Annotated in this window: 86 protein-coding genes (1 of these 86 only partly in view); 50 read left to right on the top strand and 36 right to left on the bottom strand. The window is 73.8% G+C overall.

Annotation, left to right across the window (positions count from 1 at the left end):
• A partial coding sequence (locus tag ACZ6S8_RS17190; RefSeq protein WP_469456506.1) for a dehydrogenase family protein occupies positions 1–618 on the top strand: 618 nt, incomplete at its 5' end.
• A gap of 97 nt (positions 619–715) precedes the next feature.
• On the opposite strand, the gene ACZ6S8_RS17185 is transcribed toward ACZ6S8_RS17190, so the two are convergent.
• The 5 genes from ACZ6S8_RS17185 to ACZ6S8_RS17165 all read right to left on the bottom strand — a co-directional run bounded on the left by ACZ6S8_RS17185 (position 716) and on the right by ACZ6S8_RS17165 (position 6,388).
• Positions 716–1,744 (bottom strand): hypothetical protein, encoded by a 1,029-nt coding sequence (locus ACZ6S8_RS17185; RefSeq protein ID WP_469456504.1) that lies wholly within the window; start codon positions 1,742–1,744, stop codon positions 716–718.
• Positions 1,745–2,071: 327 nt separating this feature from the next.
• The gene (locus ACZ6S8_RS17180) at positions 2,072–2,638 is read right to left on the bottom strand and encodes a DJ-1/PfpI family protein (RefSeq protein WP_469456503.1); all 567 of its coding nucleotides are present in this window, start codon (positions 2,636–2,638) and stop codon (positions 2,072–2,074) included.
• A 371-nt stretch (positions 2,639–3,009) separates the two neighbouring features.
• Positions 3,010–4,173, bottom strand: a complete 1,164-nt coding sequence (locus ACZ6S8_RS17175) for an RNA polymerase sigma factor (protein ID WP_469456527.1) — start codon at positions 4,171–4,173, stop codon at positions 3,010–3,012.
• Between the two features lie 8 nt (positions 4,174–4,181).
• Positions 4,182–4,589, bottom strand: coding sequence for a YciI family protein (locus ACZ6S8_RS17170; protein ID WP_383921885.1), 408 nt, complete (start codon positions 4,587–4,589; stop codon positions 4,182–4,184).
• Positions 4,590–4,753: 164 nt separating this feature from the next.
• Positions 4,754–6,388, bottom strand: a complete 1,635-nt coding sequence (locus ACZ6S8_RS17165) for an alpha/beta hydrolase (RefSeq protein WP_469456501.1) — start codon at positions 6,386–6,388, stop codon at positions 4,754–4,756.
• A 237-nt stretch (positions 6,389–6,625) separates the two neighbouring features.
• Between ACZ6S8_RS17165 and ACZ6S8_RS17160 the strand changes: the two genes are divergently transcribed.
• Positions 6,626–7,261 (top strand): DUF2975 domain-containing protein, encoded by a 636-nt coding sequence (locus ACZ6S8_RS17160; RefSeq protein WP_469456500.1) that lies wholly within the window; start codon positions 6,626–6,628, stop codon positions 7,259–7,261.
• Positions 7,261–7,566: a helix-turn-helix domain-containing protein gene (locus ACZ6S8_RS17155; RefSeq protein WP_469456498.1), complete on the top strand. Its 306-nt coding sequence runs from the start codon at positions 7,261–7,263 to the stop codon at positions 7,564–7,566. The genes ACZ6S8_RS17160 and ACZ6S8_RS17155 overlap by 1 nt, the downstream gene beginning before the upstream one ends.
• Positions 7,567–7,686: 120 nt before the next feature.
• Here the strand turns inward: ACZ6S8_RS17155 and ACZ6S8_RS17150 are convergent, their stop codons facing one another.
• A complete protein-coding gene (locus ACZ6S8_RS17150) occupies positions 7,687–7,998 on the bottom strand; it encodes a hypothetical protein (RefSeq protein ID WP_469456496.1) in 312 nt (103 codons plus the stop codon).
• Positions 7,999–8,346: 348 nt separating this feature from the next.
• Here ACZ6S8_RS17150 and ACZ6S8_RS17145 point away from each other — a divergent pair, with 348 nt between their 5' ends.
• From ACZ6S8_RS17145 to ACZ6S8_RS17135, 3 genes are all read left to right on the top strand, one after another.
• Entirely contained in the window at positions 8,347–9,078 is a 732-nt protein-coding gene (locus ACZ6S8_RS17145; RefSeq protein WP_469456495.1) for a hypothetical protein, read from the top strand.
• Between the two features lie 151 nt (positions 9,079–9,229).
• Positions 9,230–9,670 (top strand): DUF4190 domain-containing protein, encoded by a 441-nt coding sequence (locus ACZ6S8_RS17140; RefSeq protein ID WP_469456493.1) that lies wholly within the window; start codon positions 9,230–9,232, stop codon positions 9,668–9,670.
• Between the two features lie 181 nt (positions 9,671–9,851).
• Positions 9,852–10,763 (top strand): hypothetical protein, encoded by a 912-nt coding sequence (locus tag ACZ6S8_RS17135; protein WP_469456491.1) that lies wholly within the window; start codon positions 9,852–9,854, stop codon positions 10,761–10,763.
• A 15-nt stretch (positions 10,764–10,778) separates the two neighbouring features.
• On the opposite strand, the gene ACZ6S8_RS17130 is transcribed toward ACZ6S8_RS17135, so the two are convergent.
• Genes ACZ6S8_RS17130 through ACZ6S8_RS17120 form a run of 3 tightly spaced genes read right to left on the bottom strand, consistent with a single transcriptional unit; the run spans position 10,779 to position 13,971 of the window.
• Positions 10,779–11,423: a response regulator transcription factor gene (locus ACZ6S8_RS17130; RefSeq protein WP_469456525.1), complete on the bottom strand. Its 645-nt coding sequence runs from the start codon at positions 11,421–11,423 to the stop codon at positions 10,779–10,781.
• A gap of 53 nt (positions 11,424–11,476) precedes the next feature.
• The gene (locus ACZ6S8_RS17125) at positions 11,477–12,769 is read right to left on the bottom strand and encodes a sensor histidine kinase (protein WP_469456489.1); all 1,293 of its coding nucleotides are present in this window, start codon (positions 12,767–12,769) and stop codon (positions 11,477–11,479) included.
• Positions 12,770–12,816: 47 nt separating this feature from the next.
• Positions 12,817–13,971 carry a winged helix DNA-binding domain-containing protein gene (locus tag ACZ6S8_RS17120; protein WP_469456488.1) on the bottom strand — a complete coding sequence of 385 codons (1,155 nt, stop codon included), beginning with the start codon at positions 13,969–13,971 and terminating at the stop codon, positions 12,817–12,819.
• Positions 13,972–14,175: 204 nt separating this feature from the next.
• Here ACZ6S8_RS17120 and ACZ6S8_RS17115 point away from each other — a divergent pair, with 204 nt between their 5' ends.
• The gene (locus tag ACZ6S8_RS17115; protein WP_469456487.1) at positions 14,176–14,769 is read left to right on the top strand and encodes a TIGR03086 family metal-binding protein; all 594 of its coding nucleotides are present in this window, start codon (positions 14,176–14,178) and stop codon (positions 14,767–14,769) included.
• A gap of 312 nt (positions 14,770–15,081) precedes the next feature.
• Positions 15,082–16,362, top strand: a complete 1,281-nt coding sequence (locus ACZ6S8_RS17110) for a ricin-type beta-trefoil lectin domain protein (protein ID WP_469456485.1) — start codon at positions 15,082–15,084, stop codon at positions 16,360–16,362.
• 51 nt (positions 16,363–16,413) lie between these two features.
• On the opposite strand, the gene ACZ6S8_RS17105 is transcribed toward ACZ6S8_RS17110, so the two are convergent.
• The 3 genes from ACZ6S8_RS17105 to ACZ6S8_RS17095 all read right to left on the bottom strand — a co-directional run bounded on the left by ACZ6S8_RS17105 (position 16,414) and on the right by ACZ6S8_RS17095 (position 19,178).
• Positions 16,414–17,592 carry an oxygenase MpaB family protein gene (locus tag ACZ6S8_RS17105; protein ID WP_469456484.1) on the bottom strand — a complete coding sequence of 393 codons (1,179 nt, stop codon included), beginning with the start codon at positions 17,590–17,592 and terminating at the stop codon, positions 16,414–16,416.
• Between the two features lie 103 nt (positions 17,593–17,695).
• Positions 17,696–18,793 carry a polyprenyl synthetase family protein gene (locus ACZ6S8_RS17100; RefSeq protein WP_469456483.1) on the bottom strand — a complete coding sequence of 366 codons (1,098 nt, stop codon included), beginning with the start codon at positions 18,791–18,793 and terminating at the stop codon, positions 17,696–17,698.
• Positions 18,786–19,178: a hypothetical protein gene (locus tag ACZ6S8_RS17095; RefSeq protein ID WP_469456482.1), complete on the bottom strand. Its 393-nt coding sequence runs from the start codon at positions 19,176–19,178 to the stop codon at positions 18,786–18,788. The genes ACZ6S8_RS17100 and ACZ6S8_RS17095 overlap by 8 nt, the downstream gene beginning before the upstream one ends.
• Before the next feature lie 327 nt (positions 19,179–19,505).
• Here ACZ6S8_RS17095 and ACZ6S8_RS17090 point away from each other — a divergent pair, with 327 nt between their 5' ends.
• A complete protein-coding gene (locus ACZ6S8_RS17090) occupies positions 19,506–20,069 on the top strand; it encodes a papain-like cysteine protease family protein (RefSeq protein ID WP_469456480.1) in 564 nt (187 codons plus the stop codon).
• A 10-nt stretch (positions 20,070–20,079) separates the two neighbouring features.
• Positions 20,080–20,991 (top strand): hypothetical protein, encoded by a 912-nt coding sequence (locus tag ACZ6S8_RS17085; RefSeq protein ID WP_469456478.1) that lies wholly within the window; start codon positions 20,080–20,082, stop codon positions 20,989–20,991.
• An 83-nt stretch (positions 20,992–21,074) separates the two neighbouring features.
• On the opposite strand, the gene ACZ6S8_RS17080 is transcribed toward ACZ6S8_RS17085, so the two are convergent.
• Positions 21,075–21,533 (bottom strand): LIC_13387 family protein, encoded by a 459-nt coding sequence (locus tag ACZ6S8_RS17080; protein WP_469456477.1) that lies wholly within the window; start codon positions 21,531–21,533, stop codon positions 21,075–21,077.
• Positions 21,534–21,816: 283 nt separating this feature from the next.
• Between ACZ6S8_RS17080 and ACZ6S8_RS17075 the strand changes: the two genes are divergently transcribed.
• The 5 genes from ACZ6S8_RS17075 to ACZ6S8_RS17055 all read left to right on the top strand — a co-directional run bounded on the left by ACZ6S8_RS17075 (position 21,817) and on the right by ACZ6S8_RS17055 (position 42,913).
• Positions 21,817–29,886, top strand: coding sequence for an amino acid adenylation domain-containing protein (locus tag ACZ6S8_RS17075; protein WP_469456475.1), 8,070 nt, complete (start codon positions 21,817–21,819; stop codon positions 29,884–29,886).
• Entirely contained in the window at positions 29,883–40,415 is a 10,533-nt protein-coding gene (locus ACZ6S8_RS17070) for a non-ribosomal peptide synthetase (protein ID WP_469456473.1), read from the top strand. Before ACZ6S8_RS17075 ends, ACZ6S8_RS17070 begins: the two co-directional genes overlap by 4 nt.
• A gap of 77 nt (positions 40,416–40,492) precedes the next feature.
• Positions 40,493–40,693, top strand: coding sequence for an MbtH family protein (locus tag ACZ6S8_RS17065; protein ID WP_469456471.1), 201 nt, complete (start codon positions 40,493–40,495; stop codon positions 40,691–40,693).
• Between the two features lie 82 nt (positions 40,694–40,775).
• Entirely contained in the window at positions 40,776–42,104 is a 1,329-nt protein-coding gene (locus tag ACZ6S8_RS17060; protein ID WP_469456470.1) for an MFS transporter, read from the top strand.
• A gap of 404 nt (positions 42,105–42,508) precedes the next feature.
• A complete protein-coding gene (locus tag ACZ6S8_RS17055; protein WP_469456468.1) occupies positions 42,509–42,913 on the top strand; it encodes an aggregation-promoting factor C-terminal-like domain-containing protein in 405 nt (134 codons plus the stop codon).
• A gap of 159 nt (positions 42,914–43,072) precedes the next feature.
• Here ACZ6S8_RS17055 and ACZ6S8_RS17050 read toward each other — a convergent pair whose 3' ends face one another.
• Both ACZ6S8_RS17050 and ACZ6S8_RS17045 read right to left on the bottom strand, forming a co-directional pair.
• Positions 43,073–43,360 (bottom strand): hypothetical protein, encoded by a 288-nt coding sequence (locus ACZ6S8_RS17050; protein WP_469456466.1) that lies wholly within the window; start codon positions 43,358–43,360, stop codon positions 43,073–43,075.
• 54 nt (positions 43,361–43,414) lie between these two features.
• A complete protein-coding gene (locus ACZ6S8_RS17045) occupies positions 43,415–44,059 on the bottom strand; it encodes a TetR/AcrR family transcriptional regulator (protein ID WP_469456464.1) in 645 nt (214 codons plus the stop codon).
• 144 nt (positions 44,060–44,203) lie between these two features.
• Between ACZ6S8_RS17045 and ACZ6S8_RS17040 the strand changes: the two genes are divergently transcribed.
• A complete protein-coding gene (locus ACZ6S8_RS17040) occupies positions 44,204–44,836 on the top strand; it encodes an SRPBCC family protein (protein ID WP_469456462.1) in 633 nt (210 codons plus the stop codon).
• A gap of 141 nt (positions 44,837–44,977) precedes the next feature.
• Here the strand turns inward: ACZ6S8_RS17040 and ACZ6S8_RS17035 are convergent, their stop codons facing one another.
• Positions 44,978–45,370, bottom strand: a complete 393-nt coding sequence (locus ACZ6S8_RS17035) for a YciI family protein (RefSeq protein WP_469456460.1) — start codon at positions 45,368–45,370, stop codon at positions 44,978–44,980.
• A 226-nt stretch (positions 45,371–45,596) separates the two neighbouring features.
• On the opposite strand from ACZ6S8_RS17035, the gene ACZ6S8_RS17030 reads away from it, so the two are divergent.
• Entirely contained in the window at positions 45,597–46,358 is a 762-nt protein-coding gene (locus ACZ6S8_RS17030) for an isocitrate lyase/PEP mutase family protein (protein ID WP_469456459.1), read from the top strand.
• Positions 46,359–46,521: 163 nt separating this feature from the next.
• On the opposite strand, the gene ACZ6S8_RS17025 is transcribed toward ACZ6S8_RS17030, so the two are convergent.
• Positions 46,522–47,016, bottom strand: coding sequence for a hypothetical protein (locus tag ACZ6S8_RS17025; RefSeq protein WP_469456457.1), 495 nt, complete (start codon positions 47,014–47,016; stop codon positions 46,522–46,524).
• A 331-nt stretch (positions 47,017–47,347) separates the two neighbouring features.
• Between ACZ6S8_RS17025 and ACZ6S8_RS17020 the strand changes: the two genes are divergently transcribed.
• Together ACZ6S8_RS17020 and ACZ6S8_RS17015 are read left to right on the top strand one after the other, a co-directional pair.
• Positions 47,348–48,448 (top strand): oxygenase MpaB family protein, encoded by a 1,101-nt coding sequence (locus ACZ6S8_RS17020; protein WP_469456455.1) that lies wholly within the window; start codon positions 47,348–47,350, stop codon positions 48,446–48,448.
• Between the two features lie 61 nt (positions 48,449–48,509).
• Positions 48,510–49,142 (top strand): TetR/AcrR family transcriptional regulator, encoded by a 633-nt coding sequence (locus ACZ6S8_RS17015; RefSeq protein WP_469456453.1) that lies wholly within the window; start codon positions 48,510–48,512, stop codon positions 49,140–49,142.
• A gap of 156 nt (positions 49,143–49,298) precedes the next feature.
• Here ACZ6S8_RS17015 and ACZ6S8_RS17010 read toward each other — a convergent pair whose 3' ends face one another.
• Positions 49,299–49,742 carry an anthrone oxygenase family protein gene (locus ACZ6S8_RS17010; RefSeq protein WP_469456451.1) on the bottom strand — a complete coding sequence of 148 codons (444 nt, stop codon included), beginning with the start codon at positions 49,740–49,742 and terminating at the stop codon, positions 49,299–49,301.
• Between the two features lie 92 nt (positions 49,743–49,834).
• Here ACZ6S8_RS17010 and ACZ6S8_RS17005 point away from each other — a divergent pair, with 92 nt between their 5' ends.
• Together ACZ6S8_RS17005 and ACZ6S8_RS17000 are read left to right on the top strand one after the other, a co-directional pair.
• Complete coding sequence (locus tag ACZ6S8_RS17005) at positions 49,835–50,413, top strand: TetR/AcrR family transcriptional regulator (protein WP_469456449.1); 579 nt, start codon at positions 49,835–49,837, stop codon at positions 50,411–50,413.
• Positions 50,414–50,690: 277 nt separating this feature from the next.
• The gene (locus tag ACZ6S8_RS17000) at positions 50,691–52,319 is read left to right on the top strand and encodes an MFS transporter (protein ID WP_469456447.1); all 1,629 of its coding nucleotides are present in this window, start codon (positions 50,691–50,693) and stop codon (positions 52,317–52,319) included.
• An 88-nt stretch (positions 52,320–52,407) separates the two neighbouring features.
• On the opposite strand, the gene ACZ6S8_RS16995 is transcribed toward ACZ6S8_RS17000, so the two are convergent.
• Complete coding sequence (locus ACZ6S8_RS16995; protein WP_469456445.1) at positions 52,408–53,814, bottom strand: hypothetical protein; 1,407 nt, start codon at positions 53,812–53,814, stop codon at positions 52,408–52,410.
• Between the two features lie 231 nt (positions 53,815–54,045).
• Between ACZ6S8_RS16995 and ACZ6S8_RS16990 the strand changes: the two genes are divergently transcribed.
• Complete coding sequence (locus ACZ6S8_RS16990; protein ID WP_469456443.1) at positions 54,046–54,696, top strand: hypothetical protein; 651 nt, start codon at positions 54,046–54,048, stop codon at positions 54,694–54,696.
• A 106-nt stretch (positions 54,697–54,802) separates the two neighbouring features.
• On the opposite strand, the gene ACZ6S8_RS16985 is transcribed toward ACZ6S8_RS16990, so the two are convergent.
• Together ACZ6S8_RS16985 and ACZ6S8_RS16980 are read right to left on the bottom strand one after the other, a co-directional pair.
• Entirely contained in the window at positions 54,803–55,252 is a 450-nt protein-coding gene (locus ACZ6S8_RS16985; protein ID WP_469456441.1) for a hypothetical protein, read from the bottom strand.
• 353 nt (positions 55,253–55,605) lie between these two features.
• Complete coding sequence (locus ACZ6S8_RS16980) at positions 55,606–55,962, bottom strand: STAS domain-containing protein (RefSeq protein WP_469456439.1); 357 nt, start codon at positions 55,960–55,962, stop codon at positions 55,606–55,608.
• 935 nt (positions 55,963–56,897) lie between these two features.
• Here ACZ6S8_RS16980 and ACZ6S8_RS16975 point away from each other — a divergent pair.
• The 3 genes from ACZ6S8_RS16975 to ACZ6S8_RS16965 all read left to right on the top strand — a co-directional run bounded on the left by ACZ6S8_RS16975 (position 56,898) and on the right by ACZ6S8_RS16965 (position 58,096).
• Positions 56,898–57,236, top strand: coding sequence for a MerR family transcriptional regulator (locus ACZ6S8_RS16975; RefSeq protein WP_469456437.1), 339 nt, complete (start codon positions 56,898–56,900; stop codon positions 57,234–57,236).
• A 14-nt stretch (positions 57,237–57,250) separates the two neighbouring features.
• A complete protein-coding gene (locus tag ACZ6S8_RS16970) occupies positions 57,251–57,724 on the top strand; it encodes an STAS domain-containing protein (protein ID WP_469456435.1) in 474 nt (157 codons plus the stop codon).
• 165 nt (positions 57,725–57,889) lie between these two features.
• Entirely contained in the window at positions 57,890–58,096 is a 207-nt protein-coding gene (locus ACZ6S8_RS16965; protein ID WP_469456433.1) for a hypothetical protein, read from the top strand.
• Between the two features lie 234 nt (positions 58,097–58,330).
• Here ACZ6S8_RS16965 and ACZ6S8_RS16960 read toward each other — a convergent pair whose 3' ends face one another.
• Complete coding sequence (locus tag ACZ6S8_RS16960) at positions 58,331–58,981, bottom strand: S26 family signal peptidase (protein WP_469456522.1); 651 nt, start codon at positions 58,979–58,981, stop codon at positions 58,331–58,333.
• Between the two features lie 225 nt (positions 58,982–59,206).
• Here ACZ6S8_RS16960 and ACZ6S8_RS16955 point away from each other — a divergent pair, with 225 nt between their 5' ends.
• From ACZ6S8_RS16955 to ACZ6S8_RS16940, 4 genes are all read left to right on the top strand, one after another.
• Positions 59,207–59,485: a hypothetical protein gene (locus tag ACZ6S8_RS16955; protein ID WP_469456431.1), complete on the top strand. Its 279-nt coding sequence runs from the start codon at positions 59,207–59,209 to the stop codon at positions 59,483–59,485.
• A gap of 26 nt (positions 59,486–59,511) precedes the next feature.
• Complete coding sequence (locus tag ACZ6S8_RS16950; protein ID WP_469456430.1) at positions 59,512–60,009, top strand: hypothetical protein; 498 nt, start codon at positions 59,512–59,514, stop codon at positions 60,007–60,009.
• 334 nt (positions 60,010–60,343) lie between these two features.
• Positions 60,344–60,916 carry a snapalysin family zinc-dependent metalloprotease gene (locus ACZ6S8_RS16945; RefSeq protein ID WP_469456428.1) on the top strand — a complete coding sequence of 191 codons (573 nt, stop codon included), beginning with the start codon at positions 60,344–60,346 and terminating at the stop codon, positions 60,914–60,916.
• Between the two features lie 315 nt (positions 60,917–61,231).
• Positions 61,232–63,994, top strand: a complete 2,763-nt coding sequence (locus tag ACZ6S8_RS16940) for a PKD domain-containing protein (protein ID WP_469456426.1) — start codon at positions 61,232–61,234, stop codon at positions 63,992–63,994.
• Between the two features lie 254 nt (positions 63,995–64,248).
• Here the strand turns inward: ACZ6S8_RS16940 and ACZ6S8_RS16935 are convergent, their stop codons facing one another.
• Positions 64,249–66,480: a tetratricopeptide repeat protein gene (locus ACZ6S8_RS16935; protein ID WP_469456423.1), complete on the bottom strand. Its 2,232-nt coding sequence runs from the start codon at positions 66,478–66,480 to the stop codon at positions 64,249–64,251.
• Between the two features lie 198 nt (positions 66,481–66,678).
• On the opposite strand from ACZ6S8_RS16935, the gene ACZ6S8_RS16930 reads away from it, so the two are divergent.
• Both ACZ6S8_RS16930 and ACZ6S8_RS16925 read left to right on the top strand, forming a co-directional pair.
• On the top strand, positions 66,679–66,873 hold the full coding sequence (locus ACZ6S8_RS16930; protein WP_469456422.1) for a hypothetical protein: 195 nt from the start codon (positions 66,679–66,681) through the stop codon (positions 66,871–66,873).
• A 278-nt stretch (positions 66,874–67,151) separates the two neighbouring features.
• Entirely contained in the window at positions 67,152–67,793 is a 642-nt protein-coding gene (locus ACZ6S8_RS16925; RefSeq protein WP_469456420.1) for a YrhB domain-containing protein, read from the top strand.
• Here the strand turns inward: ACZ6S8_RS16925 and ACZ6S8_RS16920 are convergent.
• On the bottom strand, positions 67,744–68,235 hold the full coding sequence (locus ACZ6S8_RS16920) for an SRPBCC family protein (protein ID WP_469456418.1): 492 nt from the start codon (positions 68,233–68,235) through the stop codon (positions 67,744–67,746). The two genes, ACZ6S8_RS16925 and ACZ6S8_RS16920, sit on opposite strands and share 50 nt — an antisense overlap.
• 332 nt (positions 68,236–68,567) lie before the next feature.
• On the opposite strand from ACZ6S8_RS16920, the gene ACZ6S8_RS16915 reads away from it, so the two are divergent.
• Positions 68,568–69,332, top strand: coding sequence for a PIG-L deacetylase family protein (locus tag ACZ6S8_RS16915; protein WP_469456416.1), 765 nt, complete (start codon positions 68,568–68,570; stop codon positions 69,330–69,332).
• 42 nt (positions 69,333–69,374) lie between these two features.
• A complete protein-coding gene (locus ACZ6S8_RS16910; RefSeq protein ID WP_469456414.1) occupies positions 69,375–70,220 on the top strand; it encodes an enoyl-CoA hydratase/isomerase family protein in 846 nt (281 codons plus the stop codon).
• Positions 70,221–70,245: 25 nt separating this feature from the next.
• On the opposite strand, the gene ACZ6S8_RS16905 is transcribed toward ACZ6S8_RS16910, so the two are convergent.
• The 3 genes from ACZ6S8_RS16905 to ACZ6S8_RS16895 form a co-directional block, all read right to left on the bottom strand.
• A complete protein-coding gene (locus ACZ6S8_RS16905) occupies positions 70,246–70,893 on the bottom strand; it encodes a TetR/AcrR family transcriptional regulator (protein ID WP_469456412.1) in 648 nt (215 codons plus the stop codon).
• A gap of 83 nt (positions 70,894–70,976) precedes the next feature.
• Positions 70,977–71,936: an SDR family oxidoreductase gene (locus ACZ6S8_RS16900; RefSeq protein WP_469456410.1), complete on the bottom strand. Its 960-nt coding sequence runs from the start codon at positions 71,934–71,936 to the stop codon at positions 70,977–70,979.
• Between the two features lie 50 nt (positions 71,937–71,986).
• Positions 71,987–73,168, bottom strand: a complete 1,182-nt coding sequence (locus tag ACZ6S8_RS16895; RefSeq protein WP_469456408.1) for a hypothetical protein — start codon at positions 73,166–73,168, stop codon at positions 71,987–71,989.
• A gap of 254 nt (positions 73,169–73,422) precedes the next feature.
• On the opposite strand from ACZ6S8_RS16895, the gene ACZ6S8_RS16890 reads away from it, so the two are divergent.
• Genes ACZ6S8_RS16890 through ACZ6S8_RS16880 form a run of 3 tightly spaced genes read left to right on the top strand, consistent with a single transcriptional unit; the run spans position 73,423 to position 76,714 of the window.
• On the top strand, positions 73,423–74,406 hold the full coding sequence (locus ACZ6S8_RS16890; RefSeq protein WP_469456406.1) for an NADPH:quinone oxidoreductase family protein: 984 nt from the start codon (positions 73,423–73,425) through the stop codon (positions 74,404–74,406).
• Positions 74,403–75,593, top strand: a complete 1,191-nt coding sequence (locus tag ACZ6S8_RS16885; protein ID WP_469456404.1) for an acyl-CoA dehydrogenase family protein — start codon at positions 74,403–74,405, stop codon at positions 75,591–75,593. Before ACZ6S8_RS16890 ends, ACZ6S8_RS16885 begins: the two co-directional genes overlap by 4 nt.
• The gene (locus ACZ6S8_RS16880; RefSeq protein WP_469456402.1) at positions 75,590–76,714 is read left to right on the top strand and encodes an acyl-CoA dehydrogenase family protein; all 1,125 of its coding nucleotides are present in this window, start codon (positions 75,590–75,592) and stop codon (positions 76,712–76,714) included. The genes ACZ6S8_RS16885 and ACZ6S8_RS16880 overlap by 4 nt, the downstream gene beginning before the upstream one ends.
• Before the next feature lie 64 nt (positions 76,715–76,778).
• Here ACZ6S8_RS16880 and ACZ6S8_RS16875 read toward each other — a convergent pair whose 3' ends face one another.
• Entirely contained in the window at positions 76,779–77,786 is a 1,008-nt protein-coding gene (locus ACZ6S8_RS16875) for a helix-turn-helix domain-containing protein (protein WP_469456400.1), read from the bottom strand.
• Positions 77,787–77,857: 71 nt separating this feature from the next.
• Between ACZ6S8_RS16875 and ACZ6S8_RS16870 the strand changes: the two genes are divergently transcribed.
• Positions 77,858–78,946 carry a saccharopine dehydrogenase family protein gene (locus ACZ6S8_RS16870; RefSeq protein WP_469456398.1) on the top strand — a complete coding sequence of 363 codons (1,089 nt, stop codon included), beginning with the start codon at positions 77,858–77,860 and terminating at the stop codon, positions 78,944–78,946.
• On the opposite strand, the gene ACZ6S8_RS16865 is transcribed toward ACZ6S8_RS16870, so the two are convergent.
• Positions 78,874–79,980 carry an AI-2E family transporter gene (locus tag ACZ6S8_RS16865; RefSeq protein WP_469456395.1) on the bottom strand — a complete coding sequence of 369 codons (1,107 nt, stop codon included), beginning with the start codon at positions 79,978–79,980 and terminating at the stop codon, positions 78,874–78,876. The two genes, ACZ6S8_RS16870 and ACZ6S8_RS16865, sit on opposite strands and share 73 nt — an antisense overlap.
• Positions 79,981–80,279: 299 nt before the next feature.
• On the opposite strand from ACZ6S8_RS16865, the gene ACZ6S8_RS16860 reads away from it, so the two are divergent.
• The 4 genes from ACZ6S8_RS16860 to ACZ6S8_RS16845 all read left to right on the top strand — a co-directional run bounded on the left by ACZ6S8_RS16860 (position 80,280) and on the right by ACZ6S8_RS16845 (position 84,446).
• Positions 80,280–80,546, top strand: a complete 267-nt coding sequence (locus ACZ6S8_RS16860) for a hypothetical protein (RefSeq protein ID WP_469456393.1) — start codon at positions 80,280–80,282, stop codon at positions 80,544–80,546.
• Positions 80,543–81,718, top strand: coding sequence for a cytochrome P450 family protein (locus tag ACZ6S8_RS16855; RefSeq protein ID WP_469456391.1), 1,176 nt, complete (start codon positions 80,543–80,545; stop codon positions 81,716–81,718). The genes ACZ6S8_RS16860 and ACZ6S8_RS16855 overlap by 4 nt, the downstream gene beginning before the upstream one ends.
• A 150-nt stretch (positions 81,719–81,868) precedes the next feature.
• Complete coding sequence (locus ACZ6S8_RS16850; RefSeq protein ID WP_469456389.1) at positions 81,869–83,701, top strand: serine/threonine-protein kinase; 1,833 nt, start codon at positions 81,869–81,871, stop codon at positions 83,699–83,701.
• Positions 83,702–83,852: 151 nt separating this feature from the next.
• Complete coding sequence (locus ACZ6S8_RS16845; RefSeq protein WP_469456387.1) at positions 83,853–84,446, top strand: hypothetical protein; 594 nt, start codon at positions 83,853–83,855, stop codon at positions 84,444–84,446.
• A gap of 23 nt (positions 84,447–84,469) precedes the next feature.
• Here ACZ6S8_RS16845 and ACZ6S8_RS16840 read toward each other — a convergent pair whose 3' ends face one another.
• Complete coding sequence (locus ACZ6S8_RS16840) at positions 84,470–84,745, bottom strand: isoamylase early set domain-containing protein (RefSeq protein ID WP_469456521.1); 276 nt, start codon at positions 84,743–84,745, stop codon at positions 84,470–84,472.
• A 210-nt stretch (positions 84,746–84,955) separates the two neighbouring features.
• Here ACZ6S8_RS16840 and ACZ6S8_RS16835 point away from each other — a divergent pair, with 210 nt between their 5' ends.
• Positions 84,956–85,150 carry a hypothetical protein gene (locus ACZ6S8_RS16835; RefSeq protein WP_469456385.1) on the top strand — a complete coding sequence of 65 codons (195 nt, stop codon included), beginning with the start codon at positions 84,956–84,958 and terminating at the stop codon, positions 85,148–85,150.
• A gap of 183 nt (positions 85,151–85,333) precedes the next feature.
• Here the strand turns inward: ACZ6S8_RS16835 and ACZ6S8_RS16830 are convergent, their stop codons facing one another.
• Entirely contained in the window at positions 85,334–85,936 is a 603-nt protein-coding gene (locus tag ACZ6S8_RS16830) for a DinB family protein (protein ID WP_469456383.1), read from the bottom strand.
• 209 nt (positions 85,937–86,145) lie between these two features.
• Here ACZ6S8_RS16830 and ACZ6S8_RS16825 point away from each other — a divergent pair, with 209 nt between their 5' ends.
• Genes ACZ6S8_RS16825 through ACZ6S8_RS16810 form a run of 4 tightly spaced genes read left to right on the top strand, consistent with a single transcriptional unit; the run spans position 86,146 to position 88,618 of the window.
• Positions 86,146–86,757, top strand: a complete 612-nt coding sequence (locus tag ACZ6S8_RS16825) for a trimeric intracellular cation channel family protein (protein WP_469456381.1) — start codon at positions 86,146–86,148, stop codon at positions 86,755–86,757.
• 16 nt (positions 86,758–86,773) lie between these two features.
• Positions 86,774–87,310, top strand: a complete 537-nt coding sequence (locus tag ACZ6S8_RS16820; RefSeq protein ID WP_469456379.1) for a GNAT family N-acetyltransferase — start codon at positions 86,774–86,776, stop codon at positions 87,308–87,310.
• A gap of 59 nt (positions 87,311–87,369) precedes the next feature.
• Entirely contained in the window at positions 87,370–87,738 is a 369-nt protein-coding gene (locus ACZ6S8_RS16815; RefSeq protein ID WP_469456377.1) for a tyrosinase family oxidase copper chaperone, read from the top strand.
• Between the two features lie 16 nt (positions 87,739–87,754).
• The gene (locus ACZ6S8_RS16810; RefSeq protein WP_469456375.1) at positions 87,755–88,618 is read left to right on the top strand and encodes a tyrosinase family protein; all 864 of its coding nucleotides are present in this window, start codon (positions 87,755–87,757) and stop codon (positions 88,616–88,618) included.
• Positions 88,619–88,728: 110 nt separating this feature from the next.
• Here the strand turns inward: ACZ6S8_RS16810 and ACZ6S8_RS16805 are convergent, their stop codons facing one another.
• Positions 88,729–89,007, bottom strand: coding sequence for a chaplin (locus ACZ6S8_RS16805; RefSeq protein WP_351278881.1), 279 nt, complete (start codon positions 89,005–89,007; stop codon positions 88,729–88,731).
• A gap of 97 nt (positions 89,008–89,104) precedes the next feature.
• Positions 89,105–89,455 carry a hypothetical protein gene (locus tag ACZ6S8_RS16800; RefSeq protein ID WP_469456373.1) on the bottom strand — a complete coding sequence of 117 codons (351 nt, stop codon included), beginning with the start codon at positions 89,453–89,455 and terminating at the stop codon, positions 89,105–89,107.
• Positions 89,456–89,580: 125 nt separating this feature from the next.
• On the opposite strand from ACZ6S8_RS16800, the gene ACZ6S8_RS16795 reads away from it, so the two are divergent.
• Positions 89,581–91,086 carry a carboxylesterase/lipase family protein gene (locus tag ACZ6S8_RS16795; protein WP_469456371.1) on the top strand — a complete coding sequence of 502 codons (1,506 nt, stop codon included), beginning with the start codon at positions 89,581–89,583 and terminating at the stop codon, positions 91,084–91,086.
• 39 nt (positions 91,087–91,125) lie between these two features.
• Here the strand turns inward: ACZ6S8_RS16795 and ACZ6S8_RS16790 are convergent, their stop codons facing one another.
• The gene (locus tag ACZ6S8_RS16790) at positions 91,126–92,472 is read right to left on the bottom strand and encodes an alpha/beta hydrolase (protein ID WP_469456369.1); all 1,347 of its coding nucleotides are present in this window, start codon (positions 92,470–92,472) and stop codon (positions 91,126–91,128) included.
• A gap of 308 nt (positions 92,473–92,780) precedes the next feature.
• Here ACZ6S8_RS16790 and ACZ6S8_RS16785 point away from each other — a divergent pair, with 308 nt between their 5' ends.
• The gene (locus ACZ6S8_RS16785) at positions 92,781–93,809 is read left to right on the top strand and encodes a TolB family protein (protein ID WP_469456367.1); all 1,029 of its coding nucleotides are present in this window, start codon (positions 92,781–92,783) and stop codon (positions 93,807–93,809) included.
• Between the two features lie 102 nt (positions 93,810–93,911).
• Here the strand turns inward: ACZ6S8_RS16785 and ACZ6S8_RS16780 are convergent, their stop codons facing one another.
• Complete coding sequence (locus ACZ6S8_RS16780; RefSeq protein ID WP_469456365.1) at positions 93,912–94,598, bottom strand: GNAT family N-acetyltransferase; 687 nt, start codon at positions 94,596–94,598, stop codon at positions 93,912–93,914.
• A 140-nt stretch (positions 94,599–94,738) separates the two neighbouring features.
• On the opposite strand from ACZ6S8_RS16780, the gene ACZ6S8_RS16775 reads away from it, so the two are divergent.
• Positions 94,739–95,539, top strand: a complete 801-nt coding sequence (locus ACZ6S8_RS16775) for an alpha/beta fold hydrolase (RefSeq protein WP_469456363.1) — start codon at positions 94,739–94,741, stop codon at positions 95,537–95,539.
• A gap of 72 nt (positions 95,540–95,611) precedes the next feature.
• Here ACZ6S8_RS16775 and ACZ6S8_RS16770 read toward each other — a convergent pair whose 3' ends face one another.
• Complete coding sequence (locus tag ACZ6S8_RS16770; protein WP_469456361.1) at positions 95,612–96,382, bottom strand: GntR family transcriptional regulator; 771 nt, start codon at positions 96,380–96,382, stop codon at positions 95,612–95,614.
• A gap of 178 nt (positions 96,383–96,560) precedes the next feature.
• Between ACZ6S8_RS16770 and ACZ6S8_RS16765 the strand changes: the two genes are divergently transcribed.
• Positions 96,561–96,828, top strand: partial view of a PTS transporter subunit EIIC gene (locus ACZ6S8_RS16765; protein ID WP_469456359.1) — the 5' portion only. It continues 1,046 nt past the right edge of the window; 268 of the gene's 1,314 nt are visible here — the first part of the coding sequence; the start codon lies at positions 96,561–96,563; its stop codon lies off the right edge, out of view.

The raw sequence follows: 96,828 nt of genomic DNA, 5'->3' as shown, positions 1-96,828 counted from the left end.
GTGGCGCTGTACACGATCGAGAAGCTCCAGCAGCTCGGGGCGAACCCGCTCACGGCCTCCGATTCGCAGGGGTACGTGATCGACGACAAGGGCATCGACCTGGCCCTGCTGCGGCAGATCAAGGAAGTCGAGCGCGGCCGTGTCAGCGAGTACGCGACGCGCCGCGGAGGTTCCGCGCGCTACATCCCGGGCGGCCGGGTCTGGGAGGTTCCCGCGGACGTGGCCTTCCCCTCGGCCACCCAGAACGAGCTGACGGAGGCCGACGCGCTCGCCCTGGTGCGCGGCGGCGTCCAGGCGGTGTCGGAGGGGGCGAACATGCCCACCACCCCGGCGGCCGTCCGGTTCTTCCGGAAGTCGGGCGTCGCCTTCGGCCCCGGCAAGGCCGCGAACGCCGGCGGGGTCGCCGTCAGCGCCCTGGAGATGGCACAGAACGCCGGCCGGGTGTCCTGGACCGCGCAGCGCGTCGAGGAGGAACTCGCCGACATCATGCGGTCGATCCACGCGGTCGCCCACGAGACGGCCGCCCGCTACGGCGCCCCCGGCGACTACGTGACCGGCGCCAACATCGCCGGCTTCGAACGGGTGGCGGACGCGCTGCTGGCCCAGGGCGTCATCTGAGGCTCCGCCGGGGCGAGCGGGGCGAGCCGGGCCGGGTGGGCGGGCCCGGCTTGCCCGCTGGCGCGCCCGCGCCGGCGGAACGGCGGCCGGGCCGCGGTCAGATCAACGTGTCCTTGTACGCGATGTTCACCCGACGGTCTCCGGAGTCGCCCGACGCGAAACCGAACGTCAGCCGGGGCAGGAAGGATCCCGGCCGGGACGCGTCGGGAACGAGCATGATGTTCATCCCCTCGGGCTCCCGGAAGACGAGGCTCTTCAGGGCGCGGGTCAGACCGCGCTCCGAAACCCCCGTGTTCAGGTCGATCTTGGTGATGTGGGTCGTGCCCACGTCCGCCGCGTTCGCGGGTCCGCCGCCGGTGTAGGCCTCGCCCTCGTACATGTACATGTACGAGCCGTAGAGGCAGAAGCCCTGCGCGTCGTAGACGGGGCGGGGCAGATCCGCGAAGTGGTGCAGCGGCGCGCCCAGCGGGGCGGCGGCCGCCGTGGCCAGGTCCCAGACCGCGCACTGGAGCTGTCCGTTGCGGTTGAACCGCACCAGCAGCCGGCGGTGCTGCATGTCCACGACCGGGCGCGGCGCGCTCAGCGTGGTCCCCGCGCCCGGGAGCTTGAGCGGGTCGGGCGTCCGGTCCTTGAAGTTCATGGCCGTGCGGTCCGCCGGGTCGTCCCAGTGGAAGCTGCGCGGCGGCTGGTCGGCCGCGGGACCCATGTACCTGATCCGGCAGATCTTGGTGCCGAAGCCCGTCTCCTCGGAGTTCGGCACCGAGTCGTACTCGATCCAGATGTACGGAGCCGAGCCCGCGGCCGTCGTCTCGATGCCGATCTGTGCGCCGTGCCCGAACCCGCGCAGGTACATCCTGCCCAGCTTGGTCGAACCGTCCGCGCTCAGCTTGGTGATCGCGATGTCACCCTCGCGCTTGCGCGTCGCGTAGGACACCCCGTCGTCCGGGTTGTACATGACCTGGGCGACGTACCAGTGCTTGTTCAGGTGGTCGTACCCGGCGCTCTGCATCACGGTGGGACACCAGGCCTGCTCGTGCATGAACAGGGCGGTCGACCCGTCACCGAAGTCGAACGACGGTGACCCGGGCAGGGCGAGGGCCGCGGCCGGCACGGCGCCGGAAGGCACCGGCGCCGCCTGGGCCGTCGCGGCGCCCGCGCCCCCCAGAACCAGACCGGCGGCCGCGCCACCGCCAAGGCGTATGAGCCCCCGACGGCTCACCGATCCCGTACCGAACGTGCTCATCATGTCCCCCTCGTGAAAACGATGTTGAGGGAACACCCTATGCCGCCACGGGGCCACTCCAGTCGGGCCGCCGGCTTCGAGAACGGTCCCGTGAGCCGGCAGACCCTGCTGCCCGGCACCTGGTGACCGCACCGGCCCCCGGCCGGTGACACACGGGCCCCGCACCTCCGTCCGAGGTGCGGGGCCTTCACCGTTCCCGTCGGGCGCCGGTCAGGTCACCGGGGCCTTGGCGCGCAGGACGGTCAGGAACTCCCGCATCCAGGCCGGGTGGTCCGGCCAGGCCCTGGCGGATACCAGGGTGCCGTCGACCACGGCTTCGGAGTCCTCGAACGTCGCGCCGGCGGCCTTCACGTCCGGTTCCAGGGCCGGGTACGCGGTCACCCGGCGGCCGGAGAGCCCGCCCGCCGCGGCCGTGATCAGGGGGCCGTGGCAGATCTGGGCGATCGGCTTGTCCGCCTCGGCGAAGGCGGCCAGGATCCGCCGCACCTCGGGGTCGTTGCGCAGGTACTCGGGCGCCCTGCCGCCGGGGACGACCACGGCCTCGTAGTCCTCGGTGACCACGTCGGCGAAGGCCAGGTCGGCCGGCCAGGTGTAGCCCGGCTTCTCGGTGTACGTGTCGAAGCCGTCCTCGAAGTCGTGGACGACGAAGCGCAGCTTCTTGACGGACGGGGCCGCGATGTGGACCTCGTACCCCTCCTCGCGCAGGCGCTGGTACGGATACAGGACCTCCAGCGACTCGGCCGCGTCACCGGTCACGATGAGGATCTTCACTGCCATGGGCTGCTCCAGAAGGACGGTCTGCGGACGCTCGGCCCCGCCCGGGGCCACCGGTACCCTCCCCGCGCGGCGCGGACCGCACACACCGGGTTCCCCGGGGTTCTCCGTTCGGTTTCGGGGCCGGGAACAAAGGGGTTTCGTTGACCGTTCATGCAGGTGTGGGTGCGGAAAGGGGCGATGTCCCCGGGCCTGACCATTGCCTGCAGGGAAGATCGTTCGGCTGAAGCCCTGCAGAGCCCTCCGCCGCGAGGCGACCGCCCTTTCCCGTACCCGCCTTCGAACGCCCCGGCCGGCTGTCCCCCCTGCCGGCCGGGGCCGCCCCGGCCGGCCCTTCCCCCCCGGTCGGTCGGGGCCCTTACGCATGACCGCCGTCAGCGGTGCAGGCGGGCGTTGAGCCGGGCGGCCTGGCGCGTCAGGTGGTCGCGCTCGGCGAGGTTGGGGGCCTCCAGAGCCGCCTGCGCGTACAGCAGCGCCGCCGTCTCCAGAGCGCCGTCCCGCTCGTGGAGGTACGCCGCCACCGCCGCGCGGCGGGGGACCGGGCCCGCCGCGCCCGGGGGGTCCTCCAGGGCCGCGAGCGCCGCCAGCCCGGCGCGCGGCCCGTCGGCCTCGCCGACGGCCACCGCACGGTTGAGCCGGACGACCGGGCTTCCCGTCAGGCGTACGAGCTCGTCGTACCACCCGACGATCTGCACCCAGTCGGTCTCCTCGGCGCTCCGCGCGTCGGCGTGGAGCGCCGCGACGGCGGCCTGGGCCTGGAACTCGCCCAGCCGGTCGCGGGCGAGGGCCGCCTGCAGGATCGTGACGCCCTCGGCGATCGTCCCGGTGTCCCACCGGCCGCGGTCCTGCTCGGCCAGCGGCACCAGGCTGCCGTCGGCGGCGGTCCGGGCGGCGCGCCGTGCGTGGTGGAGCAGCATGAGGGCCAGCAGACCCGCCACCTCGGGGTGGTCGACCGACGCCGCGAGCTGCCGGGTGAGCCGGATGGCCTCGGCGGCGAGGTCGACGTCTCCGGAGTAGCCCTCGTTGAAGACCAGGTAGAGGACGCGCAGCACGGTGGCGACGTCGCCCGGCCGGTCGAAGCGCACGCCGGACACGGTCCGCTTGGCCCGGCTGATGCGCTGCGCCATGGTCGCCTCGGGCACCAGGTACGCCCGGGCGATCTGGCGCGTGGTCAGCCCGCCCACGGCGCGCAGGGTGAGCGCGACCGCGGAGGACGGGGTCAGCGACGGGTGAGCGCACAGGAAGTACAGCCGGAGCGTGTCGTCGACCGCCGGGGCGGGTCCGGGCGCCGGCTCCTCGTCGACGAGCTCCTCCCGCCGGCGGCGGGAGGCGTCCGCCCGGGTCGCGTCGAGGAACCGGCGCCAGGCCGCGGTGACGAGCCAGCCCTTCGGGTCCCGCGGAGGATCGGCCGGCCAGGCGCGGACGGCCGCGACCAGTGCGTCCTGCACGGCGTCCTCGGCCGCCGCGAAGTCGGCTCCGCGGCGGACGAGGATCCCGATCACGCTCGGGGTGAGGCGCCGGAGCAGGACCTCGTCCACCTCGGAGGTCACTCGGTGACCGTGGGGGGCGCGGTCAGGAACGGGCGCAGCTCCAGCCACTCGTGGATCGGCTTCCCGCCCGCCCCGGGCGCGGCCGACAGTTCACCGGCCAGCTCGACGGCGCGCTCGTAGCTGTCGACGTCGATCACCATCCAGCCGGCGATCAGGTCCTTCGTCTCGGCGAACGGGCCGTCGGTGACGGGCGGGCGGCCCTCGCCGTCGTACCGGACGAAGGTTCCGCCGGGGGCGAGCGCCTGACCGTCGACGAACTCTCCCGTGCCCTCGAGCCGGGCCGCGAAGTCGTTCATGTACTGGACGTGGTCCGAGATCTCCTGCGGTGTCCACTGGTCCATGGGCACGTCGTTGACCGCAGCCGGGGCGCCGCGGTAGTGCTTGAGCAGCAGGTACTTCGCCATGGTGTCTCTCCTCGGTGCTGGTGCGACCCATTGTGGCCGCCTTCACCACGGGGACGGAGCCGGCCACGGGTTCTCGACATCCCCGCCGGAAGTTTTTCACCCACGTGTCGCCGGTGCCTCCCGGGCGGGCCGTCCCACCCTCGTGACCTGGTACGGGAGCGGGCTCAGCGCAGGGCGGGGATCACGTCGCGCGTCTCGTCGACCCCGGCCCCGAGGCCCGCCGCGCTGCTGCGGCCGAGCGCGCCCGGGGGCGTCTCGTCCGCGCACACGGTGCCGTGCGCGGGCAGCGCCAGGGTGGCGAGGTACTCCGTGGCCAGGGCGCTGACGCACGCGCTCCGGTTGTACGCCGTGTGCCCCTCGGCGGCGAAGGTCAGCAGCCGCCCGCTGTCGAGCGTCCCGGCCAGCGCCACGGCGTCCCGGTACGGGGTGTCCGGGTCCCCGGTCGTACCGAGGACCAGGATCGGGGCGGATCCGGCCGCCCGGTAGGAGCCCTCGAAGCGGCTCGGGCGCTCGGCCGGCCACTGGGCGCAGGTGGGCGCGTGGTTGTGGTCGTACGTGGGCGGCCCGAGGCCGATGGGAGGCCCCAGCAGGGGAGCGGCGGCGGCCTGGGCGGCGACGAGCGTGCCCAGCAGCAGGGGGCTGGTGGGGTAGACGCGGTCGGCGCACTCGACGGCCGTGTTGACGTTGAGGAAGTCGAAGGACGCGGGGGAGGGCGGGGAGAGCAGGAACGACCCCTGGCGCGCCTGGGCCGCCCGCAGGGCCTCTCCGAGGTAGGGCCAGACCTCCTTGCCCGAGTTGATGTTGAACATCAGCCGGTAGGCGAGGGCGTAGCCGGTGGCCGGGCGTCCGCTCGGCGTGATGACGGGGTCGGCGTCCAGCGCCCGCTTGAGCTCCTCGAACGCCTGCCGCGGACGGCCCTCGCCGAATCCGCAGGCGGCGGCGTTCTGCGCGCACCAGTCCAGGAACCGGCCGACCGCCGCGTCCAGGGCGGCGAACTGCCCGGCGTCGTAGGCGTACGGCACGTCGGCGTAGCGGCGCGGATCGTAGCCCCCGTCCAGGACCATGGCCCGGACGCGCCGGGGGAACTGCGCGGCGTACACGGTGCCGACGTAGCTGCCGAAGGAACGGCCGTAGAAGGAGACCTGCTCCTCGCCGAGGGCGCGGCGCAGGAGGTCGATGTCCTTCGCGTTCGACCCGGTGCCGATGAACGGCACGAGGTCCGCGGACCGCTCCCGGCAGGCGGCGGCGAAGTCACGGCCCTGCCGGATCGCGGTGTGCAGGGCTCCCGGAGCGGGTACGCCGCGTGCGGCGTCGACGGCCGCTGCGTACTCCGCGTCGTTCCAGCACTCCACCTGTCCGCTGCGGCCCACGCCGCGCATGTCGTACCCGACGACGTCGAAGGCGTCGCGCAGGGAGGCGGGGAGCGCGTCGTAGCTGTTGCGGGCGAAGTCGACGCCCGAGTTGCCCGGTCCGCCGGGGTGCAGCAGCAGGACGCCGGTGCGGTGGTCCCGGTCGGCGGCGAGGCGCCGGGTGACGGCGAGCGCGATCGTGGGCCCGGTGGGCCGGCGGTAGTCCAGCGGCACCCGGGCGGTCGCGCACTCGAAGCCGTCGCCCGGGCCGTCACCGTCCGTGCCGTCGCACGGCCCCCAGGCCAGGACGGGAACGGGCGGACCGCCGGGCGCCGCGACCGTGGCGGAGCCGGGCGGCGCGGCCCCGAGGAGCGCGGTGACCGCGATCAGCGCGAGGGATATCCCCCAGGCCGCTCGCTTGCGGGGGTGATCGGCCCAACGCATGTGCATGTGGCGCTCCTCCGTCATGGGTCGTGCGGAACGGGCGCCAACGTAGCCGCCGGCCTCCGCCCGTGTCGGCCCCCCAGGAGTTGATTCCGGCCTCCCCCCAGGGTTGGAGACCCCGAAAGCCCCCGCACCGGCGCCCGGACCGCGCCCCGGCCCCGGCGGCCGTCCGCCCTTCCCCGTCGGGCCATCCGGATGTATCGTTTTTCGATAACATCGATAAACGATAAGGCGGGGGAGTCCATGTCCGAGGTCGAGGACCGCAAGCTCTTGGAGCCCCTCTCCACCGTGGTGTCCGGCGGACTCCGCCTGCTGATCGGCCTGCTCCTCGCGGGTTTCCTGCTGAATGCCGTCAACGGCTCGGTCCCCTTCTGGGACGCCGCCGACGCATGTGTCACCGCCGACTGGACCTCGAGCAGCTCCGCCGGCGCCGACGCCGCGTTCGGCGCCCGGGACGGAGCACACGTCAGCGTGGTTCCGCAGTACTGCGCGGACCGGCCCGGCGCCTGGCAGCGGACCCTGGGGATCCTGTCCGAGGTGCCCGCCTTCGTCCTGCTCGTCGGCGGGCTCGTGCTGCTCAACCGGCTTCTCCGGTCGGCGGCCCGCGACGGTGTGTACACCCGGCAGACCGCGCAACGGCTGCGGTTCCTGGGCTGGTTCCTCCTTGCGGGCAGCCTCGTCGCGGCAACCGCGCGGGCCGTCTCCGAGGCGGCCCTGCTGGCGACACTCGCCGACGACGCCCCGTTCTCGCCCGGGACGGTGCTCGGTGCGGCGGCCTTTCCGTACCTGACGATCCTCACCGCGCTGGGGCTGCTCGCGTTCGCCCGTGTCACGCGGGCCGGCGCCGTGATGCGCGAGGACCTCGAAGGGGTCGTCTGATGTCCGCCGGGGGCAACCACGACGAGGACGCGCACGGCGCCCAGGAAATCCACGTGCACCTCGACCGGCTCCTCGCCGAGCGCGGCATGACGCTGGCCGAACTCGCCACCCGCGTCGGCGTGACCAACGTCAACCTGTCCATCCTCAAGAACGGCCGGGCCAAGGCCGTCCGCTTCACGACCCTGACCAGCATCTGCAGAGTGCTGGAGTGTCAGCCGGGAGACCTGCTCAGCTACCGCCCGGAGCCCGGCCCCGACACCCGGGGCGGAGGGGAAGGCCCCCCTCCCGCTCCCCCGAAGGGGTGAAATCCTCCGTGCCCGGTGCCGGGACCCGCGAGGCCGAGACCCCGAGGGGGACGGCCGCGGCGTCGGGAGGGTTGTCCGGGGCGGGGGATCCGGCTGGGAATCGTCCGTCGTCGTCCTTCGTCACCTGCCGAACGTGAAGAAGCGGGCCGGGACGAATACCTCGTGGCCGGTCGGGAACCGGACACGTACCCCGGACTCCGTCCACGTGGTGGACTCGATGCCCCCCGACCCGAGGGAGGCGTCGATGTCCAGGTGGTGTCCGTAGGACAGGCCGGAATACCGGCCGATTACCATCCTGTAGGAGTTCCGCCCGGACAGGGTGTGTTCGTGGACCAGCCCCAGGAAGTGCGGCGACCGGTCGTCGTAGGCCACCGATGAGGGAGCACTGCTGCGGTACGTCACCTCGGTCCGCGGCCACCACAGCACCGCCATGAGCGCGGCGGTCAGCAGGACGCCGGCCAGGCCGCCCAGCAGTACCCTGCCGATGCCGGCCGTCCGGCGGGGCCGTGTGCCCTCGTCGGGCGGGTCAGGGGTGTACGTACCGATGGCGCCCCTCCAGGGTCTGCGTCGCTCCGCGCCGGTCGACCGGCAACGGTTCGGGGGGAAGGACGCGGAACCGGGCCGAGGGGTTGCCGGCAGGGGCGTGGCCGGCAGTGAGCGGACGGAGTCGTGGTGAAGGGCCGCGCCGGTGGGATCACCAGCGGGCCGTCGGGCGTTGGACCGTCGAAGGGAGCGATCACGTTGCACACACCGCACTACCCGAGCGATGAGGAGGGACCGATGGGCACGGCCGACCTGGAACGGCAGTGGCCGGACGAGGCCAGTGTCGACAACGCCAGAACGACGCTGCTGCAGCTCCTCGCACGGGCGGGCGTGCCTTCCGACGACGCACGGGCACTGATCGGGCTCGTCGAGGCGGGCACGCTGGCCCTCGCGTACGAGGAACTGAGCGCCGGCGGCGGGAGCGCGCCGGGCGACAAGGGCGAGGCCTACGAATCGGGCTGGCTCGACGGCGCCGCCGGTGTCCTGGACGAGCTCGGCACCGTCGCGGAACGGACCCTGGCACGGGTCGTGGGGGAGGACGGGCAGCCGGACCCGGCCGGGGAGCGGCCGCGGCCCCGGCGCATGGAGGTGGAGCGGGCGCAGGTCGCGGTCAGCCCGCTGTACCTGTCGTTCGCGACGGTCTCGGAGCTCGACCCCGAGGTGACCGGGGAGGTGCTCACGGCCGTCCTCGCCACGATGAGCCCCCGGCAGCGGGCCGGGTACCCCGGGCGGCTGACAGCGTTCGCCGCCGCCCACGGGGCGCGGTTGGAGCGGCTGTTCGCGGCGTACGGGCCGGGCAGCGCCATCACGGTCCACGGCCGCTACTCGCTCGTCCACTCCGCCACGAGCATCGCGGTCCTGGAGCGGCTCGTCGCCGCGCCGCAGGCGCTGCGCGCGGAGTGGGACGCCGCGGAGCTGCCGCCGGCGTGGCTGGACGGGCTGACGACCGCCTGGAACGCCCCGGCCTGACCACCCCCGGCGCCGGAGCGGTCGAAGGATCCCGCCCCGGCGCGCGCGGTCGGCCCGACGGGGCGGGTTTGACGGGGGCGGGTGGTGGCAGACGGGGTGAACGCCGCTGAACCGCAGTGGAGTTGTTCATCCCCTCCGAAGGGACCCCATCGTGTCCGACGCGTACCGCACTCCCGACGGCACCGGCTCCGGCACCGGGTCCAGCACCGGCTCCGGCACCCACCCCGCCCCCGCCGCCGGGCCCGCCACCGGCCGCAACGGCTTGGCCGTGGCCGCGCTGGTCACCGGCATCGCGTCCCTGCTGCTCCTGTGGCTCTGGTTCGTGGGCATTCCGCTCGCGCTCGTCGCCATCGGCCTCGGCATAGCCGCCCTCCGCAGGGCCCGGGGCGGCGCCGGCGGCCGTGGAATGGCGATCAGCGGCCTGGTCCTGGGTGCCGTGACCGTGGTCATCGCCGGACTCCTGGTGGCCGTCGGGGTGTCCATCCTCAACTCCGACGAGGGCAAGGACCTGCGGTCCTGCCTCGACAACGCCCAGACGCAGCAGGAGCAGCAGGACTGCACGAACCGCTTCGACGAGGACGTCAAGAACTGACGCGAGCAGCGCCACGCGGGTCGACGTCGGCCCGTTCCCGCCGCTCCCGTTCCCGCCGCCCGGACCGCCCGCCTCCCCCCCGTCAGGTGGAACAGGACGGCGGGGGGTGTGGCAGGCCATACCCCGGCCGGGCGGCGGACCGCAGTGACCGGGAGGTCGGTGGTCCGGAAGAGTCGCCGGCATGACCACCACGTCACGCACCGTCCCACCCAACCGCCCCGCCCAGCCCGTCGGTTCCTTCAGCCGGGCCTGCGCCGGGCTCGTCGCGCTCGCCGTTCTCCTCGTCGCCGCCTTCCTCTTCGCCCCCCGCCCGCTGGCGGGGCGCTGGTCGGGCGGCGGGGGAGTCAGAGATCAGCGCGACCTCGTCGAGCGCCTCTCCGTGGCGTTCGCCGGCTCGTGGAGCTCCGGAGGTCGGAAGCTCTCCCCGGACATGGAACGGCTGGTTCACTTCTGGCTTCACTACCACGTGGTGAAGGCCGTGGCCGCCGCGCTGCTGCTGATCGTGCTGTATGCGCTCGCCGTTCTCCTCTGGAAGACCTTCCTACGGGCCGACGGACGCGGGGCGGGCGCCCGCGCCGCTCTCGCCTCGGCCGGTACGGCGGCCTCGGCGCTCGCCCTCTTCGCCCTCGCGACGGTCATGGCCAACGTCCAGGGTGCGCTGGCCCCCTTCGCCTCGCTGCTCTCGCTGCTGCCGGTCCACGCGCCTTCCGCGGAACTCGCCGCCGTGCTCGATCAGGTCGGGCAACGCCTGGCCGACCACCCGGAGAACGGTGACGCAACCCCACCCGTTCTCGGGGTGATGATCGGCGACTTCGCCCGGTACCACGCGGTGATGGCCGCAGCCGCCGTGACCGTGGCCCTCCTCCTCGTCGGCACGGGTACGCGGGCGTGGAAGCGGAGCGCAGTGCCCGCGGCGTCGGCGGTGTCCGCGGTGTCCGCGGCGCCCGATCGGCGGGCGCGGCGCGTGTTCAGGTCGTTCGGTCTGCTCTCGGCCCTGCCGGCGGCGGCCTTCCTCGTGGTGGCCGCGGCGAACACGGGCACCGCGGCCGACCCGGCCCCGGCCCTCCTGGCCTTCTTCGACGGCGGATGGTGAAGGGCCGGGCCGCCGTCAGGCGTCGAGGTAGGCGAGGACGGCGAGCACCCGGCGGTGCTGCGCACCGTCGGGTGGCAGGCCGAGCTTCGCGAAGACGTTGCCGATGTGCTTCTCCACGGCGCTGTGCGAGAGCACCAGCCGCCCGGCGATCGCCGTGTTGGAATGCCCTTCGGCCATCAGCGCCAGCAGCTGCCGTTCGCGTGCCGTCAGCGCGCGCAGCGGGTCCTTCCGGCGCTGTCCGGCCAGCAACTGGGAGACGACCTGGGGGTCGAGGACCGTCGCGCCGCGGGCGACGCGGTCGAGGGAGTCCAGGAACTCCTCCACCTTCGCGACCCGGTCCTTGAGGAGGTAGCCGACCGCGCCGGAACCGTCCGCCAGCAGGTCGGCGGCGTAGGAGGCCTCCACGTACTGGCTGAGCACCAGCACCGGGGTGCCGGGCAACCGCTCGCGGGCGCAGATCGCGGCCCGCAGTCCCTCGTCCGTATGCGTCGGTGGCATCCGCACGTCGACGAGCGCCACGTCCGGCCGGTGCACGAGCACCGCCTCGACCAGGGAGGGCCCGTCACCGACCGCGGCCACCACCTCGTGGCCGTCCTCGGAGAGCAGGCGGACCAGGCCCTCGCGCAGCAGTACGGCGTCCTCGGCCACGACGATCCGCAGCGGCAGCCGGCCGCCGGGCCGCGCCGGAACTCCCTGCGCGGATGGGTCGGGTGTCAGCTGCACGGCAGCTCCGCCGTGACCGTCGTCGGGCCGCCGCGGGGACTCTCGACCCACAGCACGCCGCCCACCGCGCGCATCCGGTCGGCCAGTCCCCGCAGTCCGTGTCCCTCGGCCGGAGCCGCGCCGCCCACCCCGTCGTCCGTCACCCAGATCCGCAGGACGCCCCCGGTGTGGCGCATGCCGACCGTGCAGCGGCGGGCACGGCTGTGCTTGGCCACGTTGGTCAGCGCCTCGGCGGCCATGAAGTAGGCGGCCGTCTCGACGCCGGCGTCCGGCCGACCCCGCACGGGACCGACATCGAGGTCGGCGGGCACGACGCAGCGCGCGGCCAGGGCGGACAGCGCCTCCCGCAGCCCCCGGTCGACGAGCACCGGCGGTGCGATGCCCCGCGACAGGGCCCGCAGCTCTTCCAGCGCCTCCTGGGTCTGGACGACCGCGTCGGCGAGTGCGGCCCGGACCAGTTCCGGCCTGCTGTCGAAGTGGTGCTGGGCGCGGCCGAGTTCCATCGCGAGTCGGACCAGATGCTGTTGGGGCCCGTCGTGGATGTCGCGTTCGAGCCGGCGCAGTGCGGCGGCCTCGGCCGTCACCACGGCGACGGCCTGCGCACGGGCGGTGTCGCCCTCCCTCTCGGGTCCACGGCAGAGCAACGCCCGCCCGAGACCGGCCTGTACGGCGACGCACCCGCGGGTCACCAGCGGCAGGGTCGACAGCAGCAGCGCGCCGAGCGCGAGCGCGAAGGCGAGCCGCTCCGCCGGTGACGTCAGCCCCAGGCTCACGGCGACGTGGGACCGGTCGGAGCCCGCGTACAGGGTCAGCGGCCGCAGCGATCCGGGTGCGACCTGACCGCGCAGGGGGTACGTGGCGGTCGCGACGCCGACGAACCACCACAGCACCGTCACCGTCCAGGTGAACAGGGCGACGGGAAGCAGCAGGACGGCATGGACCAGGTCGGGCCACACCACCGGCCCGGCCGGCCCCGGGCGGCGGCTCGTTACCGGTGTCCCGCCGGTCCGGGTACGCACGGTGCCGATCCGCCACCACTCCAGATCGCCGGGCCACCGTGCCAGAGCCAGGGCCCGTGCCGCGGCGGGGGCCCCGCCCGGCACCAGCGAGGCGAGGGCGCCGAAGCTCAGCGCGCCGGCCACGAGCAGCAGACCGGCGGCGGCGCTCACCGGCGCGGTGAGGAGGTAGAGCGAATCCACGAGCGTACGACGCCCGAGGCGGACGGCGGCGCCGGCCCGTGGCCGCCACCGACCCGCGACCAGGGAAGGCAACGACTCGACCATCCCCCCAGCCTAATGTCGCTCCGGGCCGACCCCGATCCGAACGTCCCTCAGGCGTGCGCGCCCACGTCGAGGGTGCCGATGGTCAGGGTGGGGCGGGCCCGGAGGATCTCGCCCATCCGGTCGGCCTGTTCGGCCAGTTGCCGCTGCCGGCGCGCGGTCAGGGGGCGGAGCGGTTCGACGGTGATCGCGACCGCGCTTCCCGTCCTCTTCTGCTGCCAGACGCCCGCCACCACGCCGTCGACCAGGAGGACGGGAAAGTTGCCCGCCTGGCCGCTCCGGGAGAGGGCGCGCTGCCGTGCCGCGCCGGGGAACAGCAGCTCCCGTGGCTGGGAGCCGACCGTGAAGGCGTCGAAGTGCGGCAGCAGCAGTACGCCCCGGGCGGGGTCGCCCGGCCGGCTGCCGCTGCCGCTGCCGCCGACGTCGCCGGTGGTGGTCCAGGCACGGCTGCCTTCGACCGTGACCTCGGTGAGGTCGCCCGCTTCGAACAGGCGGCGCGCCCATCCGGGGGTGGCGGCCAGCCAGCGGGCGAGGTGCGCGGGCGTCGCCGGCCCGTAGGCGTACAGGTACCGGTCCAGCAGCCAGGCGAGCGCCTCGGCGGGCGGGGCGGGGGCGAAGCCGGGCAGCCAGCGGCGGGGGTTGGTGTAGGTGGTCTTGCGGCCCCGGTTCGGGCCGAAGCACAGCACGCCCCGGTGGGCGGCGACGGCGACCGTCTGGCGCCACCGCGGCCACACCGTCCCGAACGCGGGGAGCACCGGGTCGACCGCCCAGGCTCCGACCCGGTCGGCCAAGGCCCCGGACAGCTCGTCGACCGTCAGTTCCGCCCCGGCGAGGACCGCGCCGATCGCGAGGACGAGCTCCTCGGTCCGCTCCGGGCTCAACCGGGCCCCGGCATCCGGCTGCACGGGAGCGGGCACTGCTCCCAGGGCCCCGCACCACAGGGCCAGTTCGGCCGCCGGGAGCAGGTGGACCGTGCCGCGCGGCCCGAAGGTCCGGATCAGGCTGTGGTCCCCCCACAGCGCCTCCTGCACGTCGGCGCGCGTCACGCCGTGCAGCCGAAGGGCGATCGACACCTCGGCGGCCGACGGAACCTGGGCGTGCGCGCCGCACATCGCCGCGGCCGCCTCGGCCGGACTGCCCAGCGGGACCACCAGACCGTGCCGTCGCAACCGGCGCCCGCAGACGTCCGCCCATGTCAGATCCACCTCCGAAGCCAAGCATGCTTTCGGCCGGCCGTGGCGGGCGGGCGTGCCGGGAGCTCCGGAGCGCGGCCTCGCCCCGCCCCCCACGGCCTGGTCCGGCAGGAGGTTCACCCGGTTGAATCTCCTGCCCGTGTGGCGATGAGAACGGGCTCCGCCGCCGGTCTACCCTTCGGAACCCCTCACACCGACCTTCCGGAGGCGTGGCAGATGACCGGTACGACGACTCTCGACCTCGGACCCCAAGCGCGGATCGTGGCACGCCTCGCGGCGGCCGTCCCGGACGCGCACCTCGACCACCGCACGCCCTGTCCGGAGTACGCGGTGAGAGACCTGCTGGGGCACCTCACGGGCCTCGCCGTCGCCTTCCGCGACGCCGCCCGCAAGGACCTGGGCGCCACGACCGACACGGCTCCCGACTCGGCCGCGCCCGTCCTGCCCGCCGACTGGCGCGAGGACCTGCCCCGGGTCCTCGGCGAACTGGCCGAGGCCTGGCAGGACCCGGCCGCCCGGACCGGCATGACCCGTGCGGGCGGCGTGGACCTGCCGGGCGACATCGCGCTCGCGGTCGCCGTGGACGAACTCGTGGTGCACGGCTGGGACCTGGCCCGGGCCACCGGCCAGGAGTACGCCCCCGATCCGGCCGCGCTCAGCGCCGCGTACGGCTTCCTGCTGGCGGCCGCGGAGGACGAGACCCGCGGCGGCGGCATCTTCGGCCCCGTCGTGCCCGTACGGGACGACGCCCCGCTGCTGGACCGGGCCGTCGGACTGAGCGGACGCGATCCGGGCTGGGCCGCGGCCTGACCCCCCGAGACCGGCGGGAGCGCGGTGTGAGACCGGCGTGAGTCCGGAGCCCGGTGTGAGACCCCAGCCCCCTCGTGACCGCCGCCGGCGGGCGGACGGGGGCGGGCCGGGCCGCAGTGCGCCGCCGGGTGCCGGTGTGCCGACCACGTGCATCGGGCGGTGCGGGCATCTTGACGCGGTCGCGGCGCGCGCCTTCAATCAAGTAGTGAATGAAGGGGCCCGGACGGCATGATTCCGCGTTCAATCCCCAGCGGAGACTTGTCATGGGCATGTTTATGCGCATCCCCCCACACCCGAAGCGATGTGATCACCGTGCACCCCACCTGGCACCGGCGCGTGCTCTTATGCGCCCTCGCCCTCGCCTGCTGGGGCGGCCTGGCCGCCCCGGCCACCGGCGCCGCCGAGCCCGCCCCGGCCCCCGCACCGCGGGCCGCCGCGGCAGCGGCCGCGGCGGCCGTGACCTTCTCCGACGATTTCGACGGGCCGGCCGGAGCCGCCGCCGACCCCGGCAAATGGCAGATCGAGACCGGTGACAACGTCAACAACCACGAGCGGCAGTTCTACACGGCGGGCAACCGCAACGCCGCCCTCGACGGACAGGGCCACCTGGTCATCACCGCCCGCCGCGAGAACCCGGCCGACTACACCTGCTGGTACGGCCGCTGCGAGTACACCTCCGCCCGCCTGAACACCGCCGGTCGCTTCACGCAGACGTACGGACGCGTGGAGGCGAGGCTCAAGGTGCCGCGGGGTCAGGGCATGTGGCCCGCCTTCTGGATGCTCGGCAACGACATCGGCCAGGTCGGCTGGCCGAACTCCGGCGAGATCGACGTGATGGAGAACGTCGGCTTCGAACCGTCGACCGTACACGGCACCCTCCACGGGCCCGGCTACTCCGGCGCCGGCGGCATCGGGGCGGCGTACTCCCTCCCCGGCGGGCAGGCCTTCGCCGACGCCTTCCACACCTTCGCCGTCGACTGGGCCCCCGACTCGATCACCTGGTCCGTCGACGGCGTCGTCTACCAGCGGCGGACCCCCGCCGACCTGGGCGGACGCAGCTGGGCCTTCAACAAGCCGTTCTTCCTGATCCTCAACCTCGCGGTCGGCGGCTACTGGCCGGGCGACCCCGACGGCAGTACGGCCTTCCCCCAGCAGCTGGTGGTCGACCACGTCCGCGTCACCTCGTACGACGGCGGCTCCGGCGGCCGGACCGGCCAGATCAGCGGGCTCGCCGGCAAGTGCGTCGACGTGGCCGCGGCGAACCCGGCCAACGGCACACCGGTCCAGCTGTACGACTGCAACGGGACCGCCGCCCAGCGCTGGACCCTGGGCGCCGACGGCACCGTACGCGCGCTCGGCAAGTGCCTCGACGTGGCGAGCGGCGGCACCGCCGACGGGACCCCGGTCCAGCTCTACGACTGCAACGGGACCGGCGCCCAGCGCTGGGTGGTGTCCGGGGCCCGCGACATCGTGAACCCGCAGGCGAACAAGTGCCTCGACGTCAGTGGCGGCAACCCCGCCAACGCGACACGTCTACAGCTGTGGACCTGCACCGGCGCCCCCCAGCAGAAGTGGACGGCTCCGGCGGGCTGACCCGGCCGCTCCGGCCGCCCGCGCCGCGGGCCCCGACCGGCCCCCGCCGCGTCACGCGGGGGTCGGCGACGGCGGTACCCAGCGGTGGGTGCGCGGGGCCTGCGACCGTACCCCGTACTCGCCCTTGAGCTCCTCCGGGATGGCGTACTGCATGACGCGCCCACGGGTGAGCGAGGCCAGTTCGAAGGTGGTCAGCAGGCTGCCCGCCTTGTCCAGCGCCCATTCGCCGAGCGGGCTGCTGTCCTCGACGGTCTCCAGCAGGCCGAGGACGATGGGGACGGCCTTCGCCGCCGTGTCCCAGGGGCTGCGGGGGATCTGGAGCCAGTCCGCGATCGTGGGCCCGATGAGGTAGCGGATGGTGGCGGGGACGATCGGGTCGAAGAGGGTGCCGGGCACCACGTCCTCGTACATCCGCATCAGCTGGTTGTTGAGCCGGACACCGTCCTCGGAGGGCCCGAGGTGGCGGCTGAGGTAGAGGTCGGCGAACGCGCGGGCCTCCTTGAGGTTGCCCGGGGCGGCCGTCATGTCGCAGCCCAGGATGGAGCCCACCACCCGCCACGCGTAGAAGTAGGCTTCCGCCCCCTCCTCGCTCATGTGGATGCCGAGGCGGTGCATGGCGTCCAGGACGAGGATCGAGAAGCACATCTGCCCGCCGATCATGTCCTCCTGGCAGAGCGGCACCCCGTCCGCCTCGATGTCCCACCGTCCGGAGCGTGTGAGGTGGTGGCGTACCGCCGCGTGCAGCAGCCGGACCTTCTGGGCCGCCGGGATGAACTTGCTGCCCTCCTCGAAGGCGTTGGTCTGCATCAGGTACGTGACGAACTGGCCGGTGTTCGCCATCCTGCGCGAGGGGTAGTCCATCGAGTGCGTCGAGGCGAGCAGCCGCGCCACGCGCGGCACGGCGTAGGTCGCGGGCATCGCCGCGAAGGACAGGCCCGTGTTGATGTGCGCGGCGTTGTCCATGAAGAACAGCCGGGCGCGCTCCATCACGTCCCAGTCCACCCACTTCGGCGGCATGGCGGTCGCCTCCAGGAACGACACCGCAGACGGCGGGAGCCCTTCGGGGAGCTTGTGGCCGGCGGTGCTGAAGAAGCGCATCAGGGTGTTGAAGTCCCGCACTTCGCCGCGTTCGAACATGGCGGCCACGGTCTCGTCGGCCAAGGGGTCGCCCTGCAGGCTGAGTTCGTCGAGCGCCGCGTCGGTGTAGCGGGGCCGGGTCTCGGTGGTCACGTCGTGCTCCTCGTGTGGCTCGTTCGGATCGTGTGGCGCGGCTTCCTGCCGCTCCGGTGCGTCGGGCGCGTCCGGCGCGTCCGGCGGTGGTCCACGGGGCTGTTCAGAGGGTCCGCGCGGACGCCGACGTGGCGAGCCCGCCGAGCGCCGTCCGTACGTCCATGGGCAGGGGCACCGAGTCCAGCGCGTCCCGGGCCGCCCTCACCCGGTCGGCGATCATGTCCTCGATGCGCTGCCGGGCGCCGCACCCGTCCATCAGCCGCCGCACCAGCGCCGCGTCGGACTCGTCCAGGGCGGGGCGGTCGAGGGTCTTGTCCAGCAGCGCCCGGTCGGGCGGGTCCAGCAGGGCGAGCGTCGTGGCGAGCAGCGCGGTGGGCTTGCGGTCCCGGAGGTCGTCCAGGTTCGACTTGCCCGTCTCGGCGGGGTCGCCGAAGGTGCCGATCAGGTCGTCGCGGAGCTGGAACGCCTCGCCCAGGGGCAGCCCGTACGCGGTGAAGGCGGCCATGACCTGCCGGGGGGCGCCGCCGAGGGTGGCGCCCATGTGCAGCGGACGCTCCACCGTGTACTTGGCGGTCTTGTACCGGGCGACCTCCAGCGACTCGGCGACCTCGGGCGCGCCGTCGGCGCCCGTCCGCAGGACCTCCAGGAACTCGCCCGCGACGGTCTCGCGCAGCAGGGTCGACCACAACGGGACCGTCCGCGCCACGTACGCGCCGGGCAGCCCGCAGGTGGCGAAGACCTGGGCGGCGTACCCCATCAGCAGGTCGCCCAGCATCATCGCCAGCGCGGCGGCCCGGTCCTGCCGTACGGCCCCCGGGGCCGGCGCCGCGACCTGGCCGTGGCCGCTTCCGCCACCCCAACGACCCGCTCCCGCTTGGGAGAAGGCGGCGTGGGCGGTCGGGACGCCGTGCCGCAGACGGCTGTCGTCGATGATGTCGTCGTGGGTGCAGGCCGCCGCGTGCACGAGTTCCATGGCCGCGGCCGCCCGGATCACCCCGTCGCAGTCCGGCTGGCCGGCGGCCCGCCAGCCCCAGTACAGGAACGCGGCCCGCATTCGCTTCCCGCGCGTCAGTGAGCTGCGCAACTGGGCGCAGAGCGGGGCGAGTTCGCTGGAGAGGCGTAACAGCTCGGCTTCTTCCTCGTCGACCAGCCGGTGCAGGTGCGTGTCGATGCGCTGCCGGAACGCGAGGTCGTCATGCATGCGCGGGCCCGGCTCCCGGCGCCGTCGCGGTGTCGGCGGGCCGCGCTCGGCGCGCGGCGGCCCGGCGGGCCATCAGCTCCAGGTAGTTGTCGTCGTCCGCCGCGACGACGCGCCGCGAGGCGAGCTCCCCGCGCGCCCTCAGCTCCTTCACCCCGTCGGCGACGAGCTCGCGCAGGTCCGAACGCCGGGCCACGTCCTCGCCCCGGCCGGTCGCCTGCCGTACCTGGTCCAGCGCGAGGTCGACGGCGCCGAGCGCGAGCAGCCCGACCTCCTCCAGCGCGGCGAACGGATTCCAGGGCGGCGCTGCCTGCCGCGTCTGCTCCCCGTGCCCCGGCCCGTATCCCCGCTGCTCCTGCCGTGCCTGATCCCGCGCTTGTCCGGTCATGTTCCGTGCTCCTCCGTCGTCGGATCGTCAAGGAGCCCCAGTCAACCGGCCGCGCCGGCGGCCACCGCCGGTGTGGGCCGTCCGTCCCACGCCAGGGGGACGCGAATGCTCCCAACGAGTGAGTTGTCCGATGAGCTGCCGAACTCCCTGCGCCCGCTTCCGCGAGCGGCGCGGAACCGTCGGGCCGGGGTCGGGCGATAACCCGATGAATAGTCGGTAAGGGGTAATTTCCTGCAAGGCCCCTATGTGCCGTGGACATGATGCGCTGTCATATTCCTGCCAGATTGACCCGTTCATCTCGTTCTACCCATCGGGGAAGGCAGGAAAATGGGCAGGTTCAGGTACGGAACCACGGCGGCGGCCATCGCGCTCGCCGCCTTGGGATCGCTCACGGCCGCGGGAGGCACGGCTCACGCGGAAGCGGGCCAGGACAGCATCGCCATGCTGAAACAGGAGAAGTCCCAGTGGTGCTGGGTCGCCTCCGGGCTGACCATCGCGAAGTTCCAGGGCTTCGGGTCCACGCAGACGGACTTCTGCAGCCGGGCCCAGCCCTACTACGGCTGCAACAACCAGCCCGCCACGCTCGACGACATGGCCAGGGGCTGGAGCAGCCTGGGCATGACCCACACCGGTTCGGGCCTGAACAGCGCGGCCACCTTCAACCAGGTGTACACCGACGTCAAGGCGGCCCGGCCGATCGGCGCCCGCATCGGGTGGGCCTCCGGTGGCGGTCACATGAACGTGGTCTACGGGTTCGACACGTCGAACACCACGATCGCCGTGGCCGACCCGTGGCCGGACACCACCACGTACACGTGGTGGAACTACAACGACTACGTGAGCAACAGCTCGTCCAAGTGGACCCATTCCCGCATCGGTATCTCCCGCTAAGGACGGCGACATGCGCGACACCAGCGGCACCGAAATGTCCGGCAAGCAGGCGGCCCCCCGCCGCGCCCACCTCTCCCGCCTCTCCCGGCTCTCCCGTCTGACCACCGTCGTCGCACTGAGCGCCTCCGCTCTGCTGTCCGTCGCCGGTCCGGCCCACACGGCTCCGGCCAAGGATCCTCTCCCGGCCGACATCCCGGACTACCGGGCGGCCCTCGACGCGGTGCGGTCCACCGACGTGCGCGACACCGTCTGCCGCTTCCTGCGTACTCCGGTGCCCGCGGGCGACGCCGCGGGCGGCCCGGTCCAGACGATCCCCGAGACGGCCGAGCCGTGCCAGGGACTCCCGGTCTTCACGATCAAGGACCCGGTGGCACTGAACGAGATCACCCCTGCGTTCGTCGCCGGCACCGCCCAGCCCCTGCCCACGAAGGCGGTCAGGCTGACGCAGCTGGTCTCCTCGCTGAGCGCCACCGTCAACGGTCGCAACGCCACCGTCATGCTGGCCCCCACCGAGGGCGGCGGCTGGCATCTGGCGGCCGTGCGGGACGGCGACGACGACGCCGTGTACGCGAGCAAGGCCACCGCGGGCACGCTGGTCTTCACCGAGCCGCAGAACCGCGGCTGGTACCAGCTCAAACTCTTCACCGTCGAACCGCTCAACGACCAGGCCCGGCAAGGGCTGGGCGGCCGGGCGTCGGTATCGCTCGGTGACTACCAGAAGCTGGTCAAGGCCCGCTACGCCGACAAGCTGCCCGGGTCGGAGTACGACACCCGGGGCTATTCCAGCGGCTACGGCCCCGCGGGTACGGAGGGCGAGGCCCCGTCCTCCGCGCTGCTCCTCGCCGGCGGTTCCAGCGCGACGCTCGCCCTCGCGTGCGGAGTCGCCGTGCTCCGCCGTCGCAGGCGCACGAGCGCCCGCTGAGCCCACCCCCGTACGCCCCTCGCTCCGCCCCGGCAGCCGGCCGGGGCGGAGCGCGTCGTTCTCGGTGGTTGCCGGGGCCGGGGTCAGCGTGCTGCCCGGCGCAGGGACAGGGCGAAGGCGCAGCTGGTGACGGTGAGGACGGCGATCGGCGGCGGGGGGAGGAAGACGGTCGATATCGCCAGCCCGGCGAGTGAGGTGGCGAGGAGCGTCCAGCCGAAGGCGGTGCGCCGTTCGACCAGGGCGGGGGCCTGCCGGGCTGCGAACAGGGCGAGGAGCGCGGAGGAGATGACGAACAGGGCCATGGCGGCGCTCATGCCGTCGACGACGTCGAGGGTGCTGCGCTCCAGGCCGAGCAGCGTCATGCCCGTCGCCCGCAGGGCGGCCGAGGAGGCTGCCTGTTCCGGTGTCGGCTCGCCCCAGGCGGCAGCGGCGGCAAGGGCGAGGTGGCCCGTACCCAGCAGGACGAGGCCGCCGGCGCCCACCTTGAAGGGCCGCAAGGGCTCGGACCCGTGCCGGGCGACGGTGGGGGCGGTGGCGCTCATGGCGACTCCTTGATGTCGGGCAGACCGTCCTCTACATCCGTAGAGGGTGGCGTGTGAAGCGGACTCTACACCTGTAGAGACTGTGGGGGTGGGCGCTGGTGTGCGGCGGCGGGCTCGCCGGGATCACCGGCTGTCACGGGTTCGCGGTACCGGGTTTCGGAGGGCGCCGCCGATGGCCGTCAAGAGACGTATTGGTGGGACTTTCGAGCCGGCTCACCGGTCACGGAGAGTGGCGTCACGTCGTCGTTGATCGACCGATCCGACTGAGGAGACTGACCACCGCATGGCCACTCACGACCGCGGGCCGCTGCCCCTGACCCCGCCGCAGAACGGCGTCTGGTTCGCGCAGCAGCTCGACCCCTCGCGCCTCGACTACACCATCGCCGAGTACCTGGAGATCCGCGGGGCGGTGGACCCGGGGCTCCTCGCGGAGGCGGTGCGACTGACGGTGGCCGGGACCGAGTCGCTCTGCGTCCGCTTCGCCGAGGAGGACGGCACGGTACGGCAGATACCCGCCGGCCCGCCGCCGCTGCGGATGGAGACGGCCGACGTCACCGGCTGCGCCGATCCGGAGGCCGAGTCCGAGCGGCTGATGCGCGCCGAGCTCGCCCGGCCGACGGACCTCGGGGCCGGGGACGTGTGCCGGTTCCTGCTCGTGCGGACCGGGTCGCGGACGTACCGCTGGATGCAGGGCTACCACCACGTCGTCGCGGACGGGGTCACCGGCTCGATGCTGGCGCGGCGGACCGCGGAGGTCTACACGGCTCTGGCCGCGGGAAGCGCCGTACCCGCGCAGGAGGCCGCGCCGTGGGAGCGGATCGTGGCGGACGAGGAGGAGTACGCGCGGTCCGGATCGTTCGCGGCCGACCGGGCGTTCTGGCGGGCGAGGATGGACGGGGCCCCCGAGCCCGTCTCGTTCACCGGCAGCGCACCCGCGACCGCCACCGGTGCGACGGTACGGGTGCGCGGCGACCTCGACCCCGCCGACGCCCGGATCCTGCGCGAGGCCGCACGCCGGCACGGTACGCGCTGGTCGGCGCTGGTGATGGCCGCCTCCGCCGCCTACCTGCACCGGGTGGGCGGAGCCGAGGACGTGGTCCTGGGCCTCCCGGTCACCGGACGCACCACTCCTGACGCCCGCCGGACACCCGGCATGTTCTCCAAGGTCCTGCCGCTGCGCCTCGCCGTGACGGCGGCGATGCCCGTCGGCGAACTCGTACGGAACACCTCGGCGGGCATCAAGGACGCGCTGCGCCACCAGCGTTACCGGATCGAGGAGTTGCGGGGCGCGGGCTCACCGGGCGCGGCCGCCGCGAACGGCGCCGGGCCCCGGCTGTGGGACGCGGCGGTCAACCTGATGTCCTTCGACTACGAGCTCTCCTTCGCCGGCGCGCCCGCCTCGGCGCACAACCTGGCGGTCGGCCCGGTGGAGCACGTCTCCCTCAACGTCTACGACCGCGGCGGGGACAGCCCGCTCACCGTCCAGGCCGAGGGCGACGCCGCCGACTGCGCACCGGGGGAACTGGACGCCCTGCGGGTCCGCTTCACACGCTTCCTGGTCGCACTGGCCGGCGCCGACGGGGACACCCCGGTCGGCTCCCTGCCCTTCCTGACCGGCGCCGACGAAGCCCTCCTGACCGCCTTCGGCGACGGCGGCGCGGACCCGGCTCCCGCAGGCGGCCTGCTGCACGGCCTCTTCGAGGAGGCAGCGGCGCGCACCCCCGACGCGGTCGCCGTGGCGTGCGACGGGGCCGAGGTCACGTACGGGGAACTCGACGCCTGGGCGCAGGACATCGCGGACCGGCTGCGGCCGGCCGTGGAGCCCGGCGCCCCGGTCGGTGTGTGCGTCGAGCGCTCGCCCGCCATGGTCGCGGCGCTCCTCGGCGTCCTCAAGGCGGGCGGCTGCTACGTGCCGCTCGACCCCGGGCTGCCGCGGGAGCGGATCGCGTACGTCGTGCGCGACGCGGGACTGCGTACGGCCGTCACCCAGCCGGGTGCGCGGGAGCGCCTGCCCGCCGGCCTGCCGACCGCGGTGTACGCGGGGACCGGGCCCGCCGTCCGCGCCGCCGGGGTGCGCCGGGAAGGTGGGGTGCGCGTGCCGGTCACCTCCGCCGCGTACCTCCTGTACACCTCCGGCAGCACGGGCGAGCCGAAGGGCGTCGTCGTCCCGCACGCGGCGGCCGCCGACTTCGTGCGGGGCCACCTGACCCTGTGCGGACTGGGCGGCGCGCCGTCCGGTGACGGCAACAGCCGTGGTGACGACGGAGGGTCCGGATCCGGCGAGCGGTTCCTCGGGTTCGCGGCGCTCTCCTTCGACGTCTCGGTGCTGGACGTCTTCGGCGCGCTGCTGAGCGGATCGACGCTGGTCCTCGCCACCGATGCGGAGCGGGTCGACGTCGACCGGCTCCAGGCCCTCCTCGCGGACCGCGCCGTGACGGTGGCCGACCTGCCGCCGGCGCTGCTGCCCCTGCTCGACCCGGCCGCGCTGCCCGCCCTGAGGTTCCTGTCCACCGGCGGCGAGGCGCCGTCCGGGGACGCCGTCGACCGCTGGGCCACCGCGGGCCGCGAGGTCTGGAACGCCTACGGCCCGACCGAGGCCGCGGTGTCGGTCACCATGCACCGCGTCACGCCGCCGTCGTCCGGCCGGACGCCTCCGATCGGCCGGCCCATGGCCAACCACCGGGCCTACGTGGTGGACCGTGCGCTGCGGCTGCTGCCGCCCGGCGCCACCGGCGAGCTGTGCGTGGCGGGCGACGGTCTGGCCCGGGGGTACACCGGCCGGGCCGGCATGACGGCCGAGCGGTTCGTGCCCGACCCCTTCTCGGGCGTCGCGGGCGCGCGGATGTACCGGACGGGCGACCTCGTGCGCTGGTCCGCCCGGGGCGAACTGGAGTTCCTCGGACGGGTCGACCGGCAGGTCAAGATCAACGGCCATCGCATCGAGCTGGGCGAGATCGAGGCGGTCCTCGGCCGCCACCCCTCCGTGGGGCAGGCCGCGGTCGTCGTGCACGAGCCCGCGGGCGGGGCCCGGCGGCTGGTGGCCTTCGTGGCGCCCCCGACCGGCGGTCCGGCGCCGGAAAGCGCGCTGCTCGGCGCCGAGCTGGGCCGCGTCCTGCCGCGCTACATGGTCCCGCACACCTTCGTGGCCCTGGACCGGCTCCCGCTCACCGCGGGCGGCAAGGTGGACCGCGGCCGGCTGGTCGTACCGGAGCCCGCGGCCCGGGAGGAGCATCCCGTACGCCCGTACACCGCGGCGGAGGAGATGCTGGCGGCGCTCTTCTCCGAGGCGCTGGGCCTGCCCGCGTCGCCGGACGACAACTTCTTCGAGCTCGGCGGCGACAGCATCACCGCCCTCACCCTCACGAGCCGGGCCCGCGCCCGCGGCATCTCCTTCACCCTGCGCGACGTGTTCGCGCACAAGACGGCGGCCGCCCTCGCCGCGGCCGTGGGCGAACCGGAGGGCGGTGCGCTGCCGGACGCGGACGCGGACGCCGGCCCGGCCGTCGGCGCCTGCGGCGCGCTGCCGGCCACGCCGGTCATGCGATGGCTCCTGGACGGGCCCGGCCCCCTCGGGCGTTTCAGCCAGTCGATGGTGCTCACCCTGCCCGCGGACGCGGACGACACCGCGCTGGTCGAGGTCCTCGGGTCGCTCGTCGACCGCCACCCGGCGCTGCGCCTCGCGGTGACCGAAGGCCCCGGAGGCCCGCTCTGCACGATCGGCGAGCCGGGCTCGGTCGACGTGGGCGGGCTCTACCGGCGCGTCGAGTCGGCCGGGTCGGACCCGCGGGAGCGCGCCGCGGCCGTGGAACGGGAGGCACACGAGGCGGCGGGGCAACTGGACCCGGCGGCCGGGGTGATGCTGCGCGCAGTGCGCCTCGCCGACGGTGATGCGCCCGGCCGGCTGCTGCTCTGCATCCACCACCTGGCGGTGGACGGGGTCTCCTGGCGGATCCTGACGGCCGACCTCGCCGAAGCCTGGGAAGCCCGCACCGAGGGCCGGCCGCTCCCCGCCGCCGACGCGGCCGAGCTCACCGACGCAGGCGCCCCGGTGAACTCGGGCCGCGCGGACGCCTCGTTCCGCGCGTGGGCCCACCACCTGGAGGGCCTGGCGCGGATTCCGGAGCTTCTCGGCGAACTGCCCTTCTGGCAGCGGACCCTGGACCCGGACGGCTCCGGCCACCGGCCGTCCGCGCCCTGGGACCGGACGCCCGATCCGGCCCGCGACACCGCCGGGACCACGCGCGCGTTGACGCTCGACCTCCCCGCCGAGGTCGCCGGCCCGCTGCTGTCCCGGGTCCCCGGCGCCCTGCGCACGGGGCCGGCGGAGGTGCTCCTCGCCGGGCTGGCCCTGGCCGCCCACCGCGTCGGGCCGGCCGGTGCCCCCGCCGGATCGCTGCTGGTCGACCTGGAGGGGCACGGCCGCGCCGACCGCACCGGACGCCACGACCTGGCCCGCACCGTGGGCTGGTTCACCACGCAGTACCCCGTCCGCTTCGACCTGGCCGGCCTCGACCTGGACGCGGCGGCCGACGGGGGCGAGCCCCTGGCCGACCTGGTGGCACGGGTGCACGGCGCGCTGGCGGCCGTACCGGACCACGGCACCGGGTTCGGCCTGCTGAGCCGGCTCAACCCCGACACCGCCGCCGCACTGGCCGCCCTGCCGCGACCGCGGCTCCTGTTCAACTACCTCGGCCGGTTCGGCGGCGCGGACGGGCCCCCGTGGACCCCGGCCCCCGGCACGGACGGACTGCGCGCCGACGTGGACCCGTCCCTGCCGGCCGAGCACTGCCTGCAGATCGACGCGATGGCCGTGGACGGCCCCGACGGCCCCGCCTTCACCGCCGTCGTCACCTGGCCGCGGGACCTCCTCGACGGCGCCGAGGCCGCCGCGCTGGTCGAGGCGTGGGGCGAGGCGCTGCGCCTGCTGGCCCGCTGGACGGGTCCCGCGCGGTCGCGCCGGCTCACCCCGCGGGACCTGCCCCTGGTCGGGCTGGCCCAGCCCGCGGTGGACGGGCTGGCGGACCGCCACCCCGGGCTCGTGGACGTCCTGCCCCTCTCGCCGCTCCAGGAAGGACTGTTCTTCCACTCCGCCTTCGACACCGGCGGGAGGGACGCCTACACCGGGCAGATCGTGCTGACGCTGGAGGGCGGCGTGGACGCGGGCCGCCTGCGGGCCGCCTGCGCCCGCCTGATGGAGCGCCACACCGCGCTGCGCTCGGCCTTCACCGACCAGGGCCTGGACGGGCCGGTGCAGGTCGTCGTCGACAGGGCCCGGGCGCCCTGGGAGGAGGTGGACCTCGGCGGGCTCGGCGCCGAGGACCGGCAACGCGCCTGGGACCGGCTGCTCGCCTCCGACCGGGACCGCCGCTTCGACCTGGAGCGGCCGCCGCTGGTGCGCTTCACACTGGTCCGGTTCGGCGGTGGCCGGCACCGGCTGGTGATGACGAACCACCACATCCTGTGGGACGGCTGGTCCTCGGCGGTCCTGCTGCGCGAGCTGCTGACCGGATACGCCGACGCGGACGGTCCGCACCGTACGGACGACCCGGACGCCGGGGACCGTCCCACGGGGACAGCGCCCGCCGGCCCGGCCGCGGAGGCGGTTCCGTACCGCGATCACCTCACCTGGCTGGCCCGGCAGGACCGGGACGCCGCCGCCGCGGCCTGGAGCGCCGCCCTCGCCGGACTGGAGGAACCGACCCTGCTCGGCGGCGCCGATCCGCACCGCATCGACACCCTGCCCGAGCGGGTCGCGCTGGAGCTGACACCGGAGCTGACCGCGCGGATCACCGCACGGGCCCGCAGCGCCGGCATCACCCTCAACAGCGTCGTGCAGGGGGTCTGGGCGATCCTCCTCGGCCGGCTGACCGGCCGCGAGGACGTGGTGTTCGGCGGAACCGTCTCCGGGCGGACGGCGGACGTCGCCGGCATCGAGCACATGGTCGGGCTGCTCATCAACACCCTGCCCGTACGGTTCCGGATCCGCGAGGACGAACCGCTGTCGGCCGCGCTCGCCCGCTTCCAGGACGAGCAGGCGGAGCTGATGGACCACCAGCACGCCGGACTCGCCGGAATCCAGCGCGCCGCGGGACTGGGCACGCTCTTCGACACGACCGTCGTCGTCGAGAGCTATCCGCTCGACCTCGACTCCCTGCGGGACCTGGCTGGCGGGCCGCGGCTCACCGGCGTCGAGGGCGCCGACGCCACCCACTACACCGTCAACCTGATCGTGCTGCCGGGGGAGCGGCTGCGGCTCCACCTCGACCACCGCCCGGACGCCCTCGACGCGCGGACCGCGCAGAGCCTGGGGGAGGCCCTGGAACGGCTGCTCACGGCCTTCGCCGACGCGCCCGGCACCGCCGTCGGCACGCTGGACCTGCTCTCCGACGCGCAGCACGGCCTGATCCGGGGCTGGAACGCCACGGCCGTGCCGGTCCCCGACACGACCCTGGCCGAACTCTTCGGACAGCAGGTGGCCCGAACCCCCGGGGCACCGGCGACCGTGTTCCGCGGCGAGACCCTCTCGTACGCCGAACTGGACCGCCGCGCCGAGCGGTTGGCCCGGTCCCTGCGGGCGCGCGGAGCCGGTCCGGAGCGGATCGTGGCGGTGGCACTGCACCGCTCCACCGAGATGGTGGTGTCGCTGCTGGCCGTGCTCAAGGCGGGCGCCGCCTACCTGCCGGTGGACCCCTCGCTGCCGCCGGAGCGGATCGCCTACCTGCTGTCCGACGCCCAGCCCGTCATGCTGCTGGCCACCGACGACCTCGCCGGTGCGCTGCCGGTCCCGGCGGGGCTGCCCCGGCTGGATCCGGCGGCCGCCGCGGACCCGGACGGAGCGTCGGAGGTCGCCGCACCGGAGCCCCTGTGCTCCTCGCACCCGGCGTACGTGATCTACACCTCCGGCTCGACGGGGCGGCCCAAGGCCGTGGTCGTGGAACACGCGGCCATCGTCAACCGGCTGCTGTGGATGCAGGACCGGTACGGTCTCGGCCCGGACGACCGGGTGCTGCAGAAGACGCCGTTCGGCTTCGACGTCTCGGTCTGGGAGTTCTTCTGGCCGCTGCTGACCGGCGCCGTGCTGGTCGTCGCCGAGCCGGGCGGGCACAAGGACCCCGCCTACCTGGCGCAGGCCATCGAACGGGAGGCGATCACCACCGTCCATTTCGTTCCGTCCATGCTCGCGGCGTTCGCGGAGGACCCGGGCGCCGCCCGGTGCCGGTCGCTGCGCCGCGTGGTGTGCAGTGGCGAGGCACTGCCGGAGGAGCTGAAGAACCGGTTCCTCGACGTGCTCGACGTCCCCTTGCACAACCTGTACGGGCCCACCGAGGCGGCCGTGGACGTCACGCACTGGGACTGCCGCCGCGAGGACACGGGACCCGTGCCGATCGGGCGCCCGATCTGGAACACCTCGCTGTACGTGCTCGACCCGCGGGGACGGCCCGTACCGGTGGGCGTCGCCGGGGAGCTGTTCCTCGCGGGCGCCGGCCTGGCCCGCGGGTACCTGCGGCGCCCGGCGCTGACCGCCGAGCGGTTCCCGGCCGACCCGTTCGGCCCGCCGGGCTCGCGCATGTACCGGACCGGGGACCTGGCGCGGTTCCGTCCGGACGGTTCGGTGGAGTACCTCGGCCGCACCGACGACCAGGTCAAGATCCACGGGTTCCGGATCGAACTCGGGGAGATCGAGACGGCACTCGGACGTCTGCCGGGCGTCGGACGGGCCGCCGTCGTGGTCCGCGAGGACGTCCCGGGGGAGCGGCGCCTCGTCGGGTACGTCCTCCCGGAGGCGTCGTCCGCAGCACACGCGAAGCCGCAGGCGCAGGCACAGCCACAGACGGGGGTGGAGCCGGCAACGGGCGCGGTGCCCGATCCGGACGCCCTGCGCGCCGCGCTCGGGCGCACCCTCCCGGAGTACATGGTGCCGGTGCTGGTCGTCGTCGACGCCCTGCCCGTGACCCCGAACGGCAAGCTCGACCGGCGGGCGCTCCCGGCGCCCGCGGCCGCGCGGGCCACCGGACACGAGCCGCCCGCGGGGGAGACCGAAGAGCTGGTGGCCATGGTGTGGGCGTCCGTCCTGGACGTGCCGGCGATCGGCCGGCACGACGACTTCTTCGTCCTCGGAGGCCACTCGCTGAGCGCGACCCGGGTCGCGGCCCGGCTCCGCCAGTCCCTCGGCCTGGACCTGCCCCTCCACACGCTCTTCGAACAGCGGACCGTCGCCGCCCTCGCCACCGCCGTCGAGACGGCGCTGCTCGCCGAACTCGACCTGGAGAGCGCTGCGTTCGCCGATCCGCCCCCCACCACGGTGTCCGCCGACGCCGTCCCTTCACTCGCACGTCAGGGAGAGACCTCGTGACCACCCAGGAAAGCCTGCCGGCCGGAGTCGACAGCCGGCTGGCCGCCGCCCGCGAACTGCTGCGCCGCCGAGTGCGCGCCGCGCTGGACGACTCGGCCGCCTCCGGGGCCCGGACGGCCCCGGAGGCCCGCCCCGCCGACACGACCGCGCCGGACGCCGAACCCGTGGCCTCGTTCGCGCAGGAGCGGATGTGGCTGGTCGACCGGATGGCGGAGGGCGCCCCCGGCTACGCGATCCCGGAACTGGTGCGGCTGCGCGGCCCGGTCCGGCCGGAGCTGCTGCGCCGCGGCCTGACCGCCGTCGTGGCGCGGCACGCACCGCTGCGCACCGTCTTCGAGGAGCGCGACGGCGTCCCGCACCCCGTGGTCCTGCCCGCGCCGACGGCCGTACCGCTGCCGCTCCTCGACCTCGGCGACACACCGGTGGCCGAGCGGGAGGAGCGGGCCCGCGCCCTGGCCCGGGAGGAGGTCCGCGCACCGTTCGACCTGGCGACCGGCCCGCTGCTGCGCGCCCTGCTGATCAGGCTCGGCGCCGAGGACCACCTGCTGGTGCTCGTGGTCCACCACATCGCCACCGACGGATGGTCCATGGGCCTGCTGTGGCGGGAGCTGTCCGAGGGGTACGCGGCCCTGGTCCAGGGCCGTCCGCTGCCCGGCCCGGCGCTCCCGCTCGACTACCGGACGTACGCCCGCACCCAGCGCGACCGCTTCGAGAGCGGTGCCATGGACGGGCAGCTGCGCTGGTGGGAGCGGCACCTCGCCGGCCTGGAACCGCTCGAACTGCCCGCCGACCGGCCCCGCCCCACCCGTCGCAGCGGCGACGGCGCGAGCGTGGACTTCGCCCTCGGTGCGCCGCTCACCGCCCGCCTGCGCCGGATCGCCGAGGGCAGCGGCGCCACGCTCTTCATGACGCTCCTGGCAGGCTTCCAGGCCACGCTGGGCCGCTGGGCCGGCCGGGCCGACATCGCCGTCGGCACGCCCGTGGCCGGGCGCGACCGGGTGGAACTGGAGCCGCTCATCGGCTTCTTCGTCAACACGCTGGTGCTGCGCGCCGACCTGTCGGGCGAGGTGGGATTCCAGGAGCTGCTCGACCGGGTCCGCCGGGCGACGGTGGACGCGTACGACCACCAGGAGGTGCCCTTCGACCGGCTGGTGGAGCACCTGAGCCCCGAACGGGTCGGCGACCGCAACCCGCTGGTCCAGGTGATGTTCGCGTCGGCGCAGGACGAGACGGCCGGACTGCGTCTGCCGGGACTCAGCGCCGAGGCGGAGCGCGCCGACTTCGGCGGTTCCCTCTTCGACCTGAGCGTGTTCGTCACCGAGGGCGCCGACGACTGCTCCGGCACCCTGGTCTTCGACACCGACCTCTTCGACCGCGCCACCGCCGAACTGGTCCTCGCCCACTACCTGGAGCTGCTGGAGGCCGCCGCGGAGAACCCCGGCCGCCCGGCGGCCGAACTGCTGCCCGGCGCCGGGACCGCGGCCCGGCTGGCCGCCTCCGGGCACGGCGCGCCGCGCCCGGACCTCGCCCCGGCCACCCTCGTGGACCTGTTCGCTGAGCAGGTCCGCCGTGCCCCCGACGCCGACGCCGTGGTCTGCGGCGGCGAACGCCTCACCTTCGCCGAACTCGACCGCCGCTCCGGTCTCCTGGCGGCCCGGCTGACCGCCGCGGGGGTGGTGCGCGAGTCCCCGGTGGCGCTGCTCATGGAGCGGTCCGTCCACCTCCCGGTGGCCGTCCTGGCCGTCCTGAAGGCCGGCGGCGCCTACGTCCCCCTCGGCGAGGGCTTCCCCGTCGCCCGGCTGCACTGGATCCTGGAGCGGACCGGCGCCCGCCTGCTCCTCACCGACCCGGCGACGGCCGGGCACGAGGCGGTCCGCACCTCGCCCGTGCCGGTCCTCGACGCGACGGCCTCGGCCGACGGCGTCCCGGCCGACGGCTCCCCGGCCGACGGTCCCGAGGTACCGGCCGCGGCCTGCACACCGGACCAGCTGGCGTACGTGATGTTCACCTCCGGCTCCACGGGCGAGCCGAAGGGCATCGGCGTCACGCACGCCAACGTCGCTGCCTTGGCCCGCGACTCCTCCTTCGGCCCCGCGCACCGGCGGGTGCTGGCCCACTCCCCGCTGTCCTTCGACGCCTCGACGTACGAGCTGTGGGTGCCCCTGCTCTCCGGCGGCCAGGTGGTGCTGGCGCCCCCCGGCCGGGTCGACACCGCGGCGCTGACGCGGCTGGTGCGCGAGCACCGGATCACCTCGCTGTTCCTGACCGCCGCCCTGTTCAACCTGGTCGTGGAGGAGTGCGTGGAACTCCTGACGCTGGTACGGGAGGTGTGGACGGGCGGCGAGGCCGCGTCCGCGCACGCCTTCGGCCGCACCCTGGCCGCCGCCACCGACACCGTGCTGGTCAACGTGTACGGCCCCACGGAGACGACGGTCTTCGCCACCCGCCACCGGCTGGACCCCCGGGCCGGGGGCGCGGTGGACGGCAGGGTGCCGATCGGCACGGCCCTGGACGACACCCGCCTGTACGTCCTGGACGGTCGCGGACGCCCGGTCCCGGAGGGCGCGGTCGGCGAGCTGTGCGTCGGCGGTACCGGCGTGGCCCGCGGCTACCTCGGCCGGCCCGCCCTGACCGCGCAGCAGTTCACCCCGGACCCGTACGGAACGGCCGGCGCCCGCATGTACCGCACCGGCGACCTGGCCCGCAGGCGCCCCGACGGCACGGTCGACTACCTCGGCCGCGCCGACCAGCAGGTCAAGATCCGCGGCCACCGGATCGAACCGGGCGAGATCGAGGCCGAGCTGACCCGCTGCCCGGAGGTCGGGCAGGCCGCCGTGATCGTCCGCGAGGACACCCCCGGCGAGCAGCGCCTGGTCGCCTACGCGGTGCCCGCGGAAGGCCGCACGGCCGACCCCGGCACCCTGCACGCCGCCCTCGCCGCGCGACTGCCGGCGTACATGCTGCCCGCGGCGATCGTCCCGCTCGCCGCGCTTCCGGTCACCGCCAACGGAAAGCTGGACCGGCGCGCGCTGCCGGCCCCGCCCGAGGAGGGCGTGCTCCGGGCCGAGTTCGCGGCCCCGGCCACCGCCACGGAAGAACTGGCCGCCGCCGTCTGGGGCGAAGTCCTCGCCGTCGAACGGATCGGCCGCCACGACGACTTCTTCGCCCTCGGCGGGCACTCCCTGCGGGCCACCCGGGTCGTCTCGCGGCTCGGCGCCCGCATGGGCACCGGCGTACCCCTGCGGCTGCTGTTCGAGAACCCGGTGCTGGAACGGTTCGCCGCGGCCTTGGACACCCTGCGCGGACAGGACCCGCTCGGGGCGTCCGCCGGGGCCGTCACCCCGATCGGCACCCGGCCGGCCGGCGGGGCGGCGCCGCTGTCCTTCGCCCAGCAGCGCCTGTGGTTCCTGGACCAGCTCCAGCCCGGCCGGCCCGACTACAACATCCCGGTGGCCGCCCGGCTGCGCGGCCCCCTCGACACCGGGGCCCTGGCGGCCGCGCTGCGCGAGCTGGTGGCCCGCCACGAGGTGCTGCGCTCGCGGATCGCCGACGGCCCCGAGGGACCCGTACAGATCGTGGAACCCCCGGAGGTGTTCGCACCCGTGTGCACCGACCTCGGGGACCTGCCGCCCGAAGAGGCCCGCTCGCGGGCCCTGGGCCTGGCCCACGTGGACGCGGCGTCCCCGTTCGACCTGGGCGCGGCCCCGCTGCTGCGGGCCCGCGTCGTGCGGATCACCGACGACGAGCACCTCCTGGTCCTGGTGCTGCACCACGCCGTCGGCGACGGATGGTCGATGCCGGTGCTGTGGCGGGAGCTGTCCAGCGCGTACGCGGCGCTGCGCTCCGGCAGACGCCCCTCACTTCCGGAACTCCCCGTCCAATACGGGGACTTCGCTCACTGGCAGCAGCGCCGCCTGGCCGCGGGCGAGGCCGACGGCGCCATCGCCCACTGGCGGGAGCGCCTGTCCGGCCTCCCCGCCCTGGAACTGCCCACCGACCGGCCGCGGCCGCACGTCCGCTCCGGCGCCGGCGACACCCTGGTCTTCGAGGTCCCCGCGGACCTCGCCGGACGGCTCTCCGCGCTGGCCCGCGAGCGCGGGGCGACGCTCTTCATGGTCCTCCTCGCGGGCTTCCAGTCGCTGCTGGCCCGCTACACCGGACAGAGCGACATCGCGGTCGGCTCGCCCATCGCGGGCCGCGACCGCACCGAACTGGAGCCGCTCGTCGGCTTCTTCGTGAACACCCTCGTGCTGCGCACGGACCTGTCCGGCGACCCCGCCTTCGACGAGCTGCTGGAACGGGTCCGCCGGACGGCCCTCGCCGCGTACGAGCACCAGGAGGTTCCCTTCGACCGGCTCGTGGAGGAACTCCGCCCGGAGCGCGACCTCGGCCGCAACCCGCTCTTCGACGTCCTGTTCCAGCTCCACCCCGAACAGCTCGGGTCGCTGCCGCTGGACGGCGTGGAGGTCGAGACCCTCGACACCTCCAACGGCACGGCCAAGTTCGACCTCAGCCTGGCGATGACGGAACACCGCGGCGGCCTGACCGGCACCGTGCAGTACGCCACGGACCTCTTCGACCGTGACACGGTCGACCGGTTCGCCGCGCACTACCTGAGGCTGCTGGCGGGCGCCGCCGAGACCCCGGCGGCCCCGCTGTCCCGGCTCGACGTGCTGTCCCCGCAGGAACACGCCGCCCTGCTCGGCGAGGACCCCGCGCCCGCGGCCGGCCGGCCGGAGCACCCGGCGCGGACCCTGCACGCGCTGGTGGAGGAGCAGGCGCGCGACCGCCCCGACGCCCCCGCCCTGACCTTCCGGGGCCGCACCACCACGTACGCGGAGCTCGACGCGGCCGCCAACCGGCTGGCCCACCGGCTGCGCGAGCTGGGAACCGGGCCGGAGACCGCCGTCGCGGTGGCCGTCGGCCGCGACCCCCGCACCCTCGTTTGCGTCCTCGCCGTCCTGAAGGCCGGCGGCGTCCACGTACCGGTCGACGCAGCACACCCCGCCGAGCGCGTCCGTACGGTCCTCGCGGACAGCGGGGCCCGGCTGGTGCTGACCGCCGGGCTGCCCGGCGGCCTCCCCGCGGGCCTGGCCGGCTCCGTACCGGTGCTGGACCTGGACCTGGACCGGGAGCGTCGGCTCGTCGACGCACTGCCGCCGACACCGCCGGCGCCCCTCACGGACCCGGAGCACCTCGCCTACCTGCTGTACACCTCCGGGTCGACCGGCCGCCCCAAGGGCGTGGCCGTGACGCACGCCGCGATCACGGGCTACCTCGCCGCGCTCACCTCCACCTTCGGACTCGGCCCCGAGGACACCGTGCTCGCCCGCACCGCGCTCACCTTCGACCCCTCGGTACGGGACCTGTTCGCCCCGCTGACCACCGGCGGCCGGATCGTGCTGGCCTCGCAGGACGAGGCCGGGGACCCGGACGCGCTGGCCCGGCTGCTGCACGAGGAGCAGGTGACGGCGCTGCTGTCGATCGTCCCGTCGATGCTGGAGCCGCTGGTCGCCGCCACCACCGCCCCGGCGCCCGGGCTGCGGCTGGTGATGACGACCGGCGAGGCGCTCACCACCGGACTGGCGCGCGACGCGCACGCCCTCGGCCTGCCCGGACGGCTGCGGCTGGTCAACCAGTACGGACCTACGGAGTGCACCAACACGACCACCTACCACGTGGTGACGGACGCCGACATCGACCGCGGCCGCATCCCGATCGGCCGGCCGCTGCCCGGTGCCCGCGTCCTGATCCTCGGCGAGCACCTCGAACCGCTGCCCCGCGGCGCGGTGGGCGAGCTGTTCATCGCCGGCCGCGGTGTCGCCCGCGGCTACCTCGGGGACCCCGCCCGCACCGCCGAGGCCTACCCGCCGGACCCCTACGGGCCGCCCGGGGCCCGCATGTACCGCACCGGTGACCTTGCGCGGCTGCGGCCCGACGGGGTGCTGGAGTTCCACGGGCGCCGCGACAGCCAGGTCAAGGTCCGGGGCCACCGGATCGAACTGGGCGAGGTCGAGGCCACCCTGATGCGCCACCCCGACGTCGGCCGGGCCGTCGCCGCGGCCCACGGAGAAGGCGCCGACCGGGCCCTCGCCGCGTACGTGGTGTGGCGGGACGGGCCGGGCGATCCGGCCGCGGTGCTGGACTTCGTACGGGGGGCACTGCCGGCCGCGATGGTGCCCTCGGCGCTCGTCGTCCTGGACGCACTGCCCCTCACCCCCAACGGCAAGACCGACCGCCGGGCCCTGCCCGCACCCGCCCCCGGAACGGCCGGGCACCGCGACCACGTCGCACCGCGCACCCCGCTGGAGCGCACCGTCGCCGAGGTCTGGGAGGAGGTGCTGGGCGAGGGGCCGATCGGAGCCCGCGACCACTTCTTCGAGCGCGGCGGGCACTCGTTGCGCGCCACCCGGGTCGTCTCCCGGCTGCGGACCCTGCTGGACCGGGACATCCCCGTGCACCTGCTCTTCCGCCACCCCGTCCTGGAGGACTTGGCCAAGGCGCTGACCCCGCCGGGGGCGCCGGCCGGTTCGCGGATCCCCGCACTGCCCGCGGGGCCCGGGCCGCTGTCCTTCGGCCAGCAACGGCTGTGGCTGCTGGACCGGCTCCAGCCGGGCCGGCCCGACTACAACATGCCCGGCGCGGTCCGGCTGACGGGCGAGCTCGACACCGGGGCGGCCCTGGGCGCCCTGGAGGACGTCGTCGCGCGGCACGAGGTGCTGCGCTCGCGGATCGAGGAGGGCGCGGCGGGCCCCGAGGACGCCCGGGTCGTCCCCGGACCGGCCCGCGCGTTCGCCCCCGTGTTCACCGACCTGTCCGCGATGGGCCCGGCGGCGGAAGCGGCCGCCCGGGAGCTGGCGGCCGAGGACGCCGCCCTGCCCTTCGACCTGACGGCGGCCGGGCCGCTGCGGGCCCGCCTCGTGCGGACCGCGCCGCGCGCACACCTGCTGGTGATCGTGGCCCACCACATCGCCTTCGACGGCTGGTCCGTGGGGGTCTTCTGGCGGGAGTTCTTCGCCGCCTACCGCGTCCGCACCCTGGCCGACGCGCAACCGCTGCCCGAACTCGCCGTCTCCTACCGCGAGTTCGCGGCCTGGCAGCGTGAGCACCTCGACGGTGAGGCGCTCGCGGGAACGCTCGGGTACTGGAAGGACCGGCTCGCCGGTCTCGCCCCGCTGGACCTGCCCACGGACCTGCCCCGGCCGGCGGGCCCGTCCGGGCGCGGCGCGCAGTTCCCGTTCGTCCTGCCCGCCCCGCTGCTCCAGGGGCTCCGCGATCTGGGAAGGCGGCACGACGCCACGTTGTTCATGGTGCTGCTGGCCGGCTTCCAGGCGCTGCTGGCCCGCTGGTCGGGCAGCGACGACGTGGCGGTGGGCTCGCCCATCGCCGGCCGCGACCGGGCCGAACTGGAGCCGCTGATCGGCTTCTTCGTCAACAGCCTGGTGCTGCGCACCGACCTGTCCGGGAATCCCGGATTCGGTGAACTGCTGGGCCGGGCCCGGGAGACGGCGCTGGGCGCGTACGCCCATCAGGACGTGCCGTTCGAGCGGCTGGTGGAGGAGGTCGCGCCGGAGCGCGACCTGAGCCGCAATCCGCTGTTCCAGGTGATGCTGGTCCTGGACGAGGAGGCTTCCCCGCCGCCCCCGCTGCCCGGCCTGCACACCGAACCGCTCGCCCTGGCCAGTGGCGCCTCGAAGTTCGACCTGTCGCTGTACTTCGTCGAGGAGGACGGAGCCCTGCACGGCGAGGCCGTCTTCGCCACCGACCTGTTCGGCCGCGAGACCGTCGAGCGGATGACCCGGGGCCTGGTGGAACTGCTCACGGCCGCCGTCGCCGATCCGGGTGCGCCGGTGTCCTCGCTGCCGCTGATGGACGCGGCGGAGGAGCGCCGGCTCCTGCAGGACAGTGCCGGTGCAGGTGCCGCGGGCGGTGGGGGCGGGCCGGACGCCGATCTGCCGCTGCACGTGCTCGTCGGCGAGCGCGCCGCCCGTACGCCGCGGGCCGTCGCGGTGGACGACGGGGCACGGCAGCTGACGTACACGGGGCTGTGGGACGTCTCGGGACGCCTCGCGCGGCGGTTGGCCGCCCTGGGGGTGGGCCCGGACGGCGCGGTGGCCGTCTGCGCGGACCGCTCGGTGCTGCTGCCGGCCGCGCTGCTGGGCGTCCTGCGCTCCGGGGGACAGTACGTCCCGGTGGACCCGGACTACCCCGCCGACCGGATCGCGTACATGATCTCGGACAGCGGCGCCCGCGTCCTGGTGGTGTCCGGCGCCTCCGTCCCGCCCGACCTCCCCGACGGGGTCGCCGTCGTGGACCTCGACGGGCCGGGCTTCGCAACGGGACACCCGGATAGCGTGCACCCGGACCCCGAGAGCCCGGATCCCGTGCACCCGGACCCCGAGAACCTGGCCTACACCCTGTACACCTCCGGATCGACCGGGCGTCCGAAGGGGGTCGCCGTCCCGCACCGGGCGCTGGCCAACTTCACCCGGGACATGGTCCGCAGGCTGGACCTGACGGCTGCGGACACGGTTGCGGCCGTCACCACGGCCTCGTTCGACATCGCCGTGCTCGAACTGCTCGTCCCGCTGACGTGCGGGGCCTCGGTGCGGGTCGTCGACCGGGAGACCGCCCGCGACGGCGCCCTGCTCGCGAAGGAACTCGACGCCGCCGCGGTCACCGTCGTCCAGGCCACGCCTGCCACCTGGCACCAGCTGATGGAGAGCGGCTGGCAGGCCCCCCGCGTACGGGCCCTGTGCGGCGGCGAGGCGCTGCCCTCCGCCCTGGCCGAGCGGCTGCGCACGGCGCTCGGCACCGTATGGAACGTGTACGGGCCGACCGAGACCACCGTCTGGTCGACCGCCCACCGCCTCTCCGGGCCCCTCGGCGACGGACCGGTCCCCATCGGCTCGGAGCTCGCCAACACCCGTCTGTACGTGCTGGACGCGGGGCTGCGGCCGGTGCCGGTCGGTGTGTTCGGCGAACTGTTCATCGGCGGCGACGGGGTGGCCCGCGGCTATCACGGCCGGCCGGGACTGACCGCGGACCGGTTCGTGCCCGACCCGTACACGGCGGGCGGGCGCCTGTACCGCACCGGGGACCTGGTCCGGCGCCTCGCGGACGGGACCCTCGCGTACCGCGGCCGCGCGGACGGCCAGGTCAAGGTGCGCGGCCACCGCATGGAGCCGGGCGAGATCGAGGCGGCACTGGCCCGCCACCCCGATGTCCTCGCGGCGGCCGTCGCCGTCCACGGCACGGGCGTCGACGCGGTCCTGGCCGGCTACGTGACCTGGCGGGACGGGGAGGGCGACCTGCGGGCGGTCGGCGACATGCTGCGCCAGGAGCTCCCCGAGTACATGGTTCCCGCGGTGCTCACGGCCCTGGAACGGCTCCCGCTCACCCCCAACGGCAAGCTCGACCGCAAGGCGCTGCCCGCTCCCTCGGCGGACGCGGCGCGCGCCGACGGCACACGGCGGGTGGCGCCGCGCGACACCACGGAGCTGCGGATGACGCGGCTGTGGGAGCAGAACCTCGGCACGGCCCCGATCGGGGTGCGCGACGACTTCTTCTCCCTCGGCGGACACTCGCTCAAGGCCTTCGCACTGATGGCCGCCGTACGCCGGGAGTTCGGAGTGGAGCTGCCGCTGAACATGGTGTTCCGCCGGCGCACCGTGGAACTGCTCTGCGAGGCCCTGCCGGAGGCGGGGGCGGCGGCCGCCAGCCTGCTGGTCCCGCTCGCCGACGGCGACCCCGACCGGCCCGCGCTGGTCCTGGTCCACCCGCGGGGCGGCGACGTCGTCTGCTACCGCGACCTGGTGCGGGACCTCGACGCCGCCCCCGGCGGCGGCCGGCGGGTCCTCGGCCTGGAGTCGGTGGGCTACAACACCGCTGAGACCCCGCTGGAACGCGTGCCGGAGATGGCGGAGCGCTACCTGGACGCGCTCCGCGCCGAGCAGCCGCACGGCCCGTACCTGCTGGCCGGCTGGTCGTTCGGCGGGACGGTCGCGTACGAGATGGCCGCCCGGCTGGAAGCCGCGGGCGAGGAGGTCGCCTTCCTCGGACTGATCGACTCCGCCGCGCCGGGCGCCGCTCCCGGCCCGGCCGCCGCGTCCGGCGATCCCGATCTCCTGCGGTACGGCATCGCGGCCGGGCTGGAGGCGGGCTCCGCGCGCGAGCTGGACGAGGACGAGCTGCTCGACGCCCTGCTGCGGCGCGGCCGCGAGGACGGCACGCTGCCCCGCCGGTCCCCGACGGAGGCACTGCGCCGGCTGCTGCGGGTCGCCGAGGCGAACGGCGCCGCGTCCACCGCCTACCGGACCGGGGCCGTCCTGGGCGTCGACCTGCACCTCTTCACGGTCGCCGAGCGGCACCCCGAGCTCGCGACCCCGCTCGTGGACCCGGCCCCGTGGGGCCCGCGCACGGCGGGCGCCGTGGTGCGGGCCGTCGTGCCGGGCAACCACCACGACCTGGTGGAACCGCCGCACTGCACCGCCCTGGCGGAACTGCTCGCGGCGGCCCTGCCCGCCTGAGGTCCCACCTCCGGGCCCATGGTCCTCCCCCTTCGCTCCTTCCATTTGCCCCTTCCGAACCCATCGAGGAGAAACCCATGAACGACACGTCCCCGCAGCAGTACCTGGTCGTGGCCAACGACGAGGAGCAGTTCTCCGTCTGGGAGGCCGGCCGGCCCGTCCCGCTCGGCTGGCACGACCAGGGCGTACGCGGCGACAAGGAGGAGTGCCTGGCGCACATCGAGCGGGTGTGGACGGACATGCGTCCCCTCAGCCTCCGCGTGAGCATGGCCGGCTGACCCGACGATCCGCGCGCACCGGCCGCCCGGCGGCCCGCACCCGCGGGCCGCCGGGCGGCGTCACGGTGCCGGAAGGACCCCCATGAACACACCACTCACCGGTGAACCGCCCTCACCCCGTCGCTTCACCCCGCTGGCCGCCCTGGTGGCGGTCTCCGGGATCTCCTCCCTCGGCATGGCGATGACCCTCGTCGCCGTCCCCTGGTTCGTGCTCCAGAGCACCGGCAGTGGCCTCCGTACGGGCCTCGTGGCCGCGGCCGAGGTGCTGGGGCTGCTCTGCTCGGCCGTCCTCGCGGGCCCGCTCGTCGACCGGCTGCCCGTACGGGCCGCGAGCATCGGCGCCGACCTGCTGACGGCCGCCGCCATCAGCCTCATCCCGCTGCTGCACGCCTGGGGCGCCCTGCCCCTGCCGGCGCTGACCCTTCTGGTCTTCCTCGTCGGAGCCGCCCGCGGACCGGCCGACACGTCGAAGCAACTGCTGCTCACCGGTGCCATGCGGAGCAGCGGCGTCACCACGGAGCGCGCCACGGGCGCGGTCGAGGGGGCCCGCCGGATCGGCCTGATGGCCGGTGCGCCGCTGGCCGGGCTGCTCATCGCCACGACCGGCCCCGTGCGCACGCTCTGCGTCGACATGGCGGCGATGCTGCTGTGCGCGCTCACGGTGGCGGTCCTGGTGCCCGCCGCGCCGGCGACCCGCCGGGAAGGCTCCGCAACCCGAGCTTCGTACGGCGAGGAACTGCGCGACGGACTGCGGCAGTTGCGCAGCGACCGGCTGCTCGGCGCCATGGCGGGCGTGCTGCTGCTGACCAACGCCCTGGACGGTGCGCTGAACGGGGTGCTCTACCCGGCGTACGGAACCCAGGTGCTCCGCAGCAGCGCGCTCTTCGGGGCGATGGTGACCGCCATGGGCGCCGGAGCGCTACTGGGGGCCGCCCTGTACGGCTGGGCCGGCCACCGGATGCCGCGTCGCCCGCTGTTCGTGGGCGCCTTCGTCCTCGTCGGGGCGGTGCGGTGCGCGGCGCTGGCCGCCGAGCCCCGCGTTCCGGTGCTGCTGGGCGTACTGGCCCTGTCGGGTGTCGGGTCGGGGGTCGTGGGGCCGCTGATGATGTCCGTGGCCTACCAGCGGGTGCCCGAGGAGGTGCGGGGACGGGTCTTCGGCCTGCTCGTCGCCTGCGCCCTGGCGGCGACGCCGGTGGGGATGCTCGGCGCGGGCCTGGTCCTGGACGCCTGGGGGCTGGTGGCGGCGCTGGTGGGCGCGGGGGCTCTCTACCTGGCGGTGACGCTGTCACCGCTGGTCTTCCCGGTGTGGCGCGAGCTGGACGCCCGTGCGCCCTCGTCCCCCCGCAAGCTCCCCGCCACTCCCGGACCGCACCCCGCCCACCCGCCCGCCGCCGCACCGCGCGCGGCCTGACGGGCGCGCCCGGCGTGATCCGGCCTCCCGAGCGGCCACCCGAGGGGGTACGGGCGGTGACGGTGGGTGAGATTCCGGGGCCCCGGAGGTGACCCGCCCCATAGGACCCACGTCACGTACGAGCCGTGGTAGTAGCCCCCGGGCGGCCGGTGGCGCCCGGTCGCGGCCGCCCCCACCTGGGCGAACGCCTCTCGGGTGGGGGCAGGGCACACGGTCCCTCGCTGCGAGGGCCGCTAGTAGGTGACGCCTTTGCCAGGGGGTCGGGGCATCTGTAGAACTGGATGAGTCGCAAGGCGGCAGGGGTACTTCACCCGCCGCAGACGAACCCCTCTCCACCGCGTGAGTGGCTCACGCATGCCTCCGGCATGCCGCGACCGTCCCTGCCCCCGTCGGAAGGTCATTCCGTGTCCAACGCCGTCATCCGCCGCATCGCCGCCTCCAAGAAGACCATCGCGGGCTCCGTCCTCGCCCTGGGCGTCGCCGGCTCCATGCTCGCCGCCGTCCCCGCGCAGGCCGCCCCGATGAACGCCAAGGCGATCGCGCAGCAGATGATCAAGGACCCGGCGCAGTTCGCGGCGTTCAACAACATCGTGTCCCGCGAGAGCGGCTGGAACCACAAGGCCACGAACTCGTCCTCGGGCGCCTACGGCCTGGTCCAGGCCCTGCCGGCCTCGAAGATGTCCTCCGCGGGCTCGGACTGGAAGACCAACCCGGCCACCCAGATCAAGTGGGGCCTGGACTACATGAACTCCCGCTACGGCAGCCCCGTCGGCGCCTGGAACTTCTGGCAGTCCCACCACTGGTACTAAGCCGCCAGCAGGCAGTACCAGCGGACAGCAAACGCACCTGAACGCTCGGCAGGGAACTCCCCGCCGGGCGTCTTTTGCGTATCCGGCGCCGGGCGCAGGGCGGCAGGCGCGGTCGGCGGGCGTGGTCGGCGCCGGGTCGGGCCGGGAGCCCGGGCGGCTCTACGCCGCGGCGATGGGGGGCAGGCCATCGGCGGCCTTCCCGGCGCGCACCAGCTCGACCACCACGTCGTGGAGGTCGCGGCTGTCCCGCTCCGACGCACAGGGGAGGGGGCTGCCCGTGAGGGTGAACCAGTCGGACGACCCGCTGTACTGCACGGACACGCGCGCCTCGGCGCCCGTCCAGGTGGTGTGCACGGTGAGATCACCCGTGAGCGCACCGGCTTCCTCGGTGCGCACACCGCCCCGGCCTGCGAAGACATTGACCGTGGTCCACGACGCCCAGTCCATCCTCACAGGCTCACACGCCGGCACGCGCTCCGCGACCCGGTCCGTGGGGCGCGCTCACACGCTGTCCAGTTCGGCGGCGAAGAGCAGGGCGGGGTCGAGGTCCATGCCGGTGAAGTGGCCGGCGAGCTCCAGCGACAGGACGCCGTGCAGACGGGTCCAGAAGGCCAGGAAACGACGCAGGGCCTCGGGCGGGGCGGGATGGCCGGCGGCCCAGTCCCTGTGGTCCGCGAGGTGGGCGGCGAGGGGCGAGGTCGCACCGTGCGGGGTGCGCGCGGGCGCGGTACAGGCGTCGAGCAGGGTCGTCATGATCGCGGACGAGAGAGCCGTGGTGTCCGGGGGTGCGTGGTAGCCGGGGACGGGGGTGCCGTAGATCAGGAAGTACCGGTGCGGGTCGGCGAGGGCCCAGTCGCGCAGCGCGTGAGCCAGTCCGGTCAGGTCGGCGCCTCCGTCCGAGGCCGTCCGGAGGGTCGCGGCGAGACTTCCGTACGCCTCCCGGACGAGTTCGGTGACCAGGTCGTCGCGGCTGGCGAAGTAGCGGTAGAGCGCCGGCCCGCTCATGCCCATCTGCTTGGCGATCGCGTTGAGGGACAGCGCCGACGCGCCGGCCGTGGCGATCTGATCCCAGGCCCGCGCCGTGATCTCCGCCCTGACCTGGGCCCGGTAGCGCTCCCGCGGGGTCTCCGCGCCCGTTGCCGCCATGCCTGCCGCCTCCCCGTCCGTTGCGTTACACCCTCAAGGGTGAGCGAGAAGGTATCACGCGACTGTGGACCCGCTGTCGATGGCGTTATAGCCTCTAACTATAGCGTGATGCTCTATCGTCTGCTTTCGAGAGAGGGGAACTCCATGTCCGCCGTTCACGGCACCGGCGTCCGCGCCGCACTGTTCACCGTCCCGCTCGTCCTCGGCCTCCTCGGCGCCGCCATCGCACCCGCCGGGGCCGCCTCCCGCCCCGGCGCGTCCCTCACCTGCGGCGGGAAGGGCGTCGACCCGGACGCCCGCGTCCGCCACCGGACCGCAACCACCATCAACGCCCCGCTGCGCACGGTCTGGAAGCTGCAGACCGACGTCGAGCGCTGGCCGTCCTGGCAGACCCCCGTCGAGAGCGCGGAACGCCTCGACCACGGCCCCCTCCGCGCGGGTTCGGCGTTCCGGTGGACGATCCCGGTGCCCCCCAACCCCTCTACTCCCGCCACCCGCCTGGACATCACCTCGACGGTCCGGCAGCTCAGGCATCACGCGTGCATCCGCTGGACCGGCCCCGCGATCGGCGAAGGCCTGCGCATCGACGGCGTGCACGTATGGAACTTCACCGAGGTCGACGGCGGCGTCCGCGTGAGCACCGAGGAGACGCACACCGGCCCCCAGGTCGAAGCGGACGTGCCCACCGCCACCGCGCTCCTGCGCGAAGGACTCGAGGCCTGGCTGGGCGACCTGAAGACCGCTGCCGAAGCCCGAGCCCGGCAGTCGTCGTACTGACCTGCGCCCGCCCGCCCGGGGGAGTGGGCGCGACGTTCACCCCGGGACCGGCACCAGCGGCCTGAGCCGGGCGCCGGGCGAACGGGCCGTCGGCGCCCGCTGGGGCCGGTCGGATTGGTCGGACCGGTCGGACCGGTCGGTTCAGGCCTGGGTCGGGTCCGCGGGGATCGGGTGTACTTCGACGGGGTCGTTGCTGGGCTTTCCGCCCGCTCCGGGGCAGGCCGATGCCCGAGCGGCGATCTCCAGCGCCCGGTCCTCGCTCTTGACGTCGACCACCCAGTACCCGGCCAGGACGGGGCCCGGGTGGGCGGGTCCGTCGGTCACCTGCGGCCGCCCGTCGTCTCCGGCCCGCACCGTCTTGACCAGGGAGGGGCCGCCGAGTCCCTGCCCCTCCACCCATTCCCCGGCGGCGGTGAGGTCTTCGTTGAGGGCGTTCATGTGGGCGAACATGGCCTGCATGTCTTCCTCGGAGTACCCGGACATGACGGCGTCCCACTGATCGGCAGGCACGTTCATCTGGATCATGTACTTCATTTTCCTCACCCTCCCAGGGCGGCTGATGGGCGTTTCGGTCGTGCACAGGGGTAGACGGCCGGGCGCCGCAGAACTCATCGGCGTCGGCGACGTTCGTTTCAGGACACGACCTGGGTCTCGTTCTGCGCCGTCACCGGAGGTGCGATGACCCGGGGGCTGACGCGTTCGGGCAACGGGTAGCACGCCCTCACGTTGCTCGTGGCGATCTGGGGGTAGCTTCCCCGCTATGGACTTTCGCACCAGCGTTGAGCGCGCTCAACGCCTCAAGCAACTGCACGCCCAGTACCAGCCGCTCGTGCTGCCGACCGTCTGGGACGTCTGGTCCGCACGGACGGCAGCCGACGCCGGGTTCCCCGCACTGACGGTCGGCAGTCATCCGCTCGCCGAATCCCGGGGGGCCGAGGACCACGAGGGGCAGACCTTCGAGGAGGTGCTCGCCGCCGTTAGGCCGATCATCGCGGCGGTCGACGTCCCCGTGTCCGTGGACCTGGAGGCCGGGTACGGACAGAAGCCCGCGGATCTCATCGCCGGACTCACCGAGGTCGGCGGCGTCGGCCTCAACCTGGAGGACACCGTCCACTCGGACGGCGGACGCGTACGCAGCACACAGGAGCACGCGAACTACATCGCCGGCCTGCGGGCGGCCGCTGACGATGCGGGAATCCCGGTGTGGATCAACGGGCGCACCGACCTCTTCCTGCACGCGGAGGACGCCGCCGGCGTCCTCGACGAGGCGATCGAGCGACTGCGGGCCATGGAGCAGGCCGGGGCGGACAGCGTCTACCCGGTCGCCATCCAGGACAACGACGACCTGCTCGCCGCGGTGACCGGCGCCGTCGCCATTCCTGTGAACTCGACGGCCCATCCCGTCAAGCACGACCTCGAGCGGTTCCGCCGCCTCGGCGTCGGCCGGATCACCTACGGGCCGCTGCTGCAGATCGCCCTGACGGACGCGATGAAGGGCATGCTCGCGCCCTGGGCACCCTGACGCACGCCCCGCCGGCAGGCGGCGAACCGGACCGGACCGGGCCTCAGCCCGGTCATCCGACCGCCGACGGCCGCCGGATGCCGGCGGGGCGGGCCGGCCGCCGTCTCCGCTGCTCTTCCGCTTCGTTGACCGGCCCTAACGTCCCGCCTGGCGCTCACGGAGCTCACCCTCGGAGGGCATCGGCGTCGGCGGCGTGCTGCCCGCGGCCGTTGCGGGTGGCGGAGACGGTGGCGATGGTCCAGGCCGCCACCCACGCGGCGCCGACGAGCAAGGCCGCGAGGGCGGTGGGCATCTGGGGTGGGGTGGCACCCAGGCTCGGTGCCACCCCCGCCGCGCGTGCGCCGAAGCCGAGGACGCCCGCTCCCACCATGGCGATGCCCGCCCAGGACACGACGAGCGCCGGCCATCGGACGAGCGGGGCCCGCGGCAGACGCGCCAGGAGCAGCGCGACGACGGCCATGAGCAGGCCGAGGGCCGCGTTGGCCAATTGGGCGGTCCGGACGTCGGCGACGGCGGCGTAGGCCTCGGCCGGCGCGGGGAAGCCCGGCATGCCCAGCTCGCCCTTGCTCGCCAGGTCCACCTTGCTGACGGTGTACGCGAGGGCGCCGAGGCAGGCGGTGAGGGCTGCGGCCAGGTGCTTAGTGGGGGATCGGGGCATGGGTTCATCCTGCGGTGAGCGCCGGCCGGGCCACCTCCTCCGCTCGTACCGACTCCCTCCCCCGGACGGGGGAGGAGTCTGGCGGTCACCGTGCGTTGGGCGGGGGCGCCCGCGCGGGGCACGTCCGGGCCGAGCCCGAGGTGCGCGTGGCCGCCCCTCCACCCCCGACCTGCGCCTAGGACGTCGAGGCGGGGGTGCGCAAGGTGTCCGGCCGGGTCGTGTTGTGCCGTGTCGATCGCCGGAGGGGTTGTGCGTCCTCTTGTCTCTCCGATGCGGGTGCCCCACACTCGCCGAGTTGACAGTCGTCAACTAGCGAGGGGGTGGGTTTGTCATGACCGAAAACCGAGACCGGCAGGGCCGGATCCCGTATTGGGCGAGGCGGGCGACCGGCGTGGCGGACCGCCTGGCGGACGAACTGGTGGGGGAGTTACGGCACGGAGGAAAGCAGGCCCACCACGATCTGCACCGCGGTCTCACCCGCGGCTCGCGGGCCCTGGCCCGCCCCACACCGGTCCTGGCCGCCTTCCTTCACGACCTGGAGCATCCGCCCGCGCACCTCGACCCGTACGTCGTCACGTCCGGATCGAAGGCGTGGTTCACCCACCCGGGATGGGTGCACGCGATAGCGCTCTCGGCCGGCTCACTGGTCGAGGTCTACCGGACTCCCTCGATCGCAGCAGCCCTGACCGCCACCGGATCCCTCGTGGAAACGGCCGGCACCCGCCTGGACGCGACGGGCCTGTGGGTCAACTCCGCACTTCTGCCGGGCAGTCTGCGCCCCGGGCAAGCCGGCTACGTCGCCACGGCCCGGATACGTCTGGTGCATGCCCGCGCCCGTCTCGCCGCCCTGGACAACGGCTACGACCCGGCGACGCACGGTCTGCCCGTCAACCAGGCGGATCTGCTGCGTACATGGCTCGCCTTCACCCACACCTCGTTCCGCGCCGAGGCAGTGCTCGGCTACACCTGGACCGAGGCGGAGCTCGAAGGGCTGTACCGGTACTGGCAGCACATCGCTCACCTGCTGGGCATCGAACCCCACCTCGTCGAGCACGTGACCGGCCCGGCCGCGGCCTCCGACGTCCACCGGCAACTCGCGGCACCGCACCGTCCGCCGCCCGCCCCCGAGGCCGATGCCCTCACCCGGCACACCGTCGAGGCCGTCGCCGAAGCCCTGCGCGTCCAGACGGCACTTCCCGCCGCTCTGGGCCGCCCCCTCCTCCGCGCGTTGATCACCCGATTCCACGCCGACCCCCCTGCCCATGCCTGCGCACGACTGATCCCGCCCGCCTTGACCGCTCTCCACCCCGCCGTCGGCCTCGGCCACCGCTGGCAGACCCGGCCCGGACGCAGAGCCGCCGTCATCGCCGCGAACATCGATCTCACCCGCGCCTACATCCGCTCGCTGGACGGCCACGCATCCGCCCGGTGACCCCCCGCTCGGCGCCGGACGGCTCGACCACCCCGTGATGCCGCCGGATAGCCTGACCGTCATGACGCATGCCCGAGCCGACGCCGACCACAGGACACGGCGCCTGGTCCCCGAGGCGGAAGTCCTCCACGCCGCTCTCACCGCCTTCTCCCGCCACGGATTCGAGGGCGTTTCGCTGCGTTCCCTCAACGCCGAGTTGAACGTCAGCCACAACATGCTGACCAAGCGGTACGGCTCGAAACAGGCCCTGTGGAAAGCCGCCGTCGACGACGCCTGCGCACGCCTGACCGAGGCGCTCGACACCGAGGACCCGGCGGGCCCGCCGTTCGACCGGCTGCACGGGATGATCACCGCCTTCGTCGAGGCCGCGGCACACCAACCGGACCTGCTGCGCCTGGTCAGCTCCGAGACCACCCACGACTCCGACCGCGTCGCCCATCTGTGGAGCCGCCACATCGAACCCACCATCACGCGCTTCGCACCGTTGTACGCGCAGCTCGTCGAGGACGGCATCCTGAGGGACGTTCCCCTGCCCACGGTCTACTTCATGATCACCGCGGGCGGTACCGCCCCCTGGGCCAACCCCGCACTCAGCGCCCGACTCGGCCACCCCCCGGACTCCGCCGCGGCGATCCGCACGCACGCCCGGCACGTCGCCGACCTGATCCTGAACGGCCTGCGCATCCCCGACTGACAGGAAGTGGTGAGGGGTTGCGGGATCGGACGGAGCCTTCGAGGTGAGCGGAACCGGTATCCCGGCGGCCTCCGCCGCGCCGATCTACGGGCGCCTCTGAGCCAAGCCCCCGGGCCGCCCGGAACAACGGCGTCCGTCGGCGCGGGCCCGGCGGGCTCAGGTGAGGGCGACGACGAGCAGGGTGAAGGCGGCGATGATGACGGCGACCCGGGCGTAGTGGAAGCGGTCCCAGCGTCGCGTCTGCTCCTTCCAGTCCTCGGGCCGGTTCTCGGGGGTCCACGTCTTGCTCTGGTTGTTGATCGGGACGAGCAGCAGGAGCGACATGATCACGCTGAGGAGCAGCAGCGCGCCGGCGCTGACGACGAGACCGGCGCCATGGTGCCATTCGGCGACGGCCCAGACCGCGACGAGGGCGAGCGAGCCGATGTACCAGACCGGCATCACGGCGCCGAGCATGCGGCCCCCGTGGCTGCGGCCGAGCTGGCCGCTGTCTTCGGGGAGCGCGCCGAGGATCGGGTTGATGATGAAGGCGACGGAGAACTCCACCCCCACCATCAGTCCGACGAGCACGGTGGTGACGACCTCAAGTGCATCGAGCATGGTGACCCCTCCTGATATCTAGCGTTGCTAGCTGATGAGGCAACGCTAGCCCTGCTGCCGCTCGATTGTCTAGCGATGCTAGGATTCCATTCATGTCGGTACAGGAACGCAAGCAGCGCGAACGGGCGGAGCGCGAGCGCCTCATCGTGGCAACGGCCCGTGAACTCGCCGAGCAGCAGGGCTGGGACGCAGTCACCACCCGCCGGCTCGCCGAACGCATCGAGTACAGCCAGCCCGTCCTCTACAGCCACTTCCGCGGCAAACGCGAGATCATCGGCGCCGTCGCCCTCCAGGGCGCCACCGAGATGGCCGCGGCCGTGCGGGCAGCAGCCTCCGCTGCGGACGGCCCGCGGGACCGGGTCACCGCCCTCGCCCGCACCTACCTCGACTTCGCCGCCCGCAACCCGGCGGTCTACGACGCCTTGTTCCAGCTCGACGGCGGCCTGGCCTTCGCGGAGGAGGACACCCCGGAACCCCTCAAGGACGCCTTCGCCGCCCTGCTGGAGAGTCTCGGCGAGGTCGCCGGGGACGGTGTCCATCCGGGACTGTTCACCGAGGTGTTCTGGGCGTCCCTGCACGGACTGGCGACGTTGACCCGGGCGGGACGCCTGCCTCCCGAGGACATCGAGCCGCGGGTGGAACTGCTGGTGGACCGGCTCGCGATGGTCTGAACACCATGCAGCGGGGCAGCGGGGCAGCGGGGCAGCGGGGCAGCGGGGCAGCGGGGCGGCGGGGCAGCCGGTCCCCGTACCCCGGACAAGGGCACCCGCCCCGGAACCGGACACGGCGAGCGCGGTGCCCGGCTGTGCGGAACCGACCGCGAACGGGAGCCGGCGGCGCCGGGCGGACCACGCCGGCGACGGCGGACGTGTCATCCCAATGGGGCGATGTGCGGCACGGCGGTTCAGGCAAGACTCTCGTGAAGCCCCATTTCGCCCCGGAGGTCCCATGTCGAAGAGCGGCGCGCCTCGCATCGACGTCTCACCCGCGTCCCCGGCGCGGGCGCCGCTCGTCCTGGCGTCCCTGATCACCGTCGCCGCGGTGGCCAACCTGAACCTGTCGGTGGCCAACGTGGCGCTGCCCGCGATCGGGAAGGCCTTCGACTCCTCCCAGACCGCACTGAACATGGTCGCCGTCGGGTACTCCCTCGGCCTGGCCGCATCGGTGCTCTATCTGGGCGCGGTCGGCGACCGCCACGGGCGCAAGCTGCTGCTGCTCCTCGGCATCGCCCTGTCCATTCCCGCCTGCCTGCTCGCCGCGTACGCGCCGAACGACACCGTCCTCGTGCTGGCCCGGATCCTCGGCGGGCTCTCGGCCGGCATGGCCTATCCGACCACCCTCGCACTGATCACCGCCCTGTGGGCGGGGCCGGAACGGACGAAGCCGATCGCGCTGTGGTCGGCCCTGGGCGGCGGCATCTCGATGCTCGGGCCGGTGATCGCGGGCGCGCTGCTCCAGCACTTCTACTGGGGGTCGGTCTTCCTGGTCACCCTGCCCCTCGCCGTGGTCGCGCTGGTCATGGCCCTGTTGTTCGTCCCCGCGCACGCCAACGAGTCGACCGAACCGGTGGACAACCTCGGCGGCATCCTGTCCGTCCTCCTGATCGCGGGACTGGTGCTGGGGATCAACTTCGCCGTCGTCCCCCACCAGGGGCCGCTGGCCGTCGGCCTCCTCGTGGTCGCCCTCGCCGCCGGCGCCGCGTTCCTCTGGCGTCAGCGGCGCGCTCCCAACCCGCTGTACGACCTCCACATCGCCCGCCGGCGCACGTTCTGGGTCGCCGCGTGCGCAGGAATCATCGTGTTCGGCTCCATGATGGGGTCGGCGTTCATCAGCCAGCAGTACCTGCAGAACGTGCTCGAGTACGACGCCGTCGAAGCCGGCGCCGCCATCCTCCCGCTCGCCGTGATGATGGTGCTCGTGGCGCCACGGTCCGCGAAGCTCGTCGAGACGCACGGTGCCCGCACCACCCTGCTGGTCGGCTACGTGTTCCTCTTCCTGGCCTTCGCCTGGATGCTGCTGTTCTGGGGCGAGGGCAGCAGCTACTGGCAGATCGGCATCGCCTACGTGTTCATCGGCATCGGCTCAGGCTTCGCCGGCACGCCCGCATCCCATTCGCTGACCGGATCGGTGCCCGTACGGCGGGCCGGCATGGCCTCGGGCACCGCGGACCTCCAACGGGACCTCGGCGGCGCCATCATGCAGTCCGTCATGGGCGTGCTCCTCATCGCCGGTTACGCCTCGGCCTTCAACGCGTCGATCGCCGCTTCCCCCGAGAGCAAGAACGTGTCGGACCAGGTCCAGAGCGAGCTGACGAAGTCGTACGCCTCCGCCCGGCAGGTCGCCCAGCAGCACCCCGAGTACGCCGACCAGATCGTGGCGGCAGCACGCAGGTCGTTCCTCCACGGCGACGACTGGGCGTACACCGTCGGCCTGGCCGCGATCGCCCTCGGTGCACTGCTGATCTTCTTCAAGTACCCGCACCGGGACGCCGAACGGGAACTCCTGCGGCGCTACTCCACCGAGGACTCCGCCACCGCCGCCACCACCACGGACGGGTCGAGCGGACCGGCAGCCTGAGAGACCGGCCGGCACGCCGCGGCCCGTACCGTTCGCCGGGCAGCCGTCCGTGGACCGGTTCCTTCTCCGCGGTGGCGCCGGCCGGGGTTCAGTCGCCCCCGCAGCCCGATCCGCAGCTCGACCCGCAACCGGAGCCGCAGCCGCCCCCGTCGTACCGGTTGCCCGAGTCCCTCCCGCGCTCTCGGGGCGAGGAGCCGCGCGGTGGGTTCCTGCGACGTTCCTCCGCCTCGCGCTGCGCCTGCCGGTCGCGCTCGGCGCGCTCCTGGAACTCGCGGAGCCGTTCACGCTGGCGGGCAGGGCCGTCCGCCGGTTTCCACGGGCCCAGCCCGTGGCGGCGGTCCGGGCGGAGCGGGGCAGCGGTCACGGTCGCGTATATCCGCCCCATCTCCTGGCGGCGGTGGTACTCGGCACAGGCGTATTCGAGGACGACTTCGTCGCCCTCCGCGAGGGTGCCGTACAGAACCGCCTCGAAGGGCTCGTGCTCGGGATCGATGTCGTGGTGCCCGTTCCCCACTCCGTACGCCGAGCCACTGCCCAGAAGCCGCGTCCTGGCGCGGGTGTCGCTCTTGCGGGGGACGTACGCGATCAGGGGCGCTGCGGAGCGGGTGCGGGCGTCCGCGCACACCCAGTGGCGCCCGTCCACCCCGGCGCGCACGCCGACGACCAGGGCCGGCTGCGGCTCCCCGTGCAAGCGCCGGGCCGCCCGGTAGGCGAGCCGGCCCCGGCCGTGGAAGGTCGTACCGGCCACGAGGAGCACCAGCCCGATGCGCTGTTGTCCGACGGCGTCGTACGCGACGCCGGACGCGGTCGGTCCCCCCAACAGGCCCTCGGTGAGGATGACCGCGGCGACCAGGCAGAGCGCCAGGCCGAGGTAGACCTGCTGGTATCCGCGGTGTCCGTCCGATTCCGGGGTGCCGTGGGGGAGCGGGAAGCGGCGCTTGTTCGCAGCGGCGAGGGCCCGGGCGCGCTGCCGGCGTCGGGCCCGCAGCCGCAGACAGCCTCCTGCGAACGCGATGGTGCAGGCGGCGAGGACGGCCAGCCACCCGGCCCTCGCCGGATCGTCCACGCCATCGGACCCGGTCAGGGTCAGAACCGCTTCCCCGGCGACGTACACGGCCGCCGCGACGGCCGTGACCGGAACGTACCGGTACCAGAGCGGCAGGGCCGTCAGCAGGACGAGACCCGGATACCTGAGCCAGTCCGTTCCGTCCCCGGGCCCGCTGTGCCAGGCCGCGGACGGGACGGACCGGAGCCCGAACAGCAGGACGTACGCCGCCGCGACCAGGACGGCCAGGACCCAGCCGCCCACGAACGGGGACAGGACGGTCGGGACCGCCGCCTTCCGCCACCGTTCGGCGTCGGCCACGGCCCAGGTGGCGACGGCGCTTCCGGACACGGACCGGGAGGTGACACCGTTCCGGGTCACCGACCAGGTGCCGACCCCGTCTTCGGGCAGGGTCCCGGTCGGGAGATGCTTGATGTGATACTCCGTCACCGAAGCACCGCCACGCGCCCCTGTGTGCCCATCCTGCACGCCCCCACGCTCGCACCCCCATGCCTTCCCGACCAGTCTGCCCGCTACGGCCCTCCGCCCCACCCGGAGCGCGCTTTCCGGCCGGACATCCGGACCGGCAAGGCGGCCCGCGCGTGTTCCGATCGGCGGCGCACCCTCTATGCTGTGCGCCGGTCGACCCCGGGCCCGGGGTCCCAGGGGGCGGGGAGCAGCATGTCCGTGGAACGTCACATGGCGGGGATGCTCCAGCAGATCGCCCGTCAGCAGGACGTCGTCGAGATCGCCCCTCAGGGCACCACGTCGAAGGCGGCCGCCCTGGCGCACGTGGCGGAGCAGTACGGCTACACGTACGGCATGGCGTACCGGACCGGTTTCAAGAACTCGCTCGTCCAGGTGCGGATGTACCGCGACCCGCACCCCGGCGCGCGCGTCCGCGAGGCGGCCACCGTCACCGCCCATCCCCGGGCGGGCAACGGCGGGACGGTGCCGGGTCTGGAGCAGGGCTCGCTGAAGCCGCTGCCCGAAGCGGTCGGTGCCGTGGCCGTGCTGAAGGACCTCATCACCTTCGACGTCATGGCCCTGTACGTCGCCGACCGGAGCCAGAAGATCAAGGGCTACCTCGCCTGCGCGGCCCTGACCGGCCTCCTCCTCATCGACAGGTCGCCGATCGAAGCGGTCGCCTCCGGCGGGGCGGTCGCACTGCTCTTCACCGTGGCGTTCAAGGTGGGCGCGATCCGCCGCGAGAAGATCGCACGGCGGCTGACGGACGCCGGGTTCCTCGTGGTGCGCGACGAGCAGGGCGGCCACCGGTTCCTGCGCCCGGGTCAGCAGTTGCCCGGCCACAGCAACCCGTTCGCTGCCTGAGTCCCCGGCCTGCGCCGAAGACAGGAAGCGCTGAACGCCGCCGCCGCCGCCCGGCACCGGGCACGGGGGGAGGGTGTGGCGCCCGGAACAGCCGAGGGAGGGTGCATCAGCCGGGCGTGGGGGTCGGGGCCACGCCGAGGGCCCTGCCCAGCCGGGCCACAACAGCCGAGTAGTCGGTGTCGCCCTTCGTCAGAGCGGTCTTGGCCTTGGTGACCTGGGCGGCATCGTTGGCGGTGGAACCGGTGAGGCACTCGGTTGCGCCCTGCCGCAGGTTCGTGAGCGCCGAGGACCACAGCGCCTGGGTGGGCGGGTCGGGAATGGGCTCGAAGTCCTTGATGATGGTGAGGTCGTGGTCAAGGTCGCTGCAGGACGAATGGACGTTTCTGAAGTCGGCAGGGGTGCCGGGGTCGATGGCGAGGCTGCGCTTGAGCCTGCCGAGGTCGCGGTCGAGGACGCCCATTCCCTGCTTGTGACGACTGTCCTCGAACCACGCGACGAGCTTGACCTGGTCATCCGCGGAAAGGGTCGGTTCGTTGACGGCCGGAGGCGTACTCACGGGTGAACCCGGACTGCTGGAGGACGAGCTGCCGCTGCAAGCAGCAAGGGGAACCAAGGAAAGAACGACGGCCAGACGGAGTAACAGCGGACGCATGGAGACTCCCTTGAATGAAGATCTGAATACAGTACGAGGCCGAGGTGATCGACGTCGGTCAGTTCCACGATCAGGTCGTTCACCTGGCGGCCATCGTCCTTGAAGCAGCTCTCCCGGAGCGCTACAGCGATGATCTGCCGGAGGCCGGCCTCCGTTGCTGGTCCGTACGGGGCCAGGACGGCCCCGGGCTGGTAGGCCGAACAACTGCGCGGTGTCCTCCAACTCGTCGGCCGCCGGCTGCGGCCGGCGGGGTGGGGTCAGGCGGTTGCCGGGGGCGGGGGGTCGAGGGTGAAGAGGGTGAGGGCTCCGGTGCGTTGGAGGAGTCTGAGGAGTTGGGGGGTCGGCCCTTGGAGGCGGAGGGTGTGGCCGTGGGCGAGGGCCGCGAGTTGGGCGCGCAGGAGGATGTTGAGGCCGGTGGAGTGGCAGAACGCGAGACCGCTGACGTCGGCCGTGATCTCGCGGGGGCCGTCGGGGTCGGTGACCGCCCGCTGCAGGGCCGCATCCAGCTCGGCGGCGCGGCCCGTGTCCAGGTCCAGCTCACCGAAGAGGCGCACCAGTCCGGCCGGAGCGCCGGCGGGTGAGGATCGCTGTGTCGGGTGCTTGCGCTCGTTCATGATGTCCCCCCGCGGTTGTTGTCGCTCCTATGACGGTAGCCGCCCGCGCGCGCCCCGATACCCGCTGCGACATCCCGGCCCCGGGGCCTCTGGCCTGCGGCTCGGCCCGCCCTGCGCCCCGTCGCCCCCGCCCTCCTTCCGCCGCCGACGGCCCCCGGGTGCGCTTGTGCCCGGTGACGTTCGATTTCCTCACTGGATCTCGCGCGAAAACCTGTGACGGCCGGAGTAGACATTGGGTGGTGGTGTGGTTATGGTTTCTCTCGTAGCCCAGTCAAGAGGGGCTCGGCAGAGACGAACTGCCGGGCAGTAGTAGTAGTACAGGTTGTTGCAGTTCAGTGGTGCGGTGCGGTGGTGGAGTGTCGAAGCCAGGTTTGTGCAGGTCGGCGACGGGACTGGTCACCGGACCGGGTGGCCCGCAGTGATCAGGGGCCGCCGTAGGCAGTACCGCAGTTGACGCAGTGGTGCAGTACCAGCAGTGAAGTCAGTGGGCAGTACCTCGGTGAAGGCGTCGGGCTGCGGACGCGCGCACCGGGAGGTTCGGCAGTGGGGTTCCAAGCCAGAGCAGACGCAGGATGGGCAACGGGGCTGGCTGTCGGAAGCGTGGCGCTCGGTCAGGCCGCGAGCAGTTTGCATCAACAGCAGTATCTGCAGTTCCCCGTGGTAAGCAGTTGATCATCCGAGGGATGAACGGAGGGATTGGGCGCCATCAGGATCGCCCGGGCCGAGGTCTGAGTCCGGGTACCGCAGGACATCGATAGTGAGGTGGTCTCCGGTCGAGCAACCGCGATCCCCGCACCCCCGACAGAGATCAGGTCGGGTAGGCGGACACAGAAGGCCGGCGCAGTTCCAGGGCCGGCAGATGGTGTAGCAGTTCCTTCGGGGCCCGGGTGCCATCAGGCGCCCGGGCCCCTCCGCATGTTCCACAGAGAGGTGAAATGACCGCAGACGACTCCTTCAGCCGTCTCGACGACGATGACTTCCCCGCCTACACGATGGGCCGGGCCGCCGAGATGCTCGGCACCACCCAGAGCTTCCTGCGCGCGATCGGCGAAGCCCGTCTGATCACCCCGCTCCGCTCTGCCGGAGGCCACCGCCGCTACTCCCGCTACCAGCTGCGCATCGCCGCCCGCGCCCGCGAGCTCGTCGACCACGGCACCCCCGTCGAGGCCGCCTGCCGCATCGTCATCCTCGAAGACCAGCTCGAGGAGGCTCAGCGCATCAACGCCGAGTACCGCCGCTCCTCCGGATCGGCGAACCCCACGGCAGCGGCCTGATGAGGGGAGAGGCGATGAGTCGCGCGTTAGAGGTCCCGCGGCAGCCGGGCGGTCTCCTGCCTCCTCGGCGGTCCACCCGTACGGTGGTCCTCGCCGGCCGTTACGGCCTGATCCACCTCACCGGCGAACTCGACGTGGCGAGCGGCCCGGCCGTACGCGACGCGGTCCGCGAGTGCCTGGAGGGCCGACCCGCCCTGCTGCGCATCGACATCAGCGGCGTCTCGTTCTGCGACTGCTCCGGCCTGGGCGCCCTGTTGTGGGCGAAGGGCGAGGCGGCCCGTGCGGGAGCGGGCTTCCACCTCAGCGGCCCGTTCCAGCCCGTCGTGGCCCGCGTCCTGGAAGCCACCGGCACCACCGCCCACCTCGGCCTGATGGCCCAGTCGGCCGAGGGGACGAACGGGCAGCGGGAAAGGCGCGGGTGCGCCGAGGATTTCGACACCGTCGGGCAGTCCCGTGACGGGGTAACCGGCCAGACAGTTGCGCGCTAAACAGGGACCTGGCCACGAAGGCGCGGCTCGGGCGCGCCTTCCGCCCTGGCGGGTCTAGCCATTTGCGGAACTCGGCCTTAGATGTGGCCGATTTCGCACATCACACTCCGTCAGATCCGTTACCGGCGGTAGCTTGCCGAAGGGGGGCCGGCGAAGGAGAGGTTCATGGACCACAACAGCGTGCAGCCAGCGCCGATCGATCTGCCCGACCACGACTGGCGGACTCCCACCCCCTCTTCCGGATGCGAGCTCTGTACCGAAGCCGACGAGCAGCGCCGACGGGCCCGCATGTCCGGTGACCTCTCGGCCGTCACCGACCACAACATCACCCTCCGCGGCCACCCCCACAGCCGCGCCCTGACTCCCCGCTGACCCGACACTCACAACGACGCGCCCCGTCCCGGCCGGTGCTGGTGTTCCGACCCTTGCAGCGCCCGTCCGGTACGCGCCGGCTGGGCCACGGGTACTCCGGGCGCGCCGCGTCGCCGCCGGGTACTGGCGCGCCAATTTCGTCGTCCTTGGCGGTGCGCAGGGTGGTGGTGTCGGCGACGAGGGGCCCGCCCGTGCGCCGTGCCCGGTGGACGGCTGCCCGTGTTCCTGTCGGGATCAGCTCCAGGGGTATACGACTGCCGCCTCGGCCCGCCTGCGCGCGAGGCGCGAGGCGAAGGCCATCGCCCAGCTCGCGGGTATCAGGAGCAGGCTGCCGTAGGTGACGGCCTTGTTGGCCAGCATGACGGCTGTGGGGTCGGACTCCGTACCGACGACGCGGAAGCGCACCGCCGAGAGAAGGTCGGTCCCGGGTGCGGAGGAGGAATCGCCGCCTTCCGCAGGTTCGAACTGTTGGCTGAGGGGTTCTGTGCCGCTGTCCGGGAAGACGACGAGCCGGCCCTCGGGCACCCTTACCTCGAAGTCGTCCGAGCCGCCGCTCACGACGGCATGGTCGGTGTGCGAGTCCTCGACTGCCGTGCCGTCGAGCGTCACGTGACCGTCGCCGGCCTTGTAGGCGAGGGTCTGTCCGGGTAGCGCGACGACCCGGGAGACGACTGATATCCCCTCCGTGCCGATGTAGGCCGGGGCGAAGACGATGACGTCCCCGTGGCGCACCGCACTGCTGTCGACGGCCTCGGCGTAGAAGAACTCGCCCTGTGGGTGTGCCGGCGCCATCAAGTCGTCGGCCATGGCGTCCGCGTAGGCGTAGCCGTACCCGGAAGCGGCGTGAAGGAGCCCCAGGAGCAACCCCGCAGTGCCCACGGACATCGTCACCACGGCCGCCCTCCGAAGTGGCCGTCCCGCCGTGCGTACGTCTGCGCTCTCCCACTGCCCCACGTGCTGCTTCCTCCCCCTCGGTGATCCAGGGGAGCACCCTACGGCCCCGTCCGGGCGAGGAGGCCACCGGTAGCCTTCCAACGTCCAGGGCGCTGCCGGCGACTTCGTCGACCGGGTGGGGGAACTGGTGTACTGCTCCGTGGAAGGAGGCCTTGAATGCCCACGTCATTGCCGGTCCCGATGGATTTCCGTCTGCCCGAGTCCTGGTTTCCGGCCCGGTTGGAGGGCCGTGACCCCGGTGCAGCGTTCGCTGCTGTGCATCCCGAGCGGGACGCCCCGTTCGTCGCCGACATCACCGTCACGGGCGGCATTCCGCGCAGGCGTGCGGTGATCCGGTCGGCCCTGACCGCGACGGCAGCCCAGCACGATGCCGTGCCGGGCGAGTCCCGGGAGTTCCTGTGGAGTGTGCGCGCGGACAGCGGAAGGGTGGCGTAGCGGTGGGCCGGCTGTGGGACAAGTGGATGGGTACTCGCCGTGCCGACGCGGGCATCGCGGCCGTTTCGACCCAGGAGCTGCGGGTCGCGCTCCTCGAACTGGCCGACACCGGCGTGCCGTTCAGCATCCGCGAGACGGGGACGGGGACGGGGACGGGTGGAGCGGACCTGCTGGCGGAATGGACGTTCCTCGAGCCCGCCTCGGGTTCCGGAGCCACCCGCAGTCAGGTCGAGAGGACACTGAAGGTGTGGATGTCCCTGAACCCGCGCGAGCGCGAAGTCCGGGCCGTGGACGAGCAGTACGAGGTGACACGCGCGGGCCCCCCGCCCGGTCGGACCGTGGGACGTGCGCGCGGGCGCGGGCCGATCCGCGGGGTCCAGAAGGAGTGGACCCTCGAAAAGGGGCCCGACGGACGAACGCGCAGGGTCGAGACGTTCAGTTTCGACTCGCGGGACCTCAAGAACCCCCTGCGCTCCACCGTGGTCGGGGCGGGGTGGACCTGGCGCGGCGTGTACAAGCTGTGACCGCGGGGCGGACCGCCTCCTGGAGGCCGTCCTCCACCTGCCGGGCCGTCCCGAAGCCGCATGGCTGCGCCGAGACGGCCGTCCGCAGCCCGCTCGCCGAACGCGGTCGCGCCGGCCCGCGGACGGTGGCGCCCGCTGACCGGGCATCGGCTGGAGAACCTGCCGGAATTGGCTGGCAGGTGCATGACGGGTTGGCCGGGGGCGGGGCTACCTTCTTAGGGCTCCGGAGAGGCGCTGTCCGAACGCGCGGGCCACAGACGGGCGGTGGCGGCGTCTCCGGTGCCCCGGTTTCCGCCGAGGGGCCGGGTCCCCCCACGCATGAAAGAAGACGACCATGTCTCTGGGCACCTGGCTGAAAGTCGGCACATCCGCCGCGGCAATGGTTCTCGCCGCGGCAACCGCCGCCACCGCGGCACCCGCGCCCGTACCGGACGCCGCCGCAGCGGTGGTGACGCTCCGATACGACGACAGCCGGGCCGTCGGCTGGGAAGCGGCCATCACGGCCGGGGTCGCTTCCTGGAACGCGAACGTCAGTAACGTTCGACTGGTGGAGGCCGCGCCCGGGGTCCGGGCCGAGATCGTCATCGTGGCCACCACGGGATGGCCGCAGGCCACCCTCGGGCCGGTCCGTCCCGGGCGACAGGTGCGAGTCGAACTCGGCTCGCAGGCCGTCAGCCAGGGGTACGACAAGACGCGCATCGCCGCGCACGAGCTGGGCCACAGCCTGGGCCTCCCGGACACCAAGCCCGGGCCGTGCTCCCAGCTGATGTCCGGGTCCAGTGCCGGGACGGCCTGCACCAACCCGGTGCCCAACGCGACCGAGCGGTCCCGCGTGCAGAACGCGTACGCGAACGGGCTCGCGGCAATCGTGCCGACCGACGGCCGGGTGCTCATCGACGCCCCCTGACCGGCGGGCCTGCGGGAGGGCCGGTGCGGCACCCCGGCCGGCGGCGCCGCCTCCGGCATGACGGTCGGGGCCGGTACCCCACAGCGCGGCCCCGGGGCTCCTCGCGGAGCACCGGGGCCGCTCGCGATTCCCCTTCCCGGCCCGGTCCCTTCCGGGCGGGCAGTTGACCGGCGAAATCCCGCCATGGATGATGACCAAGCGTTTCTGCGGGTTTCGTGCGCCCGACTGTCACTGGGGGGTCCAGGACATTCACCAGTCGTGCGGCGCCGTACCCGCCCGGAGCGCATTCCGTCTCATCTCCGAAGGAATCCCCTGGTGCGTCCCACTCGTACGACGGTCCTGCTGACCGCAGGCCTCGTCACCGCTCTCGGCATACCGGTAGGCGCCGCCGCCACCGCCGCCGAGACCCCGGCCAACCTCTTCGTGACGGGTGGTCCGGATTCCCGCTGCTCCGACAGTGGCCCCGGTACGCAGTCCGTTCCGTTCTGCTCGATCCAGGCCGCCGCGAAGGTGGTCCAGCCGGGTCAGACCGTGCGGATCGCTCCGGGCCTGACCTTCAACGGCGCCGTGACCATCGACCGGTCCGGCGAACCGGGCAAGCCGATCGCCTTCGTCGTGGGAGCGGGCAAGGCCCCCACGGGCTCGGCGGTCCTGGACGGTTCCCTGGTCATCGACGGTGCCTCACACGTGGTGGTCCGCGGGCTGAACGTGACGAAGGGCCTCCGCGTCGAGGACTCGCACGACGTGGCCCTGGAGGGGCTCCACGCCAGTTACGGGAGCACCGGCGAGCCCATCGGCCTCACCATCGGCAGGGCGAGCACGGACGTGGCCGTCCGCGGGACCATCCTGAACGGCGTCCGGGTCGAGGGCGGCGCACAGCGCACGCTGCTGAGCCGCAACTCGACCTACAACCAGCGGCGGACGGCGATCGAGGTGGTGGACGCGCCCGGCACGGTCCTCACCAACAACGACGTGCAGGCCCGCTGTGCGACGGCCATTTCGGTCGGCGGGTCGTCGACCGGTACGACGGTCGCCAACAACGTGGTCTACGCCGGAGCCAACAGCTTGACCTGTAAGTCCCCCGACCCGCGCCTCGGCATCACGGTGGCGCAGGGCGCCGTGTCCGGCGGCACCCGCGTCGACTACAACCTGATCGAGGGGGACGCGTCCGGCGCGCTGGTTCCGTACAGCTGGGCCGGTACCGGCTACCGGACGCTGTCGGAGTTCCGGGCCGGCAGCGGCCAGGGCGCGCACGAGATCTTCAACCCGATCGAGGACCGCGAGGGTTCGCCCATGGTCGACTCGGGCGACGCGACGGTGCCGGGAGCCCTTCCGACGGCCGGCGACAAGCCGGCGGCGGACGACCCGAACGTGCCCAACACCGGCAGGGACGGCGGGTTCATGGACCGGGGGCCCACCGAGGCCCACGACCTCCTGCGCGGCGTCACGCTGGCGGTCGGGGAGTCCTGGGCGCCGGTCGGTACGCCCGTGAAGGCGTCGGCCGTGGCGGACAGCCGATGGCCCGCGGCCCTCACGTACCACTTCGACTTCGGCGACGGGTCCGCCCCGGTCGTCACCAGGAACACCAGCGCCGAGCACGCGTACGCCGTACCGGGCGACTACGTGGTGAAGGTGCGGGCCGTCAACGGCATCGGCGAGTCGGTCTCGAACCAGAGCCCGCCGGTCAAGGCGACCCCGGCCGCCCCGCTGAGCGCGGCCTTCGCCGTCGACCGGCCCCTGCCCACCGGGTCGGACCCGCACGTCATGGGGGTCCCCCCGCTGACCGTCGTCGTCGACCCCACGAAGCTCACCGCGGCGCCCTGGCCGGTGGTGAGCACGGACGTGGAGTTCGGCGACGGAAACATCGCCCACGGAACGGAGCTGCGCTCCTTCGAGCACTTCTACGCGTCGCCCGGCGACTACACGATGAAGGTGACCCTCCAGGACTCCAAGGGCGCGAAGTCCACGGCCGTCCGGACCGTGAAGGTCGCATACGCCCCGTCCGGATACGTCGCCACGGAACCGTTCCGCCTCAAGGACTCGCGCACCGACGGCGTCCCGGTCGTGTCCGGCCGTCCGGTGGACGTGACCCTGCCGGTGGGCGGGAGAGTACCGGCCCACCCCCTGTCGTCCGGCCTGGCTTCGGCGGTCGTCAACGTGACCGTCACCGGCGCCACGGAGGACACCCACCTCACCGTGTGGCCGTCGGGCCAGCCGCGTCCGTCGACCTCGAACGTGAACGTCCGCGCGGGCGGCACCTCGTCCAACACGGTCACGGTCCCGGCCGGTGGGCTGGGATCGATCCAGGCGCAGCTGAACTCCGGCAAGGCCGAGCTGATCGTCGACTTCGTGGGCTACTACCAGCCCAACATCGGCGACCGCTTCTCCCCGATCGCGCCGACCCGGGTCCTGGACACCCGTACGACCGGTGGTGCGCTGGGCGGCGGTGCGACCCGCACGGTGAAGGTGGCGGGCGTCAACGGCATTCCGGCCGACGCGAAGGCCGTCGCCCTGAACCTGACGGGCACGGGCGCGACCCAGCCCGCCCACGTGGTCGCGTACCCGGATGCGGCGAAGCGTCCGGCGACGTCGAACCTGAACGTGGAGCCGGGCAGGGACAAGTCCAACCAGGCGATCGTCCCGGTCGGCCCGAACGGCACGATCACCCTCTTCACCAACACCGGCTCGACGCACCTGGTCCTGGACGCGGTCGGCTACTACGGCAAGGACGGCAAGGCGCTGTTCACACCGGTCGTCCCGAAGCGGCTCGCCGACACCCGTACGACCGGCAAGGTCGCCCCGGGCGCCACCACCACGGTCGCCGGCCTCCCGGCGAACGCGGTCGGCGCGGTCCTGAACATCACCGCGACCGACACGACCGGCCCGGGCTTCCTGACCGCGTACGCCTTCGGCGGTACCCGCTCGGACGCCAGCAGCCTCAACACCCTGCCCGGCGTGACGGTCCCGAACCACGTCACGACCCCGGTCGGACCCGGCGGGAAGGTCAGCATCTACAACAGCCACGGCGGCGCCAACCACGTGATCACCGACCTGCTGGGCTACTTCACGACGAGCTAGGAAGCGTCTCGCAAGAGGTGGCGGGGGTCGGGGCCGGGGCCGGAGCCGCGGGTCGGCAGCGGTCAGGCGAGGAAGCGCTGGACGGCCTCGCGGGCGCGGGCGGTGCGCCGCCGCGGCCCCCGGCCGGGGACCGGGCAAGGGCATCGATCCACCGTCAGCAGCCGCACGGCCAGGGCCGCGAGGCCGCGCGCGGCGACCCCCGCACCCCGGACACCGTGCCCGCGGTGTCCGGGTGTGGACAGACCGTGGACGCGCTACGCGAGGCCCGGGCGTCCCCGGCGGCTCCCGAGCCGCTCCCGCAGCTCGGCCAGCTCCCGGAGGGCACGCCGGTCTCCGGCCTCGACGGCCAGGCGGGCCAGTTGCTCGGCGCCCCGGAGGTCCCCCGCCCGCTCCCGCATCCAGGCCAGTGCGGCATAGCAGCGTGGGCTTCCGGCGTCGGCGGCCCGGCGGGCCGTGTCCTCGGCACCTTGGCGGTCACCCGTCCGCTCCTGCAACCTGGCCAGGGCGTTGTAGGCGCGCCAGTCACCCGCCTCGGCGGCCAGACCGTACATGCGCGCGGCGCCGTCGACGTCCTCGGCCCGTTCACGGCTCCGGCCCAGTCTGCGAAGGGCGCCCTGGTCCCCGGCGCCGGTGGACAGCCGGGCCAGCCGCTCGGCGCCGCGGAGGTCCCCCGCTCGCTCCCGCGTTTCGGTCAGGCTGCGGAGCGCGTCCGGATTTCCCGCCCCGGCGGCGAGCCGGGCCAGTCGCTCCGCGCCCCGGGCGTCTCCTGCTCGCTCCCGCATCCAGGCCAGAGCGGCACAGCAGTGCGCGTCTCCGGCATCCACCGCCAGATGGGCCATCCGTTCGGCTCCCTGGAAGTCACCGGCCCTCTCGCGTGTCTCGGCCAGCGCGGCGTAAACCCCGGAGTCGCCCGCACGGGCGGCGAGCCGGGCCAGGTGATCGGCGTCGTCGGTGAGGCCCAGCGCTTCGGCTTCCCGGCTCAGCCGGGCCAGAGGGCCTGCGCCCTCGGCGTGGTGGGCCGCGGCGGTCCAGAACGACCGGGGCGGGCGGACGCGTGCCCGGGTGACGCGGCCGTGGGCATCGAGGTAGTCGGACAGGCGCGAGACGCCGCGCTGCGCCCCCATACCGCTGGTGTGGGGGACGGGTTCCAGGGCCGCGGCAACGTGCTGGACGGGGGCACGGGCGTCGGCGAGGGCAAGGGAGAACCAATCGGGGCCGGCTGTCGTGCGCTGCTCGTCGCTCAGGTAACCGGGAGCCGCGTCCTGGAGGAAACCGTGGGGCAGGGGAGTGTCCCAACCCATCCGGTAGGCGTCCATGGCGGCCGTGAGCAGGGCGTGCGCGTAGCAGGCGGGGGGAGCGTCGGCGGATTCGTAACGGTCCACGAGCTGGAGGCCGGCTGCCAGGGTCTGGGTGATCTTCCCGTCCCGGGAGGAGCGGCCGGCGGCCGTGAGCGCGGGGTCGTCACCGCGGGTGTCGAGCACCCGCAGGTCATCCACGCCGAAGGAGGAGGGGACGCGTACGACGGCTGTGGCACCCGTCAGGAGAGTACGGGCATGGCGGTGCGGGTCCCCGCTCCCGAAGGCGCGTTGGGGCGGCGGCGCGGTCACGGCGGTGAAGGCGGTGTCCCACAGGGTGGCCATGATGATGGCCGGGCCGGGCTGGGTCAGACGCGAGAGCAGGGCGGCGGCGAGCGCTTCGCCCTCCCGGCCGGTCAGGAGCTGGTGCGCGTCGTCGAGCCACAGGACCGTGCGGGGGGAGAGTGCGCGGGCGGCCATCGTCTCCAGTGCACTTGCCGGGGTGCGGGGGAAGAAGAGTTCCCAGTCGGCCAAGGCGCTGACGTGACGTACTGCTTCGTACGCTGCGCGGGTCTTGCCCGTGCACGAGCCGCCGCGCACCACGACCAGCACTGCCTCCCGGCCGGAGGCCGCGGTCCGTAGTGCTTCGCGCAACTGCTGGTCGTGGGGGCGCTCGACGTAGGAGGGGAGGACGAAGCCGGTGGAGGGCGAGCTGATGCCGGAGATCGACGGATGGACGCCCAACCGGGCCGCTGTCCAACGTTCCAGGCGCTGGGGAGGGTCGCTCAGAGCACCGCGTCGAGCCGTGGCCTCGGCGGCGGCCAGGTCGGCGGCTGCCTGGTGGCTCCTCCGCGCGTGTTCGGCCTCCCGGACGCGCGCCCGGTTGACCGCCATGTGGCGCTGCCGCCACTGCTGCGGATCGAGCAGTGCCACGTCACGGTCGGCGACGCCGCCGCGGGCGGCTGCTTGCCCGATGCCGGCGATCACACCGGCCAGGACGTCCACGTCGGCGGGGAACGCCCTGCCGGTCAGCCAGTTGTCGATGGTGTTGTGCGAGCGGCCCACGCGTGCGGCGAGGTCTCGCAGGGACGGGCGCACGCCCACTGGCAGGTGCCGGCGGAGGTGTTCCACGCGCTTGAGATCGGCGAAGAACCCTTCCTCCAGCGCGGCCGCGCTGTCGTACCGCGTCATGGGGCTACCGGCCCGTCCCTTCGACAGCCGTCCATCACGTCCACAACGAACGCGTCGGGAGGCTGTCAGCCTAGGCCCGCCGACCGCAGTCCGGAACACCGTCTGTCCAGTCCGGGGCGGGGTAGTCGATGGACACGCCGGTGGACAGGCCTCATGGGGATTGTCCCGCTCCCCACGACGCATCCATCGGAGTCAATGATGAGCACGTCCCACCTCTTGTTCGTCCTGCTGGCCACGCAGGCGGTCGTCGTGGTGCTGACCACCACCGTGACGGCGGTGACGGTCGTGGTGATCGTCCGTCAGTCCCTGCAGAGCGCCCCGGCCCACGACCGAAGCGCGATTCTCCGCTCCGTCGCCGAGATCGTTCGCGCACTGTGCGGACGCCGGAAGTGACGCGGTCCAGCGAGTTGCTGTGCCGAAGCGGCAGCCGACCCGGCGCAGGTTCGGCCCGTGGGCCGAGGCCTACCGCCCGGCGCAGGCCGGGGTATGGCGGCCGACGAGCTCGCCGCCGCGTCCGTCCTCGCGTCTGCGGCTGACCAGCGCGCCAAGGTCGACGTCCTCGCCTCCTCGCAACCGAGCCACCCGCTGGCAGTTGTCCCAGCGATGGGACTTTTCAGTGCAGGCCCAGAAACTTACTGGTCAGCACCGGAGCCATCGTGGATGCTGCACGCGTGATCGAGCGAGAGACCGCGGTTCGTATCGTCGAGGACGAGTTGGACCGCGAGAACCAGACGTGGGCGGCTCGGGGCGTGGCTCCGATCCGCACGACAGTGCTGCAGGTCGAGGAACACGAACTGGTCTGGAAGGTGTACTGGCAGTCCGAGGAGTACGCCCGTACCCGGGACCCCGCCACGATGTTGGTCGGCCACGGCCCCTACCTGGTCGATCGCATCGATGGCGGGCTGCACCTCATTGGAGTGCTCTCCGAGATCGAGGGAGCCTGGGAGGCCGACTACCGCGTTCGTATCCGTGGGCTGGCCGTCCGCACTTCTGTGGACGATCTGCACGATGAGATACGCGAAGCCGCCGCCGTACGCGGACGCATGCAAGCGGTAGGCATTCTGCGCCGGAAACTGCCGGTGCTGTCTCCATCGCAGGCCCTTGAGTACGTGAGCGCGTTGCTGCACGCCGATGCCCCAGCCCACCTTGTGGCTTTCGCCGTTGAACAACTCGTCGAACCCGTGAACGCGGTGCTCGCCGTAAAGACCATCCGTCAGGGTGTTCTTCCGGATTCTGCGACGTCGCTGGTGTTCCGCAAGCAGATCAGCCCTTCGCTTCGCGGACGTCCTTTCCCTCTTCGGCGAACGCCTTGAAGTCCTGCATGTGCTGTCGCGACTGCTTGCGGAAGGCGCCGGGCATCAGGAGCCCTACGAGTCGCATCATCAAGCCGTCGAACCGGTACTCGTTCTCGCTCACCCAGAGCGTGGTTTCCGGTCCGGCCTCCGTCAGCCGGTCGCGCACGGCGCTCCACATGCCCTCGCCGACGATCTCCCGGTCGAAGTGAACGACGCTCCCCTTCGGGATCCCGTGCAGGTCCGTCGGTTCCCGGCGGGTGATGGTCTCGGTGCACTCGAAAGTCCGCTGCCCCATCTGCAGTACGACCCGGGACGTGGTGCCGACCTGCCCGTGCACGCCACTCAGCGGTTCGTGCAGAACCAGGCCCCGCAGCCACTTCGGCATGTGTGCCGGGTCGGCGAGCAGCTGGACCGCCCTCTCCCGAGGCAGGGCGATCTCGATGGAGACGGTGTACTTCATGGGAAATCCTTCCGCATTCCTGACCGAACCGGCGACTCGGACGATGTCTCACCGGCACGAGGGATGCCCTCACGAGATCACCGCAGTGTGTGGGTGCCATCGGGCCGATTCCGCGCATCGGAGTCGTCCGGCAGGGCCAATGGTCCCGAACGGTAACACCGGCCGGGATGCGCGTTTCGTACCGGCGGCACGGCTGGCCGTACCGGGGCGGCGCGCGGTCCGGGCGCCATTCCGATCAAGATATGCCCCGATGCCGAGTCGTACGCGGCGCGTGCCGTTGCCGCGCCCCGCCTGACGCCGCCACCCGGGTCCGTTCGCCTAGGGTGCGGGGCATGACCGAAGCACGTGATCAGCGGGAACCGCTGCCGCCCATGCCCACCGACTGGCGGCGCGCCCTCGCGGTGGTGGCCCACCCCGACGACCTGGAGTACGGGGGCGCCGCCGCCATCGCGGACTGGACGGACGGCGGCCGCGAGGTCGGCTACCTCCTCGCCACGCGCGGCGAAGCGGGCATCGACACGATCGATCCCGCCACCTGCGCCCCGCTGCGCGAGGCGGAGCAGCGCGCGAGCGCGGCGGTCGTCGGCGTGTCCCGGGTCGAGTTCCTGGACCACCGGGACGGCGTCGTCGAGTACGGCCTCGATCTGCGCCGGGACATCGCCGCCGCCATCCGCCGGCACCGCCCCGAACTGGTCATCACCATGAACCACCGCGACACCTGGGGCGGCGAGGGCGGCGGCGGTGCCTGGAACACCCCCGACCACAAGGCCGTGGGCCGGGCCACCCTCGACGCCGCCTCCGACGCCGGCAACCGGTGGATCTTCCCCGAGCTCCTCGCCGAACAGGGCCTGGATCCCTGGAACGGCGTCCGCTGGGTGGCGGTGACCGGTACGAGCACCCCGACGCACGCCGCCGACGCCGGTCCGGGGATGGAACGGGCGGTGAAGTCGCTCATGGAGCACAAGGCGTACATCGAGGTGCTGACCGATCAGGACCCCGAGGAATACGTCCGCGGTTTCCTCACCGGGTACGCCGAGCAGGCCGGAGCCCGCTTCGGCGGCCGGCCGGCGGTGCTGTTCGAGGTCTTCCCCCGCTGACCCGCCACCCCTAAGCTGACGATCCGTCAGGTATCAACGGGGGTGCAGACACCGGTGATCGACACCGTCAGCACGCACATCGCGGAGGGCGAGGAGCGGATCCGGCTGGAGGTGGCGGACGGCCTCGCCGTCCTCACCCTGTGCCGCCCCGACCGGCTCAACGGATGGAGCTGGGAGTCCACCCGGCAACTGGGGCTGCTGGCGGACCGCATCCGCTTCGACCCGGGGGTCAGGGCGGTCCTGCTCCGGGCCGAGGGCCGTGCCTTCTGCGCCGGCATCGACGTGACCGCCCCCGGCGGCGCCGTCTCCGGGGCGACGGCCGCCGAGCGGACCCGCAACTACTACGAGGGCATCCGCTGGGTCCACGAACGCTTCGCGGTCCTCGCCCGCCTCCCGCAACCGGTGGTGGCGGCCGTCCAGGGGTACTGCCTCGGCTTCGGCTTCGAGCTGGCCCTGATGGCCGACATCCGGGTCGCCGCCGAGGACGCCGTGTTCGCGCTGCCCGAGGCGCAGTTGGGGGTCGCGGTGGACGCCGGCGGCGATCTGCGCATCGCCCGCGAGGCCGGCGCGGGCTGGGCCAAGTACCTGGCGCTGACGGGCCGGCGCATCGACGCCGCGACCGCGCAGCGCCTCAACCTGGTCCAACTGGTGCTCCCCGCCACGGAACTGGAGCCGACCGCCCGCGCGCTGGCGGCGGAGATCGCCGCGAACGCCCCCCTCGCCGTCCAGGGGATCAAGCGCGCGGTCGACGCCTACGCCGACGCCGCCCTCCCGGCCGCCCTCGACCGCGTCGCCATGACCGCGGCCCTCACCCTCACCTCCGACGACTGCCGCGAGGGCTACGGCGCGAAGGCGCAGCGCCGTCCCCCGCACTTCACCGGGGGCTGACGGGGTTGGCCCCCGGGGGCCCGTCTCAGGGCTCCAGCCGGAGCAGGGCCAGGGCGCGCGCGGACACGTCCGTCAGGGGTTCGCTGCCGTTGCCCGCGGCCCAGTGCTCCAGCGCCACCGTCACCGCGTCGATCAGCACCGCCGCGAGCAGCCGGGTCTCCAGATCGGACGCGGGGCGGCCGGTGCGCGCCGCGAGGACCGGGGCGATGCGGTCCTGCATCGCCCGGGCGGCGGCGAGCCAGCGCATCCGGATCGCCGGAACCCCGGCCATCACCTGGATCAGCCGCACCGTCCGGGCCTGCGCGTACCGCGCGCCGGCCGTCGAGGCGGCGAAGGCCGCCTGCACGGCCTGCGTCACGGGCTCCCCGGCGGGGCGCAGGGCCAGCTGCTCCACCAGCTCCGCGACCCCGGCCGTCAGGACGGGGGTCAGGGCGTCCTCCTTGGTCGGGCAGTACCGGTAGAACGTCCGCAGGGAGATCCCCGCCGCCCGTGCGATGTCGTCGACCGTCGTGGCCTCGTACCCCCGCTCGCCGAAGAGCCCGGCCGCGGCCTCCGCGATCTCGTACCGCGTGGCCTCCCGGCGCCGTTCCGTCAGGGACGGCCGCCCCTTCGTCGTGGCTCCGGCCCCACCCGCCCCGTCCGTACCGCTGCTCGTCCCGTGCGCCGCCGTCACCACACCACCTCCGGGAGGCAATCTGCCACACCCGGGCGACGGACCGGCGCGCGGCCGAGCCGCGGAGCCGCGCACCGCGCCCGTCACGGGCGGAACGGCCCCCGCCCCAGCTGCTCCCGTACGGGGACCACCTCGGGCTGGACCAGGGACCGGCGCTGCCAGTTCGCGCCGTCGACCACCAGGGTGTGGCCGGTGACGAAACGGGCGTACGGAGAGGCCAGGAACGTCGCCGCCCAGCCCAGCTCGCGCGGGACGCCGACCCGCAGCGCCGGCTGTCGGGCGTCCTTCGCCTCGGGCGCCGCCCGCTCCAGGCCGTCCCGGACGTCCGCGGTCATGTCGGCGTGGGGGAAGAGCCCGGGGACGAGCCCGTTGACCTGGATGCCGTACGGGCCCCACTCCACGGCGAGGGTCTCCACCAGGTTCTTCACCCCGGCCTTGGCGGCCGCGCTGTGCGCGAAACCCGGGCCGCCCGTCCAGGCGTACGAGGCGCCGATGTTCACGATCGACCCCGGGGTCCCGGCGGCGAGGTGGCGGCGGGCGAACGCGCGGGTCGCGAACCAGGTGCCGGTCAGGGTGATGTCCACGACCGCCCGCCAGGCGTTGGGGGACAGGTCCTCCGCGGGGGAGGGGAAGTTGGCCGCCGCGTTGTTGACGAGCACGTCCGGCAGGCCGTGCGCCGCCACCGCCGCGTCGAGGACCTCCTCGATCCGCTCGGGGTCCCGGATGTCGCACACGGCGGCCGTCACCCGGCCCGCGCCGGGGACGGCCAACAGTTCCGCGCGCGCCGCCTCCAGCTGGGCCGGACGCCGGCCGGCGATCACCAGGTCGGCGCCGAGCCGGGCGAACTCGGCGGCGATGGCCTTGCCCAGCCCGGTGCCGCCGCCGGTGACCAGGACCACCTGCCCCCCGTACGTGCCGGGGGGCAGGGCGGCCGCGCCGAGCGGCGGCGGCGCGGGCAGCCCGCGCGCGATGTCGTCCCTCGTCCGGTCGTCCCTCGTCTCGTCGTTCCTCGTGTCGTCGCTGCTCGTGGCGTCGTCCGTCATGGGGGCATCGATAGCGCGCGGAAGCGCAGATCACCATGCCCGTGACGGGATCAGCCCTGCGGGAGGTACGCCTGCTTGCTCGCGCAGGTCCAGATCACGGCGCCGAACCCGCCGGTGGACCAGTTCTGGTAGGAGCCGCCGACCCGGTCGTCGTCGGAGACCGCGAGGGCCGCGCCGCGCGTGTCGCCGGAGGCGCCCGCCGGGTTCGGGAGGGCCAGCACCGGCCCCTGGCCGGGCCAGTAGGCGGCCTGGGTGTGGGCCGCGTAGCCGTCGACGTAGGTCACGGCCGTGCCGACCGTCACGTTCGTGGTCGGGCTGACGGCGTCCAGGGTGAGGTGTCCGTACCCGGCGACCGGGCCGGGCGTGGCCGGCAGGGCGGTGTACGGCTGCTTCCACAGCGCCGGGGTCCGGCGCTGCACGTCCCGGTGGCTCTCCTGCTCGTACCCCACCACGCGGCCCTTGCCGTCGATGTCGGTCGCGCGGCTGCCGATGTCGCGCTCCGCCTCGTTCCAGACCGGGAGACTGCGGGCGGGGTAGTTCCCGGCGGGCCACACCACGGGGAAGGTCCAGCTGACGCTGGTGTCGTTCTCCAGGTCCACGTAGTTCGTGTGGGCGGTGCCGACGATGTCGCCGCGCTTGTTGATGCCGTCCACCGAGGTGATCACGGTGCTCGGGTGCGCGTCGGCGGGCACCGGCAGCTCGCGCACGAGGGCGCCGTCGACCCACTCCTTCGCCACGCCGCCGTCCAGGGCGACCACGTGGCCCGCGTCGTTGACGTCCGCCCCGGAGGAGGAGGCGGAGGGCGCGGTGAGCAGCCGGACCGACGGGTCGCCGATGCGGTAGGTGAAGGTGGCCTGGGGCTGCCCCTGGGCATCGCTCTGCGCCGTGCCCACCATCAGGCCGCGCGCGTTCACCGCCCGGACCTGGCCGCTGCGGAAGCCCTCCGGCAGCGGGACCTCGTGGATCGCGCGGTCGGCGGTCCAGTAGACGGGCCGACCGCCGCTGGAGCCGACCGCGAGGCCGTTCGCCCCGAAGCCGGTCACCGCGCCGCCGGCGCCGTCCGTCAGGGACGGCAGCGTCACGATGGCCGGGGTGCAGGCCTGCCCGGCCGCGACCGCCGGTCCGGCGGCGCCGAGGAGACCGGCGAGGACGGCCGCGGCGACGGCGACGGACGCGGTGCTCCTCGTGCGGGCGGCGGTGGACGCGCTGCTTCTCGTACGGACCCTGTTCATGGTGCGGTTCCCCCCTGGTGCGGATGTCATGTGCCCGTGCGCACGGGCCTGTTGAGATGCGGCATCCATGCTGCCCCACCCGTCGGTGCGGAGTACACGGAATATTGCGGGCCGGGCCGGACCGGACCGGGCCGGGCCGGCCGGCTTCGGCACCCATCCGGACCGCTCCCTTCCCCCATGGGTTCCCAGGAGGGCAAGCGACCGCTTAGTATGCCCGCGGAGCGTGGTTCACCGACGGCGGCTGGAGGCCCCGGATGAAGGCATGGCGAGTACATACCCCCGGAGAGCCCCGTGAGGCCATGCGCCTCGAAGAGGTTCCGGAGCCGGTGCCCGGCGAGGGCGAGGTGAAGCTCAGGGTGCTCGCGGCCAACGTCAACTTCCCCGACGCCCTGCTGGCCCGCGGGCAGTACCAGATCAAGCCGCCCCTTCCCTTCACCCCCGGAGTCGAGGTCTGCGCCGAGACCGAGGACGGCCGCCGCGTCATCGCCAACCCCGCCCTGCCGCACGGCGGTTTCGCCGAGTACGTCACCGCCCCCGCGCGTGCCCTGCTCCCCGCCCCCGACTCGCTCGACGACGCCGAGGCGGCCGCCCTGCACATCGGCTACCAGACCGGCTGGTTCGGCCTGCACCGCCGGGCCCGGATCCAGCGCGGCGAGACGCTCCTCGTCCACGCCGCCGCGGGCGGGGTCGGCAGCGCCGCCGTCCAGCTCGGCAAGGCCGCCGGAGCCACCGTCATCGGTGTCGTCGGCGGCAAGACCAAGGTGCGCACCGCCGAGGAACTCGGCTGCGACCTCGTCATCGACCGCGAGACGGAGGACGCCGCCGGGATCGCCGCCCGGGTGAAGGAGTTCACCGGCGGCCACGGCGCCGACGTGGTCTACGACCCGGTCGGCGGCGAGGCCCACACCGCCTCCGCCAAGTGCGTGGCCTTCGAGGGCCGCATCGTCGTCGTCGGCTTCGCCGGCGGAACCGTCCCCGCCCCCGCGCTCAACCACGCCCTGGTGAAGAACTACGCCGTCCTCGGCCTGCACTGGGGGCTGTACGCGATCAAGGAGCCGGCCGCCATCGCCGCCTGCCACGCCGAGCTGACCCGGCTCGCCGCCGAGGGCGCCGTCAAACCGCTGGTCAGCGAGCGGGTCCCGCTCGCCGGGGCCGCCGACGCCGTGCAACGCGTCGCCGACGGCACCACCACCGGCCGGCTGGTCGTCGTACCGGCCCTGGACGGAGCCGCCCGATGACCGCCACCGCCGGGGAACTGCGCACCCGGGTGGCGGACCTGCTCGCCGCGCACCCGCCCGCCGGCACGCCCCGTACGGACTTCCTGAAGGCCCGCTTCGACGCCGGACTCGCCTGGGTCCACTACCCGGAGGGCCTCGGCGGACTCGGCGCCCCCCGCTCCCTCCAGGCCGTCGTCGACGCCGAACTGGACGCCGCGGGCGCCCCCGACAACGAGCCGCGCCGCATCGGCATCGGCCTCGGCATGGCCGCCCCCACCCTGCTCGCGTACGGCACCGAGGAGCAGAAGCACCGCTTCCTGCGCCCGCTGTGGGTGGGGGAGGAGGTCTGGTGCCAGCTCTTCAGCGAGCCCGGAGCCGGGTCCGACCTCGCCGCGCTCGGCACCCGCGCCGTCCTCGACGAGGCCGCCGGGGAATGGGTGGTGGACGGGCAGAAGGTGTGGACGTCCAGCGCCCACACCGCCCGCTGGGCCATCCTGATCGCCCGCACCGACCCGGCGCTCCCCAAGCACCGCGGCATCACCTACTTCCTCTGCGACATGCACGCCCCCGGCGTCGAGGTCCGGCCGCTGCGTCAGATCACCGGCGAGGCCGAGTTCAACGAGGTGTTCCTGACCGGCGTCCGCATCCCCGACGCCCACCGCCTCGGACCCGTCGGCGAGGGCTGGGCGGTCGCCCGCACCACCCTGATGAACGAACGCGTCTCCATCGGCGGCATGCGCATCCCGCGCGAGGGCGGCATGATCGCCCCGGTCGCCGCCGCCTGGCGCGAGCGCCCCGGTCTGCGCACCCACGCGCTCCACCAGCGTCTGCTGGAGCTGTGGGTGGAGGCCGAGGTGGCCCGGCTCACCGGCGAGCGGCTGCGCCAGCAGCTCGTCGCCGGACAGCCAGGGCCCGAGGGCTCGGGCATGAAGCTCACCTTCGCCCGGCTCAACCAGGAGATCAGCGGCCTGGAAGTCGAACTCCTCGGCGAGGAGGGCCTCCTGTACGAGGACTGGACCATGAGCCGGCCCGAACTCGTCGACTTCACCGGCCGCGACGCCGGATACCGCTACCTGCGCGCCAAGGGCAACAGCATCGAGGGCGGCACCAGCGAAATCCTTCTCAACATCGTCGCCGAACGCGTCCTCGGCCTGCCCGCCGAACCGCGCGACGACAAGGACCTCGCCTGGAAGGACCTGGCCCGATGACCGACTCCCCCCTCCCGAGCGCCCCCCTCGACCTGCTGTACTCCGAGACCGAGGAGGAACTCCGTTCGGCCGTACGGTCCTTGATGGCCGACCGCTGCGACGGCGCGAGCGTCCTCGCCCGGGCCGAGAGCGGCCGACCGCACGACCCGGCCCTGTGGGACACCCTCGCCGCCGGGATCGGGACCGCCGGGCTGCTGGTCCCGGAGAAGCTCGGCGGCCAGGGCGCGGGCCACCGCGAGGCCGCCGTCGTCCTGGAGGAGCTGGGCCGGGCCGTCGCCCCCCTGCCCTACCTGACCAGCTCCGTGCTCGCGACGGAGATCCTGCTCGGCTGCGACACCGCGGACGTCGCGCCGCTGCTGCGGGAAATGGCCTCCGGCCGGCAGGTGTGCGTGCCGGCCGTACCGCTGACCCTCGCCCCGGGCGCGCCCCTGCCGGCGCTGGTCCGCGACGGCGGCGGGGGAGTGCTGACCGGCGTCGTCACCTCCGTGGCGGACGCGGCCGCCGCCGACGTCCTGCTGGTCCTCGCCGACACCGGGCTCTACGCCGTGCCGGCGGCCTCCGCCGAACTGACGCCGCTGGTGCCGCTGGACCTCACCCGGCCGCTGGCCCGGGTCAGCCTCGATGCCGCCGCCGGAACCCGGCTCGCGGACCCGGTGACGGCCCGGGCGGCGGTGGCCGGCGCCCTGCTGTCCGGGGCCGGTCTGCTGGCCTCCGAGCAGCTCGGGATCGCCGAGTGGTGCCTGACCCAGACCGTGGGCTACGTACGGGGCCGCCACCAGTTCAACCGGCCCGTCGGTTCCTTCCAGGCCCTCAAGCACCGCCTCGCCCGGCTCTGGCTCGACGTGGCGTCCGCCCGGGCCGCCGCCCGGGCCGCCGCCGACGCCCTGGCCACCGGGTCGCCGGACGCGCCCCTGACGGTGGCCGTCGCCCAGGCCTACTGCTCGGGCGTCGCCGTCCGGGCCGCGGAGGAGTGCGTCCAGCTGCACGGCGGGATCGGCATGACCTGGGAACACCCGGCCCACCTCTACCTGAAGCGGGCCAAGGCCGACTCGCTCGCCCTCGGTACGGCCGGCCACCACCGTGGCCTGGTCGCCGACTTCGCGGAACTCCCCGCGCCGTAACGGGCGCACGGCCCACGGCCCCAGGGCCCCCGGCGGAGGCCGCCCGGGGGCCCTGGGCGGCCCGTCAGCCCGCGGTGACGGTGGTGTCCGTGGCCGGGGCGGCGGCCTGCGGGCGCGGGGCATCGGCCTGCGGGCGGTGGGTGCGGAACGTACGCCGGTACACGTCCGGGGGCACGCCGAGCGCGCGGTGGAAGTGCCGGCGCAGGGTCGCGGCGGTGCCCATGCCGGTGCGGGAGGCGACGAGCTCGATGCTGTCGTCGGTCGTTTCGAGGAGCTCCTGGGCCCGGTGGATGCGCTGGGTGTGCAGCCAGCGCAGCGGGGTGGTCCCCGTGGCGGCGGCGAAGCGACGGGTCAGGTTCCGGGTGCTCATGTTCATCCGGCGGGCCAGGTCGGCCACGGTCAGCGGTTCGTGCAGCCGCCCGGCCGTCCACTCCAGCAGCTCCGACAGCGCGTGGCCGGCGTCGGCGGCCGGCGGTGCGGCGATGAACTGCGCCTGCCCGCCCGCGCGGCGGGCCGGCACCACCAGCCGGCGGGCCAGGGCGTTGGCGACGGCCGCGCCGTGGTCGGCGGTCACGAGGTGCAGGCACAGGTCCATCCCGGCGGCCTTGCCCGCCGAGGTCAGGACGTTGCGGTCGTCGATGTAGAGGACGTCCGGGTCGACCTCGACGCGGGGGTAGCGGGCCGCGAGCGCGGCGGTGTGCTCCCAGTGCGTGGTGGCGCGGCGCCCGTCCAGCACGCCCGCGGCGGCCAGCACGAACGCCCCCGTGCACAGCGAGACGACCCGGGCCCCCCGGTCGTGGGCCGCCCGTACGGCCTCCACCAGGTCGCCCGGCAGGTCGGCGTCGACATCGGCGCAGGCCGGGACCACGACGGTGTCCGCCTCCGCGAGCGCGTCGAAACCGTGCGGGGTGTCGATCCGCAGCCAGCCGCCGAGCCGGGCCCCGCGCGGGCCGCACACCCGGAAGTCGTACCACGCGTCGGTCAGACCGCGGTCGACGCCGAACACCTCGCAGGCCGCGGCGGCCTCGAACAGCATTGCCCCGTCGTACAGCGCCAACACCACGGCCGTCATGTCCGAAAGTGTACGCATCCCGTCGTTCCGGCCACTCGTGCCGGCCCCGCGGGGCCGTGACCATGGGGCACATGAGCACACACCACCCGACCGTCGCGGTCATCGGCGCCTACGGCCACACCGCCGCCTTCGTCACCGCCGAACTGCGCCGGCGCGGCCTCGCCCCGCTCCTCATCGGCCGGGACGCGGACCGGCTGTACGCCGCCGCCCGCAAGCACCCCGGCGCGAGCGTCCGCGTCGCGTCCCTCTCCGACCCGGCGGCCCTGGACCGCGCACTGTCCGGGGCGGCGGCGGTCGTCAACTGCGCCGGCCCCTTCGCGGACACCGTGCCCCCCGTCGTGGAGGCGGCCCTGCGCGCCGGCATCCCGTACCTGGACGTGGCCGCGGAACAGGCCGTCACCGTCGAGACATTCCTGCGGTACGACGACCGGGCCCGAGCCGCCGGAGTGGTGGTCGCCCCGTCGATGGCCTTCTACGGCGGGCTGGGCGACCTGCTGGCCGGCGCGGCGATGGGCGACTGGCCGGACGCCGACGAGATCACGGTCGCGATCGCCCTCGACAGCTGGCACCCGACCGAGGGGACCCGCAAGACCGTGCGCCGGAACGCCGGCCGGCACCTGGTCTTCACCGGAAACCGGCTCGCCCCGCCCGAGGGTCCCCCGCAGACCTCCACGTGGGACTTCCCGCCCCCGCTGGGCACCCGGAAGGTCACCGCGCTCTTCACGGCCGACCAGGTCACCATCTCCCGCCACCTGCGGGTACCGGAGATCCACGTCCGCATCACCGAGGAGCCCCTGCGCGACCTGGGCGATCCCGGCACGCCCCCGCCCACGGCGGTCGACGCCGCCGGGCGCTCGGCGCAGACGTTCGTCGTCGACGTGGTCGCGACCCGGGCCGGCGCCCGCCGCCGGGCGACGGCGTCCGGCCGCGACATCTACGCGGTCACCGCGCCCCTCGTCGTGGAAGCCGCCGTACGGATCATGGACGGCCGGGCCGCCCGTACCGGAGTGGCAGCCGCGGGCGAACTCTTCGACGCCCGGGACTTCCTGCGCTCGCTCACCCCCGACCACCTGACCTTCGAAAGCGATCAGCTCCGTACTGTGGCGCCCGCTTCCGGTGCGGGCTCTTCCGGTGTGTCGGCGAGCTGCTCGCGGAGGTAGTTCCAGATGACCGAGATCAGCGCGGCCACCGGGACCGCGAGCAGGGCGCCCACCACGCCCGCCAGGCTGCCGCCCAGGGTCACCGCCAGCAGGATGATCGCCGCGTGCAGGCCGAGCCCGCGGCTCTGGATCATGGGCTGGAAGACGTTGCCCTCCAGCTGCTGCACCACGACGATGATCGCCAGCACGATGAGCGCGTCCGTCAGACCGTTCGACACCAGCGCGATGAGCACCGCGACGAAACCGGCGAACAGGGCACCCACGATCGGTACGAACGCCGACACGAAGGTCAGCACCGCGAGCGGAAGCACCAGCGGCACCCCCACGATCCACAGTCCGAGGCCGATGAACACGGCGTCGAGCAGGCCGACGAACGCCTGGGAACGCACGAACGCGCCCAGGGTGTCCCACGCGCGCGCGGCCACGACCGGGACGTCGGTGGCGAGCCGGCCGGGGAGCTGGCGGGTGAGCCACGGCAGGAACCGCGGCCCGTCCTTGAGGAAGAAGAACATCAGGAACACCGACAGGACCGCGGTGACCACGCCGTCGACCACGGTGCCCACTCCGGTGAGGAACGTGGAGACCATGCTGCCGACGCTGTCCTGGATCCGGGCGACCCCGGCGTCGAAGGCGCCGGTGATCTGGTCGTCGCCGATGTTCAGCGGCGGCCCCGAGGCCCATTCGCGCAGTCGCTGGATGCCTTCGACCACGCCGTCGGCCAACTCGCCGGACTGCGAGGCGACCGGCACCGCGATCAGCGCCACGATGCCCGCGGCGACGAGCAGGAACAGGACGGTCACCACCGCCGAGGCCAGAGCGGGCCGCAAGCCGCGCCGCCGCAGGAAGTTGGCCACAGGCCAGGACAGCGTGGTGAGGAACAGGGCCACTATCAGCGGCCAGACGACCGACCACATCCTGCCCACCACCCACAGGGCCACGGCGGCCATGGCGAGGACCAGCAGCAACTCGACGGATACGCGGGCCGATGTCCTGAGCGCGGCGGCGGCCTTGGTGGAACTCAACGTGGCAGGCATGGGGTCACCCTAGGGGTAGGACCCGGCCGCGGCGGCAGCGGCGGGTCGGGTCCGTTCCGGGACCGTGCCGTCCCGCTGCCGCCGAACGCGGATCCGCGCCGCCGGAGACACGCCTCCCGCCGCCCCGGCGGCACCCTGACCGCGGGGCGGGACCTCGGCGTGTGATCATGCGAGTCACGTGCCGGGCCTCGTCACGGGGGGTGCGCAGGGCTCCTCTTCTACGAAGAGGCCACCTCGCCGCTCCACCAGCGAGGACGAGCGCGAGGCCGAGGTGATGGCCGGCGCCATCGAGCCAGCTCATGTACCGCGGACGCCAACTGCCGCCGAGCCGGCCCGCGAACGGCGCCGAGAGCCGGGACGCGCTGTTCGCCGAACGAGCCGTCGAGGCCCTGGGGGGTGTCGTCGAAGCCAAGGACGCCGTGCCGGCCCTGCGCGGGTACCGTTCTCCGCAGGGGCAGGAGGCCGCGGCCGAAGCGGTCGCCGCCCGGGGCGAGAGCGACACCCCGGAAGGGAACGCGGACGTGAAAGCAGCAGTCCTCACCGCGGCCGCCGGGTCGGGATCATGAGCGACCCCCTGCAGGACCCCGGCTTCCTGCGCGATCCCCACGCCACCTACGACCGCCTGCGCGGTGCGGGCCCGGTCCAGAAGGTCCCCAGCGGCTCCCAGGGGCACTTCGCGTACCTCGTCACCGGCCACGCCGAGGCCCGGCAGGCCTTCGCCGACCCCCGTCTGTCCAAGGACACCGCCCGCTTCTTCGCCGGCCGGCCCTCCCGGCGGAACCTGCATCCCGCCGTGGCCCGCACCATGCTCGCGAGCGACCCGCCCGGGCACACGCGACAGCGGGGCGTCGCGGCGAGACTCTTCACCGCGGGCCCCGTGGAGCGGCTGCGCCCGTACATCGGGCAGGTCGTCGGCGAACTGCTCGACGGCTGGGAGCCGGGCACCCAGGTCGACCTGGTGGAGGGTCTGGCCGCGCCCCTTCCCGTCACCGTCATCTGCGAGCTGCTCGGCGTGCCCGAGGACGACCGCGCCAGGGTCTCCCGGTGGTCGAACGAGCTGTTCGCCGCAGGCCGTCCGGACCGCATCGACGCCGCGTCGCACGCCCTCGGCGACTACATGACCGGCCTCGTCGGATCCGTGCGCCGCGAATCCGGCGACGGCCTCCTGCACCTGCTGGTCCAGCAGGGCGACGAAGGGCGGCTGGAGCCGGACGAGGTCGTGTCCCTCGCCGTGCTCCTGCTCGTGGCGGGCCACGAGACGACGACCAACCTCATCGCCAACGCCGCCCTGGCGCTCGTCCAGCACCCCGAATCCCTCGACCGGTTGCACCGGGACCCCGACCTGATCGCCTCCGCCCTCGACGAACTGCTGCGCTTCGAGTCCCCGGTGGGGATCGCGACCTTCCGCTACACCACCGAGGCGCTCCGGCTCGGCGGGGTCGAGATCCCCGAGGGTGCTCCGGTCCTCATCGCCCCCGGAGCCGCCAACCGCGATCCGGCCCGCTTCGCCGAGCCGCACCGCCTCGACCTGGACCGCGAGGCCGCCGGACACCTCGCGTTCGGGCACGGGATCCACCGCTGCCTGGGAGCGCCCCTCGCACGGGCCGAGGCCGAGATCGCCCTCCGGGCGCTCGTCACCCGCTTCCCCCGGATGCGGCCCGCCGTCCCGGACGAGGACCTCGCCTGGCGGCAGACCCGCCTGATGCGCGGTCTCCAGGCCCTGCCCGTCGTGCTGTAGGGCCCGCCGTACCGACCGGGCATGCGAGCCGGGCCCTATGCGGCGGCTTGTCCGGAAAAGCTGTTGTGCGGCGCGCAACGCTGACATCATGACGCGTCAGCGGGGGGCGCGATCGCCGCGCCGGCCGGAGGGTGTGGGGTGGAACGGGACATGGAGTCGTTGCGCGCGGGGGATCCCACCCGGGTGGGCCCGTACCGGATCGCGGCTCGGCTGGGCAGCGGCGGTATGGGTTCCGTCTACCTCGGGCGCTCGCGGGGCGGCCGGTCGGTCGCCGTCAAGGTGATCCGCCCGGAACTGGCCGAGGACCCCGAGTTCCGGAACCGGTTCGCCCGTGAGGTGCGGTCCGCGCGGCTGGTGAACGGCGTGTACACCGCCGGGGTCGTCGACGCCGACCCGACCGGCTACCCGCCCTGGCTGGCCACCGCCTACGTCGCCGGACCCTCCCTGAGCGAAGCGGTCCGGGACCATGGACCCTGGCCCGAGGAATCCGTACGCGCGCTGGCGGCGGGGGTCGCCGAGGCGCTGGAGGCCATCCACGTCCACGGCGTGGTCCACCGGGACCTGAAGCCGTCCAACGTGCTGCTCGCGTCCGACGGCCCGCGCGTCATCGACTTCGGCATCTCCGCCGTCGCCGACGCCGCCACGGAACTCACCCGCGTCGGCACCGTGATCGGCACCCCCGGCTTCATGGCCCCGGAGCAGCTCACCGGCGCGGGCGTCACCGCGGCCACCGACGTCTTCTCGCTGGGCGCGGTGCTGGCCTTCGCCGCCTCCGGTACCGGGCCCTTCGGCGCCGGCACCACTCCCGAGCTGATGTACCGGGTCGTCCACGACGTGCCGGACCTCGACGCCCTGCCCGTCCGGCTGCGCGATCTGGTGTCCCGCTGCCTGGCGAAGGACCCCGCCCGGCGGCCCTCGGTATCGGCGCTGCTCGACCAGCTCTCCGGCGAACCGGACACCGCCGCCGGTTCCCAGTGGCTGCCCCCGCACCTGACCCGACTGCTGTTCGCGTCGACGGAACCCGGGCCGTCCGAGGGATCCGGGACCCCGGCCGGTCCGGTCACGCCGTCCGACCCCCGTACGCCGCCCGACCCGCGCACGCCGGCCGATCCGCGGACACCTGCCGGCCCCCGTACGCCGGTGGCGCGGTCGGAGGCCGCCCCGCCCGGAGTCCCCGTTCCGCCGGTGCCGCCGACCGCCGTCGATCCCGAGGGGCCGACCCGGGCGGCGCCCCCTTCCGGGCGCGGCCCCGAGGGCGCGCCGCCACCCGTACCGCCGCTCCCGCCGGTCGTCACGGACGCACCGCGGGGGTACGGTCCCGTGGTCCCGGCGGGACGGTCCTCCCGCCGGCGCACCCTGACCGCCGCCGCGGCGGCGGTGGTCGCCGTCGGGCTGCTGGTCTGGGTGGTGCCCCGGATGACCGGCGCCTCCAGCACCGGTGCCTCGTCCCCGCTCTCCCCGGCTCCCTCGCCCTCGTCCGCGTACGCGTCGCCGGGCGCCGCCCGGGGCGCGTCGGGGAGCACCGCCGACAGCGGCAGCCGTGGCCCCGGCACGGGGAGCGGCACGGCACGCCCCTCGGCCTCGCGGACCGCGGAGCCGCCCACGTCCGCGCCGCGGAGCCCGTCGGCACGGACCGCCCTGCCGGTCGTCGGCTCGTGGGAGGGCACGTACCTGTGCGGTCAGGGCCTGACCCGGCTCGACCTGAGCATCTCCTCGCCGGGAGGCAAGACGTTGGAGGCGGTCTTCGCGTTCTCCGCGCACCCCGACAACCCGACGGTGCCGAACGGCTCGTTCACCATGGTCGGCTCGTTCGAGGACGGCCGGATGAACCTGCGGGCGGACCGCTGGATCAACCGCCCGCCCGGCTACCTGACGGTCGACCTCACCGCGATCGTGTCGGGCGACCGCCCCGCGGCGCTGTCCGGGACGGTGATCAGCACGGCGGCCGCCTGCACCCGGTTCGTGGTCGGCCGCCAGGCGTGAGCTCCGTACGCAGCTTCCGTACGCAACTCCGCTACCTGGCGCCCCGGTTGTCCGGGCCGGGCCCTGTCGCGGCGGGTGTGCGGGCCCCATGATGGTGTTGCGGACGGTCGTGGGGAATCGGGGGGACGCCGTGAGTGCGGTGGGTGCGCGCGTGGTCGTGAAGCCGGACAACTCGGTCTACCGGCGGAGGCTGGCGCTGTACGGGATGGTCGGCGTCCCCGCGGGATGTTCCCTCGCGGCGCTGATGGTGGGGGAGTTCGGCCTCGGCTGGCTCCTCCCCTTCGCCGTGCTGCTCGTCCTGCCCGTCGCGGCGACCCTCGTGATGATGGCCCTGCGCACGTCGATGGCCGAGATCGCGGTGATCGGCGACGAACTGCGGATCGACAACGCCTTCGGCGTCAACCTCTACAGTGCGCCCCTGGAGTTCGTGACCGCGCTGCGCCCGATCACGTTCGGCGCCGGGCCCTTCCACCCGACGCCGGGACGCGTGGTCATCACCTCGGAGAGCACCCGGCCGTACGTGCTCGACCTGCGGCTGTGGCGCGCGGCCGACGTGGAGCGGCTGACCCGCCGGCTGCGGGAGGTGCCGGTGCTGGACGCGCACGCCCCGACGCCCAGGGAGCTGAGGGGGCAGTTCCCCCGCGTGCGGCTGTCCTGGTGGCACGCCCATCCGTGGGGGACCCTGCTGGTGCTGACGCTGCTGGCGGTCGCGTACTTCGTGATCGTGGGCGCCCTGTTCATGTGACCCGGGGCGCGCGGGCCGACCGGTCAGGTGTGCAGGCGGCTGTTCGCGCCGTCCTGGTCGCCGGCGCTCCCGTCGTTGAACCAGTAGTCCCCGGCGGCCAGATACCGGAACGAGACCGTGCTCTCCTTCGGCAGTTCGACCGTGACGGCCCGCTGGCCGTCCTCGCGGGCCCGCAGGGTGTGGGCGCCGGGCCGCCAGTCGTTGAAGTCGCCGACCACGCTCACCGGGCCGGGCGGAGTGTCCGCCGGAAGGACGAAGGTGACCTCGGTGCGGTCCGTGAGCGGGATGCGCTCCAGCATGGGGAAGCTCCTGACGACAGGGGTGGGTGTGATGGCGTCCATCCTCGGATCCCCGGGCCCGGTTCGCATTCCGGCGCCCGGCACACCGACCGCGACGGCCGTTCACGCCGCGTGAGGCAAAAGGTGCAGTCCGTGATGAACCGTGGCAGCGTGGGAAGGGCAGGGACCACCGGTACGCCGGAACACGCAGGAACCGAAGGAGTCGCCGTCATGGGCGGTAGGCAGGACGGACGACAGGGACCCGGCGGGCACCCCGCAGAGCCGGTGCGCGACCGGGGATGCGGACCGGACCCGGTGCACCCCGAGTTCGGCCGCACGTCCCGCGACCCGGGCCGCGACGACCCCGCGCGGCGTCGTGAGGACGACCCGCAGCGCGAGCAGGACCAGCGCGACGAGGAGCTCTGACCGCAGCTCCGCTCGCCCCCGAACGCAGGGCCCGGCCGGGAACGTAGCCCCCCGGCCGGGCCCTGTCATGCCCGCTCTGCGGCGGGCGCGCCGATGACGCTCGGCCGGGGCGGGACGGGCGGATGCGTCCACGGCGCGGAACCCGCCGAGCACGTACTCCCTCGGCCCGGCCTCGGACGTGCGTCAGACGCTGCCCGCCGGGCCGCGCCGGCCTGCTTCCCGGGCGGTGCGTTCCAGGCGGTCGTGGTGGTCGGCCCACCACGCCGCGTCGCCGGGCGCGACGCTCGCGGCGCCCGTGCGCAGACCGGTGGTTCCGTCGACGAGTTCCCGCACGATGTCCGCGTGCCCCGCGTGCCGGCCGGTCTCGGCGATCATGTGGACCATGGCCCGGTGGAGCGTCAGCTCGTCCCGCGCCCCCCACGCCACCCGCCCCACCGCATCGAGCTCCAACGACTCGATCGTCTCGTCCGAATGGGCCCAGACCCGTCGGTACATGCCGACGATCTGCTCCCGCGTCTCGTCGGCCCGGGCCCACAGGTCCGCGTTCGGCTCGGCGCCGCCCGTGATCCACAGCCCCGGCGCCGCGAAGGGACGGCCGAAGGAGTCACCGAAGTAGAGGGCCTCGGCGCCGGTCAGGTGCTTCACCAGCCCCAGCAGATTGGTGCCGGACGCGGTCATCGGGCGGCGCACGTCGTACTCCGACAGCCCGTCGAGCTTCCACAGGAGCACGTCGCGGGCGTCCTGCAGGTACACGTGCAGGTCGGTCTTCGGATCGGGTACGGGCACGCGGCCAGTCTGCCGCCCGGCCGCTCCCCGGGCACCGGGTTTTTCCACCGCCCGGCCGCCCGCGCTCTCCGGCCCCCGACCCCGCCCGCCTCCGCGCGATCCGCCGACGAAGACCGGCCGAACGGACGATGCGCCGCAGGCCCGCGGTGCGGCACCCTCGACGGGCCGGTACCCACCCCTGATCCCCGCCCCGTGAAGGAGGCGACGCCATGCTGCACGCCCTCTACCTCCTCGGCATAGCCGCCTTCGCCGCCTCCGGCGTACTCGCCGCGCACCGCGCCGCCATGGACCCCTTCGGCGGGCTCGTCCTCGCCTTCGCCGCCGCCATCTCCGGCGGAACCCTGCGCGACCTCGTCCTCGGCCGGCACCCCCTCTACTGGACCCGCGACTGGCTGCTCCTGGCCCTCGTCGTGTCCGTCGCCGTCGCCACCATGCTCTACCTCCGCCGCCGGGAACTCCCGCACCGCACCCTCATGGTGGTGGACGCCGTCGGGCTGGCCGTGGTCACCGTCATCGGCGCCCGCGCCGCCATCGACGCGCACGTCACGCCGCTGGCCGTCCTCATCCTCGCCGTCCTGACGGGCATCACCGGCGAGGTCGTCCGGGACGTGCTCTGCGGGGAGTTCCCGCCGCTCCTGCTGCGCGAGGAGGTGTACGCGACGGCCGCGCTCGCGGGAGCCGCCGCCTACCTCGGGCTGCACCGGGCCGGGACCCCGGACACCCTGAACACCGTCCTCTCCGCCGGCCTCGTCCTCGCCCTGCGGATGACCGCCGTCTTCCGCGGCCTGCACCTGCCCCGCCTGCGGCGCGTCACCGCCTGATCCCTATGCTCGCCGCATGACGGCCGCCATCATCCCGCTCCGCGCCGCGGACCTGCGCACCCACCGCGACGAACTCGCCGCGCTCCTCCTCGACGTGGTCGCCGGCGGTTCCTCGCTCGGCTTCCTCGCCGGACTCGACCACGCCGGCGCCGCCGCCTGGTGGGACTCCCTGCTGCCCGCCGTCGAGGAGGGTTCCCTGGCGCTCTGGATCTCCCGCGCGGACGACGGACGCCTCGACGGCACCGTCGGCTGGTACCGGGAGTCCAAGCCCAACGGCCGCCACCGGGCCGAGTTGCGCAAGCTGATGGTCCATCCCTCGGCCCGCGGCCGCGGCACCGCCCGCGCGCTGCTCACCGAGGCCGAGGCGGCAGCCGTCCGCGCCGGGGTGGTGCTGCTGTTCCTGGACACCGAGACGGGCAGCGCCGCCGAGCGGGTCTACCGGGCCGCGGGCTGGACCGAGGTCGGCACGATCCCGGACTACGCCACCGACCCGGAGGGCCGTCTGCACCCCACCACCCTCTACTACAAGCGGCTCCGGGGCGCCGCAGGGTGACCTCGCCCGCCGCGCCGCGTTAGACCCGTCGGCGCCGGCCACCGAGCGAGGGAGACCGTATGTCCGCAGCATCCGCCGCCGTACCTCCGACCCGCCGCGCGGTGCTCCGCGCCGCCTTCACCGCGGCCGTGCTCGCGGGCACGGCCGCGGCGCTGGGGCCCGTACTGCGCGCCCGGCGGCCCCGCCAGACGCTCACGCCGGCGCCGCTCGCCGAGGAGACGTACCGCGGCCGGCACATCGCCGTGGACCGGGCCGGAATCCGCATCGACGGACGCCCGCTGCACGTGATGCGCCGCGCCGACGGCAGCTACCTCAGCGGGATCAACCACTTCCAGTCCTATCCGACGCGCCTGGAACTGGCCCGCGCCGCCGTCGACGAACTGGGCTCCGCCCAGCTGGCGCTGGCGTCCGCCCCGCACCACGGCTGACGCGAGGAGCCCCGACGTGTACACCCGGCAGAACCAGAAGGACCTGACCAGCGCGCAGAAGAAGCGCTTCACGGCGGCCGTGCTGGAACTCAAGCGCAACGGCACCTACGACGCCTTCGTGCGCACCCACGACAAGTACTTCGTGCCCGACCGCGACCGGAAGCTGCGCGTCGGGCACATGTCCCCGTCCTTCTTCCCCTGGCACCGGCGCTACCTGCTGGAGTTCGAGAAGCAGCTGCAGGCCGTCGACCCGGGCGTCTCGATCCCCTACTGGGACTGGACCACCGACACCAGCCCCGTCTCCCCGCTCTGGGCCGACGACTTCCTCGGCGGCACCGGCCGGGCCGAGGACCGGCAGGTGATGACCGGTCCGTTCGCCTACGACCGGGGCAACTGGACGGTCACCGTGGGCATCACGGAGTCCCGCTTCCTCACCCGGAACCTGGGCCGGCCGCACAACCCGATCGCCCTGCCCACGCCGGCCGAACTCCAGTGGGCCCTCGACGACCCGGCCTACGACGTCGCGCCCTGGGACTCGACCACCACCGCCGGCGGGTTCCGCAACAAACTGGAGGGCTGGGCCGCTCCCAGGAGCGAGCGCTGGCGCAACCACAACAAGGTCCACCAGTGGGTCGGCGGCCACATGACGGGCGGCACCGCGCCCAACGACCCGGCGTTCTGGCTGCACCACGCCTTCGTGGACCTCCTCTGGGACCGCTGGCAGCAGAAGCACCCCGGGTCCGGGTACCTGCCCGCCTCGCCCCCCGGCCTCGGCGACCCGCAGCGCGGCCGGGTGATCGCGCTGGACGAGCCGATGCCCCCCTGGGACGTCACCCCCCGCGAGATGCTCGGCCACGGCGGCCTCTACCGCTACGCGTGACGGGAAGACGACACGGGAAGGGCCCCCGCCGCACCGGCGGGGGCCCTTCGTCGATCAGGCGATCAGTGTCGATCAGCCGATCAGCCGATCGGACGGTCGATGACCGGTGATCAGCCGCCGTAGCCCTCGGTGTGGTGCTCGCCGCCGCCCGACTGGTTGACGCAGGTGTTGCCGAACGCCGGGTTGAGCAGGGCGATCACGTTCACGGTGTTGCCGCAGACGTTGACCGGGACGTGGACCGGCACCTGGAGCAGGTTGCCCGAGAGGACACCGGGGGAGCCGACCGCCGCACCGTGCGCTCCGGCGTCGGCGACGGCCAGACCCGCGCCGGCGGCCATGGCGCTACCGGCGACAGCGGTGATGGCGACTGCCTTCGCGATACGCGACATCAAGATCTCCTCGTGAGCAATATGGGGCGCCGCAGAATCTGCGGCGTTTGACATGGCATACAACGCAGGGATGGCCAAGGGGTCACGGTCCCTGCGCCTACCCGGTGACGGAGAAGCGGACGGACGCGAAGTACGGCCGCACCTGCGTGACGGCCCCGGGCCGCAGCACCTCCACCACGCGGCCCGCGCAGCCCGGCTCCCGGTAGAGGGTCGCCGTACCCCGGGTGTGGTTCGTGACGGCGCGGGCGCCGCCGCCCTCCGCCTCGACGCAGCCCTTCGGCGCGGTCAGCCCGTGCACCCGGTCGTCCTGGCCGAGGTACTGGAAGTCCGGCCCGCCCGCGGCGTGGGCCGGGCCGCCGGCCAGGGCCGCGGCCGCCAGCAGCAGGACGGGCACCGCCCCGGAACGGGCGGCGCCGCGCGCGGTGGGGTCGATTCGCAGGGTTCGCATGAGGGGTCGCATGCCGGACCAACCGGGACGCGCCCGGCCACGGTCACGCCTTGTCACCCGTGGTACGGCTGTGCGAACGTGCGCGGACCGCACCTGTGCGGAGCGACCGATTCCAGGAGGACGAGATGGGCGCAGCGGGCGGCGGGGGCACCGGACGTGGGGACGGGACCATCGGCGGGGCCGCTGTGGACGGTGCCCGCCCCCGGGTCCGGACCCGGTACGGCCTCGTGGAGGGGCGGACCGGGGCCGCCGGGACGTCCGTGTTCCTGGGCGTCCCGTACGCCGCGCCGCCCGTCGGAGCCCTCCGCTTCGCGGCGCCCGCGCCCCCGGCCGCCTGGGACGGCCTGCGCGACGCGGGCGCCTTCGGACCCACCGCGCCCAAGGTGCCCTACCCCGACACCTTCGCCGCGCTGCTGCCCGACCCGGAGATCCCCGGGGACGACTGCCTGAACGTCAACGTGTGGACCCCCGATCCGGCGCCGGCCGCCCGGCTGCCCGTCATGGTGTGGATCCACGGTGGGGCGCACACCCGGGGCTCCTCCGCCGTCCCGGTCTACGACGGCTCGGCCTTCGCCCGCGACGGGGTCGTGCTGGTCTCGTTCAACTTCCGCCTCGGCGTGCTGGGTTACGGGCTCTTCCCGGACGCCCCCGCCAACCGCGGCCTGCTCGACCAGATCGCCGCCCTGGAATGGGTCCGGGACAACATCGCGGCCTTCGGCGGCGACCCCGGTCACGTCACCGTCTTCGGCGAGTCCGCGGGAGCCATCAGCATCGGGGCCCTCCTCGCGGCGCCCCGGGCCGCCGGGCTCTTCGCCCGGGCCGTCCTGCAGAGCGGCGCCCCCGAGGCGCTGCCGCGCGACCGGGTGCGCACCATGGTCCGGCGGATGGCGTCCCTGCTCAAGACCGGAGCCACCGCCCGGGAGTTCGCCCTCACCCCCCTGCCGGCGCTGCTCGCCGCGCAGGCCGCCGTACTGCGCCGGTCCGGGCCGTTGCTGGGCGGACCGGCCTTCGGCCTGGTCGAGGACCCGGACACGCTGCCCGAGGACCCCCTCGAAGCCCTGGCCGGCCGGGGCGTCTCCGGGGACGTGCCCCTGCTGGCGGGCTGGACCCGGGACGAGTACCGGCTCTGGCTCGCCCCCACGGGAGGAATGCGGCTGCTCGACCGGATGGGCCCGGCCGCCGTGGAACTGGCCCGGCTGCGTGCCGGCAAGGGCCGGGCCGCCGTACGGGAGTTGCGTACGGGGATGCCGGACGCGAGCCCGGCCGAGCTCGCGGGCCAGCTGCTCACCGACCGGCTGCTGCGCGATCCGCTGCGGCGCCTGGCGGGCGTCCGGCGGCCCGCGCCGAGTTTCCTGTACGAGTTCGGCTGGAGCTCGGGCGTCCCCGGGCTCGGCTCCTGCCACGCGCTGGAGCTGGGCTTCGTGTTCGACACCCTCGACGTGCCGGAGTCCGCGTGGCTGGCCGGACCGGACGCCCCGCGGGAGCTGGCCCGGGAGATGCACGCGGCCTGGGTGCGCTTCGCGGTGACCGGCGATCCGGGCTGGGAGCCCTGGAACGGCAGCGGCCCGCCGAAGAGGTTCGGCGGGCCGGAGCGGGAACGGGCACCGGAGGTCGCGGCACCGCACCGGTGAGGCGAAGGGCGGCGGAGCCCGCGGGGGAGGGGGCGGAGGTCACTCCACCGGTCCCTCCATCACCTTGCTGATCTCCTGGATGGGGCCCTCGCCCATGTTCGGGACGTAGGTCTTGGCGTTGTGCTGGCCGCCCTTGATGACCCTCAGCGTGGTGTGGACCGGCCCCTTGCCGTACGTGGCGATGAACTTCTGCACGTCGGGCAGGGTCTTCTTGTTGTTCTCGCTGTCGCCCACCTGGAAGGCGAGGTAGACGTCCGGCCCCTTGCTGTCGATGAGCTGCTTCGCCAGCAGCTCCGGGTTGTTCTCCGCCTTCTCCTTGTCGTGGCCCTTCCACAGCGAGGAGTCGGGGACGACGTCCGGGCCGGAGGCGATCACGGCCTTGAACTTGTCCGGGTGCTTCAGCACGGCCTTGAGGCCGGCGAACCCGCCGGTCGAGGAACCCATGAACGCCCAGCCGTCACGCGACTTGACGGTGCGGAAGTTCGCCTTCATCAGGTCCGGCACGTCCTCGGTCAGCCAGGTGCCCATCTTCGGCTGGCCGGGGATGTCGGAGGCGTCCCAGTAGACGCCCTTGTCGTCCGGCCCGGGGTTGAGCACCGGCATCGCCAGGATGAAGGGCTTGCTCTTGCCCTCCGCGTACCACTTGCTGATGCTGGTCTGGAGGCCGAGGTCGGTGCCCATCCAGTAGTTGCTCGGGTATCCGGCGCCGCCCGGCAGGGCGATCATCACCGGGAAGCCGCTCTTGGCGAACTTGGGGTCGTTGTACTCCTTGGGCGCCCAGACCCACACCTTGCCCTTGAAGCCCGACTTCTTGCCGTCCAGCGTGGTGACGGCGATGTGCGTCCCGTCGGCCAGGGTCGCCGCGTTCTTGAAGTCGGCGGCCGGGCCCGTGGGCATCAGCATCTTGGAGTTCACCGGCTGCGGGGCCTCCGCGCCGGTCTTGCCGGAGCCGCCCGCGGGCGGCCGGCCGAACGAGACCGCCGCGCCCTTGTCGGTGAACGGGGGTATCTCGAAGTGGTTCATCACGAGCGCCGCGATGCCCGCGAGCGCGACGACGGACGTGCCGGCGATCACCCAGCGGCGGAGCCGGGACTTCCGCGGACGCGGGGCCTCCGGCGGCTCCTGGCCGTACTGCTGCTCCTGGCCGTACTGCGCCTGGGCGTAGGGCTCCTGGCCGTAGGGCTGCCGGCCGTACGGCTGGTGCCCGTGCCCCTCCTGGCCGTACGGCTGCTGCTGCTCGTACCGCTGCTGTTCGTACGGCGGCTGCGGCGCCCCGTGGTGCGGCTGCTGCCCGTACTGCTGTCCGCCGTGGGGCGGCTGTGGCCGGGACTGCCGCCCTTCCGGCCGGTACGGCTGGTACTGCTGCCCGTCGGGTGCGTACGACATGTGCGGTGGCTCTCCGGAGGTGGTGCTGCCCTGTTGGGGCGGGGTGGTCTGACGTGGGTTCCTTCCGTTCGAAGGATGTACGAAAGCATGCCAGGGTTCCGAATTTTTCCTTCTCTTGGGGTGCTCTAGGCCAGGACCTTGCCCGGCTCCCGCCGGACCCGCGAAGTTCCCCGTCCGTTGGCCGACCGGCCCTGGCCCCCTCGGGGCCGCCCGGGTACGGTGCGTCCGCGCAGCCGCCGGACCGTTCCGCCCGTCGCCCGGCACCCACCGGGCGGGCACCGGGCACGCACCCGTACCGAGAGGCCCCGATGACCCTCCAGCGCCGGATGCCGATCCTCGCCGCCGTCCTCGTCCTGCTCGCCGCCGTGGCGGTGGGCGCCGTGTGGCGGGCCTCCTCCCGGGCCGACGAGAAGGACCGCGCCCGGGAGGGCGGCCCCCGCGTCTCCCGCGGCGAGGTGTCCCTGGCCCCCGGCGACGGCGGCCGCCGGATCGTGTTCCGCACCATGGCCTGGGGCCCGCACCGCGACGAACTCGCCACCGTCCCGGCCGCCGAGCCCGGGGGCGACCGCACCGCCTCCGGGGTGAACTGCCTGCGCTTCCACGCGGCGGCCGGTACCGGGATCTGCCTCCGGGCGGCCGGGGGCGGGGTCCGGGGCGGCTACCGGGCCGTCGTCCTGGACGCCCGTCTCGCCGAGGTCGCGGCGTACCCGCTGGCCGGCATACCGACCCGCGCCCGTGTCTCGCCCGGCGGACACCTCGCCGCCTGGACGGTCTTCGTCGGCGGGGACTCGTACGCCGGTACCGACTTCTCGACGCGGACCTCCGTGGTCGACCTGCGCACCGGCCGCCTCGACGCCTCACTGGAGGACTTCGCGGTGGTCAGGGACGGCAAGCCGTACCGCAGCGCCGACGTGAACTTCTGGGGGGTCACCTTCGCCGCCGACGAGCGGACCTTCTACGCGACCCTGGCCACCGGCGGCCGGACCCACCTGGTCCGCGGGGACCTGGTGGCGCGGACGGTGACGACGCTGCGGGAGAACGCGGAATGCCCCTCGCTGTCGCCCGACGGCACCCGGGTGGTGTTCAAGAAGCGGATGCCCGGCGGGCCGGCCGAGGCACCCTGGCGGCTGTACGCCCTGGAGCTGGCCACACTGGCCGAGACCCCGCTCGCCGAGGAGCGCAGCGTCGACGACCAGGTCGTGTGGGCGGACGACCGGACCGTCGTCTATTCGCTTCCGGGGGACTTCGGGGCGGACCTGTACTCCCTGCCGGCCGACGGCACCGGCGCCCCTGCCCCGCTCGTGCCGTCGGCCCTGGGTCCGGCCTTCCTCGACTGATCCGGACCGCAGCCGTGCGGTGCACGGGCCGGTGCCGGGGGATCGAGGATGGCCGGGACGCGCCCGACCGGGACGGGCCGGCCGCGACAGGGCCGGCCGCGGCTAGGCGGGCACCAGGGTCTTGCGGCGTCGCTTGCGCTGCGCCGCGGGCGACAGCTTCAGCTCGATGACCGAGCGGACGGCCGGCCACTCCTCGTCCAGGACCGAGTAGAAGGCCGTACTGCGGACCGCTCCGTCCAGCCCCCGGGAATGGGCCCGGCGGACCCCCTCGGAGGTGAAGCCGAGACGTTCCATCGCGGCCCGGGAGCGGCCGTTCCGGGCGTCCGCGCGCAGGGAGATGCGCCGGACGCCCCAGGTCTCGAAGGCATGGCGGAGCATGAGGAGCTTCGCCTCGGTGTTGATGCCGGTGCCCTGGGCGCCCGGGGACAGCCAGGTGTTGCCGATCTCGGCGGCATCGGGGATCGCCGTCGCCGGATCGCCGAACGGGACGCCCGGCACGGCGGGCCACACCAGGGGCCCCTGCCAGTAGTCGAGTTCCAGGAACCGGGTCGAACCGACCACCCGTCCGTCGGTGGCTCTGACCACCGCGAACGGGAGCGATCGACCCGCCGCCTGATCGGCGAGGGCACGGTCGATGTACTCGTGGGACGCCTGCAGCCCGTGCGGCACGGGGGTGAAGGCGTAAGTCGTACGATCCTCGGCCCCGGCCACGGCCAGGGCCTCGGTGTGGTGGGGGGCGAGGGGCTCGAGCCGCACGGTGCGGCCGGCGAGGAGTACGGGTACGGGCACGGAGCCTTCGGTCCTTCTAGGCGGTGGGGTGGTTGCACAGTCTGCGTCCCTGACGTCGCCCCCCGTGCAAAACACGAGTGAAAGGCAACGGGCTGTCAGGTGAACGCGAGTGGCTCAATGTAGCCCCTTAAAGTCCTCTCATGAACCCCCGATTCGGCAATGGCGCGCGACTCTTTTTCGATGATCTCGGTCCCCGTGCCGGGGCACCCGTCATCCTGATCCACGGACATCCGTTCAACCGCACGATGTGGGCCCCCCAGACGGCCGCGCTGACCGCGGCCGGCTACCGGGTCATCACGCCTGACCTGCGGGGATACGGGGAAAGCCCGGTGGTCCCCGGCACCGCACTGCTCGCTGACCTGGCGGACGACCTGGCCGTTCTGCTCGACGGTCTGGGAATCGAACAGGCGGTCGTCGGCGGTGTGTCCATGGGCGGGCAGATAGCGATGGAGATGCGACTGCGCCACCCGTGTCTGGTGGGCGCCCTCGTCCTCTCCGACACCTCCCCGGTTCCGGAGACGCCGGAGGGCGCGGAGTTCCGCCGGGCGACCGCCGAGCGGCTCCTCGCGGAGGGAATGGGACCGTATGCCGACGAGGTCATCGACAAGATGCTCGCGCCGTACAACGTGACCGCGATGCCCGCCGCCGCCGCGCACGTGGACGCGATGATGCGCGCGACCGATCCCCGGGGCGCGGCGGCAGCCCTGCGCGGCCGCGCGGAGCGTCCGGACTACCGGCCGGTGCTCGCCGCCGCGGGCGAGCCCTGCCTCGTGGTGGTCGGCGCGGACGACGTCTACACCCCCGTCGCCGAGGCGCGGGCGCTGCACGCGCTGATGCCGCACGCGGTGCTCGCCGTCATCGAGGGCGCGGGCCACCTGCCGGGCGTGGAGCAGCCGGAGGCCTTCAACCGGGTGCTGCTGGAGTTCCTCGCCGGGCTGTGACCCGGTCCGGTCCAGGGTCTTTCGTCGTGTGCCCGGGTGCCCAACGGCGCCCGGGCACACCGCTTTCCCGTGTCAGTCTGTCTGGAGGGTGGTGCGCAGCCGGTACCGGTCGCCGCTGTACTCCACCGTCGACAGCAGCAGGGCCCGCTGGTCCCGGGTGAACACGGTCTGGTCGAGGACGAGCACGGGCGCACCCCGGTCGATGCCGAGGTGCCCGGCGAGCTCCTCGTCCGCCGTGCGCGCCTCGATGGTGGCCTCGGCGCGCTCGGGCGCGACCCCCCAGCGGCGCAGCTCCTCGTAGAGGGAGGCCTCGCGGAAGTCGGTACGGGCCAGGTCGGGGGCGAGTTCGGCGACGACCAGGGTGCGGTCGACGGCGATCCGTACGTCGTTCAGGAGCCGGATCCGCTCCAGGCGCAGCAGCGGGGTGCCCGCGGGCACGTCGAGGCGGTCGGCGTCGTCGAGGGACGCGGTGACCGTGTCGTGGCGCAGGACCACCGAGCCGGCCCGCATGTGCTTGCGGCGGGCCGTGGCGGTGAACGACTCCAGGTCCTTGGGCCAGTCCCGGGCCGGCGCCGGGGGCGTGGCGGCGGAGACGAACCAGCCGCGGCCGTGGGAGGCGGTGACCAGTCCCTGGTCGACCAGGTGGGCGAGGGCCCGGCGCAGCGTGACGCGGGACACGTCGAGCCGGGCGCACAGTTCGCGCTCGGGCGGCAGCTTGCTGCCTTCGGGCAGGCCGCGCCGGGCGATCTCCTCGCGGATGCGTTCGGCGGCCCGGGACCACAGGGGGTCGGCGCCGCCGGCGGTCGCGGAGGCGACCGGGGAGGTCGTGGCGTCGTCGGTCATGCCCGGAACCATACCACTGGCTACCACTTGGTTCGGGGCCGAGGGCCTGGGAGCGCCGGGACCTAGGTCGCGACTTGGTCTCCCTGTTGCAGACCACATGGGACCACTATTGACCAATAAAAAACCTCTCAGTACCTTCGGGGTCATCCCCACCCCCGCTCGACGAGGAGTACCCGCGATGAGTACGGCCACAGCTCCGGCCACCGGAAGGAAGCCGGCCCGGATCATGCCGGTCCTGCAGCGCATCGGCCGCAGCCTGATGCTGCCCGTGGCCACGCTTCCGGCAGCCGCGCTGCTCAAGCGGCTGGGCGGCGCCGACCTGCTGGGCCGCGAGAGCTTTCCGGAGGTCGTCCGCAAGCTCGCGATGATCCTGGACGCGGCCGGCGAAGCGGTGTTCTCCAACCTCCCGCTGCTCTTCGCGATCGGTGTGGCCATCGGCTTCGCGA

The organism is Streptomyces sp. NPDC048461, from assembly GCF_055587105.1.
This window is presented reverse-complemented; position numbering and strand designations above follow the sequence as displayed.

What these genes read in the sequence shown, in the direction of transcription:
- ACZ6S8_RS17180 (WP_469456503.1), bottom strand. Translation starts at nt 2,638, where the DNA reads ATGGCAGTGAAGATCCTCATCGTGACCGGTGACGCGGCCGAGTCGCTG.
- ACZ6S8_RS17170 (WP_383921885.1), bottom strand. Translation starts at nt 4,589, where the DNA reads ATGGCGAAGTACCTGCTGCTCAAGCACTACCGCGGCGCCCCGGCTGCG.
- ACZ6S8_RS17165 (WP_469456501.1), bottom strand. Translation starts at nt 6,388, where the DNA reads ATGCACATGCGTTGGGCCGATCACCCCCGCAAGCGAGCGGCCTGGGGG.
- ACZ6S8_RS17160 (WP_469456500.1), top strand. Translation starts at nt 6,626, where the DNA reads ATGTCCGAGGTCGAGGACCGCAAGCTCTTGGAGCCCCTCTCCACCGTG.
- ACZ6S8_RS17155 (WP_469456498.1), top strand. Translation starts at nt 7,261, where the DNA reads ATGTCCGCCGGGGGCAACCACGACGAGGACGCGCACGGCGCCCAGGAA.
- ACZ6S8_RS17150 (WP_469456496.1), bottom strand. Translation starts at nt 7,998, where the DNA reads ATGGCGGTGCTGTGGTGGCCGCGGACCGAGGTGACGTACCGCAGCAGT.
- ACZ6S8_RS17145 (WP_469456495.1), top strand. Translation starts at nt 8,347, where the DNA reads ATGGGCACGGCCGACCTGGAACGGCAGTGGCCGGACGAGGCCAGTGTC.
- ACZ6S8_RS17135 (WP_469456491.1), top strand. Translation starts at nt 9,852, where the DNA reads ATGACCACCACGTCACGCACCGTCCCACCCAACCGCCCCGCCCAGCCC.
- ACZ6S8_RS17125 (WP_469456489.1), bottom strand. Translation starts at nt 12,769, where the DNA reads ATGGTCGAGTCGTTGCCTTCCCTGGTCGCGGGTCGGTGGCGGCCACGG.
- ACZ6S8_RS17115 (WP_469456487.1), top strand. Translation starts at nt 14,176, where the DNA reads ATGACCGGTACGACGACTCTCGACCTCGGACCCCAAGCGCGGATCGTG.
- ACZ6S8_RS17100 (WP_469456483.1), bottom strand. Translation starts at nt 18,793, where the DNA reads ATGCATGACGACCTCGCGTTCCGGCAGCGCATCGACACGCACCTGCAC.
- ACZ6S8_RS17095 (WP_469456482.1), bottom strand. Translation starts at nt 19,178, where the DNA reads ATGACCGGACAAGCGCGGGATCAGGCACGGCAGGAGCAGCGGGGATAC.
- ACZ6S8_RS17090 (WP_469456480.1), top strand. Translation starts at nt 19,506, where the DNA reads ATGGGCAGGTTCAGGTACGGAACCACGGCGGCGGCCATCGCGCTCGCC.
- ACZ6S8_RS17085 (WP_469456478.1), top strand. Translation starts at nt 20,080, where the DNA reads ATGCGCGACACCAGCGGCACCGAAATGTCCGGCAAGCAGGCGGCCCCC.
- ACZ6S8_RS17080 (WP_469456477.1), bottom strand. Translation starts at nt 21,533, where the DNA reads ATGAGCGCCACCGCCCCCACCGTCGCCCGGCACGGGTCCGAGCCCTTG.
- ACZ6S8_RS17075 (WP_469456475.1), top strand. Translation starts at nt 21,817, where the DNA reads ATGGCCACTCACGACCGCGGGCCGCTGCCCCTGACCCCGCCGCAGAAC.
- ACZ6S8_RS17065 (WP_469456471.1), top strand. Translation starts at nt 40,493, where the DNA reads ATGAACGACACGTCCCCGCAGCAGTACCTGGTCGTGGCCAACGACGAG.
- ACZ6S8_RS17060 (WP_469456470.1), top strand. Translation starts at nt 40,776, where the DNA reads ATGAACACACCACTCACCGGTGAACCGCCCTCACCCCGTCGCTTCACC.
- ACZ6S8_RS17050 (WP_469456466.1), bottom strand. Translation starts at nt 43,360, where the DNA reads ATGGACTGGGCGTCGTGGACCACGGTCAATGTCTTCGCAGGCCGGGGC.
- ACZ6S8_RS17045 (WP_469456464.1), bottom strand. Translation starts at nt 44,059, where the DNA reads ATGGCGGCAACGGGCGCGGAGACCCCGCGGGAGCGCTACCGGGCCCAG.
- ACZ6S8_RS17040 (WP_469456462.1), top strand. Translation starts at nt 44,204, where the DNA reads ATGTCCGCCGTTCACGGCACCGGCGTCCGCGCCGCACTGTTCACCGTC.
- ACZ6S8_RS17035 (WP_469456460.1), bottom strand. Translation starts at nt 45,370, where the DNA reads ATGAAGTACATGATCCAGATGAACGTGCCTGCCGATCAGTGGGACGCC.
- ACZ6S8_RS17030 (WP_469456459.1), top strand. Translation starts at nt 45,597, where the DNA reads ATGGACTTTCGCACCAGCGTTGAGCGCGCTCAACGCCTCAAGCAACTG.
- ACZ6S8_RS17025 (WP_469456457.1), bottom strand. Translation starts at nt 47,016, where the DNA reads ATGCCCCGATCCCCCACTAAGCACCTGGCCGCAGCCCTCACCGCCTGC.
- ACZ6S8_RS17020 (WP_469456455.1), top strand. Translation starts at nt 47,348, where the DNA reads ATGACCGAAAACCGAGACCGGCAGGGCCGGATCCCGTATTGGGCGAGG.
- ACZ6S8_RS17015 (WP_469456453.1), top strand. Translation starts at nt 48,510, where the DNA reads ATGACGCATGCCCGAGCCGACGCCGACCACAGGACACGGCGCCTGGTC.
- ACZ6S8_RS17010 (WP_469456451.1), bottom strand. Translation starts at nt 49,742, where the DNA reads ATGCTCGATGCACTTGAGGTCGTCACCACCGTGCTCGTCGGACTGATG.
- ACZ6S8_RS17005 (WP_469456449.1), top strand. Translation starts at nt 49,835, where the DNA reads ATGTCGGTACAGGAACGCAAGCAGCGCGAACGGGCGGAGCGCGAGCGC.
- ACZ6S8_RS17000 (WP_469456447.1), top strand. Translation starts at nt 50,691, where the DNA reads ATGTCGAAGAGCGGCGCGCCTCGCATCGACGTCTCACCCGCGTCCCCG.
- ACZ6S8_RS16990 (WP_469456443.1), top strand. Translation starts at nt 54,046, where the DNA reads ATGTCCGTGGAACGTCACATGGCGGGGATGCTCCAGCAGATCGCCCGT.
- ACZ6S8_RS16980 (WP_469456439.1), bottom strand. Translation starts at nt 55,962, where the DNA reads ATGAACGAGCGCAAGCACCCGACACAGCGATCCTCACCCGCCGGCGCT.
- ACZ6S8_RS16975 (WP_469456437.1), top strand. Translation starts at nt 56,898, where the DNA reads ATGACCGCAGACGACTCCTTCAGCCGTCTCGACGACGATGACTTCCCC.
- ACZ6S8_RS16970 (WP_469456435.1), top strand. Translation starts at nt 57,251, where the DNA reads ATGAGTCGCGCGTTAGAGGTCCCGCGGCAGCCGGGCGGTCTCCTGCCT.
- ACZ6S8_RS16965 (WP_469456433.1), top strand. Translation starts at nt 57,890, where the DNA reads ATGGACCACAACAGCGTGCAGCCAGCGCCGATCGATCTGCCCGACCAC.
- ACZ6S8_RS16960 (WP_469456522.1), bottom strand. Translation starts at nt 58,981, where the DNA reads ATGTCCGTGGGCACTGCGGGGTTGCTCCTGGGGCTCCTTCACGCCGCT.
- ACZ6S8_RS16955 (WP_469456431.1), top strand. Translation starts at nt 59,207, where the DNA reads ATGCCCACGTCATTGCCGGTCCCGATGGATTTCCGTCTGCCCGAGTCC.
- ACZ6S8_RS16950 (WP_469456430.1), top strand. Translation starts at nt 59,512, where the DNA reads ATGGGTACTCGCCGTGCCGACGCGGGCATCGCGGCCGTTTCGACCCAG.
- ACZ6S8_RS16945 (WP_469456428.1), top strand. Translation starts at nt 60,344, where the DNA reads ATGTCTCTGGGCACCTGGCTGAAAGTCGGCACATCCGCCGCGGCAATG.
- ACZ6S8_RS16935 (WP_469456423.1), bottom strand. Translation starts at nt 66,480, where the DNA reads ATGACGCGGTACGACAGCGCGGCCGCGCTGGAGGAAGGGTTCTTCGCC.
- ACZ6S8_RS16930 (WP_469456422.1), top strand. Translation starts at nt 66,679, where the DNA reads ATGAGCACGTCCCACCTCTTGTTCGTCCTGCTGGCCACGCAGGCGGTC.
- ACZ6S8_RS16920 (WP_469456418.1), bottom strand. Translation starts at nt 68,235, where the DNA reads ATGAAGTACACCGTCTCCATCGAGATCGCCCTGCCTCGGGAGAGGGCG.
- ACZ6S8_RS16915 (WP_469456416.1), top strand. Translation starts at nt 68,568, where the DNA reads ATGACCGAAGCACGTGATCAGCGGGAACCGCTGCCGCCCATGCCCACC.
- ACZ6S8_RS16900 (WP_469456410.1), bottom strand. Translation starts at nt 71,936, where the DNA reads ATGACGGACGACGCCACGAGCAGCGACGACACGAGGAACGACGAGACG.
- ACZ6S8_RS16895 (WP_469456408.1), bottom strand. Translation starts at nt 73,168, where the DNA reads ATGAACAGGGTCCGTACGAGAAGCAGCGCGTCCACCGCCGCCCGCACG.
- ACZ6S8_RS16890 (WP_469456406.1), top strand. Translation starts at nt 73,423, where the DNA reads ATGAAGGCATGGCGAGTACATACCCCCGGAGAGCCCCGTGAGGCCATG.
- ACZ6S8_RS16885 (WP_469456404.1), top strand. Translation starts at nt 74,403, where the DNA reads ATGACCGCCACCGCCGGGGAACTGCGCACCCGGGTGGCGGACCTGCTC.
- ACZ6S8_RS16880 (WP_469456402.1), top strand. Translation starts at nt 75,590, where the DNA reads ATGACCGACTCCCCCCTCCCGAGCGCCCCCCTCGACCTGCTGTACTCC.
- ACZ6S8_RS16875 (WP_469456400.1), bottom strand. Translation starts at nt 77,786, where the DNA reads ATGACGGCCGTGGTGTTGGCGCTGTACGACGGGGCAATGCTGTTCGAG.
- ACZ6S8_RS16870 (WP_469456398.1), top strand. Translation starts at nt 77,858, where the DNA reads ATGAGCACACACCACCCGACCGTCGCGGTCATCGGCGCCTACGGCCAC.
- ACZ6S8_RS16865 (WP_469456395.1), bottom strand. Translation starts at nt 79,980, where the DNA reads ATGCCTGCCACGTTGAGTTCCACCAAGGCCGCCGCCGCGCTCAGGACA.
- ACZ6S8_RS16860 (WP_469456393.1), top strand. Translation starts at nt 80,280, where the DNA reads ATGTACCGCGGACGCCAACTGCCGCCGAGCCGGCCCGCGAACGGCGCC.
- ACZ6S8_RS16855 (WP_469456391.1), top strand. Translation starts at nt 80,543, where the DNA reads ATGAGCGACCCCCTGCAGGACCCCGGCTTCCTGCGCGATCCCCACGCC.
- ACZ6S8_RS16850 (WP_469456389.1), top strand. Translation starts at nt 81,869, where the DNA reads ATGGAGTCGTTGCGCGCGGGGGATCCCACCCGGGTGGGCCCGTACCGG.
- ACZ6S8_RS16840 (WP_469456521.1), bottom strand. Translation starts at nt 84,745, where the DNA reads ATGCTGGAGCGCATCCCGCTCACGGACCGCACCGAGGTCACCTTCGTC.
- ACZ6S8_RS16835 (WP_469456385.1), top strand. Translation starts at nt 84,956, where the DNA reads ATGGGCGGTAGGCAGGACGGACGACAGGGACCCGGCGGGCACCCCGCA.
- ACZ6S8_RS16825 (WP_469456381.1), top strand. Translation starts at nt 86,146, where the DNA reads ATGCTGCACGCCCTCTACCTCCTCGGCATAGCCGCCTTCGCCGCCTCC.
- ACZ6S8_RS16820 (WP_469456379.1), top strand. Translation starts at nt 86,774, where the DNA reads ATGACGGCCGCCATCATCCCGCTCCGCGCCGCGGACCTGCGCACCCAC.
- ACZ6S8_RS16815 (WP_469456377.1), top strand. Translation starts at nt 87,370, where the DNA reads ATGTCCGCAGCATCCGCCGCCGTACCTCCGACCCGCCGCGCGGTGCTC.
- ACZ6S8_RS16805 (WP_351278881.1), bottom strand. Translation starts at nt 89,007, where the DNA reads ATGTCGCGTATCGCGAAGGCAGTCGCCATCACCGCTGTCGCCGGTAGC.
- ACZ6S8_RS16800 (WP_469456373.1), bottom strand. Translation starts at nt 89,455, where the DNA reads ATGCGAACCCTGCGAATCGACCCCACCGCGCGCGGCGCCGCCCGTTCC.
- ACZ6S8_RS16795 (WP_469456371.1), top strand. Translation starts at nt 89,581, where the DNA reads ATGGGCGCAGCGGGCGGCGGGGGCACCGGACGTGGGGACGGGACCATC.
- ACZ6S8_RS16790 (WP_469456369.1), bottom strand. Translation starts at nt 92,472, where the DNA reads ATGTCGTACGCACCCGACGGGCAGCAGTACCAGCCGTACCGGCCGGAA.
- ACZ6S8_RS16785 (WP_469456367.1), top strand. Translation starts at nt 92,781, where the DNA reads ATGACCCTCCAGCGCCGGATGCCGATCCTCGCCGCCGTCCTCGTCCTG.
- ACZ6S8_RS16775 (WP_469456363.1), top strand. Translation starts at nt 94,739, where the DNA reads ATGAACCCCCGATTCGGCAATGGCGCGCGACTCTTTTTCGATGATCTC.
- ACZ6S8_RS16770 (WP_469456361.1), bottom strand. Translation starts at nt 96,382, where the DNA reads ATGACCGACGACGCCACGACCTCCCCGGTCGCCTCCGCGACCGCCGGC.